This window comes from Streptomyces sp. NPDC047014, assembly GCF_040644195.1.
Lineage (GTDB): Bacteria > Actinomycetota > Actinomycetes > Streptomycetales > Streptomycetaceae > Streptomyces.
The window spans coordinates 1-104,434 of the sequence record NZ_JBEYVX010000019.1; the positions used below are offsets into that span (position 1 = coordinate 1).

The following is a 104,434-nucleotide window of genomic DNA, read 5'->3' on the forward strand; positions in this document are numbered from 1 at the left end:
GTGGTGGGGATGGTGTCGAGGAGTTGGGTGAGTTGGTGGGGGTCGGTGATGTCGCAGGCGGTGATGGTGACGTGGGCGCCGGCTTGGGTGAGCTGTTGGTGGAGTTGGGTGGCGCCGGGGGCGTGGGGGCCTTGTCGGCTGGTGAGGAGGAGTCGGGTGACTCCGTGGTGGGTGACGAGGTGGTGGGCGAGGAGTGCGCCGAGGGTGCCGGTGCCGCCGGTGATCAGCGCCGTCCCGTCCCGGTCGATGCCCTGCGCCGGAGCGTCCGCGACGCCGGCCCGGACCAGCCGCGGCACCGTGGCCACGCCGTCCCGCAGGGCGATCCGGGGCTCGTCCGAGGCCACCGCACGCCGCAGGGCCTCCCCTGACCGCGGGGAGTCGTCCAGGTCGACCAGCACGATCCGTCCCGGGTGCTCCGTCACCGCGGAACCCAGCAGGCCCCACGCGGCGGCCTGCGCCAGGTCGGGTGCCTCACCGGGGAGCACGGCGTTCGCGTGACGGGTGACGGCCACCAGCCGCGAGGACACGAAACGCTCGTCGGCCAGCCAGGAGCGCAGCAGTTCCAGGGCCCGCTGGGCACTGTCGTGCGCCGCGTGCGCCGAGTCCGCCGCGTCCGCCCCGCCCCCGCCGTCCGCCGGGGCGCAGGCCGCGACGACGACGAAGTCGGGTACGGGAGCGCCCGCGTCCACGGCGGCACCGAGCGAGGCCGGATCCGGATACGCCGTCGCCCCGGGAAGCCCGGCGGGCACGCCCGCTCCGAGCACGGCCCACAGACCGGCCGGCTCGGCCGCGGCCACCGCCGCGGGCGCCCAGGAGGGGACGAACAGGGCGTCGGCGGTCCCGCCCGGCTCGGCGACCCGCCCCGCGGGCCGCACGACGAGGGAGTCCACCGTCGCCACGGGAAGGCCGTCCGCGTCGGCCAGGAGCAGCGCGAGCGAGTCGGGCCCGGCCGGCGTCAGCCGGACGCGCAGGAACGACGCCCCGGCCGCGTGCAGCGAGACACCGCGCCACTCGAAGGGCAGCCGTCCCCGCTGCTCCCGGCCGAACTCGCCCGGTACGAAGGCGGCCGCGTGCAGCGCCGCGTCGGCGAGCGCGGGGTGCAGGCCGAAGGCGCCGGCGTCCCCGGCGGCCTCCTCGGGCAGCCGCACCTCGGCGTAGACCCGGTCGCCCTGCCGCCACACCGCACGCAGCCCCTGGAAGGCCGGCCCGTAGTGGAAGCCGGCCGCGGCGAACTCCTCGTAGAAGCCGTCGACGGACACCTCCTCGGCACCCGCGGGCGGCCAGGCGGTCAGATCCTCCCCGGGCGCCGCGGCGGCCGTGGTGAGACGGCCCCCGGCATGCCGGGTCCAGACCTCCTCGGCCGCTCCCTCCGCCTGCGCGTGCACGGTGAACTCGCGGTCCCCGGAGGCGTCCGGGGCCCCCAGCGCGACCTGGACCCGTACGCCGCCACCGGACGGCAGCGCGAGGGGAAGCTCCAGGGTGAGGTCCGCGACGGACTCCAGCCCGATACGGGCCCCCGCCCACAGCGCCAGCTCGGCGACGGCGGTCCCCGGAAGCACCACCGTGTCCCCGAGCGCGTGACCCGCCAGCCAGGGGTGGGCCTCCGTGGACAGCAGGCCGGTGAACAGCCAGCCGCCACCCGTCGCCGGCACCAGCGCGGCACCGAGCAGGGGATGACCGGCCGGGGCCAGGCCCGCCGCGGTCACGTCCCCGGAGCCGGGCAGGGTCTGCATCCAGTACCGCGCGTGCTGGAAGGCGTACGTGGGCAGGCCGGTCCCGGTGGCGTCCTGTCCGGCGAAGAACGCCGCCCAGTCCACGGGCAGCCCGGCGACGTGCGCCCGGGCCAGCAGCGTGGTGAGCGTCCTGACCTCGGGCCGCTCCCGGCGCAGCGCGGGCGCGACGACATGGCCCTCGCCACCGAGGGCGGCCAGGGTCTCGTTCACCATGGAGGTGAGGGCGCCGTCCGCCCCCAGCTCCAGGAACACGGTCACGCCGTCCTCGGCCACGGTGCGGACGACGGCGTCGAAACGGACGGGTTCACGCACCTGCCGGGCCCAGTAGCCGGGGTCGGCCCACTCCTCCGGCGTGAGGACGGTGCCGGTCACGCTGGAGACGACGGGAAGGTCCGCTGGCCGGAACTCCAGCTCCCCGGCCACCCGGCGCAGCTCCTCGGCCACCGGCTCCATCAGCGGCGAATGGAACGCGTGGCTCACCGGCAGGCGCCGGGTCCGGCGGCCGAGCGCGGTGAAGTGCGCGGCGACCGCGGTGACCACGTCCTCCGTGCCGGAAACCACCAGCGAACCGGGGCCGTTCACCGCGGCCACACCCGCCGCGTCCTCGTGCCCGGCGAGCAGCGGCAGCACCTCGTCCTCGGTCGCCGCGACGGAGACCATCGCGCCGCCCCCGGGCAGCTCCTGCATCAGCCGGCCGCGCGCGGCCACCAGCGCACAGGCGTCGGTCAGCGACAGCATGCCCGACACGTGCGCGGCGGTCAGCTCACCGACCGAGTGCCCGGACAGCAGCCGGGGCCGGACACCCCACGCCTCCAGCAGCCGGAACAGGGCCACCCCGAGCGCGAAGGTGGCCGCCTGCGTGTACAAGGTCTGGTCGAGCAGCCGGGCGTCATCGGTGTCCGGGGCGGCCAGCAGCACCGTGAGCAGCGGACGGTCCAGGCGCGGGTCCAGTTCGGCGCAGACCGCCTCCAGGGCGCGGGCGTAGACCGGGAAGGTCTCGTACAGCTCGCGTCCCATGCCGGGGCGCTGGGCGCCCTGCCCGGTGAAGAGGAACGCGCCGCGCACCTCACTCGCGACACCGCCGACGGAGCCGGCCGACGGGGTCCCCCCGGCCAGTCCGGCCAGCTCCCGCAGCAGTTCCTCGCGGTCCTCGGCCAGCAGGACGGCGCGGTGCTCGAAGGCGGTGCGCCTCGTCGCCAGCGCGCACGCCAGATCCCCGAGCGCCGTACCGGGGCGGCCGAGCAGGTGCTCGTGCAGCCGGGCGGCCTGGGCGGGCAGCGCCGCGGCGGTGGCGGCGGACAGCAGGACCGGCACCACCGGCAGGACGGCGGGGGCCGGCAAGCCGGTCCCGTCCGGGGTGTCCGTCTCCCCGGGGCCGCCGGCGGCGAGGTCCGCGGCCGCCGGCTCCTCCACGATGACGTGCACGTTCGTACCGCTGATCCCGAACGAGGAGATCCCGGCACGGCGGGGGCGGCCGGTCCGCGGCCAGGGGCGGTTCTCGGTCAGCAGCTCCACCGCACCGGCGGACCAGTCCACCTCCGGGGTCGGGCCGTCCACGTGCAGGGTGCGCGGCAGCTCCTCGTGCCGCATCGCCATGACCATCTTGATGATCCCGGCGGCGCCCGCCGCGGCCTGGGTGTGGCCGAGGTTGGACTTGACGGACCCCAGCCACAGCGGCTGCCCCTCCGCGGGGCGGTCCTGGCCGTAGGTGGCCAGCAGGGCCTGCGCCTCGATGGGGTCGCCGAGGGTCGTACCCGTACCGTGCGCCTCCACCACGTCGACATCGGCGGCGCCCAGGCGGGCCGAGGCCAGCGCCTGCTGGATGACGCGCTGCTGCGAGGGGCCGTTGGGCGAGGTGAGCCCGTTGGAGGCGCCGTCCTGGTTGACCGCGCTGCCCCGGACGATCGCGAGCACCTCGTGCCCCTTGCGCCGGGCGTCGGAGAGCCGCTCGACCACGAGCAGGGCGGAGCCCTCGCCCCAGCCGACGCCGTCGGCGGCGGCCGCGAACGACTTGCACCGGCCGGTACGCGACAGGCCGCGCTGCCGGGAGTTCTCCACGAAGGTGGCGGGCGTGGACATGACGGTGGCCCCGCCCGCGAGCGCCATGTCGCATTCGCCGTCACGCAGGGCCTGTACGGCGAGGTGCAGCGCCACCAGGGACGAGGAGCACGCGGTGTCGAGGGTGACGGCCGGTCCTTCGAGCCCGAGGAAGTACGAGATCCGGCCCGACGCCACGCTGGCGGCCATGCCCGTGCTCAGGTAGCCCTCGACCTCGTCGGGCAGCGTGCCCGGACCCGAGGCGTAGTCGTGGTACATCAGGCCGGTGAAGACACCGGTGCGCGAACCGGCCAGGGACCTCGGGTCCACCCCGGCGTTCTCCAGGGCCTCCCAGGCGGTCTCCAGCAGCAGCCGCTGCTGCGGGTCCATCGCCAGCGCCTCGCGCGGCGCGATCCCGAAGAACCCGGAGTCGAACGAGGCGGCCCCGGAGAGGAAGCCGCCCTCGGTGGTGTACGCGGTGCCCGGGTGGTCGGGGTCGGGGTGGTAGAGCCCGTCGAGGTCCCAGCCGCGGTCCTGCGGCATCGGACCGATGGCGTCCCCGCCCCGGCGGACGAGATCCCACAGCTCGTCGGGCGAGCCGACGTCGCCGGGCAGCCTGCAGGCCATTCCGACAATTGCTATGGGCTCGGCGTCGCCGGCCTCAAGCTTCTTGATGCGTCGATGGGCCTGCCGGAGATCGGCCGCCATCTTCTTGAGGTAATCAACCAGCTGCGCTTCGTTCGTCACCTGTGAACCTGCCTGAGAGATTGGCAAACCTCGCCCTTCGAGGGGAAGCTACGGAGGCTCCGCCCCTAGCCGCGTCCCCTCAGCCACCCCAGAAGGCCGTCCCGGGGGCTTCCCGCGCAGGGGTGCGGGCCCGCCCGGGCTAGGGGTTGTCGTTAGGGGTGAAGCGCTGTTTAGCATGCGGCGATTTCATGATTCGACAGGACTGGAGCGCATCGCCGCCATGACCATCTCTGAGTCGGAAACCGGAGCCCCGGTGGAGCAGGAATTCTCCAAGCCCACGGCCCCCGAGAAAATCCACGACCTGGATTTCCTCCTGGGTGACTTCCGCGTCGAGTGGACCAATTTCACTTCCGACCCGGCCACCACCGGTGTCGCCACCTGGAACACCGCGTCGACATTCGGCGGCCACGCGTACGAGATGACGCAGCGGGTGGACGAGCACGACGTCAACGGGCGTTTCATCGTCCAGTGGGTCGAATCCGAGTCCGCCTTCTCCGGCTACTACTACGACGACTGGGCGAACCGCACCCTCCTCACCTCCGAGGGCTGGAAGGACGGCTTCTTCTCCTTCACCGGCACCTGCGTCGGATTCGGCAAGACGTTCCAGCTCAAGGAGCAGTACGAGATCGTCGACGCCGATCACTACGTCAAGCGCGGATTCGTCAAGTTCGACGAGAACGAGGAGACGGCGTGGATCCCGGCGGACGAGATCCACGCCTACCGGGTCTGAGCACCCCGGGCCGCCGCCCCGCCCCGGCCGGCGGCACCGACGCAGGACTCCGCCGGCCCTGTCCGTGGACCGGCGGCACGGGACCCGGCCCCCGGTCCCGCGACACCTCGGAAAGGTTGACCATGCCCACGCTGTCCGAAGCCCTCCTCGCCGGTGCCCCTCCGGAGGAGTTGGAACGCGCCACGCTGCCGGAGGAGTACACCGCCGCATTCGTCCGGGCCGAGGACGCCGGGATGTTCGCGGGGGTCACCGACAAGGACGTCCGGAAGTCGCTCCACGTGGGCCAGGTCCCCATGCCGGAACTGGCCCCCGACGAGGTGCTGGTCGCGGTCATGGCGAGCGCGGTCAACTACAACACCGTGTGGTCGGCCATGTTCGAGCCGATCCCCACCTTCCGGTTCCTCCGGCAGTTCGCCGCCCAGGGCGGCTGGGCCGAGCGGCACGACCTCCCCTACCACGTGCTCGGTTCGGACGGCGCGGGCGTGATCGTGCGCAAGGGGTCGGGCGTACGCCGCTGGCAGATCGGCGACCACGTGGTGACCAGCTGCGTCCAGGCCGACGACCAGGAGCCCGCCACGCACGGTGACGGAATGATGGGCGCCGAGCAGCGCATCTGGGGTTTCGAGACCAACTTCGGCGGGCTCGCCCACTATGCGGTGGTCCGGGCCAGCCAGCTCATCCCCAAGCCGGCCCACCTCACCTGGGAGGAGGCCGCGTGCAACCCGCTGTGCGCGAGCACGGCCTACCGCATGCTCGTCGGTGACCGGGGCGCCCGTATCAAGCAGGGCGACGTCGTACTGATCTGGGGCGCCGCCGGCGGGCTGGGCGCGTACGCCACCCAGTTCGTCAGGAACGGCGGCGGCATCCCGGTGGGTGTCGTCAGCTCGCCCGAGAAGGCGGAGGCAGCGCGCCGGCTCGGCTGCGAGCTGGTGGTGGACCGGGCGGAGATCGGCCTGGACGCCGGTGTGCCCGATGACCCCGCCAAGGTGATCGAGGTCGGCAAGCGTCTCGGCCGCATCATCCGCAAGGGGGTCGGGGAGGACCCGCACGTGGTCTTCGAGCACGTGGGCCGTGCGACGTTCGGTGTCTCGATGTTCGTCGTCCGACGCGGCGGGACCGTGATCACCTGCGGCTCCAGCACCGGCTACCAGCACACCTACGACAACCGCTACCTGTGGATGAAGCTCAAGCGGGTCATCGGCAGCCACGCGGCGAACCTGCAGGAACAGTGGGAGTGCAACCGGCTCTTCGCCACGGGCCGCATCATGCCGACCCTGTCCACGGTCCACCCGCTGGCCGAGATCGGTGAGGCCGCCCGCTCGGTGCAGGAGAACCGGCACATCGGCAAGGTCGGCGTGCTCTGCCAGGCGACCGCCCCCGGGCAGGGCGTCACCGACACCGCGCTGCGCGCCTCCCTCGGGGAGGACCGGCTGAACCCGCTGCGTGATCTTCACCTGGCCCGCGCGGCCGGCTGACGCACCACCTGGTGCACTGGACCTGTCCGGGACCGTAGATACTGGTTCCGGACAGGTCCTCGACGTGTCCCCGGGCCCAAGAATGGTGCCGCTCACTTGAGCGGACGTTGACCCATCCGTGTGACAAGCGGCACAATAATTGGGTAAAGTCTGCATCAAATACTTTGTGATACCGTTCGCAAGCGCCCGGGATGGAAGCGTGAAGACTGGAGTGCGACCGTCTTCCCCGTACATGCCAGCCGACTCCCGGGTCGCAACCGCTTACTGGCGGTGACCAACCCCACCCAACACCTCGCCGGAGGAGCTGCCCCCATGCAGTCCAACGACGCCCGAACTCTCCTGCACTGCGTCATCCCCACTGCCGTCGTCGGCGGTGCCGGGGTCGCGGTGAGTGCCGCCCTCGCGGGCGGAAAGGGCGCGCTGGGTGCCGCCATCGGTGCGGCACTCGTCCTCGCATTCATGGGAGGGGGGCTCGTCGCCCTCCAGCGGACCGCTCGCTCCCTGCCGCACCTCTTCCAGATGATGGGGCTGCTGCTCTACACGACGCAGATCCTGGCACTGGTGATCATCCTGAGTGTCATCAAGCGCGTCGCGGTCTTCGACACCAAGTGCACGGCCTTCACGCTGCTCGCGGCCACCCTGGTCTGGATGGCGGCGCAGGTCCGGGCGCACATGAAGTCGAAAATCCTTTATGTGGAGCCGGAAGGGGCCCGGACGCCCTCGTAACGTGTAGGCCGGGTGTAAAGGAGCTACCGCTCGTTTGCTATCGTCTCGCCACAGCTGCGGCAGGTTTGCGCGGGCGGCGGACGGACGTCAGACGAGCGTTGTCAGAGCTTGGTGCCCAATCGCCGCACTAAGTATCCGCCAATCCAGTCCAGTGCCGTTCCGCGGTCGCGGGCCGCGCCGACACAATGAGGTTGCCGTACCCATGCGTCAAGTTGAAGGAGCTCGCGGTGAGTGACGCCACGACGCTCGCCTTCGAGATCGATTGTCACATCTTCGAAGGGTGCGGCTTCCCGACCCCCGGCCTGCACTCCTTCCTGTTCAAGCCGATGTTCACCGTCGGCGGTATCGAGTTCAACAAGCCGATACTGCTGGCGCTGTTGAGCACGCTGATCGTCGTGGGGTTCTTCTGGGCGGCATTCAGCAAGCCGAAGTTGATCCCCGGCAAGTTGCAGATGATCGGCGAGGCGGGCTACGACTTCGTCCGCCGTGGAGTGGTCTACGAGACGCTCGGGAAGCGCGAGGGCGAGAAGTACGTCCCGCTCATGGTCTCGCTGTTCTTCTTCATCTGGATCATGAACATCTGGTCGATCATTCCGCTGGCCCAGTTCCCGGTCACATCGATCATCGCCTTCCCGGTCGGTCTCGCCGCGATCGTGTACATCCTGTGGGTGAGCCTCACCTTCAAGCGTCACGGCTTCGTCGGCGGCATCAAGAACATCACGGCCTACGACAAGTCGCTCGGCCCGGTGTTCCCCGTGGTCATGCTGTTCGAGTTCCTGTCGAACATGATCATCCGGCCGTTCACTCACGCGGTCCGTCTCTTCGCGAACATGTTCGCGGGTCACGTGCTGCTGCTGATCTTCACCATCGCAAGCTGGTACCTGCTCAACGGCATCGGTATCGCCTACGCGAGCGTCTCGTTCGTGATGGTCATCGTGATGACCGTCTTCGAGTTGTTCATCCAGGCACTGCAGGCGTACGTCTTCGTCCTGCTCTCGTGCAGCTACATCCAGGGTGCTCTCGCCGAGCACCACTGACGGCTCGGCCCCTTATACATCCGGTGGCCAACCCCCACCGGCCAGTGAAACAGAAGGAAGAACGGCATGTCTGCTCTCGAGACCCTCGCTGCGGTCAACCTCCAGGGCAACCTCGCGGCGATCGGCTACGGCCTCGCGGCGATCGGCCCCGGCGTCGGCGTCGGCATCATCTTCGGTAACGGTACCCAGGCGCTCGCCCGCCAGCCCGAGGCCGCCGGCCTCATCCGGCAGAACCAGATCCTCGGCTTCGTCCTCTGTGAGGCGCTCGCCCTGATCGGTCTCGTCATGGGCTTCGTCTACCCGGTCCCTTCTTGATCGACTGAGAACCATTTCCGACGGAAGGCACTGATGTGATCGCCCTGGTACCGCTGGCGGCTGAGGAGATTCAGAATCCCCTCATCCCGCCGATCCCCGAGCTTGTCATCGGTCTGATCGCCTTCGCCATCGTCTTCGGCTTCTTCGCGTGGAAGTTCCTCCCGGCCATCAACAAGGTCCTGGAAGAGCGTCGCGAGGCCATCGAAGGCGGCATGGAGGCTGCTGAGGAAGCCCGGACCGAGGCCCAGAGCGTCCTGGAGCAGTACAGGGCCCAGCTCGCCGAAGCCCGGCACGAGGCCGCGCGCCTGCGCCAGGAAGCGCTGGAGCAGGGCACTGCGCTCAAGGAAGAACTGCGCGCAGAGGGCCAGCGGCAGCGTGAGGAGATCATCGCTGCCGGTCACGCCCAGATCGCGGCAGACCGCAAGGCCGCCTCTCAGGCGCTGCGTCAGGACGTGGGCAAGCTCGCCACCGACCTGGCCGGAAAGCTCGTCGGCGAGTCCCTCGAGGACCACGCCCGGCAGAGCCGCACGATCGACCGTTTCCTCAGCGAGCTCGAGGAGAAGGCCGAGGCCGCCCGATGAACGGAGCGAGCCGCGAGGCGCTGGCCTCCGCGCGCGAGCGTCTCGACGCGCTGACGGACCACACGTCCGTCGACGCGGCGAAGCTCGCCGGTGAGCTGGCAGCCGTCACCGCGCTGCTCGACCGTGAGGTCTCGCTGCGTCGGGTCATCACGGACCCGGCGCAGTCCGGCGAGGCCAAGGCCGAGCTGGTCGGCCGGCTGCTGTCCGGCCAGGTGGGCGGGGAAACCCTCGACCTGGTGTCCGGCATGGCGCGCTCCCGCTGGTCGCAGTCCCGCGACCTGGTGGACGCGCTGGAGGAGCTGGCGGCCACCGCCGACCTCACGGCGGCCCAGCGGAGCGGCGCCCTCGACGACGTCGAGGACGAGGTCTTCCGCTTCGGCCGGATCGTCTCGTCGAGCACGGAGCTGCGCAGTGCGCTGACCGACCGTGCGGCCACCGTCGCCGCCAAGGGCGGGCTGCTCCGCAGCCTCCTGGGCGGGAAGGCGAACGCCGTCACCGAGCGCCTGGTCACCCGTATCGTCACGCACCCGCGTGGACGTAGCCTGGAAGCGGGACTGGAGTCCCTTTCCAAGCTCGCCGCCGAGCGCCGTGACCGCATGGTCGCCACCGTGACCACCGCGGTTCCGCTCAGCGACGTGCAGAAGCAGCGTCTCGGCGCGGTGCTGGCCAAGCTGTACGGCCGCCAGATGCACCTGAACCTCGACGTGGACCCCGAGGTCCTCGGCGGGATCTCGGTGCGTGTCGGCGACGAGGTCATCGACGGCACCATCGCGGAGCGCCTCTCCGAGGCGTCCCGTCGCATGGCCGGCTGACCGGCCAAAAAGAACAAAGCATTCCTAGCGGCCCGGTTGGGCCGTGCAGAACTTGCAGAAGATTCCTGGGGGTCACCCCCAGACCCCTAAGAAGCTTCAGGCCCAACAAGGAGAGCAGGGAACCCAGATGGCGGAGCTCACGATCCGGCCGGAGGAGATCCGGGACGCACTGGAGAACTTTGTCCAGTCGTACCAGCCGGACGCGGCCTCGCGCGAGGAGGTCGGAACGGTCAGCGTTGCCGGCGACGGCATCGCGAAGGTGGAGGGCCTGCCCTCCGCCATGGCGAACGAGCTGCTGAAGTTCGAGGACGGCACCCTCGGTCTCGCCCTCAACCTCGAGGAGCGCGAGATCGGTGCGGTCGTCCTCGGCGAGTTCAGCGGTATCGAGGAGGGCCAGCCGGTGCAGCGCACCGGTGAGGTGCTCTCCGTCGGCGTCGGCGAGGGCTACCTCGGCCGTGTCGTCGACCCGCTCGGCAACCCGATCGACGGTCTCGGCGAGATCGCGACCGAAGGCCGTCGCGCCCTGGAGCTGCAGGCCCCGGGCGTCATGGTCCGCAAGTCGGTGCACGAGCCGATGCAGACCGGCTACAAGGCCGTCGACGCGATGGTGCCGATCGGCCGCGGCCAGCGTCAGCTGATCATCGGTGACCGTCAGACCGGCAAGACCGCTCTGGCCGTCGACACGATCATCAACCAGCGCGACAACTGGCGCTCGGGCGACGTGAACAAGCAGGTCCGCTGCATCTACGTCGCCATCGGCCAGAAGGGCTCGACCATCGCGTCCGTCCGCGGCGCCCTGGAAGAGGCCGGCGCCCTGGAGTACACGACGATCGTCGCCGCCCCGGCGTCCGACCCGGCCGGCTTCAAGTACCTGGCGCCGTACACCGGTTCCGCCATCGGCCAGCACTGGATGTACGCCGGCAAGCACGTCCTGATCATCTTCGACGACCTGTCGAAGCAGGCCGACGCCTACCGCGCCGTGTCGCTGCTGCTGCGCCGCCCGCCGGGCCGTGAGGCGTACCCGGGCGACGTCTTCTACCTGCACTCCCGTCTGCTGGAGCGTTGCGCCAAGCTCTCCGACGACATGGGCGCCGGTTCGATGACCGGTCTGCCGATCGTCGAGACCAAGGCCAACGACGTGTCGGCGTTCATCCCGACCAACGTCATCTCCATCACCGACGGCCAGTGCTTCCTGGAGTCCGACCTGTTCAACGCGGGCCAGCGCCCGGCGCTGAACGTCGGTATCTCGGTCTCCCGCGTCGGTGGTTCCGCGCAGCACAAGGCCATGAAGCAGGTCTCCGGCCGTCTGCGCGTCGACCTGGCCCAGTACCGCGAGCTGGAGGCGTTCGCCGCCTTCGGTTCCGACCTGGACGCCGCCTCGAAGGCTTCGCTGGAGCGCGGCAAGCGCATGGTCGAGCTGCTCAAGCAGGGCCAGTACCAGCCGATGCCCGTCGAGGAGCAGGTCGTCTCCGTCTGGGCCGGCACCACCGGCAAGATGGACGACGTCCCGGTCGAGGACATCCGCCGCTTCGAGTCGGAGCTGCTGGAGCACCTGCGCCGCGAGCGCAAGGACCTCCTCACCTCCATCGCGGACGGCGGCAAGATGTCGGACGACACGCTCGGTTCGATCGCGGACGCCATCGCCGGCTTCAAGCGCCAGTTCGAGACCTCGGACGGCAAGCTCCTGGGCGAGGACGTTCCGGCCGTCAACGTCTCCAAGTGACGACGGAAGGGACCTGACTCATGGGAGCGCAGCTCCGGGTCTACAAGCGTCGCATCCGTGCCATCACGGCGACCAAGAAGATCACCAAGGCGATGGAGATGATCGCCGCCTCGCGCATCGTCAAGGCGCAGCGCAAGGTGGCGGCGTCGATGCCGTACGCGACCGAGCTCACCCGTGCGGTGACCGCGGTGGCGACCGGTTCGAACACCAAGCACGCCCTGACCACCGAGGTCGAGGCGCCGGCCCGCGCCGCGGTCCTGCTCATCACGAGCGACCGCGGTCTGGCCGGCGGCTACTCCTCGAACGCCATCAAGCAGGCCGACCGGCTCATCGAGCGGCTGCGCTCGGAGGGCAAGGAGGTCGACAGCTACATCGTCGGCCGCAAGGGTGTCGCCTACTACGGCTTCCGTGAGCGCAAGGTCACGGACTCGTGGACCGGCTTCACCGACAGCCCGGCCTACGCCGACGCCAAGCGCGTCGCGGCGCCGCTGATCGAAGCCATCCAGGCCGACACGGCCGAGGGCGGCGTCGACGAGCTGCACATCGTCTTCACGGAATTCGTGTCGATGATGACGCAGAACGCGGTGGACGGCCGGATGCTGCCGCTGAGCCTCGAAAAGGCCGCGGAAGAGGACACCGCGAAGGGCGAGATCCTTCCGCTGTTCGAGTTCGAGCCGTCGGCGGAGGACGTCCTCGACGCCCTTCTGCCGCGCTACGTCGAGAGCCGCGTCTACAACGCGCTGCTGCAGGCCGCCGCTTCCGAGCACGCCGCCCGCCGCCGTGCGATGAAGTCGGCGACCGACAACGCCGGGGAGCTCATCAAGAGCCTCTCCCGGCTTGCCAACGCGGCCCGCCAGGCCGAAATCACCCAGGAAATCAGCGAGATCGTCGGTGGCGCGAGCGCCATGGCTGACGCGACCGCGGGGAGTGACAAGTAATGACGACCTCTGTTGAGACGGCCGCCGCCACGGGCCGCGTCGCCCGGGTCATCGGCCCGGTCGTCGACGTGGAGTTCCCCGTCGACGCCATGCCCGACATCTACAACGCGCTCGAGGTCCAGGTCTCCGACCCGGCCGAGGACGGCGCGCTCAAGACCCTGACCCTCGAGGTCGCGCAGCACCTGGGTGACGGCCTCGTCCGTACCATCTCGATGCAGCCGACCGACGGCCTGGTCCGCCAGGCCCCGGTCACCGACACGGGCACGGGCATCACCGTCCCCGTCGGTGACTTCACCAAGGGCAAGGTCTTCAACACCCTCGGTGAGGTGCTGAACTACCCGGAGGAGAACGCCAACGTCACCGAGCGCTGGCCGATCCACCGCAAGGCGCCCCGCTTCGACGAGCTCGAGTCGAAGACCGAGATGTTCGAGACCGGCGTCAAGGTCATCGACCTTCTCACCCCGTACGTCAAGGGTGGAAAGATCGGTCTGTTCGGTGGTGCCGGTGTCGGCAAGACCGTTCTGATCCAGGAAATGATCTACCGCGTCGCCAACAACCACGACGGTGTGTCGGTGTTCGCGGGCGTCGGTGAGCGTACCCGTGAGGGCAACGACCTCATCGAGGAGATGGCCGAGTCCGGCGTCATTGACAAGACGGCGCTCGTCTTCGGCCAGATGGACGAGCCCCCGGGCACCCGTCTGCGCGTCGCCCTGGCCGGTCTGACCATGGCGGAGTACTTCCGCGATGTGCAGAAGCAGGACGTGCTCTTCTTCATCGACAACATCTTCCGGTACACCCAGGCCGGTTCCGAGGTGTCGACCCTGCTCGGCCGTATGCCCTCCGCGGTGGGTTACCAGCCGAACCTGGCCGACGAGATGGGTCTCCTCCAGGAGCGCATCACCTCGACCCGCGGTCACTCGATCACCTCGATGCAGGCGATCTACGTCCCCGCGGACGACCTGACCGACCCGGCGCCGGCGACCACCTTCGCCCACCTCGACGCGACGACGGTTCTCTCCCGTCCGATCTCCGAGAAGGGCATCTACCCGGCCGTGGACCCGCTGGACTCGACGTCCCGCATCCTCGACCCGCGGTACATCGCGGCGGACCACTACGCCACGGCGATGCGCGTCAAGGGGATCCTCCAGAAGTACAAGGACCTCCAGGACATCATCGCGATCCTCGGTATCGACGAGCTGGGCGAGGAGGACAAGCTCGTTGTCCACCGTGCCCGTCGCGTCGAGCGCTTCCTGTCGCAGAACACCCACGTGGCGAAGCAGTTCACCGGCGTGGACGGTTCGGACGTCCCGCTCGAGGAGTCGATCACCGCGTTCAACGCGATCTGCGACGGTGACTACGACCACTTCCCCGAGCAGGCGTTCTTCCTGTGCGGTGGCATCGAGGACCTGAAGGCCAACGCCAAGGAGCTGGGCGTCTCCTGATCCGGTGCTCCCCGTGAGCCACCGCTGATCGACCGAGGGGGGCGGGTGTGTCCCGTCCCCCTCCCCACGCCCATTAGAATTTGACCCAACACCCGGCCGACCCGCCGGGTGGTGACCCGAGGAGCCACCTTGGCTGCTGAGCTGCACGTCGAGCTGGTCGCGGCGGACCGCAATGTCTGGTCCGGCGAGGCCACCCTTGTTGTCGCCCGCACCACGTCCGGCGACATCGGCGTCATGCCCGGTCACCAGCCGCTTCTCGGTGTGCTGGAATCGGGCCCGGTGACCATCCGTACCAGCGAGGGCGGCACGGTCGTCGCCGCGGTGCACGGCGGTTTCATCTCGTTCGCGGACAACAAGTTGTCGCTGCTGGCCGAGATCGCCGAGCTCGCGGACGAGATCGACGTCCAGCGTGCGGAGCGGGCACTGGAGCGCGCGAAGGCGGAGGCGGATGCCGCCGCCGAGCGTCGCGCTGATGTCCGGCTGCGCGCCGTGACGGGCTGAACGCCCGTCGGAGTGTGAACAGCTGAGCCCCGGAGGGAGACCTCCGGGGCCCGGCAGACCTCAGCCGCGGTCCGTGCTGGAATTTTCCAGACCGGGTCGCGGCTGAGGCGATGCAGGTCTGTTTTTTCTCATGCGTATTCGATGAGCGAGGAGGTCGGTGAAGATGCTCCTCGCTCTGCTTGTGAGCGGCCTGGTCGTCGCCCTGGTGGTGATCGGCCTGTTCGTGTTCGGTCTGCGGCGCAGACTCATCCAGCGCTCCGGCGGCACCTTCGACTGCAGTATGCGCTGGGGGGTGTCCGAGGAACCGGACGTCTCCGGCAAGGGCTGGGTGTACGGGGTCGCCCGCTACAGCGGTGACCGTATCGAGTGGTTCCGGGTGTTCTCGTACTCCCCGCGGCCGCGCCGGATGCTGGAGCGCTCCTCCATCGAGGTGCTGGCCCGCCGCGCCCCGGAGGGCGAGGAGGAGCTGGCGCTGCTGTCCGACGCCGTCGTGCTCGGCTGCCGCCACCGCGGTACGCGCCTGGAGCTGGCGATGAGCGACGACGCGCTGACCGGTTTCCTCGCCTGGCTGGAGGCGGCCCCGCCCGGCCAGCGGGTGAACGTGGCCTAGGCCCCTCGCGGGGGCTCGCGCGTGGAGAAGCCGGGGAGACGGGGGCGGACCCGTCTCCCCGGCTTCGTTCTTGTCGCCGGAGCGTGCTGCCCGAGCCGGCCCGGGCCGGTTACTGGAGCCCGGAGTGGACCGCCGTGGCGAGTTCACCGTTGGCGGTGTCGCCGCTGAACTCCCAGTAGAAGGCTCCCCTCAGGCCCTGCTGCTTGGCCCAGGTCATCTTCCCGGCGATGGTGGCGGGGGTGTCGTAGCTCCACCAGTTGCTGCCGCACTTGGCGTAGGCGGTGCCGGCGACGGTGCCGGTGACCGGGCAGCTGTTCTTGAGCACCTTGTAGTCCTCGATGCCCTGCTCGTACGTGCCCGGGGCCGGTCCGGTGGCGGTGCCGCCGGGGGCGGCCTGGGTGACGCCGGTCCAGCCGCGGCCGTAGAAGCCGATGCCGAGGTTCAGCTTCGAGCCGGGCACGCCCTTGGCCTTGAGCTTGGCGATGGCGTCGGCCGAGTTGAAGCCGGCCTGGGGGATGCCGGCGTACGAGGTGAGCGGGGAGTGCGGGGCCGTCGGGCCCTGGGCCGCCCAGGCGCCGAAGAAGTCGTAGGTCATGACGTTGTAGAAGTCGGTGTACTGCGCGGCGCCCGCGTAGTCCGCCTTGTCGATCTTTCCGCCGTCCGAGGCGTCGGCGGTGATGGCGGCGGTGACCAGGTTGTTCGCGCCGAAGCGGGTCTTCACGGCCTGCATCAGGTTCTTGAAGGCCGCCGGGCCGCTGGTGTCGCAGGACAGGCCGCAGGCGTTCGGGTACTCCCAGTCCAGGTCGATGCCGTCGAAGACGTCGGCCCAGCGCGGGTCCTCGACCAGGTTGTAGCAGGACTGGGCGAAGGCGGCCGGGTTGGCGGCGGCCTGCGGGAAGCCGCCGGACCAGGTCCAGCCGCCGAAGGACCACAGGATCTTGATGTTCGGGTACGCCTTCTTCAGCTTGCGCAGCTGGTTGAAGTTACCGCGCAGGGGCTGGTCCCAGGTGTCGGCGACGCCGTCGACGCTCTGGTCGGCGGTGTACGCCTTGTCGTAGTCGGCGTAGGAGTCACCGATGGTGCACTGGCCGTTCTGGACGTTGCCGAAGGCGTAGTTGATATGCGTGATCTTCGCCGCGGTGCCGGAGGTGACCAGGTTCTTCACGTGGTAGTTGCGGCCGTAGACGCCCCAGTTCGTGAAGTAGCCGAGCTTGACCTTGTCGCCCGGGTCCGGGGGGATCACCCCGCCGGTGGTGGTCACCGAGAGGGTGCCGGAGGAGGGGCCGGTCTGGTCGGCGGTGTCGCGGGCGGTGACGCTGTAGCCGTAGGTGGTGCCCTTGGTGAGGCCCGTGTCGGCGTACGTGGTGCCCGTGACGGTGGCGATCTTGGCGCCGTTGCGCAGGACGTCGTAGTTCTTGACGCCCTTGTCGTCCGTGGCGGGGGACCAGGACAGGCTCAGCGAGGTGTCGGCGACGTTGCTCGCGGTGGGGGTGCCGGGAGCGCCGGGGGGAGTGTCGCCGGGCTGGGTGCCGCCGTCGCAGGAGGCGCCGTTGATCTTGCAGCCGCCGGGGGAGCCGGAGCCGGAGCCGTTGAACCCGAAGCTGGCGGAGGCGCCCGGGGCCAGGGAGCCGTTCCAGCCGAGGTTCTTGGCGGTCCAGTGGGTGCCGGAGCTGGTGACGGTGGCGTCCCAGGCCGAGGTGACGGCGGTGCCCGCCGGGTAGTCCCACTCCACGGTCCAGCCGCTCAGGGGGGTGGTGCCGGTGTTCTTCACCACCCACTTGCCCTCGAAGCCGGAACCCCAGTCGGAGACCTTGGTGTACGTGGCGGTCGCCGAGGCGGCGGCCTGGGCCGGGCCGGCCAGGGCGACCAGCCCGGTGACGGGCAGGGCCAGCGTGGCGACGACCGCCGCGACCCTGGTGAAGAACCTCCCGCGCCGGGTGCGGGGTGGGGATGCTGTGCTCAAGGGTGCTCCTCCGTAGGTCCGTCGCCGCCGTGGGGCCGGCTGCGACATGGGGGTGGGACCTGCGCCGCCCGTGAGCACGCTTTGTCATGGCACGCTCACCACAGTGTTGCGGTGAGCGTAGAAAGGTCTGGACCAACCGTCAAGAGGTCTGGACCGGTGCGGGCCGCCTCCCCTCAGATCCCCAACTCCTGTGCCAGTACGGCGGCTTGCAGGCGGCTGCGCAGCTCCAGCTTGCCCAGCAGCCTGCTGACGTGCGTCTTCGCCGTGGCCTCCGCCATCTCCAACCGCTCCGCGATCTCCGCGTTCGACAGCCCCTCGCCCAGCGCGCTCAGCACCTCGCGCTCGCGCGGCGTCAGGGAGGCGACCGCCGCCGCCGTCTCCGGCGCCGGGGCGGCCCTGACCGGACGGGGCGCGGCGAACTCGGCGATCAGCCGCCGGGTCACCGCCGGGGCGATCAGGCCCTCCCCGCGCGCCACCGTCCGTACCGCCGCGATCAGCTCCGCCGCGTCCGCGTTCTTCAGCAGGAAGCCCGCTGCGCCCGCGCGCAGCGCCCCGAAGACGTACTCGTCCAGGTCGAAGGTGGTCAGCACCAGCACGTCCGCCAGCCCCTCCGCGACCACCTGCCGGGTCGCGGACACCCCGTCGAGCCGGGGCATCTGCACATCCATGAGGACGAGATCCGGCCGCAGCTCCCGCGCCAGGCGCACCGCCTCCTCCCCGTCCGGGGCCTCGCCCACCACCTCCACGTCCCCCGCGCTGCGCAGGATCAGCACCAGGCCCGCGCGCACCGCGCCCTGGTCCTCGGCCACCACCACCCGGATGGTCATCTCGCCACCCTCTCCTTCCGTGTCCTGCCCCGCCTCACGCGGGCAGCGCCGCCCGTACCCGCCACACCGCGCCCGCGCGGCCCGCCGTGAAATCCCCGCCCAGCAGCTCCGTCCGCTCCCGCATGCCGATCAGGCCGGCTCCGGAGCCGGGGGCGCGGGGCCCGCCGCGCTCCCCGAACGGCGAGTCCACCCCGACGGTGAGCAGCCCGTCCGCCCGCGCCACGCGCACCGTGACGGTGCCGGGCGCGGCGTGCTTGAGCGCGTTGGTCAGCGACTCCTGGACGATCCGGTACGCCGCCAGCTCCACCGGGGCCGCGGCCGGCTCGCCGGGGGGCCGCTCGTCGCGCAGCTCGAAGCTCAGCCCGCTGGCGGCGCCGTTCGTGCCCGCCTGGGCGACCAGGGAGTCCAGGCCGTCCAGCGAGGGCACGGCCACCGGCTCCCGCTCGCCGCCCGCGTCCCGCAGCAGGCCGATGAGCCGTCGCATTTCGGCCAGCCCCTGCACGCTGTTCTCGCGGATCACCCCCAGCGCCTCGCGGCCGGCCGCCGGGGTGTCGATGGAGAGCGCCGCCGTGGAGTGGATCGCGATGGCGGAGAGGTGGTTGGCCACCATGTCGTGCAGCTCCCGGGCCATCCGCGCCCGCTCCGCGGCCACCGCCTGGGTACGGTCCATCTCGGCCAGCAGCGCTGTCTGCTCGGCCCGCAGCCGGGCGGCCTCGGCGGCCTCGCGGTGGTTGCGCAGGGTGGCGCCGGTCAGCGCCGGGGCGAAGCTGATGATGCCGGTGACCGCGCCGATCAGCAGGGCCTGCGGGGTGCGCAGCCAGGCCACCGAGACGATGGTGACCACCACCGTGATCAGGCCGGTGGAGACCGGGAGCCGCCGGGCCATGGCGGGCTTGCCGTAGACGACGGCGGCGTACATCAGGTCGGTGAAGATGATGATGGTGGCGAGGCTGCCCACGGTGAACTGGTCGGCGACCACCCCCACGGTGCCCACCGTCGTCGTCAGCCGGGGCGCGGTCCGCCGCAGCAGCCCCAGCCCGCCGAGCACCCCGAGGGGGACCAGGGCCGCCCACGCGGGCAGCCAGTCGCGGCTGGGACTGCTGTGGACGCCGAGCGACCAGAAGGCGAGGCCCGCGGCCACACTGACCCCCGCGAGGAGGATGTCGTCGCGGTGGGGGCGCAGGCTGTTCGGGATCACGGTCCCCATCCAACAGGGTGCGGGGGACGCGTACCTCGCCGGAGCGGTGGAGCCGCGGATACATCGAAGGATGCAGGCCCGGCTGGGCCCTGGCGACGACGCGCCGGGCGGCGGCGGACGGGAGCCTTGAGGGACCGAGCAACCCGAGCGGACGGAGAGTCCTGTGATCGTCGCGCTGATCATCGCCTGTGAGATCGGCTTCTGGGTCCTGCTGGTGGCCGGGCTCGCCCTGCGCTACCTGGCGAAGATGCCCCGGCTGGGCGCGGCGGTCCTGCTGTGCGAGCCGCTGATGGAGCTGGTCCTGCTCGTCGTCACCACGATCGACCTCAGGAACGGCGCCCAGCCGGACTGGAAGCACGGCGTGGCCGCCCTCTACGTCGGCTACACCGTCGCCTACGGCCACTACACGGTGAAATGGCTCGACGGGCACGCCGCCCACCGCCTGGCCGGCGGCCCCAAGCCGCCCGGCGCCGGCTACGGCCGGGCCCGCGCCGTCCACGAGTGGAAGCTGTGGCTCCGGACCCTGCTCGCCGCCGCCGTCGGCATCGGCCTGCTCCAGGCGGCGATCTGGTACGTCGGCGACGCGGGCGACATCAGCTCGCTGCGGGGCTGGCAGGCGGCCGCCCTGCGCGTGGCCGGAATCCACGCCCTCGTCGCGCTCGGCTACACGGTGTGGCCGCCGAAGGCCCCGAAGGGCGCCGAGGGCGCTGGGGCCGCCGAGGCCGCCAAGGGTACGGAGGGAGCCGCGGGAGCCGGGGGAGCCGGCGACGAGCCCGCCCTGTCCCGTCCCGGACGCTGACCCCGCGCCCCGCGCCCCGGACCCCGTACTAGCGCTCGCCGCCCGGCACCCACAGCACGTCCCCGACCTCCTTGTTGGCCACCCGGGCCAGGATGAACAGGAGGTCGGAGAGGCGGTTGAGGTAGGTGGCGGTCAGCGGGTTCATCACCTCGCCGTGCACCTCCATCGCCGCCCACGTCGACCGCTCGGCGCGCCGGACCACCGTGCACGCCTGGTGCAGCAGGGCCGCGCCCGGGGTGCCGCCGGGGAGGATGAAGCTGCGCAGCTTCTCCACCTGCTCCAGGAAGTGGTCGCAGTCCGCCTCCAGCTTGTCGATGTAGAACTGCTCCACCCGCAGCGGCGGGTACTGCGGGTTCTCCACCACCGGCGTGCTCAGGTCGGCGCCCACGTCGAACAGGTCGTTCTGGACCCGGACCAGCACCTTCACCAGCTCCGCCGGCAGGCTGCCGAGGGCGATGGCGGTCCCGATGGCCGCGTTGGCCTCGTTGGTGTCCGCGTACGCCGAGATCCGCAGGTCGGTCTTGGCCGTGCGGCTCATGTCGCCCAGGGCGGTCGTGCCCTTGTCGCCGGTACGGGTGTAGATGCGCGTGAGGTTCACCATGCGGCCAGGGTAGACGGACCCGGCGGGGCGGTTCCCGCGACGGGTCCGGGTGAACTGCGCGGCCGGGCAGGGCTGCTGGGCCGGACCGGTGTGATGTCCGTCATCTGAGACGTGACGCGTGTTACTTCACGGTCACACCGCACCGCCCGACCGCTAGTCTCCGCCGGAGTGGCTGCGAAGCCGTGCCGTATTTGAGAACAACGAGGGGTGTGCAGTGGCTGGGAAGCTCGCCGTCATCGGTGCGGGACTCATGGGGTCCGGAATCGCTCAGGTCTCCGCTCAGGCGGGATGGGACGTCGTGCTGCGCGATGTCACCGACGCCGCGCTGACCCGGGGCACGGACGGGATCAAGGCTTCGTACGACAAGTTCGTCTCCAAGGGCAAGCTGACCGCCGAGGACGCCGAGGCGGCCCTCGCCCGCATCACGACCACCACCGACCTCGACGCCGTCGCCGACGTGGACATCGTGGTGGAGGCGGCCTTCGAGAAGATCGAGATCAAGCACGAGATCTTCCGCGCCCTGGACAAGATCGTCCGCGAGGACGCCATCCTCGCCTCCAACACCTCCGCCATCCCGATCACCAAGATCGCGGCCGTGACGGAGCGTCCGGAGCGCGTCGTCGGCGCCCACTTCTTCTCGCCCGTCCCGATGATGCAGCTCTGCGAGCTGGTCCGCGGCTACAAGACGAGCGACGAAACCCTCGCCACCACCCGGGCGTTCGCCGAGTCCGTCGGCAAGACCTGCATCGTCGTCAACCGCGACGTGGCCGGCTTCGTGACGACCCGTCTGATCTCCGCGCTGGTCGTCGAGGCCGCCAAGCTCTACGAATCGGGCGTGGCCACCGCCGAGGACATCGACATCGCCTGCAAGCTGGGCTTCGGGCACGCCATGGGCCCGCTGGCCACCGCCGACCTCACGGGCGTGGACATCCTGCTGCACGCCACCAGCAACATCTACACCGAGTCCCAGGACGAGAAGTTCGCGCCGCCGGAGCTCATGCGCCGCATGGTGGACGCCGGGGACTTCGGCCGCAAGAGCGGTCAGGGCTTCTACAAGCACTGAGCTCACGCGGGCCCCTGAGCGCCGCCGTTCGAATGCCCTTCACCCGTCAGGGTGAATTAGGTATCGGTTCGCTCACGGTCGGCAACTTCCCTGCCCGCGCGGCAGTCAGTTGCAGTGAGAGTTGCCGACCAGGACCAAGTGGAATCACTACGTAGGCAGTACCGCCGGGAGTACACATGCACATCAGGGGCGACCACGCCGAACTGGCCGTCGGGGGCCGCCTCGACGTGCGCAGCGCGGCGGACGCCCGTACGGTCCTCCACTCCGCCCTCGACGACGGCACCGGCGACCTCGTGCTCGACCTCACCGCGCTCGACTCCTGGGACGCCACCGGGCTCGGCGTGATCATGGGCGCGCACCGCCGGGCCGGCCGTACCGGGCGCCGCCTCGTACTGCGCGGCGTGCCGCCGCAGATGCAGCGGCTGCTCGTCGCCACCCGCCTGCACCGCATCCTCGCGATCGAAGGCGGCCTGGAGGCGGAATCGCTGCCCCGGGTCTGACCGGCCCGCCGGTGAACTCCGCATTTCCGGCCGAAACGTAACGGTCCGGGGGTGATCGCGCCCCGGTGGGTTTCCCGCACGACCGGCCACGGTCTAGGGTTCGGGCGGAAACCGGAACCAGTGGCGACAGCGGGAGCGCGACGGCCGGGCGGTACGACGGCGAGGCGCGCGGCCCGCGATCGGGGGACTGGGTCATGGACCGTACACACGGGCAGAACGTGCCGACGGGACCGGACGAGCGGTCCGCGGACGGCCCCGCGGCGCCCGCCGCCACCCCGCCCGCGGGGCAGCAGCCCGCCCGGGTCGTCACCCTCACCGCCGGGGACCACACCCTCACCGTCAACCCCGTCGACGGCAGCGAGATCGAGCCCCTGCGCCCCGACGCCGAGCGCCCCCGCCCGGCGAAGCGGACCCCGGCCGGGCGCCGGGCCCGCGAGGCCGCCGCCCGCCCGCCCGTTGCCCCCGGCGGCGCGATACCCGCCCGGCCCCTGCTCGAACGCGCCGAGGAACTGGAACGGCTCGTCCGCCTCCTGGGCCGCGGCCGCTCCGTCCGCCTCACCGGCCCCGCCGGCTCCGGCCGCAGCACCCTGCTCGACGCCGTGGCCCTGCGCTGCGGCGCACTCGCCCCCGACGGCCTCGTCCGCCTCAGCGGCCACGGCCACCAGCAGCCCGGCGAACTCCTCCACGCGCTCTACGCCGCCGTGTACGAGGCCCCGCAGGAGCGCCCCGGCCAGGACGAGCTCCTGGCCCGCGTCCGCGAGATCGGCGCCGTCGTCCTCCTCGACGACCTGGAGATGGGCGGCCCCGCCCTCGACGAACTGCTCCACGCCACCCCCGAATGCGCCTACCTGCTGGCCGCCACCCCCGCGACCCGCGCCCCCTCCGACGACTCCCACATCGAGGAGGTCTTCCTCGGCGGGCTGAGCCGGGCCGGCTGCCTGGAACTGCTGGAGACGGGCCTCGGCCGCCCCCTGACGGACGAGGAGACCGCCTGGGCGGGGGACCTCGCCTTCGCCTCCGAGGGGCTGCCGCTGCGCTTCGTACAGGCCGCGGCGCTGCTGCGGCAGCGCGACGAGCTCAACCGCACCGACGAGGAGGACGACGGCGAGGAGCCCGGCGTCTTCGAGGAGCGCCCGCGCGACGGCGTCCACGTCCCCCTGCCGACGCTCGCCGAGGGCGCGGCCCCCGCCGAGCTGCTGGCCTCCCGGGTCAGCGAGTCGGCCCGCGCGGCCCTGCGTACCGCCTGCGCGCTCGGCGGCGAACTGCCGCACCACGCGCACCTGCCCGCGCTGGTGGGGGACACCCACGCCGACACCGCGGTCGCGGAACTGCTGGCCTGCGGCCTGCTCACCCCCGTCGGCACCCGCTACCGGCTGGCCTCCGGCGTGGCCCGCCAGCTGGAGGACGCCGCCTACGGGGACACCGCCGCGGAGGAGGCCCGTACGGCCGCCCGGCACTACGTCTGGTGGACCGGGCACGCCTCGGTGCTCCCGGAGCGGGTCGCGGCCGAGGCGGACGCGGTGCTCGCGGCACTGGCGGGCGCGGACGTGGTGGCCGCGGTACTGCTGGCCCGTACGGCGGCGCCGGCCTTCGCGGCCTCCCTGCACTGGGAGGCGTGGGAGCGGGTGCTGCGCTCGGGCGCGGAGGCCGCGCGCAAGGCGGGGGAGGTCGCCGAGCAGGCGTACTTCCACCACGAGCTGGGGGTGCTGGCGCTGTGCGAGGGGCGGGTCGACCGGGCCCGCACCGAGCTGGAGACCTCGATCGGGCTGCGCGGCGCGCTGGCCGACAAGCGGGGGACGGTCGCGGGGCGGCGGGCGCTGGCCCTGGTCGTGGACCGCGAGAAGGCCGGCGTGTCCGCCTCCCCGCCCCTCCGCCTCGCGGCTCCCGCCACAGGCCCGGAGGCCGCTACGACGGCCCTCCCGACGGCGGAGACCACCGCCGAGGCGGCCGCCCCGACGGCCCCGCTGCCGAAGGCGACCGCCCCGACGGCTCCGCTGCCGAAGGCGGCTGAGCCGACGCCGTTCCCGAAGGTGACCCCGCCTGCCGCTGCGACGAACCCGCTGCCGAAGGCCGCTGACCCGACGGCCCCGCTGCCGAAGACGCCCGCGCCGACACCGTTCCCGCAGGTGAACCCGCCTGCCGCTGCGACGGAGCCGCTGCCGAAGGCTGCCGCGCCGACGCCGTTCCCGAAGGTGACCCCGCCTGCCACTGCGACGGAGCCGCTGCCGAAGGCTGCCGCGCCGACACCGTTCCCGCAGCTGGCTCCGCCCGCCGGTGCGACCACCCCGCAGCCGGCCGGTGCCGAGCCGACGACGCCGTTCCCGAAGGTGACCTCGTCCGCCGGGCCGACCGCGCCGCTGCCGAAGGCGGGCGCGCCCCTGCCGCCCGCCGGGGGCGGCGTGGAGGCCGGGCCGGCCGGGGCGGCGGCGTCGCGGCTGCGGAAGGATTCGGCCGTCTCCGAGGCGGCCGTGAACCGTGTGGCGCCCGTGACCCCCGTCTCCTCCGAAGCGGTGACCCGGATGACCCCCGTGGTGCCCGTGACCGAGCGCCCGGAGCCGCCCTCCGCGCTCTCCGACGTCTTCGCGGACGCCTTCCCGCTCTCCCCGCAGCCCGCCCCGCCCACCACCCGCGTACCCCTCGTCGCCCCCGCCCCGCCCGCCCGCGCCCCGGGCCGCCGCCGGCGCGCGCTGCTCGCCGTCGCGGGGGCGCTGGCGGTGGTCACGCTGGGCACCGTCGTGAGCCTCGCCATGAGCTCGTCGGACCCCGAGGACACCGCCCCGCCCGCGGACGGCCCCGCCGTGTCCTCCACCCCGGCGGCCTCGGCCGCGCCCACCACCGTCCAGCAGAACAGCGGGAACGATCCTGCACCGGAGCCGCCCGTGACCGCGCCCTCCGAGGCCGGCACCACCCCCGAGGCGAGCGCCGCCGCGCCCTCGCCCGGCCGCACCCCGGGCCGGACCCCCTCCCGCCGCCCCTCCACCGGCCCGTCCAACTCCCCGCGCCCGGGCACCCCTTCGCCCGCGCCGACCACCGCGGACCCGAGCCCGACGCCCACGGACACCGGCGAGGCCAGCCCCACGGCCACCGCCCCCACCGGACCGGGCACGGCCACCGCGACCGGGGCCACCACGGCCCCGTAGCCGCCGGGAACACACAGAAGGCCCCGTCCGCTCCCGGACGGGGCCTTCGTACGCGCGCCCGCGCGCCGGACGGGCTCAGAACAGCCGGAGCTTGTCGTCCTCGATGCCGCGCAGCGCGTTGTAGTCCAGCACCACGCAGTCCATCCCGCGGTCCGTCGCGAGCACCCGCGCCTGCGGCTTGATCTCCTGCGCCGCGAACACCCCGCGCACCGGGGCCAGATGCGGGTCGCGGTTGAGCAGTTCCAGGTAGCGGGTCAGCTGCTCGACGCCGTCGATCTCACCGCGCCGCTTGATCTCCACGGCCACCGTCGCGCCCGATGCGTCCCGGCACAGGATGTCCACGGGCCCGATCGCGGTCATGTACTCGCGCCGGATCAGGGTGTAGCCCTCGCCCAGGGTGTCGATGCGGTCCGCCAGCAGCTCCTGGAGGTGCGCCTCCACGCCGTCCTTGATCAGACCGGGGTCGGTGCCCAGCTCGTGGGAGGAGTCGTGGAGGACTTCTTCCATGGTGATGATGAGCTTCTCGCCCGCCTTGTTGACGACCGTCCACACCCCGGCCTCGTCCCCGCTCCCCTCCTTGAGGGTGCACGGCGGCGACATCCAGTTGAGCGGTTTGTACGCGCGGTCGTCCGCGTGGATCGAGACACTGCCGTCGGCCTTCACGAGGATCAGACGGGGTGCCGAGGGCAGATGGGCGGTGAGCCGGCCCGCGTAGTCGACGGAGCAGCGGGCAATCACGAGACGCATGGTCGGCAACGCTACTCGACCTACGGCCCTCCACGCGATTCGCCCCTGAAAGCCCCGTTCGCCGATGGCGCGTTGTATGCGCATTCTCCTGGTGCGTCACCCTTGGGACGCCTACCGTGGTGAGCGGGAGGTTGCGGTGCGTGCACGCTGCGTCGTCACCTCCTTCCCTGCCCGTAAGACTCCGGCAACCCGAACGGCCGGGGTCGCGAGAGGAGAACCCATGTCGCTCGACGTCTCACCGGCCCTACTCGAACAGGCCGAGCGAGGCGAGGTCGACGAAGCCGCATTCGTCGACTGCGTCCGGACCTCCCTGCCCTTTGCATGGGAGATGATCAGCTCGCTGGTGGCACAGCTGAAGGTGGACGGCGGAGAGTTCGCCGACAACCAGACGCCGCCGCCGGACGAGCAGGCGCGCGGGCAGCTGCTGCGCGCGCTCGCGAGTGACGCGATACGCGGTGCGCTGCAGCGGCACTTCGGCGTGCGCCTGGCCTTCCAGAACTGTCACCGGGTGGCGGTCTTCCCGCTGGATCCCTCGGTGGACGACCGCCTGGCCAAGTTCACTTCCATCCGCGGCCAGCTGCTCAACCAGTCCCCGGAGCTGCGGGACTGCTGAGCAGGGCCGTTTTCGGTGGTCTCAGCCGAGACGGGGCAGGACCTCGACGCCCAGCCGTCGTACGTTCTCCTCCGTCGCGGCGAGATCACCGGAGCCCTCCGTCATCAGGGCGAAGCGCGTGATGCCCGTCCGCTCGGCCGTGGCCGCCAGCCGGTCCGCCGCCAGCTCCGCCGTGCCCACCGGGTGCAGGTCGCACAGCAGTTCCGTGTAGGCGACCGGATCCCGCATCGCGCGTACCCGGCCGTCCACGGTCACATGCGCGTCCAGCCCCTGCCGCAGCCAGCCCGGCATCGCCTTCATCAGCGCCTCGCGCGCGTCCGCGGTGCTGTCCGCGATCTGGCACACGCCGGCGGAGACGTGCCCGGCGGCGGCCACCCGCTCGCGCGGGTGCCCGGCCGCCAGCGCCGTGCTCCGCCACAGCGCGACCATCTCCGCCTTGTTCTCGTCCCCGCAGTGCATGCCGAGCAGCATCGGCAGGCCCCGCTCCGCCGCCGTCCGGACCGACGCGGGCGAGGTGCACGCCACGATGACCTCCGGGCCCGTCCCGTCCCCGTCCAGCGCCTCCGAGGGCCGCGGTACGACGGCCACCTCGCGGAAGGCGTACCGCTCGCCGGCGGCGCCCACCCGGGCCTCGGAGAGCCACCGCCGCAGCAGGTCCAGTGCCTCCGGGAAGCCGTTCTCGTAGGCGTCGAGGCCGCCCCCGAAGACCTCCAGGTCCACCCAGGGCCCGCCGCGGCCCACCCCCAGCGTGAAGCGCCCGCCCGAGGCCAGGTGCAGCAGGGCCGCCTGCTCCCCGAGGGCGACCGGGTGGGTGCTCGGCAGCACGCTCACCGCCGTGCCCACCCGCAGCCGCCTGGTCCGGCCCAGCAGCAGCCCCGCGAGGGTCGCGGCCGAGGGGCAGACCCCGTACGGCACGAAGTGGTGCTCGGCGAGCCACACCGAGTCGAGCCCCGCCTCCTCGGCCACCTCCGCCGTCCGCACCGCCCGGTGCAGTGCCTCGCCCTGTCCCTGGCCCGGGAACTGGGCAGCCAGTACAAACGCTCCTACGCGCATCGCCTTAATCCTCCTCGCGGCTGACGCGGCCTCCCCCAGGTGGACCGGTTCTTCCTATGGCAACAACGTCTGACACGTGCCAAAGGCACGGGCTGACACGAAAGTTATTGGGATTGTCTGGCCAGTCCTCGACGGTGGGCCGGCCGCCCTCCGGCCACCCTGCGGGTAGCGGGGCTCGCTGCGCGTAGTCTGGAAGAAAGTCACTGCCGTCCGCCCCTCCGTGAGGTATACGTGTCACCGCGCAACAACCGCCCCAGGGGCGGCGAGAACCCGGACGACCGCCCCGGTGCCGGTCTGGACCGCTTCGGCCTGGAGCGCACCGAGGAGTACCAGGGCGAGGACTGGAAGGTCCGGCACGTCGCGGGGGCCAGCGCCGCGGGCAAGCGCTACCGCTGCCCCGGCTGCGACCAGGAGATCCCCTCGGGCACCCCGCACCTGGTGGCCTGGCCCGAATACGGCGGCGTGGACGACCGCCGCCACTGGCACAAGGCGTGCTGGAACGCGAAGGACCGCCGCACCTCGAAGGTGCAGCGGTCCCGCAACGCGCCGCGCTACTGAGACCCGCCGGGGTCAGACGTCCCGGCGGCCCGTGAGCACGTAGGAGGCGGCCGCCGCCCCGCCGGCCACCACCACGATCAGCGCCAGGTGCGAGTAGACGCTCGGCGTCGGGCCCAGGTCCCCGCCCTCGGCGACGCCGAAGAGCTGGCTCAGCGCCACCGGCACGTTGTACTGGAGGATGGTCCGGCTCAGCGGCGCGAACGTCTCCCACATGGTGAGCATCCCGCCGATCACCGGCGGCAGCGTGACCAGCCCGATCATCATCGCGATGGCTCCGGCCGCATGCCGCACCAGCGCGCCGATCGCGAGGGCGAGCACCCCGAGCAGGGTGACGTAGAAGCAGCCCAGCAGCGCCCGGAACCACTCGTGGCTCGCGTGCGGGCCGGCCGCGGCCCCGCCGTGCGCGAGCGCCGCCGTGATCCCGACGAGGAACACCGACAGGGCCGTGACGACGAAGGCCGTGGCGCTGAATACCAGGTACTTCGCCGTCAGCACCCGGTAGCGGTCCGGGGCGGCGGTGAAGGTGGTCCGCACCAGCCCGGTGCCGTACTCCGAGGTGATGGTGAGCACGCCGAGCACCATCACCGCGAGCTGCCCGACCAGCAGGCCGAAGAGCGCGGGGGTGGTGAAGGAGATCGACTGGTAGTTCTCGTCGGTGGTCTGCGCGACGACCGCCAGCCCGACCCCGACCACCGTCACCACCAGGGCGCCGAGCGTGAACAGGGTGGAGCGGATCGAGACCAGCTTGGTCCACTCCGAGGCGATCGCGTGCCCCAGGTGCGGCCGCGCCGCGGGGAGGGGGGAGGTGTAGCCACCCTGCTCCGGGGTCGTGGTCGTCGCGGTCATCGGCTGTCCTCGGGGGTGTGCGGGGCGCTGCCGGCGAGCTCGCCGGGACTGCTGGGCATCAGGAAGGGCTGCCCGCCCTCGCCGGGCGGCGGGGGAGCGAAGAAGCCCGTGCGCGGGACCTCCGGCGCGGCCGGTTCCTCCCAGGCGGGCAGGGAGAGCGGGTCGGCCTCCCAGAGCTCGGCCCGCGGGTCGTCGGTGGAGGTGTACTCGACGGCGGACTGCGTCATCCGCATGTACGCCTCCTCCAGCGAGGCCCGGTGCGGCGACAGCTCCCAGAGCCGTACGCCGGCCCCGTGCGCGAGATCCGAGATACGGGGCAGCTCCAGCCCGGTCACGCGCAGTGCGCCGTCGGGCTCCTGGAGGACCCGGCCGCCCGCCCGGGTGAGGGCCGTACCCAGTGCCTCCCGGCCATCGGGGTCGGTGTCGGCCGCGCGCACCCGAGCGAATCCGGCCGAGTTGTGCGCGATGAACTCCTGGGTGCCCATGTCGGCCAGCAGCCGCCCCCGCCCGATGACGATCAGGTGGTCCGCGGTCAGCGCCATCTCGCTCATCAGGTGGGAGGAGACGAAGACGGTGCGGCCCTCGGCGGCGAGCCGGCGCATCAGGTTGCGGACCCAGAGGATGCCCTCCGGGTCCAGTCCGTTGACCGGTTCGTCGAAGAGCAGCACCTGGGGGTCGCCGAGCAGCGCGGTGGCGATGCCGAGCCGCTGGCCCATGCCGAGCGAGAAGCCCTTCGTACGCTGCCGGGCGGCGTCCTGGAGGCCGACCACCGCCAGCACCTCGTCCACCCGCTTCTCCGGGATGCCGGAGAGCTGGGCGACGGAGAGCAGGTGCGTGCGGGCCCGGCGGCCGCCGTGCACGGCCTTGGCGTCGAGGAGGGCGCCGACGTGCCGCTGGGCGTTGGCCAGCTCCCGGAAGGGGGAGCCGTTGATCGTGACCTGGCCGGAAGTGGGCCGGTCCAGGCCGAGGATCATGCGCATGGTGGTGGACTTCCCGGAGCCGTTGGGCCCCAGGAATCCCGTGACGTGACCCGGCTTGACCTGGAAGGACAGCTGGTCGACGGCGGTCTTGGCGCCGTAGCGCTTGGTCAGGCCGACTGCCTCGATCATCTTTCTGCCCCTTACCAGGCCGGGACGGCTTTCGCCCGCGTAAGGGTTAAGAGGATAACGAGATTCCCATGGTTCCGTACCTGGCCGAATCCCTGATGATTCCCTGAGACCGACCCGGGGATCGCCCGGAGGGGCGGGAGAGAGCCCGGGAGGGTCCGGGCGTCGTGCTCAGGCGTCGCGCTTCCTGAGGACGAGGTAGCCCCCGATCACCGAGGCGGCCACCCACAGCAGCATGATCCCGAAGCCGCCCCAGGGCCCGTACGGGGTGGTGCCGCTGTCCATGCCCTCGGGCACCACCTGCATGATCTTGGATCCGGCCTGGTCGGGGAGGTACTGGCCGACCTTGCGGGTCGCGGAGACCGCTCCCAGGATGTTGGAGATCAGCAGGAAGAACGGCACCAGGATGCAGATCGCCAGGACCGAGCTGCGCAGGATCGCCGTCGCGCCCATCGAGAACAGCGCGATCATCGCCATGTAGAGGCCCGCGCCGACGACGGCGCGCAGCACGTTGTCCTCGCCGAGGCCGATGCTGCGGTCGCCCAGGATGGCCTGTCCGAGGAAGAAGGACAGGAAGCTGGTCACCAGGCCGACCACCAGGGCCAGGACGGTGGCGACGGTGAGCTTGCCCAGCAGGAAGGTGCCACGCGCCGGCACCGCGGCCAGGGAGGTGCGGATCATGCCGGTGCTGTATTCGGTGCCGACCACGAGCACACCGAAGACGATCATCGCCAGCTGGCCGAGGACCATACCGGCGAAGCTGGTGAGGGTCGGGTCGAAGGTGATCTGCTGCTCGCGGGGCATGTCGTCGAAGGTCGCGTTCGCGGCGGCGCAGAGCGCGGCGCTGATCCCGACCGTGACCACGAGGGCGGCCACGAGGGTCCAGGTGGTGGAGGCGACGGTGCGGATCTTGGTCCACTCGGAGCGGAGGACGGCGGGGAAGGAGGCCATGGTCACTCGCCGCCCTTGCGCCGCGACTCGAAACCGGCGCCCCAGGCGGGGACGTCGGCGGGCCGGGCCGGGTTGTCGGCGGCCCCGCCCGGTGCGGGTGGTGCGCCTGGGGTGCCGGGTGCGCCCGGGGTGCCCGGGGCGTGGGCGTGGTACTCGACGGAGTCCGCCGTCATCCGCATGAACGCTTCCTCCAGTGACGCCCGTTGCGGGCTGAGTTCGTGCAGCACGATCCGGTGGCGGGCGGCCAGCTCACCCAGCTGCTCCGCACTCACCCCGTCGATCTCCAGCGCGCCGGTCGCCGGGACGGCGACGGCGTCGATGCCCTCCGCGTGCAGCAGGTCCTTCACCTGCTCCTGCTGCGGGGAGCGCAGCCGGACGTAGGTGCGCGAGTTCTGCTGGATGAACTCGGCCATCGTCGTGTCCGCCAGCAGCTTTCCCTGGCCGATGACGACCAGGTGCTCCGCCGTCAGGGCCATTTCGCTCATCAGGTGGGAGGAGACGAAGATCGTGCGGCCCTCCGCCGCGAGCCCCTTCATCAGATTGCGGATCCAGAGAATGCCCTCGGGATCCAGGCCGTTCACCGGCTCGTCGAACATCAGGATCTTCGGGTCGCCCAGCAATGCGGCGGCGATTCCGAGCCGTTGGCCCATGCCCAGCGAAAATCCTTTGGACTTCTTCTTCGCGACGGGCGTCAGGCCGACGAGATCCAGTACCTCGGTCACCCGGCGTTCCGGGATCCGATTCGACTGGGCGAGGCAGAGAAGGTTGTTGTATGCACTTCGGCCACCGTGCATCGATTTCGCGTCAAGAAGTGCGCCGACGTATTTCAACGGTTCCGGGAGTTCCCGGTAGTGCCGGCCGTCGATCCGCACCGACCCGGAGGTCGGGTTGTCGAGGTCGAGCATCATGCGCATCGTTGTGGACTTGCCCGCCCCGTTGGGGCCGAGGAAACCGGTCACCACCCCCGGTCTGACCCGGAAGCTGAGGTGGTCCACGGCGGTCGTCGTGCCGAATCGTTTGGTGAGTCCCTCGAGCTCGATCATGCGGCCACGCTAGAACGCCCGAGGGCCCTACGCCACCTCGAACGGGTGACATAGGGCCCTCGAAAAACCGGGCTTCCGCGCCGCCGGCGCCGGGCTCGGGAGCCGGGCGTCCGTACTAGCGGGTCTGCTGCGCCGGGACGCCGCGGGTGACCGGCTCGTCGTCCACGATCGGGTTGGCCGCCGCGACGGCCGCGCCGGTCAGCGTCGCCAGCATCTCGCGGACGTTGGTCAGCTGCGCGTTGATCGAGTCGCGGCGGTTGGTGAGCGCCGCCAGCTCGCGCTCGGACTCGCTGCGGATGCGGTCGGCCTTGGCGTTGGCGTCGGCCACGATGTCCTCGGCCTGGCGCTGCGCGGTCTCCACCGTCTGACGGGCCCGGCGCTCCGCGTCCGTACGCAGCTTCTCGGCCTCCAGGCGCAGCTGCTCGGCGCGGTGCTCGATCTCCGCGAGGCGCTTCTCGGCCTTGGCCTGACGCGAGGCCAGGTCGCGCTCGGACTGCTCACGGCGCTTGGCCAGGTTGGTCTCGAAGTCCGCGGCGGCCTGGGCGGCCTTGGCGCGGGTCTCCTCGAAGAGCGCGTCGGCCTCCTCGCGCTTGGAGGCCGCGTCCTTCTGGGCCTCGGCGCGCAGCGTCGCCGCGTCTCCCTTGGCCTTCTCGACGATGCGGACGCCCTCGTCCTCCGCCTTCGTCTTGCGGTCGGCGGCGAACGACTCGGCGTCGTTGCGCACCTGCTGGGCGGCCGACTCGGCCAGCTCGCGGTGCTGCTCGGCCGCGCGGCGGGCCTCCTCGCGCAGGTCCTTCGCCTCCTCCTCGGCCAGCCGCAGGATCTTCTCGACCCGGGCGCCGAGACCCGCGTACGACGGCTCCGCGTCGCTCACCTGGGCCTGGGCGTTCTGCGTTTCGAGATGCAGTTCCTCGATGCGCTTTTCCAGAGAGTTGATACGGCCAAGGGCGCTGTCGCGGTCGGAGACCAGCTTGGTAATGCGGTCGTCCACCTGACCGCGGTCGTAACCACGCCGCACGAGCTCGAAGCCGAAGGGGGAGTGAGAGTCGCTCATGGGGTTCCTGTCGAATGAGACCGGTGAGGTGCTACGTGAGGTGTTAAGGGGAATCCTAGGCGCCCAGACGGCGTGTCATCGAGTCAATCCCCGTTTGATCTGGACAATGACACCCCTTTTGAGTGGCAAGGCGGCGGATTGCTTGTCACCCGTTCGCCTGAACCTCCATCAGGTGGACACATCCCTCGGCCCGTGGCTAGCTGTCCGACGACTTGCCACCCGAACGAGTGGATCCCGCTGTCGCTCCGGCCTTCACACCCCCCGCGCCCTGACCGCCGACAGCCGGCTTTCCGCCGCCCGAAGGCGCCTCGAATGATTCCAACGCCTCAAGAACGTCCTGGACACGGGAGATCTCCCCCTGAATGTCCTGCCGCCTGCGCACCAGGACCTCCAGCTCGCGCCGGCCCTCCTCGACCAGCCGCTCCGCCTCCGCCTTCGCCTCCGCGAGGGCCTTCTCGGCCTGCCGGGCCAGGTCGGCCTTCTTCTGCTCGGCCTCCTTGAGCAGCGCCTCCGCCTTGCGCACCGCGGCGATGCGGACCTTGCTCGCCTCGCTGCTCGCGTCCGACACCAGCTCCTTGGCCTTGGCCTCGGCCTCCACGCTCTGCTCGGTCGCCGCGCGCACCAGCTTGTCCACGCGCTCACCGGCCGACTTCATCTGCTCGGCCGACTCCCGGCGGGCCCGCTCGTGCAGCTCCTCGACCTCGCCCTCGACGCGGCCGCGCAGCTCCTCCGCCCGCTCCCTTATGGCGGCGGCGTCGCTCCGCGCGCCCACCAGCAGCTCGTCCGCGTCCGTACGGGCCTTCTCCACCAGCGAGTTGCCCTCGACGGTGGCCTCCGAGGTGATCCGCGCGGCCTCCTTGCGGGCCGCGTCGACCATCGCGTCGGCCTGCTCCTCGGCCGCCGTGGTGGCGGCGAGGGCCTGCGCCTGCGCGTCGGCGGTGAGCTTGTCGGACTCCACCGCCGCCTCCGTGATGAGCCGGTCCACCTGCTCCGCGGCCTCGCTGCGGCGCTTGTTGGCCTCCTCGCGGGCCTCGTCGAGCAGCCGCTCGGACTCGGTGCGCGCCTCCGTACGCTGCCGCTCCGCGGCCGCCGCGGCCTCCGCCTTGACCCGCTCGGCCTCCTGCCGGGTCCGGGTCGCGCGCTCCTGCGCCGAGGACAGCGCCTCGGAGGCGTCCGCCCGCAGCCGCTCGGCCTCCGACGCGGCCTCGCCCACCGTGCGTTCGTTGTCCTTGCGGGTCAGCTCGGTGAGCTTGTCGCCCTCCGACACCGCCTCCGCGATGAGCCGGTCCGCCTGCTCGGCCGCCTCGGTGCGCAGCCGGTTGGCCTCCGCGCGCGCCTCGTCCAGGGTCTGCTCGGCGTCCCGCTCGGCCCCGGCCAGGGTCTCGTTCGCCGCGACCGTGACACGGTCCGCCTCCGCGGTGGCCTCGCCGATGATCCGGCCGCCCTCCGCGCGGGCCTCGGCCAGTACCTCCGCCGCCTCGGCGCGCGTCCGGTCGGCCTCGGCCGCCGCCTCCCCGACGGTGGCCTCGTTGGCCACGCGGGTCTCGTCGATCAGCCGGTCGCCCTCGGCACGCGAGTCGACCATGATCTTCGCCGCGTCCCGCTCGGCGCTCGCCAGGGTCTCGGCGGCCTGCGCCTTGAGCCGGGCCGCCTGCGTGGTCAGCCGCTCGGCCTCGGCCGCGGCCTCGCCCACGGTGGCCGCGTTCGCCGCGCGGGTCTCCTCCGTCAGCCGCTCCGCCTCCGCGGCGGCCTCCGTGATGAGGTGGTCCACCTGCTCCGCGGCCTCGGTGCGCAGCCGGTTGGCCTCCGACCGGGCCTCGTCCAGCGTGCCCGCCGCCTCGATGCGGGTGGCCTCCGCGAGCTCGGCCGCCTCGGTGGTGATCCGCTCGGCCTCCGCCTCGGCCCCCGAGACCGTGGCCGCGTTCGCGGTGCGGGTCTCCTCGACCAGCCGTTCGGCCTCCGCCAGCGCCTCGGCCGTGATCCGGGCGCCCTCGGTGCGCGAGGCGTCCAGGGACTCCGCCGCCTCGCCGCGGATGCGGTTGGCGTCGTCGCGGGCGTCGGCCCGGGTGCGCGAGGCGTCCCGCTCGGCCGCGGCCAGCGCGTCCGTGGCCTCCGTACGCACCCGCTGCGCGTACTCGGCGGTGTCGGCGCGCAGCTGCTCCGCCTCGGCGATCGCGTCGCCGACCGTGCGCTCCGCCAGGGCCTTCGCCGCGTCCGTCTCGGCCCGCGCCTCGCTGCGGATGCGCAGGGCGTCCGCGGCGGCCCGCTCCCGCTCCTCGTGGGCGTCGGCGCGGACCCGTCCGGCCTCCTCCTCGGCCTCGGTCCGCGTCCGCTCCGCCACGTGCTCGGCGGCGCTGCGCAGCCCGGCGATCTCCTCCTCGGCCTGCTCGTGCAGCCCGGCCACGGAGTCCCGTACCTGCTGGGCGGTGGCCTCCGCCGCCGACACCAGCTCCGCCGCGCGGCGCTCGGCCTCCTCGGTCAGGCGGGCCGCCTCGGCCTGCGCCTCCTCCGAGCGGCGGCGGGCCGCGGCCAGCAGCTCCTCGCTCTGCTCGCGGGCCTGCGCCCGCTCCTGGTCGGCGTCGGTCCGGGCCGACGCCAGGGTCTCCTCGGACTCCCGGCGGCGCCGGGCGGCCTCCTCCTGGGCGGCGGCCAGCGCCTCCGCGGCCTCCGCGGCGACCCGCTCGGCCGCCGCCTTGGCCTCGGCGCGCAGCCGGTCCGCGGTCTCCTGGGCCTCCGAGCGCACCCGCTCGGCCTCGGCCTCGGCCTCGCCGCGCAGCCGTACGGCGACCTGCTCGGCCTCGGCGCGCGTCCGGCCGGCGTCCTGCGCGGCCTCCGTGCGCAGCTGGTCGGCCTCCGCCTCCGACTGCGTCTGGAGGGTGCGGATGCGCTCCGCCGACTCGGCGCGCAGCCGGTCGCTCTCCTCCGTCGTCTCCCGGCGGATGCTCTCCGCCGCCGCGCGGGCGTCGCGCAGGGTCTGCTCCGCCGTCGCCAGGCGGCCCTCGGCGTCCGTGTGCAGCCGTACGAGTTCCTCGTCGGCCTCGGCCCGCCGGGCGGCCAGCGCCTGCTCGGTCTCCTCGCGCCGCGCCAGCGCCGCCGCGTCCGCCTCGGCGCGTACCGCCTCGGCCTGCTCCTCGGCCTCGGCGCGCAGCCGCTCGGCCTCGGCGCGGGTCCGCTCCAGGGTCTCCTCGGCCTGCTTGCGCAGGGTGCCGGCCCGCTCCACGGCCTCGGCGCGGACCCGCTCGCTCTCGGTGGTGGCGCCGCCGCGCAGCTCGTCCGCGTCCGCCTTGGCCTTGCCGAGCAGTTCCTCGGCGGTCTTGGCGGCCTCCTCGATCTGCTGGACCGCCTCGCGGCGGGCCTCGCCGCGGATCCGCTCGCCCTCGGCGACGGCCTCCGCGCGCAGCTGCTCGGCCTCGCCGCGCAGCCGCCGGGCCTCCTCCTGGAGCTCGACCGTACGGGCCCGGTACTCCTCGGTGTCGTCCTTCGCGGCGCCCTTGAGCTCGTCCGCGGTCGCCGCGGCCTGCAGGCGCAGCCGATCGGCCTCCGCCTCGGCCTCGCGGCGCATCCGCTCGGCCTCCTCGGACGCCGAGCGGGTGGTGGCCCGGGCGTCCTCCGACGCCTTGTTGAGGATGTCCTCGGCGGTACGGGCGGCCTTCGCGAGCTGCGCGGCCATGTCCTCGGCCGCGGCGGTACGGGCCTGCTCGCCCGCCTCGGTGCGCTGCCGCTCGGCGTCCGCGCGGGCGTCGGCGAGGGCCTGCTCGGCCTCGGCCTTGAGGAGTTCGGCCTCCTTGGTGGCCTGGCCGACCAGCCGGGCGACCTGCTCCTTGGCGGTGCGGGTGCGCTGCTCGTTGACCGACTCGGCCGATGCCAGCTGCCGGGCGGCGCTCTCCTTGGCCCCGGCGAGGACCTTCTCGGCCTCGGCGCGCGCCTCGCGCAGCGCCGAATCGGCCTCCTGCACACGGGACTCGGCCAGCCGGCCGAGGTCCAGGGTCTGCTGCCGGGTCTGCTCGGCCTCGGCGGAGGTGGTCGTCCGCAGCCGCTCGGCGTGCTCGCTGGCCTCCTGGGCCTGCGTGGACGCGGCGGTCAGCAGCCGCTCGGCCTCCTTGCGGGCGCGCAGCAGGGTGGCCTCGGCCTCGGCGCGGCCGGTCTCGGACGCCTCCGCGAGCCGGCGCCGGGTCTCCTCGGCCACCCGGGCGGCCTCGGCGCGGGCCGCGTTCAGGGCCTGCTCGGCCTCGGCCCGCGACTCCTCCATGAGCCGGCGCGCCTGGGCCTCCGTACGGGCGCGCAGCTGCTCCGCCCAGGCCACGTTCTCGTTGACGTGCGCCTCGACGGTCTGGCGGCGCTCGTTGAGCTCCTGGTCCAGCCGCTGGCGGCGGTTGACGGCCTCGGTGTGCAGTTCGGCCTGGAGGCGCGCCTGGTGCTCGGCGTGCTCCTGCAGGATGCGCTGGGTCTGCGCCCGGGCGTCGCGCAGCTCGCGCTCGGCGTCCGAGCGCATCTGGTCGGCCTGGATCTGGGCGTTGCGCAGCAACTGCTCCGCCTGGTAGCCCATGTCGGCGCCGTCGTAGGCGGGCCGGGACGAGAGGGCCCGGCGTACCTCGTGGAGCTTGGCGCGCAGCACCTCGACCTGGTAACCCAGGTCCTCAGCGTGCTGGACGGCCTTCCCGCGCTCCTTCTTCAGCCGCTCCATCTCGGCCTCGAAGCGCGAGAGATGGTCGGCCTCGGCCTGATGGCTCTCCTGGCTTTCGTAGCCCCGCACAGCGCGGTCCCATCCGTCCCCTGGTCGCAAGCTCACTCCAATGAGCATCGCTCGCCCGCTGAACGACGCCCCCGGGGAATGGTGTCAGATACCGGGGCAGGGGTCACAGGCCCCGACCCCGTCTCCGCACCGAACCCCGGCCGAGCCATGGCCACTCTACCGGCCGGGGAATCGGGCCATCAGTGGTCCATCAATGGTCAGGGTTCGACGTGACCAGTTCGGTGAGGACTCCGTGGCAGTCCTTGGGGTGCAGGAAGGTGATCGAGGAGCCCATCGAGCCTGTTCGGGGCTGGTCGTACAGGACGCGGACGCCCTTGCCGCGGATGGCCTCCGAGTCCCCGAGGACGTCCTCGGTGCCGAAGGCGATGTGGTGCACGCCCTCGCCGTTCTTGGCGAGCCATTTACCCACGGCGGAGTCCTCGCGGGTGGGCTCCAGGAGCTGGAGGTAGGAGGCGCCGCCGTCGGAGGTCCCGTTGATCTTCAGCATGGCCTCGCGGACGCCCTGCTCCTCGTTGACCTCGGAGTGGAACACCTCGAATCCGTACGTGGCACGGTAGAACTCGACAGTCTTGTCGAGGTCGAAGCAGGCGATCCCGATGTGGTCGATTCTTGTCAGCATGGGGACAGTGCACCGCCGAAGGGGGCCGTCACGCAACGTGCGCGCGATCACACCGGCAGCCCGGTGACCGTCGCGGTACCGCCCAGTACATTCACGTAAACCCTCGTTCACTCCTCATCCAAGGGGCTGTGCCTCATGTCCGGATCGAACAACACCACTTCTGTGATCGTCGCCGGGGCCCGCACGCCCATGGGGCGGCTGCTCGGCTCGCTGAAGTCCTTCTCGGGTGCCGACCTCGGCGGCTTCGCCATCAAGTCCGCCCTGGAGCGGGCCGGCGTCTCCGGGGACCAGGTCCAGTACGTGATCATGGGCCAGGTGCTCCAGGCCGGCGCGGGCCAGATCCCCGCGCGCCAGGCGGCGGTCAAGGCCGGCATCCCGATGAACGTCCCGGCGCTGACCATCAACAAGGTGTGCCTCTCGGGTCTGGACGCGATCGCGCTGGCCGACCAGCTGATCCGCGCCGGTGAGTTCGACATCGTGGTCGCGGGCGGCCAGGAGTCCATGACCAACGCCCCGCACCTGCTGCCGAAGTCCCGCGAGGGCTACAAGTACGGCGCGATCGAGATGCTGGACGCGATGGCCTACGACGGCCTCACCGACGCCTTCGAGAACATCGCGATGGGCGAGTCCACCGAGAAGCACAACACCCGCCTGGGCATCGAGCGCGCCCCGCAGGACGAGTTCGCCGCCGCCTCCCACCAGCGCGCGGCCGCCGCCCAGAAGAACGGCGTCTTCGAGGCCGAGATCACCCCGGTGGAGATCCCGCAGCGCAAGGGCGACCCGGTGGTCTTCTCGGCGGACGAGGGCATCCGCCCCGAGACCACCGCGGAGTCCCTGGGCAAGCTGCGCCCGGCCTTCGCCAAGGACGGCACCATCACCGCCGGCACCTCCTCGCAGATCAGCGACGGCGCGGCCGCCGTGGTCGTGATGAGCAAGGCCAAGGCGGAGGAGCTGGGCCTGGAGTGGATCGCGGAGATCGGCGCCCACGGCAATGTGGCCGGTCCGGACAACTCGCTCCAGTCGCAGCCGTCCAACGCGATCCTGCACGCCCTGGAGAAGGAGGGCCTGGCCGTCTCCGACCTGGACCTCATCGAGATCAACGAGGCGTTCGCCGCGGTCGCCGTGCAGTCGATGAAGGACCTGGGCGTGACCCCGGAAAAGGTGAACGTCAACGGCGGTGCCATTGCCCTCGGCCACCCGATCGGCATGTCGGGCGCCCGCGTGGTGCTGCACCTGGCGCTGGAGCTCAAGCGCCGCGGCGGCGGGGTCGGCGCGGCCGCGCTGTGCGGCGGCGGCGGCCAGGGCGACGCGCTGATCGTCCGCGTCGCCAAGTAGCCCGTCCGGCCGCCGGGCCCGTACCGGCCCGGCGGCCCGCACGTACGCCCGTACAGAACCGAGGAGCGCAGCACGTATGACGGCGGTGGACGTCCCCCAGCTGGTGGCCCAGGCCCGGGAGGGCCGGCCCAGAGCGGTGGCCCGGCTGATCTCGCTGGTGGAGGGGGCGTCCCCGCAGCTGCGCGAGGTGATGGCCGCGCTGGCTCCGCTCACGGGCGGGGCGTACGTGGTGGGGCTGACGGGATCGCCGGGCGTCGGCAAGTCCACCTCGACCTCGGCGCTGGTCTCGGCCTACCGCAAGGCCGGCAAGCGCGTCGGCGTGCTCGCGGTGGACCCCTCCTCGCCCTTCTCGGGCGGGGCCCTGCTCGGGGACCGGGTGCGCATGTCGGACCACGCCTCCGACCCCGGGGTGTACATCCGCTCCATGGCCACCCGCGGCCATCTGGGCGGGCTCGCGTGGGCCGCCCCGCAGGCGATCCGGGTGCTGGACGCGGCCGGGTGCGACGTGATCCTGGTCGAGACGGTCGGCGTGGGGCAGTCGGAGGTGGAGATCGCCTCGCAGGCGGACACCTCGGTGGTGCTGCTCGCCCCCGGGATGGGCGACGGGATCCAGGCCGCGAAGGCGGGCATCCTGGAGATCGGTGACGTGTACGTGGTCAACAAGGCCGACCGGGACGGCGCCGACGCCACCGCCCGCGAGCTGAACCACATGCTGGGCCTGGGCGAGGCGCGCGGCAAGGGCGACTGGCGGCCGCCGATCGTCAAGACGGTCGCGGCGCGCGGGCAGGGCATCGACGAGGTGGTCGAGGCGCTGGAGAAGCACCGGGCGTGGATGGACGAGCGCGGGGTGCTGGCCGAGCGCCGGGCGGCGCGGGCCGCCCGGGAGGTGGAGACCATCGCGGTGACCGCGCTGCGGGCCCGCATGGCGGATGTGCACGGGGACGCGCACCTGGGCGCGCTGGCGTCCCGGGTCGCCGAGGGCGACCTGGACCCGTACGCGGCGGCGGACGCCCTGCTGGCGACGCTGACGGAGTCCTGAGCGGCGCGCGGGCTCCTGGGCGGCGGGGGCGGGTCAGTCGCTGTCGTCGTCCGTGTCGCTGCCGGACTGGGTGACCTTGCCGGTGGCGGGGTCCACGTGGGCGGTCCGGCTCTTGCCGTCGGAGGACGAGATCTCGACCTCCCAGTAGGGGGCCCCGCCGTTGTCGCCGTCGTCCCACTGGACGGAGCGGACCTGGCCGGAGTGGGCGGCCAGGGCCGCCTTCATGGCCTTCCCGGCGTTCGTCCTCGCGGAGACGAGGGCCTTGTTCTCGGCGGCGTTCTCGTCCGTGTCCCGGTCCCGCTCGGTGACGGCGCCGCTCGCGGACACCTCCAGCTCGGCGTGGCCCTTGCCGTCCTTGCTGATCACGTCGACGTGCCAGACGGAGCCGTCCCGGTCGAGGGACTCGATCACGCCCGGGTAGTGCTTGAGGGCGGCCGCCGCGGCTGCGTCCGCCGTCACGTCGACGCGGAGGGCGGGGGCGGCGGGGGCGGCGGTCGCGGTTCTCGCCGCGTCGGCGGGGGTGAGGGCGGCGGCGGCGCTCACGGGGCCGCCGAGGGCCAGGACGGCGGCCGCGGCCGCGGAGACGTACGGGGTGCGGGTGCGCTGCATGACGGACCTCCTCAGGCCGGCCGGGCGCGCGCACGGGGTGTCCGGCGGCGCGGCCGGCAGCGGGCGGACTCGCCCATTGTCCGGCCCGCCGCTCCGCGGGGCGCGTCGGGCGCCCGGCTCAGACCTTGCCGCGGGTGCCGCGCAGGTGCTCCGCGACCGGGGTCAGGGAGGCGCGCAGGCTCGCCAGCGCCTCCGGCGGCAGCAGGTCGATGAAGTGCTGCCGGACGGACGCCACGTGGTGCGGGGCGACCTTGCGCATGGTCTCCATGCCCTCGTCCGTGAGCACCGCGTACAGGCCGCGGCGGTCGGACTCGCAGTTGACGCGCCGGACCAGTCCAGCGGTCTCCATGCGGGTGATCTGGTGGGACAGCCGGCTCTTGGACTGCAGGGTGGCCGTCGCGAGATCGCTCATCCGCATCCGGTGCTCCTGCGACTCCGAGAGGTTCACCAGGATCTCGTAGTCGTTGTTGGTGAGTCCGAAGGGCTGGAGATCCTTTTCCAGCTGGTGCATCAGCAGTCTGCTGACGTCCAGGTGGGTGCGCCAGGCGCACTGTTCGGCCTCGGACAGCCAGCGGGTCTCCCCGGAGGGCGGCTGGGGGAGGGCGGCCGGGTCGGTCTCCATGGTCTCCATGAATGAAGTCTACCTAAAAAGTTGAATTGCGTACAAAGATCGGCGGGCCGGAGGCCGGCGGGCCGAGGGGCGGCGGGCTGAGGATCGGCGCGTTCGCGACCCTCACAGTCCGAGGCGGCGCTGGAGATCACCCAGCTGCCCCGGCATGCGCGGCACGCCCAGCTGCCCCATGGGCCCCTGCCCGGCACCCGGGACGCCCTGGGCGTTGCCCGTGGCCGCACCCGCGCCCACCGCGCCGACCGCCTGCTCGGCCATCAGCATCTCGGAGGACTGGAGCAGGACCGTGCCGGCCCCGACGAACTCGAACTGGTGCTCCTCGCCGGAGGCGCCCCCGATGCCCGTCAGCGACCGCAGCCCGCCCATCACGCCGGACATGTAGCCGTGGTCGTAATGGTGGCAGGGGGAGGGGCAGTCCGCCCATCCGACCAGCGCCTGCGGGTCCACGCGCAGCGGCGGCTCCATGAACACCACCGGACCGTTGGACGCCGCCACGAACTTTCCGGTTCCGATCAGCGTGAGGAAGCCCGGCACGATCGACTGCTTGAGGGCGAGGGTGGGCTCGTAGGCGAGGAGGTTGCCCGAGCGGATCGTGAGGTTGCCGTTGTCCAGGTCGTACGAGTTCACGTCGAAGGCGCGGTCGGCGAGGAGCATCTTGCCCTGGCCCTCGGCGACCACCCAGTCGCTCGCGTGCAGCGGCGAGTGGAAGCTGGTGCGCAGCAGCCGGTCGAAGCGGCCGTGGCCGATGCCGTTGAACTCGATGCGCCCGTAGTACGAGATCATCTTGCCCTTCTGCAGGAACCACTGGTTCCCCTTGAGCTCCACGCAGAAGGTGTACGCGTTCACGTTGTCGTCGGAGGGCAGCGTGTACGGGTCGAAGACCGTCGGGCCGCCCGGTCCGCCGGTCACGGGGCCAAAGTTCACAGCTTCTCCTCGGATGCCTGCACGTACACCGCGCCCTGGCCGGACAGCTCCAGCTGGAACGCCTCGCCGGAGCCGCGCCCCACCATGTCCCGCCAGCCCAGGGCCGTGGACAGCTTGTTCCGGACCTCGCCGTGGTGGGCCACGTACGCCTGCGGGTCCACGTGGACCGGCCGGTTCGGGGTGATCGGCAGCTCGATGACCCCGCCGTGCGCCATCACGGCCACCGAGCCGTGGCCCTTGAGCGTGGTGGTGAACAGGCCCTGGCCGGTCACCTGGCCGCGCACCATGCCCATGACCCCGCCCTGGGAGCCCATGAACATCGTGCCCTGCTGGAGGGTGCCGTCGAAGGCGAGCAGCCGGTCGGCCTCGACGTACAGGGTCTCGCCGGTCAGGTTGATCACCTGGATGTGGTGGCCGCCGTGGCCGAACATCACGGTGCCGCTGCCCTCGACGGTCATCAGCGGGGTCTGCTCGTTCGCCACGCGGCGCCCGATCATGCCCATGACCCCGCCCTGACCGCCCGTCAGGCTCGGGGTGAAGGAGACGTCGCCGCGGTAGGCGAGCATGGCGCCGCGCTGGCTGAACATCCGCTGGCCGGGGACGACCTGCGCCTCGACCATCTTGGAGTTGATCTCGCGGAACGGCATCAGATGTCGCCCCCGACGGTGTTGCGCTCGCTCGGCTGCACGTACACCAGGCCCTCGCCCTCGAAGCGGATCTGGAACGCCTCGCCGGAGCCCTCGCCCATCAGCGTGCGGAAGGTCACACCCGACTGGAAGGACTGCTGGAGGTTGCCGGTGTGCGCGATGTAGGCGCCCGGGTCCACGGAGAGCGGGTACTGGGCGCTCACGCGCAGCACCACGGCCGGGCCGTCGGACATGATCGCGGCCTGGCCCGAGCCCTCGACCGTGGTGGTGAACAGGCCGTTGCCCGTCGAGGCGCCGCGCAGCCCGGTGAAGGTGGTGCCGGTGCGCAGGCCCGCGTCGGTGCACAGCAGGTTGCTGGACTCGACGTAGAGCTTCTCGCCGCGGAGATTGACCAGATTGATCTCACTCGCGCGGTCGGCGAAGAAGCAGGTGCCGTGCCCCTGTACCTCCATCACCGTCATCTGTTCGCCGGTCAGCCGGCGGGTCACCATGCCGCGGAGACCTTCGCCACCGCCGGACATCTTCTTGAAGGCCATCTGCCCGTCGTACGCGACCATGGAGCCGTTCTTCGCTTTCACGGCGTCCCCGGTCAGGTCGACGGCCAGCACCTTGCTGCCTTGGAGTCGGAACTGAGCCACGGGATGACGTTATCGGCAGCGGGCGGACCCGAACAGAGTCCCGTGGCCGGATATATGACACACCCGGGCGTTTGGGCGCGATCCCCGCGCGGGCGGACTCGCGCGCGGAACGCGCGCGCGGAGAGGGGTGACGAGGGGCCGGGTCAAGATCGAGCAAAGCGGCTGAGACACTGGAGCCGACCCTGGCCTCCACCCCCGAAGGTTCCACGTGGACATCAAGACCGCCTCCGCCCTGCACCGCCTGCGCCTCGTCTCCGTCCCGGAGGCGCTGTCGTTCCCGGCCCTCCTGCTCTTCGGTTCGGTGCTGAGCCGGGTCTCGGACATCGACTACCTGATGATGCCGCTCGGCATCCTCCACGGGTTCCTCTTCGTCGTCTACGCGGTCCTGCTGCTCGACGTCTGGGTCAAGGCGAAGTGGCCCTTCAAGCGGGTGCTGTTCTTCTTCGGGCTCGCGGTGCTGCCCTTCGGCGGGCTCTACGGGGACAAGGTGCTCAAGCGCGAGGAGGCCGACAGCGTGGTCGCGGCCCGTGCCCGTGAGGCGGCCCAGGCATGATCGTCGCGTTCTCGGTCACCCCGCTGGGGGTCGGCGAAGAGGTCGGCGAGTACGTCGCCGACGCGGTCCGCGTGGTCCGCGAGTCGGGTCTGCCGAACCGCACCGACGCCATGTTCACCACCATCGAGGGTGAGTGGGACGAGGTCATGGACGTGATCCGCCGCGCGGTGGCGGCCGTGGAGGAGCGCGCCCCGCGCGTCTCCTTCATCCTCAAGGCGGACATCCGCCCAGGAGTGACGGACGGCATCACGTCCAAGATCGCCACGGTGGAACGCCACCTCACCCAGAACTGACCCGCACCACGAAAGCGCCCCCGGCCCACCGGCCGGGGGCGCTTTTCGTGCTGCCCGGGGGCCAGGTCGTGTGACGGGGATCACTGTTGAGCGGTCGCTCAAGTTCGCCTAGGGTCGGCGTTGAGCGATCGCTCAAAAACGGGGGTGTGGGGATGGGGCTGTACGTCGAGACCGTCGTGCGGGTCGGGATGGACGAGCTGTGGGAGCGCAGCCAGGATCCGGCGCAGCATCAGCGGTGGGATCTGCGGTTCACCTCCATCGACTACCTCCCCCGGTCCGGGGAGGAGCCGCAGCGGTTCCGGTACGCCACCCGCGTGCTGCCCTTCCTCCGCGTCCACGGGACCGGCGTCTCCGCGGGGGAGCGCCGCCGGCCCGACGGGACGCGGGTGTCGGCCCTGCGGTTCGCCTCGGACCATCCGCTCTCGCTGCTCGCCGAGGGCAGCGGCTACTGGCGCTACGTACCGGCCGCCGACGGGATCCGCTTCCTCACCGGCTACGACTACCGCCCGCGCTGGGGGCGCTTCGGGGCCCTCGCCGACCGCTTCGTCTTCCGGCCGCTCATGGGCTGGGCCACCGCCTGGTCCTTCGACCGGCTGCGGCTGTGGTGCGAGCGCGGGATCCCGCCGGGCCGGGCCCTCGCCCGTACGGCCGGCGAGTGCGCGCTGCGGCTGCTGCTGGCCCTCGCCGCCCTGCTGTACGCGCCCCCGGCCGCGGCCCTGGCCGTGCTCGCCGCCGCCGTGCTGCTGCCGCCGCTGCCCGGCACCCCGGCCGCCCGCCGCTGCCTGCGCACCCCGCCCGGCCGCACCCCCGCCACCGCCCCGAGCCTGCTCACCACCCTGGAGCCGTCGTGACCTCCATCTTCCGCGCCCACATGGGCGCCGCCTTCGACCGGCTCCACCCGCAGCTCCGCCGCCGGTTCTCGGTCGGGCTGGCCGGCGGGGAGGGCTGCGTCGGCCGCGGCACCATGGACCGGATCTGGCACGGGCCCGGCTATGTGAAGCCCTTCCTCCGGCTCGGCGGCACCCGCAACATCCTCGTGCCGCGCGAGGGCCGCGACGTCCCCTTCGTCATAGAGAACCTTCCCTACCTCGACTCCTTCGGCCGCGAGACCGTCACCTTCGTCCGCACCTTCCAGCTGCCCGGCGGCCCGCGCCGCTTCGACGCCACGATGGTCCACAGCCCCGAACGCGGCTGCGTCCTCGACTACCTGGGCACCCACCAGCACCTCGCCAGCGACCTGCACCTGAGCGCCGAGCCCGACGGCTCGCTCCTCATCCGCTCCGGCGAGCACCGCTTCCGCGAGGGCCCCGTCGACCTCCGCGTGCCCCATCTCATCGGCGGCGACGCCGAGGTGCGGGAGTCCTTCGACGAGGCCACCGGGCGCTTCCGGATCCGCGTCCGCGTGGTGAACCGCCGCTTCGGACCGCTCTTCGGCTACGAGGGCTCCTTCACCGCGGAGTACGTCGACATCCGCGCGCACGGGCTCCGCCCGGGCCTGCGGCCCGTCCGCGAGGAGGTCCGGGCATGAGCGCCGCCACCCGGGAGAAGCTGCTCGAAGGCACCCTGCGCACCCTCGTCGAGCAGGGCGTGGCCAAGACCTCGGCCCGCACCATCGCGGCCACCGCCGGGGTGGGACAGGGGCTGATCTTCTACCACTTCGGCTCCGTCGACGAACTGCTCGCCGCCACCTGCCGGTACGGGGCCGAGCAGCGGGTCGCCCGCTACCGCGACCGGCTCGCCGGCGTCACCAGCCTCGCCGGGCTGCTGGAGTTCGCCCGCGAGATGCACGCCGAGGAGCGGGCCGCCGGGTACGTCGCCATGCTCGGGCAGCTCCTCGCCGTCGGCCAGAGCTCGCCCACCCTCGCGGCGGCCACCGCCGACGGGATCGGCCTGTGGACCGCCGAGCTGGAGGCGGTCCTCACCCGGCTGCTGGAGGCCACCCCGCTGGCCGGGCTCGCCGACCCGGCGGGACTGGCGCGGGCCACGGCCGCCTCCTTCGTCGGCATCGAGCTGTACGAGGGCGTGGACCCGGAGGGTGCGGGGCGCGCCCTCGACGCCCTGGAGCAACTGGCCGGGCTGGCCGCCGTACTGGAGGGGCTGGGCCCGCTCGGCCAGCGCGCCGTACGGCACGGCCTGCGCCGGGGCACGCGCGGCTGACGCGGCGGGCGGGCACCCGCACCACACCCCCGCCCCGCTCAGCCCGCCGGCTCCCCCGAGGTCAGGGCGATCGCCAGCGGGGTGCGCTCGTAGCGGACCTGGTGGCCGTGGCGGGCCGAGATCAGCAGCCCCGCGTCCCGCAGCACCGCCAGATGGGCCGAGACCGTGGAGGGGGCCAGGCCCAGCCGGTGGGCCAGGGCCGTGGTGGAGGCCGGTTCCTCCAGCGCGCACAGCACATCCGCGCGGGCCCGCCCCAGCAGCCGGGCCAGCGGAGCCGGGGTGTGCTCCCGTACCGGCGCCCACAGGGCCCCGATCCCGCGCGCGGGATAGACCACGGTCGGCTGCCACGGCGGGTCGAAACCGCCCGCGATCCCCGGCCAGACGAAGGCGCTCGGCATCAGCAGCAGCCCCCGGCCGCCCAGGACCCGCTCATGGTGGGAGTGCCGCTCGATGGTCAGCGTGAGGGAGGCGGAGTCCCAGGACAGCCCGGGGTGCAGCCCGTCGAACAGCGCCTCCAGCCCGCCCGCGGCGAGCCGGCGCGAGTGGAAGAGGATGTCCGCCTCCAGCAGGGCCCGCAGCCGCGGCCAGTACGGCTCGACCAGCACCCGCCAGGCCCGCTCCAGCAGATCGGCCAGCTCCCGCACCGCGCGCGCCGGATCCGCCAGCAGGGACCGGCCCGGCTCGCTGTCCAGCGCCCCCGGGGTGCAGGCCAGCGCCTTGCGCATGTCCTCGCGGGCCACGGCCGGGTCCGCCGCGCGGATCAGCGCCAGCTCCTCCTCGAAGGAGACCCCGGGACCGCTCGGCGGCGGGCTGATGAAGTCGGTGCTGTGCCCCCGGCGCGGCATCAGCAGCCACAGCGGCCGCAGGTCCAGCCCGTCCAGCCCGGCGGCGTCCGCCCGGAGCCGCCGCAGCCACGGCAGGTGGTAGCCCTGCCGGTCCGGCCGGTTCAGGGTGCGCACCGCCTCCTGCGTCTCCCACGCGGGCGACAGCGCGAACCGGCAGCGCAGCAGGTCCTCGTGCCCGAAGTGGTGCAGCAGCCCCATCCGCCCCGCCTCTCTCCCGGCCACGCGCCCGGTCGCCGGCCGCCCACTCTGCCGCAACATTCGGCCTCCGACGAATCCCTGGGGCGCCCGGCCCCGCCCCGCGAGGCTGGGCCCATGCCCGCCGACACCCTGGAGCCCGGGCGGTCCGCACCGCCACAGGGCTACTCCACCGTCTTCCGGACGCCGGAATTCCCGGCCGTCTTCGCCGCCCACCTGCTGTCCGTCCTCGGCCTGGTCGTCGCCGAGATCTCCCTCTCCGTGCTCGTCTTCCGGCTGACCGGCTCGCCCCTGATGAGCGCGCTCGCCTTCGCCCTCGGCTTCCTCCCCTACGCCCTCGGCGGCACCCTCCTCGCCGGGATCGCCGACCGCTACCCCGCCCGCCGGGTGCTCGTCGTCTGCGATCTCCTCTGCGCCGCCTGCGCCGCCGCCATGGTGCTGCCCGGCACCCCCGTCGCCGTGCTCCTCGTACTGCGCTGCGCCATGGCCTTCGTCGCCCCCCTCTTCCAGGGCACGCGCAACGCCTCGCTCGCGGACATCCTGGGGCCCGGGGAGGTCTACGTACTGGGCCGCTCGCTGATGCGCATGGTCGCCCAGAGCGCCCAGCTCGTCGGCTTCGGCCTCGGCGGGCTGCTGCTCACCGTGCTCGCGCCCCGCCAGGCCATCGCCCTGACCGCCGCCGGACTGCTCGGCTCCGCGCTGCTGCTGGGCCTCGGCACCCGCGACCGCCCCGCCCGTACGGGGCCGCGCTCCTCGCCGCTCGCCGGGATGCGGGCTGTCCTCGGCCGGCGCCGGCTGCGCGTGCTGACCCTGCTGTTCTGGCTGCCGTCCGCCTTCCTCGTCGTCCCCGAGGCCCTGCTCGCCCCGTACGCCGCCGGGCTCGGCGCCGGCACCGCCGCCCTCGGGCTGCTGATGTGCGCCCTGCCCGTCGGCACCATCGCCGGGGAGCTGTGGGCGGGCTGGGCGCTCAGTGCCCGGACCAGGTCGCGGATCGTCGCCCCGCTGGCCGCCGCCGGTCTGCTGCCGCTGCTGCTGTACGCCGTACGCCCCGGGGTGGTGCTCGCGCTGACCGCGCTGCTGCTGGCCGGGCTGGCCCACGCCTACACCCTCGGGCTGGACCGCTGGTACGTGGACGCCGTCCCCGAGGAGCTGCGCGGCCGGGCCATGACCCTGCTCAGCACCGGGCTGATGACCCTCCAGGGCGTGGGCATGGCCCTCGCGGGCGCCGCCGCCGAGTTCTTCCCCGTACACGTCGTGGTCACCGGCGCCGGGATCCTCGGTACGGCCGTCGTCCTGCTGCTCCTGTCCGAACTGCGGGCGGCCGCCGGGCAGGAGGAACGACTGAAGGATGAGACAGGGCCTGGCACGAAGTGACCTTTGGGTAGTGTCGGGGCGTGCCCAAGCCGCTCAGCCTTCCCTTCGACCCCATCGCCCGAGCCGACGAGCTCTGGCAGCAGCGCTGGGGTCCCGTGCCCTCGATGGCCGCGATCACCTCGATCATGCGCGCCCACCAGATCCTGCTCGGCGAGGTCGACGCGGTCGTCAAGCCGTACGGTCTGACCTTCGCGCGGTACGAGGCGCTGGTGCTGCTCACCTTCTCCAAGGCCGGTGAGCTGCCCATGTCGAAGATCGGGGAGCGGCTGATGGTCCACCCGACCTCGGTCACCAACACGGTCGACCGGCTGGTGCGCTCCGGGCTGGTCGCCAAGCGGCCCAACCCGAACGACGGCCGCGGCACCCTCGCCTCCATCACGGAGAAGGGCCGCGAGGTGGTCGAGGCGGCCACGAAGGACCTGATGGCCGTGGAATTCGGACTCGGCGCCTACGACGCCGAGGAGTGCGCGGAGATCTTCGCCCTGCTGCGCCCGCTGCGGGTGGCGGCCGCGGACTTCGACGAGTCCTAGCCCGCGTCAAGATCGAGCAAAAGGGACGGCTACGCTCGTCCGCATGAAACGAAGCGTGCTGACCCGCTACCGCGTCATGGCCTACGTGACCGCGGTCATGCTCCTGATCCTCTGTGCCTGCATGGTGGCGAAGTACGGCTTCGACACCGGGGCCGACCTGACCTTCGCGGTCTCGCAGACCCACGGTGTGCTCTTCATGATCTACCTGGTCTTCGCCTTCGACCTCGGATCCAAGGCGAAGTGGCCGTTCGGCAAGCTGCTCTGGGTCCTGGTCTCGGGCACCATCCCGCTGGCCGCCTTCTTCGTCGAGCGCAGGATCCGCGCCGAGGTCGAGCCGCTGATCGCGGACGGTCCCGCCACGGTCCGGGCCTAGCCCGAAGGGGCGTCGCCGGCACCCCCGGGAGGAGTTCCCGGGGGTTTGCCATCGACATTTACTAGGACGTCCTAGTAAATTCGTGGGTATGGACGCTGACGCCATCGAGGAGGGCCGCCGCCGCTGGCAGGCCCGTTATGACAAGGCCCGCACGCGCGAGGCAGATTTCACCACGCTCTCCGGCGACGAGGTCGAACCGGTCTACGGGCCCCGGCCCGGCGACACGTACGAGGGCTTCGAGCGGATCGGCTGGCCCGGCGAGTACCCGTACACCCGCGGCCTGCACGCCACCGGCTACCGCGGCCGGACCTGGACCATCCGCCAGTTCGCCGGCTTCGGCAACGCCGAGCAGACCAACGAGCGCTACAAGATGATCCTGGCCGCCGGCGGCGGCGGGCTCTCCGTCGCCTTCGACATGCCCACGCTGATGGGCCGCGACTCCGACGACCCCCGCTCCCTGGGCGAGGTCGGCCACTGCGGCGTCGCCATCGACTCCGCCGCCGACATGGAGGTCCTGTTCAAGGACATCCCCCTCGGTGACGTCACCACCTCGATGACCATCTCGGGCCCCGCCGTGCCCGCCTTCTGCATGTACCTCGTCGCCGCCGAGCGCCAGGGCGTGGACCCGGCCGTCCTCAACGGCACGCTCCAGACGGACATCTTCAAGGAGTACATCGCCCAGAAGGAATGGCTCTTCGAGCCCGAGCCGCACCTGCGCCTCATCGGCGACCTGATGGAGTACTGCGCGAAGGGCATCCCCGCCTACAAGCCGCTCTCCGTCTCCGGCTACCACATCCGCGAGGCCGGGGCCACGGCCGCGCAGGAGCTCGCCTACACCCTCGCGGACGGCTTCGGCTACGTGGAGCTCGGCCTCTCCCGCGGGCTGGACGTGGACCACTTCGCCTCCGGCCTCTCCTTCTTCTTCGACGCGCACCTCGACTTCTTCGAGGAGATCGCCAAGTTCCGCGCCGCCCGCCGGATCTGGGCCCGCTGGATGAAGGAGGTCTACGGCGCGCAGAGCGAGAAGTCGCTGTGGCTGCGCTTCCACACCCAGACCGCCGGCGTCTCGCTGACCGCGCAGCAGCCGTACAACAACGTCGTGCGCACCGCCGTGGAAGCCCTCGCGGCCGTCCTCGGCGGCACCAACTCGCTGCACACCAACGCCCTCGACGAGACCCTGGCCCTGCCGAGCGAGCAGGCCGCCGAGATCGCCCTGCGCACCCAGCAGGTGCTGATGGAGGAGACCGGCGTCGCCAACGTCGCGGACCCGCTGGGCGGCTCCTGGTACGTGGAGCAGCTCACCGACCGCATCGAGGCCGACGCGGAGAAGATCTTCGAGCAGATCAAGGAGCGCGGTCTGCGCGCCCACCCCGACGGCCGCCACCCCATCGGCCCGATCACCTCGGGCATCCTGCGCGGCATCGAGGACGGCTGGTTCACCGGCGAGATCGCCGAATCGGCCTTCCAGTACCAGCGCTCGCTGGAGAAGGGCGACAAGCGGGTCGTCGGCGTCAACGTCCACCACGGCTCGGTCACCGGCGACCTGGAGATCCTGCGCGTCAGCCACGAGGTGGAGCGCGAGCAGGTCCGCGCCCTGGCCGGCCGCAAGGGCCGCCGCGACGACGCCAAGGTCACCGCCTCCCTGGCGGCCATGCTGGACGCGGCCCGGGACGGGTCGAACATGATCCCGGCCATGCTGGACGCGGTGCGCGCCGAGGCCACGCTGGGCGAGATCTGCAACGCCCTGCGCGACGAGTGGGGCGTCTACACGGAGCCCCCCGGCTTCTAGGCCCTCTCTTCCGGCCGCGCGGTCGAAGTCACGGCCGGCCGCAGCGCCCGTACGGGTGCCGCGGCCGGCCTTCGCGCTGTCCGGCCGGGCCTCAGGCGGCGGCCGGCCCGCGCAGGCCGTGCATCAGCAGGGCGGTGAAGGTGGCCACCCACAGCTCGTCCACCGGCTCGGAGCTGACCAGCGCGCGGTGGACCACCGTGCCCGCGATCACGTCGAAGATCAGGTCCGTGGTGCGTCCGGCCAGGAAGGCGTCCTCCTCGTACGGGAGTTCCCCGCGGGCCTGGGCCCGTTCGCGGCCCAGTACGACGAGACGTTTCTGCCGGTCCACGATCGCCGAGCGGATCCGGTCGCGCAGGGCCTCGTCCCGGGTGGACTCCGCGACCACCGCCATCAGTGCGGTACGGGCCTCCGGGCGCCGCAGCAGCTCCGCGAACTGGAGCACCACATGCTCGATATCGGCTTCCAGGGAGCCCCGGTCGGGCAGTTCGAGCGCGTCGAAGAGCTCCGCGACCGCGTCCACGACCAGCTCGTTCTTGTTCGCCCAGCGCCGGTAGAGAGTGGTCTTGGCGACCCCCGCGCGGGCCGAGACATCGCCCATCGTCAGCTTCGACCAGCCCAGCTCGACCAGCGCGTCCCGGGTCGCGGCGAGGATCGCGGCGTCCGCTGCCGCGCTGCGGGGGCGACCGGTGCGGCCGGGGCTGGGGTTGCGCATGGCCGAGACCATACCGGTCAGTAGCCAAAGGGGCGGCTGTGGTTCAGATCACGCCCGGGGCGGGGCCCCGCGGGGCCGCCGGGGGAGTTACGCTACGGCTCGTAGCGTAAGAGCGACAACCACGCGAAGAGCTACAGGCGCCAGGTGGGGACCCGGCGCCGCCCACTGCAACACACGCGCGAAGGCACGGTGGTACGGCCAATTCGCGCGATCTTTTTCGTCGGCGCGGGCACACGGGGGAGGATGTACGCATGCAGCCCAGAAACATGTCCATGAGCGGCGTCGTCGACCTCGCCGCGGTGAAGGCGGCCGGCGAGGCCAAGGCCAAGGCCGAACAGGCCCGCGCCGAAGCGGCGCGGCAGGCCGCTCAGGGCGGCGGGGCCGGTCCGGCCGCCGGCGCCGTCCCGCCCTCGGCGCTCGTCCTCGACGTCGACGAGGCCGGTTTTGAACGCGACGTGCTCCAGCTCTCCGCCGAGGTCCCGGTCGTCCTGGACTTCTGGGCCGAGTGGTGCCAGCCGTGCAAGCAGCTCAGCCCGCTCCTGGAGCGCCTGGTCACCGAGGCGAACGGCCGCCTCGTCCTGGCCAAGGTCGACGTCGACGCCAACCAGATGCTGATGCAGCAGTTCCAGATCCAGGGGATCCCGGCGGTCTTCGCCGTGGTCGCCGGACAGGTGCTGCCGCTCTTCCAGGGCGTGGCCCCGGAGCAGCAGATCCGCGAGACCCTCGCCCAGCTGGTGCAGGTGGCCGAGGAGCGCTTCGGCATCATCGGCATCGAGGTCGACCCGGAGGCCGAGGGCCTGGGCCCGGCCGAGGCGGCCGAGATCCCCGCCGGTCCGTACGACGCCCTGCTGGAGGCGGCCGTCGTGGCGCTGGACGCCGGTGACCTCGGCGGCGCGGTGCAGGCGTACAAGAACGTGCTCGCGGACGACCCGGCCAACACCGAGGCGAAGCTGGGCCTGGCCCAGGCGGAACTCCTGGCCCGCGTCCAGCACATGGACCCGCAGGCGGTGCGCGCCGCGGCCGCCGAGAACCCGCGCGACCCGGCGGCGCAGATCGCCGCGGCCGACCTGGATCTGGTCGGCGGGCACGTGGAGGACGCCTTCGGGCGCCTCGTGGACACCGTCAAGGTGACGTTCGGTGACGACAGGGATGCCGTACGGGTGCGGCTGCTGGAGCTGTTCGAAGTGATCGGCGCGGACGACCCGCGGGTGTCCGCGGCGCGCACGGCGCTCGCGCGGGTGCTCTTCTAGCCCGGCCGCGCGCCCCCGCTCCGGGGCCGCTCGGAGCCCGCTCCGCGCGGGCTTCCGTACCCGGGCGGACCCCCGGCGATTTATTGACACAGAGACGAACAGCGGCCGCGCTTTACCAAAACTTGGTAATCGCGGCCGCTGTTACTCGCAGTAAATCGAACCTCGCGAACTGTCCGGTGTGTTCACCGTTCCTCCGTTTTGTCGTGGCCCAGGGCGGCACCCTGTGTGGCCGACGGACGGTTACAGGCAGCATGCAGGTTATCTGGCCGTTACCCGCCAGTAACGAACCCCCTTGTGCCCCGGCCGGGAATGGACCACGATCGGCGACGCTCGGTCCTTCCCGCAGAGCCGCTCACTCGGAGCCGCGGTGAAGGGTCCCCACCGGGCCGGCCGGTGGCAGTGGCACCGGCCGCGGACAGGGGGGTCTCCGCCACACCGGTGGAGCCTGTCCTCCAGGTTGCGCGAACGCGTGGCCCAGTGGTTGTCGCTCGGGGGTGAACGCCGGTGTATCGGACGTGGCACGGCCGCGGACCGGATGCCTGCGCTCCTTCCCGAGGACGTAGCACTTCTCCCATCCCAGGACGGGCACGGCCCGGACCGGAGATGTACGTCCGAGAAGGAGGAACGAAATGAGTTCTCAGGTTCGTGGCGGGACCAGATGGAAGCGCTTCGCGCTCGTCATGGTGCCGAGCATCGCGGCCACCGCCGCGGTCGGTGTGGGTCTGGCGCAGGGTGCCCTCGCGGCGTCCTTCAGCGTCTCCGGCCAGGACTTCAAGGTCTCGGCCGACAAGCTGGACGGTGACAACCTCATCCAGTACGGCGGTATCGCCGAGGGGCACGACCTCAAGGGCAACGCGCAGCACCACCCGGTGACCATCTCCGGGTTCAGCCACGCCGAGATCACCAACATGTGCCAGTCGCTGGTGACCCCGACGCCGCTGGGCAACATCACGCTGCAGCTGCGCACCGGCCACAAGGGCAAGCCGGCCGTCGCCGACAACATCTACCTGGATGTGGCGGAGCTCGACACCGACGCCGAGTTCAAGAACCTGGACATCGGTGTCGCGGTCGGCGACCAGAGCCACAAGACGAAGCCGCAGGCCGGCACCGTCTCCAGCCCGTACGCGTTCTCGCAGCGCGCCGACAAGGCGATCCTGACGAACGTGCGCCAGAAGGCGTGGGCGACGACGGCCGGTACGTTCAAGCTCCCCGACCTGAAGCTGCGCCTGATGGGCGGCGACCAGCCGTGCTACCAGGACATCAAGGACTGAACAGGTCCTGGTGACTGACCGGACGGGCGGGGGCCGGCGGCCGTCGGCCCCCGCCCGTCCGGGCTCCACAGAGTTCTTTCGTACCACCGTTTCCAGGGAGCTGTTGTCCATGAACCCCCAGGCCCCGGTTTACGTTCGCGCAGAAGACGACGCCTGGCTCACCGTGGTGTACTACCACTTCCACGCCTGGCGCGGCCGCCGCCCCTTCTGGGCCGGGCTGTTCACGCTCCTCGGTGGCTTCCCGATCGCGTACTTCCCGTACGCGGACCTCCGGCTCGGCAACGTCAGTCTCGCCATGGCCACCACCGGCGGCGCCGGTGCGCTGATCATCGGCGTCCTGCTCATCACGCTGGGCCTGGCCCTGTGGTTCCAGCAGACCATCCGTGTCTTCGCCGGGGTCGCCTCGATCCTGCTGGCACTGGTGTCCCTGCCGGTCTCCAACCTCGGCGGCTTCGGGATCGGCTTCGTCTGCGCCCTCGTCGGCGGCGCCCTCGCGCTGTCGTGGGCCCCCGGGCAGCCGGCGGACGAGGCACAGGCCGGCCAGCAGCCGGCCCCGGTCGGCCTGGTCAAGCCGGAGGCGACGGCGGGCACCCAGGGCACCCAGGGCATGCCGGGCATCCAGGGCTTCCCGGGTCCCCGCGAGACGGAAACGGCACGCGCGACCGAGACGACTGCCCACGCCGATGGCGGGAGGAACAGTGCGGGGTGACGAGACGCAGCGGGCCGTGGCCCCGGGCGCAGAGTCCCGTGAGAGGAAGGGCCCGCGCCACGCGGCGCCCAGGAAGTCGCTGCTGACCAAGATCCAGATACCCGTCGGCAAGACGATGGCGCTGGCGGCGATGCCGACGGCCGTCTTCGTCGGGATGGGCATGGCGCCCAAGCTCGCCGTGGCCGACGACAAGGAGATCCCCTTCGCGCCCGGTCCGTGCGTGACCCGCTCGGACGAGCCCGCGGAGAGCGAGTCCAAGTCCCCCTCGCCCACCGCCTCGAAGACCCCGGCACCGAGCGCGTCGGCCGGTGCGACACCCACACCCGGTACGTCGCCCTCCGCGTCCGGAGCCGCGAAGGCGGCCAAGCCCAGCGCGTCCCCGGAGGCCGCGAAGCCCCCGGCGAAGAACGGCACGGCGCCCGTCCCGACGGCCACGCCGACCCCGACGAAGACCACGAACCCGCTGGACCCCCTCGGTGTCGGCGACAAGATCAAGGACCTCTTCGACGGACTCGGCAAGCCGGCGGCGGACCCGAAGGCGACCCCGACCCCGACGCCCACGCCCCCGGGCGCGGCCACCCCGGCCCCCGACCCGGTCGCGGACGCGATCCGCGACGCGGCGAAGAAGTCGGGCGCCGAGGTCGAGGAACTGTCGGACGAGGTCAAGGACACCGTCAGGAAGCCGAAGGACGAGACGCCGAAGGACCCGTCCGACAAGGACAAGGACAAGGCGGACGAGACCAAGGCCGGCGAGGACAAGGCGGACAAGGACAAGGACAAGGACGCCGAGGACAAGGCCAAGGACGAGGCGAAGAAGGACCCGGACGGGAAGGAACCCTTCCCCTGCCCGACCTACGACGCCGAGGCCCTCGCCAACGCCCAGCTGGAGCAGGGCATCCCGCTCCTCCCGGACGAGCCCTGGTACCTCGACAGCTCGATGCTGACCCTCTACGGCCTGGACTACCAGGGCATCGTCGAGGTGAAGACGGCGGGCGGCAAGACCAAGAAGGTCCTCAAGTTCACGGCCGACTCGCTGGACATCAAGGACCTCTACCAGACGGTCGGCAAGGGCGGGAACATCGCCCACCTCAAGTCCCGTCCGGGCTCCACCTCCAAGATCCGCGGCGGCACGGTGACGATGTACACCGAAAGCCTCAAGGGCAAGCTCTTCGGTCTGATCCCGATCGAGTTCGCCCCCGACAGCCCGCCGCCGCTGAACGTGCCGTTCGCGTTCTTCACGGACGTCAAGGTCGTCCAGGCGGCACAGTTCGGCGGAACCCTCACCGTCCCGGGCCTCAAGAACTACATCGGCCCGCCGGAGTAGTCCCGTACCGCATGACCGGTGACACCTGACCGGCTGCACGTGACCGGCGACAACCGCCGAGGGCGGCACCCCGCAGCGATGCGGGGTGCCGCCCTCGGGCGTTCGGTGCGGGGTCAGGCGCGGTCGACGCCGCCCAGGTGGTGGACCCGGACCATGTTGGTGGTGCCGGGGACGCCGGGGGGCGAGCCGGCGGTGATCACCATGGTGTCGCCCTCGTTGTAGCGGCCCAGCTTGAGCAGTTCGCCGTCCACCAGGTCGACCATGGCGTCGGTGGTGTCCACGTGCGGGACGATGTACGACTCGACGCCCCAGCTCAGCGTGAGCTGGTTGCGGGTGTTGACGTCCGTGGTGAAGGCCAGGATCTGCTGCGAGGCGCGGTAGCGCGACAGGCGGCGGGCGGTGTCCCCGGACTGGGTGAAGGCGATGAGCGCCTGCCCGTTCAGGAAGTCCGCGATCTCGCAGGCCGCACGGGCCACGGAGCCGCCCTGGGTGCGCGGCTTCTTGCCCGGGACCAGCGGCTGGAGGCCCTTGGAGAGCAGTTCCTCCTCGGCCGCCGTGACGATCTTCGACATCGTCTTGACGGTCTCGATCGGGTACTGGCCCACCGAGGACTCGGCGGACAGCATGACCGCGTCCGCGCCGTCCAGGATCGCGTTGGCGACGTCGGACGCCTCGGCGCGGGTCGGGCGGGAGTTGGTGATCATCGACTCCATCATCTGGGTCGCGACGATCACCGGCTTGGCGTTGCGGCGGCACATCTCGATGAGCCGCTTCTGGACCATCGGCACCTTTTCGAGCGGGTACTCGACGGCCAGGTCGCCGCGGGCCACCATGACCGCGTCGAAGGCCGCGACGACGGCCTCCATGTTCTCGACGGCCTGGGGCTTCTCCACCTTGGCGATGACGGGGACCCGGCGGCCCTCCTCGTCCATCACCCGGTGCACGTCCTTGACGTCGTTGGCGTCGCGCACGAAGGACAGGGCGACCATGTCGCAGCCCATCCGCAGCGCGAAGCGCAGGTCGTCGACGTCCTTCTCCGACAGCGCGGGGACGTTCACGGCGGCACCGGGCAGGTTGATGCCCTTGTGGTCCGAGATGACACCGCCCTCGATGACGATGGTCCGCACCCGCGGGCCCTCGACCCCGGTCACGCGGAGCTCGACGTTGCCGTCGTTGATCAGGACCTGGTCGCCCTTGGTGACATCGCCCGGGAGGCCCTTGTAGGTGGTGCCGCAGACGGACTTGTCGCCCGGCACGTCCTCGGTGGTGATGGTGAACTCGTCACCGCGCACCAGCTCGACGGGACCCTCGGCGAAGGTCTCCAGGCGGATCTTCGGGCCCTGGAGGTCGGCGAGCACGCCGACCGCCCGGCCGGTGTCCTCGGAGACCTGCCGGACGCGGTCGTACCGCTCCTGGTGTTCTGCCTGGGATCCGTGGCTGAAGTTGAATCGGGCCACGTTCATACCTGCCTCGATGAGCGCTTTCAGCTGCTCATACGAGTCGACGGCGGGGCCCAGCGTGCAGACGATTTTGGAACGGCGCATGAAGCGGATCCTATCCGGTTTGTTTCGTAGCGGAATATTCCGTCTGGTGGAAAGTCCAAGTGACTAGTCGGTAACGAGCGCGTACGCCTGGGTGGCGATCTCCAGTTCCTCATCGGTCGGCACCACCGCCACCGCCACCCGGGCATGATCCGCCGAAATCAGCCGCGCCCGCGGGGAGCGCGCCGCGTTGGCCTCGCGGTCCAGGACCAGACCCAGCCCCTCCAGCCCCTCCACCGCGGCCTCCCGCACCTGGTGGGCGTTCTCGCCGACGCCGGCCGTGAAGGCCACCGCGTCCACCCGGCCGAGGACGGCCGTGTAGGCGCCGATGTACTTCTTCAGCCGGTGCACGTAGGCGTCGAAGGCGACGCGCGCCGCCTCCTCGCCCTCGCCCGCCCGCCGCAGCACCTCGCGCATGTCGTTGTCCCCGCACATGCCCAGCAGACCGCTCTTCTTGTTCAGGAGCGAATCGATCTCATCCACCGAGAAACCGCCCACCCGGGCCAGGTGGAAGACCACCGCCGGATCCAGGTCGCCCGAACGGGTACCCATGACCAGCCCCTCCAGCGGGGTCATCCCCATGGAGGTCTCCACGCAGACCCCGCCGCGCACGGCCGAGGCCGAGGCGCCGTTGCCCAGGTGCAGCACGATCACGTTCACGTCCTCCACCGGCCGGCCGAGCAGGTCCGCCGTGGCCCGGGAGACGTAGGCGTGCGAGGTGCCGTGGAAGCCGTACCGCCGGACGGAGTACCGCTCGGCCGTCGCCGCGTCGATGGCGTACCGGGCCACGTGCTCCGGCATGGTCGCGTGGAAAGCGGTGTCGAAGACGGCGACCTGGGGCACGTCCGGGCGCAGCGAGCGGGCCACCTCGATGCCGGTGACGTTCGCCGGGTTGTGCAGCGGCGCCAGCGGGATCAGGTTCCGGATCTCCGCCAGCACCTCCTCGTCGATCACGGTGGGCCGGGTGAACCGGGTCCCGCCGTGCACCACCCGGTGGCCCACCGCGGCCAGCCCGGGGGAGTCCAGCCCCAGCCCGTCGGCGGCCAGCTCCGCCGCCACCGCCCGCAGCGCCGCCCCGTGGTCCGCGATCGGCCCGGTCCGCTCCCGCCTGCCGCCGGCCGCGGCGGGACCGGTCAGCGGCTCGTGCGCCAGCCGGGAGGTCTCCTCGCCGATCCGCTCCACCAGGCCGGACGCGAGCCGGGAGCGGTCGGCCATGTCGAGGAGCTGGTACTTGACGGAGGAGGAGCCGGAGTTGAGGACGAGTACGCGCGAAGCGGTCACGGGGAGGTCTTTCCTGGTCGCGGGAGGGAGGGACGAGGGGGAGCGGGCTCAGACGGTGGGCGCCGGCGCGCCCTGCGCCTGGATCGCGGTGATGGCCACGGTGGTGACGATGTCCTGGACGAGCGCACCGCGCGAGAGGTCGTTGACCGGCTTGCGCAGACCCTGGAGCACCGGCCCGACCGCGATCGCGCCCGCGGAACGCTGCACGGCCTTGTAGGTGTTGTTGCCCGTGTTGAGGTCCGGGAAGATCAGTACGGTGGCCCGCCCGGCCACCGCGGACCCGGGCAGCTTGGTCGCGGCCACCGAGGGCTCCACGGCCGCGTCGTACTGGATCGGGCCCTCGATCTGGAGGTCGGGGCGCAGCTCGCGCACGATCTCGGTGGCCTTGCGGACCTTGTCCACGTCCACGCCCGAGCCGGAGGTGCCCGTCGAGTACGAGAGCATCGCGATCCGCGGCTGGACCCCGAAGGCGGCGGCGGTGGCGGCCGACTGCACGGCGATGTCGGCCAGTTGCTCGGCGTCCGGGTCCGGGTTGACGGCGCAGTCACCGTAGACGAGGACCCGGTCGGCCAGGCACATGAAGAAGACGGAGGAGACGATCGACGCCTCGGGCTTGGTCTTGATGATCTCGAAGGCGGGCCGGATGGTCGCCGCGGTCGAGTGCACCGAGCCGGACACCATGCCGTCGGCCAGCCCCTGCTGCACCATCAGCGTGCCGAAGTAGTTGACGTCGGTGACCACATCGGCCGCCAGCTCCACGGTCATGCCCTTGTGGGCGCGGACCCGGGCGTAGTACTCGGAAAAACCCTCCCGCAGCGGGGAGGTGGCCGGGTCGATCAGCTGGGCGCCGGAGATGTCGACGCCGAGGTCGCCCGCCTTCTTGAGGATCGCCTGCTCCTCGCCCAGCAGGGTCAGGTCGCAGACCCCCCGGCGCAGCACCACGTCGGCGGCGCGCAGCACCCGCTCCTCGGCACCCTCGGGCAGCACCACACGGCGGCGCTCGGACCGGGCCCGCTCCAGCAGCTCGTGCTCGAACATCATCGGGGTGACGCGCTCCGAGCGGGCCACGGAGAGCAGGTCGCGCAGCTGCCCCGTGTCCACGTGCCGCTCGAAGAGGCCGAGCGCGGTCTCCAGCTTGCGCGGGGTCGCGGAGTTCAACCGGCTCTGGAGGGAGAAGAGTTCGGCGGCGGTCGGGAAGCTGTTGCCGGCCACCGACACCACCGGCGTGCCCGGGGCCAGCTTCGAGGCCAGCGTCAGCACGTCCGGGCCGGGCCGCTCGTTCAGGGTGAGCAGCACACCGGCGATCGGCGGGGTGCCCGAGGTGTGCGCGGCCAGCGCGCCCACGAGCAGGTCCGAGCGGTCGCCGGGGGTCACGACCAGGCAGCCCGGGGTCAGGGCGTTCAGGAAGTTCGGCAGCATCGCGCCGCCGAAGACGAAGTCCAGCGCGTCGCGGGCCAGACCGGCGTCGTCGCCGAGCAGCACCTCACCGCCGAGCGCGCGGGTGATCTGGGCGACGGTCGGGGCGGACAGGGACTTGTCGTCCGGCAGCACGTAGCAGGGCACGGGGAGGCGGGCGGCCAGCCGCTCGGCTATCGCGTCGCGGTCCTCCGCGGCCACCCGGTTGACCATCATCGCGACCACGTGGCAGCCCAGGCTCTCGTAGGCGCGGTAGGCGTTGCGCGCCTCGGCGCGCACGGCGTCGGCGGGATGCTTGGTGCCGCCCACCACGGGGACGACGACCGCGCCCAGCTCATTGGCGAGGCGGGCGTTGAGCGCCAGCTCGTCGGGGAGGTTGGTCTCCGCGTAGTCCGTGCCGAGGACCAGCACCACCTCGTAGTCCCGGGCGAGCCGGTGGTAGCGGTCGACCAGCTGCGAGACCAGCTCGTCGGTGCCCTTCTCGGCCAGGATCGCCGAGGCTTCCCCGTACTCCATCCCGTACGCCGTCGACGGGTCCTGCTCGATCCGGTAGCGGGCCCTCAGCAGCTCGAAGAGGCGGTCGGGGGCGTCGTGGAGCAGCGGCCGGTAGACGCCCACCCGGGCCGTCTGCCGGGTCAGGATCTCCATGATCCCCAGCTCGACGACCTGCCGGCCGTCCCCCCGCTCGATACCGGTCACGTACACGCTGCGCGTCACGCGTGCTCTCCGTCTCTCGTCTGGTCCTCTGGTGGGGTCGATCGACCCGGATGGGAGGGGCTTGCCCTCTTGACAATACCTCCGCGGATGGGTAGGGCGCCCGCCGGACGAGTGGCCCGGGGCGAAGGGCCCGGGGCCGCCGCGGCGGCCGACGGGGAGCGCGCCGCACCCCCGGCGCGTGGAACAATCGGACACGCTTCATCCCATACCCCCTTCCTTCATCTGTACGGCCGTCCGCCCGCACCCGGACGGCCAGGTACGCCCAGGAGCAGGAGACACAGCACGATGCGTATCGGAGTTCTCACCGCAGGCGGCGACTGCCCGGGCCTCAACGCTGTCATCCGGTCGGTCGTACACCGCGCCGTCGTCGGACACGGGGACGAGGTCATCGGCTTCGAGGACGGCTTCAAGGGCCTCCTCGACGGCCACTTCCGCCCCCTCGACATCAACGCCGTCAGCGGCATCCTCGCCCGCGGCGGCACCATCCTCGGCTCGGCCCGGATGGAGCGCGCCCGGCTCCACGAGGCCGCCGAGAACGCCCAGGAGCTGGCCACGCGCTACGGCATCGACGCGCTGATCCCGATCGGCGGCGAGGGCACCCTCACCGCCTCCCGGATGCTGTCGGACGCCGGGATGCCCGTGGTCGGCGTACCGAAGACCATCGACAACGACATCTCCTCCACCGACCGCACCTTCGGCTTCGACACCGCCGTCACGGTCGCCACGGAAGCCATAGACCGTCTCAAGACCACCGCCGAGTCCCACCAGCGGGTGATGGTCGTCGAGGTCATGGGCCGCCACGCGGGCTGGATCGCCCTGGAGTCCGGCATGGCCGGCGGCGCCCACGGCATCTGCCTGCCGGAGCGCCCCTTCGAGGTGGACGCGCTGGTCAAGATGGTCGAGGAACGCTTCGCGCGCGGCAAGAAGTTCGCCGTCGTCTGCGTCGCGGAGGGCGCGCACCCCGCCGAGGGCTCCATGCCGTACGAGAAGGGCGCGATCGACGCCTACGGCCACGAGCGCTTCGCCGGCATCGGCAACCGCCTCGCCATCGAGCTGGAGCACCGCCTGGGCAAGGAGGCCCGCCCGGTCATCCTCGGCCACGTCCAGCGCGGCGGCACCCCCACCGCCTACGACCGCGTCCTCGCCACCCGCTTCGGCTGGCACGCCGTGGAGGCCGTGCACCGGGGCGACTTCGGCAGGATGACCGCGCTGCGCGGCACCGACATCGTGATGGCGCCGCTCGCCGACGCGGTCACCGAGCTCAAGACCGTCCCGGAGAACCGGATGTACGAGGCCGAGTCCGTCTTCTGAGCGGCCCCGGGGCTACGCCGAGCCGCCCGCGAGCTGCCAGAACCGGTCCACGATGCCCGCCAGGAACTCCCGGCCCGCGTCCCCGCTGCCGGCGCCGGTCTCGGCGCCGCCCCAGCTGAGCGTGGCCACCATCCGGGACTGGTAGTCCCCGTGCAGCCGCTCCAGCACCTGCTCCAGCTGCTGCTTGGGGACCGGCAGCAGCTTGGCGAGCGGCTTCACGTACGCCTGCCAGCGCGTGGTGACCGCGCTGCGCAGCAGACCGGCCAGCTCCTCGTGGCGGCCGGCCGCCGTCACGAACTGCGCGGGCGTCAGGCCGAGTACCGAGGCCAGGGCGGCGGACTGCCGCTCGTTGCCCTTCCAGCGGCCGGTGTCCTCCATCTTCTGGTACGCGCCCGTCTCCAGCCCGATGCGCCGGGCCAGTTCGTCCGCCGCGAGCCCCCGCGCGATCCGGTGCTCCCGCAGCGTCACCGGCTCGGCGAGCAGCTCGCCGGGGGAACACCACAGGACCCCGGCGAGCGCGGTGAGCTCGGCGGACGAGGGCGATATCTCGCCACGCTCCCAGGCCATCACGGTCTCGGGTGCCACGAGAAGTCCGTACTGGGCGCGCAGGCCGTAGGCGACATGACCGGGCGCCATGCCCAGGGCCGCGCGCAGCCGGCGCGCGGCGGGGGCATTGAATGGTGGGCTGGAGTGCACACCGCACACCGTAGGAGTCACCGGCCGGTGGCGCCTACAGACCAAACAAACAAGCCCATACCTCGGAGGAACATCCTAGGAAAGTGCGGGCATTTACCGGTTTTCCCAGCGACTGTCCGGTAATCGGTGCACTGGAAGATCCATTCCCTTCGTACGGTTTCAGCCAGCCCCCGCCCGCGCAAGAGCCGTCACGGCCCCTCCACGGAATCCCCGCCCGGCCGCAGCCACAGCGTCGCCAGCGGCGGCAGGGTCATCCGCAGGCTCGCCGGACGGCCCTGGGCCGGCTCCGGCTCGGCCCGCAGCGGACGCGCGTGGTGCACGCCGCTGCCCCCGTAGCACTCCAGGTCCGTGTTGAGCACCTCCCGCCAGAGCGGCATCCCCTCCGGGACCCCGATCCGGTAGCCGTGCCGGACCACGGGGGAGAAGTTCGACACCGCCAGCAGCGGCGAGCCGTCCCGCGCGTAGCGGAGGAAGGCGAAGACGTTGTCCTCCGCCGCGTCCGACTCCACCCACGCGAAGCCCTCCGGCACGCTGTCGCGCTCCCACAGGGCGGGCGTCGCCGTGTACGTCCGGTTCAGGTCGCCCACCAGCGCGCGCACCCCGCGGTGGTCACCGGCCGCCCCGTAGGAGTCGTCCAGCACCCACCAGTCCGGCCCGTGCGCCTCCGACCACTCCGAGCCCTGCGCGAACTCCTGCCCCATGAACAGCAGTTGCTTGCCCGGGTGGGCCCACATGAAGCCCAGGTAGGCCCGGTGCGCGGCCCGCTGCTGCCACCAGTCCCCGCTCGGCATCTTCGACACCAGCGCCTGCTTGCCGTGCACCACCTCGTCGTGCGAGATCGGCAGCACGTAGTTCTCGCTGAACGCGTAGACCATCCCGAAGGTCATGTCGTGGTGGTGGTACTTGCGGTGCACCGAGTCCTTCGACATGTACCGCAGGGTGTCGTGCATCCAGCCCATGTTCCACTTGAGGCCGAAGCCCAGGCCGCCCGAGTCCGTCGGCCGGGTCACCCCGTTCCACGCGGTGGACTCCTCCGCGATCGTCACCACGCCCGGGCAGCGCCGGTAGACCGTCGCGTTCATCTCCTGGAGCATCGCCACCGCGTCCAGGTTCTCCCGGCCGCCGTGCTCGTTCGGCAGCCACTCGCCCTCGTCGCGCGAGTAGTCCAGGTAGAGCATCGAGGCCACCGCGTCCACGCGCAGGCCGTCCACGTGGAACTCCTCGCACCAGTACACCGCGTTGGCGACGAGGAAGTTGCGGACCTCCTTGCGGCCGTAGTCGAACTCCAGGGTCCCCCAGTCCGGGTGCGCGGCCCGGCGCGGGTCGTGGTGCTCGTACAGCGGCCGGCCGTCGAACTCCGCCAGGGCCCAGTCGTCCCGCGGGAAGTGCGCGGGCACCCAGTCGACGATCACCCCGATCCCGGCCCGGTGCAGGGAGTCCACCAGGAAGCGGAAGTCGTCCGGGCCGCCCATCCGCGAGGTCGGCGCGTAGAAGCCGGTCACCTGGTAGCCCCACGAGCCCCCGAAGGGGTGCTCGGCCACCGGCATGAACTCCACGTGCGTGAAGCCCAGCTCCTTGATGTACGCGGGCAGCTGCTCGGCCAGCTGCCGGTAGCTGAGCCCCGGCCGCCAGGAGGCCAGGTGCATCTCGTACACCGAGAAGGGCGCCTGGTGCGGGGGCCGGGCCCCGCGCGCCGCCATCCAGTCGGCGTCCTGCCAGACGTACGCCGACTCCGTGACCACCGAGGCGGTCGCCGGCGGCACCTCCGCCGCCCGCGCCATCGGGTCCGCGCGCAGGGTGTGGCTGCCGTCCGGGCGGGTGATGTCGTACTTGTACAGCGTGCCCGCGCCCACCCCGGGCAGGAACAGCTCCCACACACCGCTCGACCCGAGCGAGCGCATCGGGTAGGCGACGGAGTCCCAGTACGAGAAGTCCCCCGAGACCCGGACCCCCTGGGCGTTCGGCGCCCACACCGTGAACCGGGTGCCCGCCACCCCCTGGTGCTCCATGGTCCGGGCGCCCAGCGCCGTCCACAGCCGCTCGTGCCGGCCCTCGCCGATCAGGTGCAGGTCCAGCTCGCCGAGGGCGGGCAGGAAGCGGTAGGGGTCCTCGGTCTCGCTCTCGTCGCCGTCGTACGCCACGAGCAGCCGGTACTCCGGCACCGCGGTCAGCGGCAGCAGCGCCGAGAACAGCCCGTCGCCCTCGTCGAAGAGCTCGGCCCGCAGCCCCTTCGCCACGACGGTGACGGACTTCGCGAAGGGGCGCAGCACCCGGAAGCACACCCCGCCCCGCTGGGTCCGCGCCCCGAGCACCGCGTGCGGATCGTGGTGGCGGCCCTCCAGCAGCCGCGCCCGTTCCTCACCGCCCAGCGGGGTCGCCGGCCGGACCCCGTGCGGCGGGGCGGCCTGCCGGGCCCGCGGGGGGCGGGGCTTCTTCGCGGCCGCCGGGGCGGGCGCGGCTTCGTCGCGGACGGTCGGTGACGGCTGTCGTGCGGCGCTCACGCGAGCGGCCTCCTCGGGGGCTTCGGATGGGGGTGGGACTGCGGTACGGAACCGGGGGCCGGCGGGGTCGGCGGCACCCGGTGCGCGGGCCGCACGGGCTCCGACAGCCGCCGGATCGCGGCCATCGGCACATGCAGCCAGTCGGGGCGGTGCCGGAACTCGTACCGGGCCTCGTACACCGCCTTGTCGGTCTCGTAGGCCCGCAGCAGGACGGGATCCTCGCGCGGGTCCCGGCCCGTGGTGCGGGCGTAGCCCTCGCAGAAGGCCGTCCGGCAGTCGTCCGCCCAGGCGGGCGCGAACGGCCGGTGCGAGCGGGCGGCGTAGTCGAAGGAACGCAGTATCCCGGCGATGTCGCGCACCGCCGGTTCGGGACGGCGCCGGTCGGCCAGCGGCCGGGCCGGCTCGCCCTCGAAGTCGATCAACGACCAGGAGCCGTCGAGGGTGCGCAGGGTCTGACCCAGATGGAGGTCCCCGTGGATCCGCTGCGCGGACACCCCGGCCCCGCGCGAGGCGGCCAGGGCGTCGAAGGCGCCCCGCAGCCCCGGCTCGTACGGCCGCAGCGCGGGCACCTCGCGGGCGGTGGCGGCCAGCCGCGCGGTCATCCCCGCGGCCAGCCGGGCCGTCTGCTCCGGGTCCAGCGCCACCGTGGGCAGGGCCGCGGCCAGGGCGCTGTGCACCTCGGCGGTGGCCCGCCCCAGCGCGTGCGCCTCGGCGGTGAAGTCGGCCCCGGCGCCCAGGCGGCGCAGCGCGAGCTGCCAGCCGTCGTCGGAGCCGCGCAGGTACGGCTGGAGCACGCCCAGGGTCAGCGGTTCGCTCCCGGGCGGCTCGGCCTCGTACCAGGCCACGGGCGCGGGGACCCGGGTGCAGCCGGCGGCGGCCAGGGCCCGGGGCAGCTCCAGGTCCGGGTTGACCCCGGGGCCGACCCGCCGGAACACCTTGAGGATGAACGAATCTCCGTAGATGAGAGAGGAGTTCGTCTGCTCCCCGGACAGCGGCCGCGGGGTGAGCCCCGCCGGGATCGGCGTGAGCGGATCCCGGTCGAAGCGCAGCGGCCCGAGGGTGCCGGGGGAGCGCAGCCGCTCCAGCAGCATGGCCGCGAGCCGCGGGTCGCCCAGCGCCTCGTAGACCGCGCGGCCGGCGTACGGTCCGTCCTCGGCGTGCCCGATCAGCGTGGGCGCGAGGGCGGGCGGCAGGGACGGGCGGATGCCCAGCAGCAGCTGGTAGCAGTCCCCGTCCACATCGAGGAGCAGATGGAGCAGCCCGGGGGTGGATCCGGGGGGCAGCAGCTCGGCCGCAGAGACGATTCTGAGCCCGCTGATGGCCCGCCCCTTGCCCGCGAACCAGCGCTGCGCGGGCAGCCAGGCCCGCAGCATCGGCTCCAGTGGGGCGATTCCGGCGGCCCGGTCGGCCGTCAGCCGGCTCCGGGCGGATGCAGCCTCCGACATGGCGTCGCGTCCTTTCCCCGGGGCGGTCACAGAATGCGCAGAGTGTCCCGGATGCGCGGCAGTTGCTTCTCCGGCATGTGCGAGTGTCGGGTCAGGATGATCCGTACAGGGGCGGGCGATTGACCCGTTCGAGGCGCCCGCCCCCTCTTGTGCCGCTGCGCGGCCGCGTCCGTCGCTATACGGTGCGGCGGCGGCCGCCGCGCTGTTCCGCGCGCAGGCGGAACCAGTAGAAGCCGTGTCCCGCCAGGGTCAGCAGGTACGGCCACTCACCGATCGGCGGGAAGCGCACGTCACCCGTGAGCTCCACCGGGACCCGCCCGTTGAACGACTGCAGGTCCAGCTCGGTGGGCTGCGCGAAGCGCGAGAAGTTGTGCACGCACAGCACCAGGTCGTCCCCGTACTCGCGCAGGAACGCGAGTACCGCCGGGTTCGACGACTGCAGTTCGGTGTACGAGCCGAGGCCGAAGGCCGGGTTCGCCTTGCGGACCTCGATCAGCCTGCGGGTCCAGTGCAGCAGCGAGGAGGGCGACGCCATGGCCGCCTCGACGTTGGTGACCTGGTACCCGTGGACCGGGTCCATGATGACCGGCAGGTTCAGCCTGCCCGGATCGCAGGAGGAGAAACCGGCGTTCCGGTCCGGGGTCCACTGCATCGGGGTGCGGACGCCGTCGCGGTCGCCCAGCCAGATGTTGTCCCCCATGCCGATCTCGTCGCCGTAGTAGAGGACGGGCGAGCCGGGCAGCGACAGCAGCAGGGCCGTGAACAGCTCCATCTGGTTGCGGTCGTTGTCCAGGAGGGGGGCGAGCCGGCGGCGGATGCCGATGTTGGCCCGCATGCGCGGGTCCTTGGCGTATTCCGCGTACATGTAGTCGCGCTCTTCGTCCGTGACCATTTCGAGCGTGAGCTCGTCGTGGTTGCGCAGGAAGATGCCCCACTGGCAGTTCTTCGGGATGGCCGGGGTCTTGGCCAGGATCTCGGAGACCGGGTAGCGGGACTCTCTTCGCACCGCCATGAAGATGCGCGGCATCACGGGGAAGTGGAAGGCCATGTGGCATTCGTCCCCGCCCTTGGCGAAGTCCCCGAAGTAGTCGACCACGTCCTCGGGCCACTGGTTGGCCTCGGCGAGCAGCACCGTGTCCGGGTAGTGGGCGTCGATCTCCGCCCGGACCCTTCTCAGCAGCTCGTGGGTGCGCGGCAGGTTCTCGCAGTTGGTGCCCTCCTCGGCGTACAGGTAGGGCACGGCGTCGAGGCGGAAGCCGTCGATGCCGAGGTCCAGCCAGAACCGCAGGGCGGAGATGATCTCCTCCTGGACCGCCGGGTTCTCGAAGTTGAGGTCCGGCTGGTGGGAGAAGAAGCGGTGCCAGTAGTACTGCTTGCGTACGGGGTCGTACGTCCAGTTCGAGGTCTCGGTGTCGACGAAGATGATGCGGGCGTCCTGGTACTGCTTGTCGTTGTCGGCCCACATGTAGTAGTCGCCGTAGGGGCCCTCGGGGTCCTTGCGCGACTGCTGGAACCACTCGTGCTGGTCGCTCGTGTGGTTCATGACGAAGTCGATGATCACCCGCATGCCGCGGCTGTGCGCCGCGTCCACGAACTCCACGAAGTCGGCGAGATCGCCGAACTCGGGGAGCACGGAGGTGTAGTCGGAGACGTCGTAGCCGCCGTCGCGCAGGGGCGAGGCGAAGAAGGGCGGGAGCCAGAGGCAGTCGACGCCGAGCCACTGGAGGTAGTCCAGCTTCGCGGTGAGCCCCTTGAGGTCACCCACGCCGTCGCCGTTGCTGTCGTGGAAGGATCGGACGAGGACTTCGTAGAAGACCGCCCGCTTGAACCAGTCGGGATCGCGGTCCTTGGCGGGGGTGTCCTCGAAGGTGTCGGGGACGGGATCGTTGATCATCATGAGGTGGGTGACCCTCCGGTGGGCGGGGACGGTCGCAGAGCGGCCAGAACGTGCGCGGGCGTGCGGCCCGGCTCTAGGCGCACGTAGTTCGCCCTGCCCCAGTGATAGGTCTCGCCGGTGAGCTCGTCGCGCACCGCGAGGGACCCGTGCCAGTCGAGGCCGAGTACCGGCATGTCCAACGAGACCGTCGCCTCCTGGGTGTGGTGCGGATCGAGGTTGACGACCACCAGTACGGAATTGGCTCCCGCATGCTTCGAATAGGCGATCACCTGTTCGTTGTCGGTCGAATGGAAGTGGATGTCCCGCAGCTGCTGGAGCGCGGGGTTGCACCGGCGCAGCCGGTTCAGCGTGGTGATCAGCGGGGCGATGGTGCGGCCCTCGCGGTCGGCGGCGGCCCAGTCGCGCGGCCGCAGCTCGTACTTCTCGGAATCCAGGTACTCCTCGCTGCCCTCGCGCACCGGGGTGTTCTCGCAGAGCTCGTAGCCGGCGTAGACGCCCCAGGTGGGGGACAGGGTGGCGGCGAGCACGGCCCGGACCTCGAAGGCGGCACGGCCGCCCCGCTGGAGGTACTCGTGGAGGATGTCGGGGGTGTTGACGAAGAAGTTCGGCCGCATCACGGAGGCCGAGCGGGTGGCCGCCAGCTCGGTCACGTAGTCGGTCAGCTCGGCCTTGGTGTTGCGCCAGGTGAAGTACGTGTACGACTGCTGGAAGCCGACCGCGGCCAGCGCCCGCATCATCGCGGGCCGGGTGAACGCCTCCGCCAGGAAGATCACGTCCGGGTCGGACTTGTTGATGTCCGCGATCACCTTCTGCCAGAAGACGACAGGCTTGGTGTGCGGGTTGTCGACCCGGAAGATCCGGACCCCGTGCTCCATCCAGTGCCGCAGGATCCGGCAGGTCTCCTCGACGATCCCGGCCATGTCGGTGTCGAAGTGGACCGGGAAGATGTCCTGGTACTTCTTCGGCGGGTTCTCGGCGTAGGCGATCGTGCCGTCGGCGCGGTGGCGGAACCACTCCGGGTGCTTCTCCACCCACGGGTGGTCCGGGGAGCACTGGAGCGCGAAGTCCAGTGCGATCTCCAGGTCCAGCTCGCGGGCCCGCGCGACGAAGGCGTCGAAGTCCTCCAGGGTGCCCAGTTCGGGGTGGACGGCGTCGTGCCCGCCCTCCGTGGATCCGATGGCCCACGGCACACCCGGGTCCCAACTGCCTGCGGAGAGCGTGTTGTTGGGGCCCTTGCGGTAGGTGCTGCCGATGGGGTGGACGGGCGGCAGGTACACCACGTCGAAGCCCATGGCCGCGACCGCCGGCAGCCGCTCGGCGGCGGTCCGGAAGGTGCCGCTGACCGGAGGCTTGCCGGGCTCCAGCACCGCCCCCTCCGAGCGCGGGAACATCTCGTACCAGGAGCCGAAGAGGGCCCGCTTGCGCTCCACGAGCACGGGCAGCGGCTTGGCGGCGCTGACCAGCTCCCGGTACGGGCGCCGGGCGAACGCGGCGTCCACCGCCGGGGCGAGCGCGGCCGCGTACCGCTCCGCCGGGGGCCGGTCCTCGTCCCGCAGGACCGCGGCGGCGGACAGGACGGCCTCGCGGCCGTCGCGCTTGGGGATCCGGGACCCGGCGCGCTCGTAGAGCTCCGCGCCCTCCAGCAGCACCAGTCCGGTGTCGATGCCGGCCGGGATCTTGATAGCGGCGTGCGCCCGCCAGGTGGCGACCGGGTCGCTCCACGCCTCGACGGTGTAGGTCCACCTCCCCTCGGTCTCGGCGGAGACCCGGGCCCCCCACCGGTCGGTGCCGGGGGCGAGCTCGCGCAGCGGCACGGGGGGCCGCAGCCGTCCGCTCGGATCACGCAGGACGACATGGGCGGCGACGGCGTCGTGCCCTTCGCGGAACACGGTGGCGGAGATCTCGAAGACCTCGTCCACCACCGCCTTGGCGGGTCTGGCGCCGCAGTCGACGGCGGGGCGGACGTCCAGCACGGGAATGCGACCGATCATGATGGGATCACCTGGGGGCAGTTCGCAGGGCTCGGTGACAACAGGCCAGCCGGGATCACGGCTGGTAGTGCACGCTCTGTTCGCTCTGTTTCTAGCCGCTCAGTGGACGGCTGGGCTGCGGGCATGGCCGCTCCTGTCCGCGTTCACTCGGGTGGCGGGGAGAGGGTTTGTGGGCGGGTGCGCCGTGCGTGTACGACGTGTGCGTACAGGTGCGTGTACAAGGTGCCTGTACGACGTGTACCCGGGGAGCCCTTCCCCATCCTGCCCGGCCCAATCCGCGCGCTCTGTTAACTACTCGTACGTAGCGGAACCCGCGATACCAACCCCCGTGCGGACATCCGCCGGGGCTCCGTCAAGTCGGCCGGGACGGGCTCCCCGGGGCCCGGAAACCTCCGTCACACGCGTCTCCTGAGCCACTGGAGAACCACTCGTGCGGGGGAGGGCCAGACCGGCCTTTGTTCACGCGAGGCAGGAGTGACCGGTGGGGCGCGAGGGGCCCGTGAGGCCCCGTCATGCGCCGTGCCCCGCCCCGGAACCTTCCGTCGGCCCGGACGCGGGGGACGCGATTCGGACGATCGTCCTCCGAGCGGCCGGGCGGGACGTCCGGGGATCCGTGGCGGCGGGCAGGGGCCCGGCGCTAGCCTTCCCGGGGTGATGCGCGGATGCACAGCGTGGTGCGACCGCTCCGATCCGCAACCCCCTGCGAAGGTGGAACGTGTGAAGGCTATCCGTCGATTCACCGTGCGCCCCGTCCTCCCCGAGTCCCTCCTGCCGCTCACCGGCCTCGCGCGCAACCTGCGCTGGTCCTGGCACGTGGAGACCCGCGAACTCTTCCAATCCGTCGACCCCGAGGGCTGGCAGGCAGCCGGCGGCGATCCCGTGCGGATGCTCGGTACCGTCTCCGCCGCCCGTATCGAGGAACTGGCCGAAGACCGCCGGTTCCTGCGGCGGCTCGCCGTCGCCGCCGCCGACCTCGACGACTACGTGAACGGCGGGAGGTGGTACCAGAGCCAGGAGAACGGCGCGGAACTGCCCGCCGCCATCGCCTACTTCTCCCCCGAATTCGGGATCACCGCCGCCCTCCCGCAGTACTCCGGGGGCCTCGGCATCCTCGCCGGGGACCACCTCAAGGCCGCCAGCGACCTCGGCGTCCCGCTCATCGGCGTGGGACTCCTCTACCGGCACGGCTACTTCCGCCAGTCGCTCTCCCGCGACGGCTGGCAGCAGGAGCACTATCCCGTCCTCGACCCCAACGAACTGCCGCTCGCCCTGGTCCGCCAGGAGGACGGCACCCCCGCCCGCGTCTCGCTGACCCTGCCCGGCGGCCGGGCCCTGCACGCGCACATCTGGCAGGCCCGCGTGGGCCGCGTACCGCTGCTGCTCCTGGACTCCGACGTCGAGGACAACGACGCCGCCGCCCGCGAGGTGACCGACCGGCTCTACGGCGGCGGCAGCGACCACCGGCTGCTCCAGGAGATGCTGCTCGGCATCGGCGGCGTCCGCGCCGTCCGCCTCTACTGCGGCCTCACCGGCCACCCCGGGCCCGAGGTCTTCCACACCAACGAGGGCCACGCCGGTTTCCTCGGGCTCGAACGCATAAGGGAACTGGAGCGGGAGCAGGGCCTGGACTTCGACTCCGCCCTGGAGGCCGTACGCGCCGGGACCGTGTTCACCACGCACACCCCCGTCCCCGCCGGGATCGACCGCTTCGAGCGGAGCCTGGTCGCCCGGCACTTCGGGGAGGGCGCGGAGCTGGCCGGCGTCCCCGTCGAGCGGATCCTGGAGCTGGGCGCCGAGACCTACCCCGGCGGCGACCCCGGGGTGTTCAACATGGCGGTCATGGGGCTGCGGCTGGCCCAGCGGGCCAACGGCGTCTCCACCCTGCACGGCGCGGTCAGCCGGGAGATGTTCGCCGGGCTGTGGCCCGGGTTCGACCCGGCCGACGTGCCCATCACCTCCGTCACCAACGGGGTGCACGCCCCGAGCTGGGTGGCCCCCGAGGTGGTCCGGCTCGGCGCCCGCCAGATCGGCCCCGGCCGTACCGAGGACGCCCTCTCGGTCGGCGGCTCCGCACGCTGGGACGCCGTGGCGGACATCCCGGACCAGGACGTGTGGGACCTGCGGCGGGTGCTGCGCGAGCAGCTGGTGCAGGAGGTACGGGACCGGCTGCGGGCCTCGTGGCTCCAGCGGGGGGCCGCGGCCGCCGAGCTGGGCTGGGTGGACTCCGTACTCGACCCGGACGTGCTGACCATCGGCTTCGCCCGGCGCGTGCCCTCGTACAAGCGGCTGACGCTGATGCTGCGGGACCCCGACCGGCTGCGCCGGCTGCTGCTGGACCCGGACCGGCCGGTGCAGATCGTGGTGGCGGGCAAGGCGCATCCGGCCGACGACGGCGGCAAGCGGCTGGTGCAGGAGCTGGTGCGGTTCGCGGACGACCCGCGGGTGCGCCACCGGATCGTCTTCCTCCCCGACTACGGCATGGCCATGGCGCAGCGGCTCTACCCGGGCTGCGACGTCTGGCTGAACAACCCGCTGCGGCCGCTGGAGGCGTGCGGGACCAGCGGGATGAAGGCGGCGCTCAACGGCTGCCTCAACCTGTCGGTGCTGGACGGCTGGTGGGACGAGTGGTTCGAGCCGGACTTCGGCTGGGCCATCCCCACCGCCGACGGGCTCGGCGCGGACGAGGACCGCCGCGACCACCTGGAGGCCAATGCCCTCTACGAGCTCATCGAGAACCGGGTCGCGCCCCGCTTCTACGACCGGGCCGGCCGGGCCGGGCTGCCGGTGCGGTGGATCGAGATGGTCCGGCGCACGCTGGTGTCCCTCGGGCCCAAGGTGCTCGCCGGGCGCATGGTGCGCGAGTACGTGGAACGGCTCTACGCGCCGGCCGCGCGCGCCCACCGCTCGCTCGACCCCGTGGCGGCGCGGGAGCTGGCCGGGTGGAAGGGCCGGGTGCGGTCCGCCTGGCCGCGGGTGTCCGTGGAGCATGTGGAGGCGCTGGCCGCGGCTCCCGTGAACGGCACCGCCGAGCTGGGGGCCACGCTGACCCTGCGGGTCCGGGTGGCGCTGGACTGCCTGGCGCCCGAGGACGTCGAGGTGCAGGTGCTGGCGGGCCGGGTGGACGCGCAGGACGTGATCCGGGACGGGCGCAGCTTCCCGCTCAAGCCCGCCGGGGGTCCCGACCTGGAGGGCCGCTGGGTGTACGAGGGGCCGCTCGCGCTGGACCGCACGGGGCCCTTCGGGTACACCGTGCGCATCCTGCCCGCGCATCCGCTGCTGGCGACTCCGGCGGAGCTGGGGCTGGTCGCCGTACCGGCCGACACGGACGCGGGGGGCGGCGTACTCCTGCGGTAGGGGCCGGGGTCCCTTCCGGTACGGCGGGGGCCGCAATGGGACAGGGCCGCCCGGGGAGGTTTCCTCCCGGGCGGCCCCGTGTCAGCGGTTCAGCCGGTGCTCATCCGGACCCGCGAGGGGTCAGAAGGTGAGCTTCCAGCTGTCGATCTTTCCGGTGTCGAGGCTCGCGAGGTCCGCGACACGCAGCTTCCAGACACCGGCGGCGGCCTTCGCGGAGGCGTTGACGGTGAACTGCTGGACGATGTTGTCCGCGCTGCCGCCGGTGCGGTTGCGCAGGTTGTAGACGGTGCCGTCGGGGGCGACCAGGTCGACCCGGAGGTCACCGACGTAGGTGTGCTGGATGTTCACGTCCACCTTGAGGGCGCTCGACGCGTTGCCCGTGCGGTTGACGGTGATGGGGGACTCGACGGTCGCGTTGTCCGCGATCGCGTAGTCGGTGGTGTTCTCGAAGACGCTCGGCTGCGAGGTGCCGACCGTCCAGGTGAAGGACGCCGTGCCGGTCTGGTTCTGCGCGTCCCGCACGGTCACGGTCACGTTGGACGTGCCCGCGGTGTTCGCCGTGCCGGTGATCAGACCGGTGGAGGCGTTGATCGACAGGCCGGCCGGGAGGCCGGTGGCCGAGTAGGTCAGGGCGCCCGGGTTGGTGCTGGTCGCCTGGATCTGGAGGCTGACGGCGCTGCCCGTGGCGGTGTTCTGGTTGCCCGGGTTGGTGACCGAGACGCCGTTCACGATGCGGGGGCCGACGTTGATGGCCGCCCACGCGTTGGCCGCGTTGTTGTAGGTGGCCGAGCCGGCGCCGTACAGGTCGGCGGCGGCCTGGAGGGTGGCCGTACGGGCGGCCGCGTAGTTGGTGTTCGACTTGAACAGACCGGTGGTCAGCGCGCGGAACCAGATCTTCGAGGCGGCGTCCCGGCCGATCGCGGTGACCGGCTGGCCGTCGGAGGTCGGCGAGTCGTAGCTCACGCCGTTGACGACCTTGGCGCCCGAGCCCTCGGAGGCCAGGTAGTACCAGTGGTTGGCCGGGCCCGAGGAGTAGTGGACGTCGATGGAGCCGATGCCCGAGTACCAGGCGTCCTTGGAGGAGCCGTCCTTGCTCGGCTTGTCCATGTAGCGCAGCGGGGTGCCGTCGCCGTTGATGTCGATCTTCTCGCCGACCAGGTAGTCGCCGACGTCCTGGGCGTTGTTGGCGTGGAACTCGACCGCCGCGGCGAAGATGTCGGAGGTGGCCTCGTTCAGGCCGCCGGGCTCACCGCTGTAGGTCATGTTGCCGGTGACCGAGGTCAGGCCGTGGGTCATCTCGTGCGCGGCCACGTCGATGGACGTGAGCGGCTTGTTGTTGCCCTCGCCGTCGCCGTAGGTCATGCAGAAGCAGGAGTCCTGCCAGAAGGCGTTGACGTAGGCGTTGCCGTAGTGGACCCGGGAGTACGGGGCCACGCCGTCGTTGCGCAGGCCGTTGCGGCCGTGCACGTTCTTGTAGTAGTCCCACGTCAGCTGGGCGCCGTACTGGGCGTCGGCGCCGGCCGTCTCCGCGTTGGAGGGGGAGCCGTTGCCCCAGATGTCGTCCGGGCCGGAGAAGAGCGTGCCGGTGCCGGAGCTGCCCTTGTTGAGGTTGTAGGTCTTGTGGCCGCCGCGGGCGGCGTCGGTCAGGTTCCAGGTGCTGCCCGACTGGGTGCTGCCGATGGTGACCTGGCCGCTGTACTGGGTGTTGCCGGTGCCGGTCTCGATGGCCTGCCACTCGGTGATCTTGGCGCCGGTCTTGGCGTTGGTCACCACGTGCAGCTCGTTCGGGGTGCCGTCGTGCTGGAGGCCGCCGACGACGGTCTCGAACGCGAGGACGGGGACGCCTTCGGCCGCCCAGATCACCTTGCGGGCGTTCTGGGAGGGCTTGGCCTCCTTGGAGCCCTCGGCCCCGGCGGCGGCCACGGCCTGGCTCTCGGCGGCGGCCGGAGTGACGGTGGCGTCCGTGTCCGCGACCTTGATCTCGTGGTGAGTCGCCTTCGTCACACTCTTGGTGACGCCGCCCTTGGCGTGGACGGTGAGGTCACCGCCGAGCACGGGCAACCCGTTGTAGGTCCGCTCGTACGTGGTGTGCGTGGTGCCGTCCGCATCCTGGACGACATCGCGGACCACCAGCTTCTCGCCACTTCCGAGGCCGAGCGCCTTCGCGGCCTGGGCGGTGGTGGAGTTGGCCTCGGCGAGGAGCGTCGCACGCTCCGACGCGCTGAGTACGCGGTTGGCGGCGCCGGGGTTGGCCTGCGCGGCCTTGGGTGCCTGTGACGCGGTGGCGTCGGCGGTGGCGGTTCCGGTCTGTACACCTACGGCGAGCAGGGCCGCCGCGGCAACGAGCGCGCCCGCCGCGGTGGCACGCCTCTGGGGGGTGGACCTCAACGCAGACTCCTTCTGCAAGGGGGGTTCCGGACGGCTGGGTGGGCCTCCGGGCAGAACAGGGCTGGTGCGATGAACGGTCGAAGATTGCCACTTGGCGGCTCGGATGTCAGGGCCGCGTCAAAAGGTTGGCCGGAAACGGTTCGTTGTCCGAAGCGACGTATCCGGTATCCGGAACATTCACCTTTGTGTGCGCGGCAGCACGTCCAGCATTCGGAACGCCTGGTACCGGTTGCTAACACTTGCGCAACAAGAGACTGGGTTGACCGAAAGGGCGTTTACCGTACGGGTGTTTGTCGTACTGTTTGCCGGTGCGGCAGATGTTCGGTGCCAGGGGAAGCCACGGACACCCGCCACTGTCATAGACCACGTGCCAGGGGGGCCCATGAGGCATGTTCATTTTCCTGCGCAAAGTGTTGCCCTGGCGGCCCATGAGACCCTGGCGCCCTTGCGGCGCCTCGGGGACAAGGCCCGCTGGTACCGGCCGGCCGCGATAGCCGCCGACTTCCTCGGCGCCGCGATCCCCGTCGGGCTCGTCTTCGACGCCGCCCAGCAGGTCCGGCCGCTGTACTGCGCCCTGGCCGCCGCGCTGGCGTGGACCGGGGTGCAGGCGCTGCGCCGCCGGTACGCGACCCGGGCGCTCGGCGAGTCCCGCGGCGTGCTCCCGGTCCTCCACGACTGGCTCATTCTGATCGGCGTACTGGCCGTGGCCCGCGTGGTCACCGAGGAGGCCACGCCCCGGCTGTCGGCCCTCGGCGCCCTGCTGCCCGCCCTGCTGATCACCGTCGCCTGCCACAAGCTGACCTACCGCCACCTCTCGGCGGCCCGCCGCGAGGCCCAGGCCGTCAGCCGGGTCCTCGTCATAGGGGAGCCCGACGCCGCCGAGGACGTCATCGCCCACCTCTCCGCCCGCACCGACCACCCGTACGTGGTGGTCGGCGTCGTCCCCGTCGGCGGCGGACCGCTGGCCAGCGGGGTGCCCGTGGCCGCCCGGCTCGGCGCCGACGGGCCCGAGGCCCCCGGCGGGGACGCCGCGGCCGTGCTCGGGGCCGTCCGCAGCCACCACGCCGACCTGGTGCTCGTCGCCCCCGGGGTGCGGATCACGGGGGAGCGGCTGCGCCGCGTCGCCTGGGCCCTGCACGACGCGGGGCTGGAGCTCGCCGTCTTTCCCGGCCTGGTGGAGGTCTCGGTCAAGCGGCTGGAGACCCTCTCCGCGGGCGGGCTCGCCGTGCTGCGCGTGGCGCCGCCCGTCAGCCGCGGGGTGCAGACCCTGCTCAAGTCCGCCCTGGACCGGGTCGGCGCCGCCGCCGGGCTGCTGCTGCTGTCGCCCTTCCTGCTCGGCATCGTGCTCGCGATCCGCTGCGGCTCGCGCGGCCCGGCCTTCTACCGCCAGCGGCGCATCGGCCGCGACGGGGTCCCGTTCGTCATGTGGAAGTTCCGCACGATGGTCGTGGACGCCGACGCGCGCAAGGCCGAGCTGGCCGGGGCCAACGAGAACGACGGCCTGATGTTCAAGATGCGCCGCGACCCCCGGGTGACCCGGGTGGGCCGGCTGCTGCGCCGCACCTCCCTGGACGAGCTGCCGCAGCTGGTCAACGTACTCGTCGGGGACATGTCGCTGGTCGGCCCGCGGCCGCCGCTGCCGGAGGAGGTGGCCCAGTACGACGAGGTCGAGCTGCGCCGGCTCACCGTGCGCCCCGGGATGACGGGGCTGTGGCAGATCAGCGGCAGGTCCGACCTGTCCTGGGACGAGACCATCCAGCTGGACCTGCAGTACGTCGACAACTGGTCCTTCACCAGTGACGTCGACGTGATGGGCCGCACGCTCCGCGCCGTCGTCGACGGTCGCGGAGCGTACTGAGGGGCCGGGGCCGCCTGTGCGATCAGCTCTGCTCGCGCCACCACCGGTACGTGGCGGCGATGCCGTCCCGCAGCGGGATGCCGGGCTTCCAGCCGAGCGCGGTCAGGCGGCCGACGTCCAGCAGCTTGCGCGGGGTCCCGTCCGGCTTGGAGGTGTCCCAGGCCAGCCGGCCGCGGAAGCCGGTCACCTCGGCGACCGTCTCGGCGAGCTCCTTGATGGTCAGGTCCTCGCCGCAGCCGATGTTCACCGGCTCGTCCCCGTCGTAGTCGCGCAGCAGGACGGCGCAGGCCGCGGCCAGGTCGTCCACGTGCAGGAACTCCCGCCGCGGGGTGCCCGATCCCCACAGGGTGACCTCGTCGCGGCCCTCCGCGGCGGCTTCGTGGAAGCGCCGGATGAGCGCGGGCAGGACGTGCGAGGTCTCCAGGTCGAAGTTGTCCCCGGGCCCGTAGAGGTTCGTGGGCATGGCCGAGATGTACGAGGCCCCGTACTGCTTGCGGTACGACTGGACCTGGACGATCCCCGCGATCTTGGCGAGGGCGTACGCCTCGTTGGTCGGCTCCAGCGGGCCGGTCAGCAGGGAGTCCTCGTGGATCGGCTGCGGGGCCAGCTTGGGGTAGATGCAGGAGGACCCGAGGAACAGCAGCCGGCCCACGCCGGCGGCGTGGGAGCCGCCGATCACGCTGAGCTGGATCTGCAGGTTCTCCTCCAGGAACTGCACCGGGTACGTGCTGTTGGCCATGATCCCGCCGACCTTGGCGGCGGCCAGCACCACGGCGTCCGGGCGGACGTCCTTCAAGTAGGCCGCGGTGGCCGCGGCGTCGCGCAGGTCGAGGTCGGCACGGCCCCGGGTGAGCACGTCGTGGCCGTCGGCGGTCAGCCGGCGGGCGACCGCGGACCCCACGAGGCCGCGGTGGCCCGCGACGAAGACGCGGGCGTTCGGGGGCAGGAGCGGCAGCGAGCTTGTCATACCGCCGATGATGCCAGTCCGCTCCGGCGGGGCCCGCAGTGGTCCGCGGCGGGGACCCGGGCGCCCCGCGCCGCAACCGCGGGCCGGGCGGGCGGCGTCCGGAGCACCGAGCGGCGGCCGCCCCGGCGGGGCCGCGCGGGGGCGGCCGTGTACGGTACGCATCCAGCCCCCGGACGGCGGACCGGCCGCCGGGCGCACCCGCCGGACCGGCGCGATCCGCACCCACCCCGAGGCACCGCCTCACCCGCCTCACCACGACCGACAGCAACCACCAGCAAGGGGACCCCATGGGCAAGACCGCACTGATCACCGGAGTCACGGGACAGGACGGCTCGTACCTCGCCGAGCTCCTGCTCTCCAAGGGCTACACGGTGCACGGTCTCGTGCGGCGGTCCTCCAGCTTCAACACGGAGCGGGTCGACCACATCTACCAGGACCCGCACACCGCGAACCGGTCCTTCGTGCTGCACCACGCCGACCTCTCCGACGGCGTCGCGCTGGTGAACCTGCTGCGGGAGATACGCCCCGACGAGGTCTACAACCTGGGCGCGCAGTCCCACGTCCGCGTCTCCTTCGACGCCCCGCTCTACACGGGCGACGTGACCGGCCTCGGCGCGCTGCGGCTGCTGGAGGCCATCCGGGCCAGCGGTGTCGACACCCGCATCTACCAGGCGTCGTCCTCGGAGATGTTCGGGGCCACCCCGCCGCCGCAGAACGAGGGCACCCCCTTCCACCCGCGCAGCCCGTACGGCGCCGCGAAGGTCTTCGCGTACTGGACCACGGTGAACTACCGCGAGGCGTACGACATGTTCGCCGTGAACGGGATCCTCTTCAACCACGAGTCCCCGCGCCGCGGCGAGACCTTCGTGACCCGCAAGATCACCCGCGCGGTGGCCCGTATCAAGGCCGGTCTCCAGGACCACCTCTACCTCGGCAACCTCGACGCGGTGCGCGACTGGGGCTACGCCCCCGAGTACGTGGACGCCATGTGGCGGATGCTCCAGCAGGACGAGCCCACCGACTACGTGGTCGCCACCGGGGTGGCCGCGACCGTCCGCGAGTTCGTCGAGTCCTCCTTCGCGCACGCCGGCCTCGACTGGACCGAGCACGTCCGCTACGACGCCAAGTACGAGCGCCCCAGCGAGGTGGACGCCCTCATCGGCGATGCCTCCAAGGCCCATGACCTGCTTGGCTGGAAGCCGTCGGTGCTCGTCGCCGAGCTGGCGCAGATCATGGTGGACGCCGACATCCGCCAGGTCGAGGACCAACTCGCGGGGGCGACGGTCCGTATCGACCGCTGAGGCTTTATATTTCGCCTACGATTTGCCGTGTTCCGGTCATGCAGGCGGTTCTGCGTCTGTGTGTCCGGGGCAAACGTGTCGTATGTCCCTGATGCACCCTCCCTGCTGAACCTTTGATTCCAAGTTGGTATGCAACGGGTCAAGGGAGGTGACCGGGCCCTCGGGTAAGCCCTAGTCTGCGCCAGATACATATGGCTGTTCGGATAGTTCCAGCCATCAAACCGGGCAATTGCCCTGGGGGGCTCATGCGTAGATCCAGAGGGCTGACTGCCGCCCTCGTTCTGTCACTGGCCGGTGCGGGTACCGGTATAGGTCTGGTGCTGATGCCGCAGGCGTCCGCCATCACGGCCCCGGTGGCATTCACCGCCGACGAACTGCCGACCTGGCAGCCCGACGGCATCGTCTGGGCGATGGCCCAGGCGGAGGGCACCGTCTTCGCCGGCGGTACCTTCTCGGCCGTCCGTCCGCCCGACGGCACGGCCGGCGCCGAGCAGGAAGCCGTGAACTTCGTCGCGCTCGACGCGGCCACGGGCAAGCCGACCTCCTGCAAGCTGGCCTTCACCATCGGGGACGGCACCGCGACCGTCCGTACGCTGGTCGTCTCCAAGGACAAGAAGACCCTCTACGCGGGCGGCTACTTCGGCGCCGTCAACGGCACCCCGGTCTCCAGCATCGCGGCCATCGACATCGCGAGCTGCACCCCCAAGGCAGCGTTCCACCCCGGCTTCCCCGCCACCGTGCGCGGGCTCGCCGTCACGGACGACACCCTGTACGCGGCCGGCGACTTCACCACCGTCGAGGGCCAGAGCCGCGAGCGGTTCGCCGCCGTGGACGCCGGCTCCGGCGCGCTCAAGCCCTTCAAGGCCAACGCGGACGAGCCGGGCCGGGCGGTCGAGGTCACGCCCGACGGCAAGAACGTGCTGCTCGGCGGCGACTTCTTCACGGTCAACAACGCGAACAGCCACGCGCTGGCCGTCGTCGACGCCACCTCCGGCGCCGTGAAGAAGACCTACACCAACATCCCGTCGAACTCGGTCGTCAAGGACATCTCCACCGACGACACCGGCTTCTACACCGGCAACGAGGGCTCCGGCGGCGGTGTCTTCGACGGCCGCATCGGCCTGCGCCTGAGCGACTTCACCGAGAAGTGGCGTGACCGCTGCCTCGGCGCCACCCAGTTCGTGCTCCCGTACGAGGGCGTGCTCTACAGCTCCTCGCACGCGCACGACTGCTCCACCGAGCTGGAGTTCCCCGACGGCAAGCGGAACTTCCTGCTGGCCCAGCCGACCAACCACGAAGGCGCCGCCCCCGCGCCCGTGGACGGCTTCGTGCGCGGCCCGGCCAAGCTCGGCTGGCACCCCACGGCCAACGACGGTCTCGGCGAGGGCATCGGCCCGCGCGTGATGGCCGTGGCCGAGAAGAACGACGTCAAGTACATGTGGGTCGGCGGTGAGTTCACCCTCATCAACGGCAAGGCCCAGCAGGGTCTGACCCGCTTCGCCTCCACCGGCGACGTCGGCGCCCCGACCACCCCGGTGGCCAGCGCCTCCAGCGTCAAGCCCGGCGAGGCCCAGGTCCGCTGGCGCACCAGCTACGACGCGGACGACAGCAAGCTGACGTACCGCATCTACCGCAACGGCTCCACCACCCCGGCGGCCACCGTCACGGCCAGCTCGCTGGAGTGGGAGCGCCCGCAGGCGTCCTGGAACGACACCACCGTCAAGGCGGGCCAGACGTACACCTACCGGGTGACCGCGACCGACGCCGCCGGCAACACCAGCGCGTTGTCGGCCACCACCTCGGTGACCGTCCCGACCTCCGTCCAGTCCTACCCGGACCAGGTCCGCGCCGACGGCGCCGAGCTGTACTGGCGCTACGACGACACGGTCAGCCCCTACGTCGCCGACTCCTCGGTGTCCGGCAACCGCAGCGGTGTCCAGGTCAACACCCCCGCCCTCAAGCAGTCGCCCGGCGCGATCGGCGGCAGCACGGCGATGGGCTTCAACGGCACCAGCCAGCAGGTCCACAGCGACCGCCGCCAGTCGGTCGGCAGCACCTTCACGCTGGAGACGTGGTTCAAGACCAACACCACGCGCGGCGGCAAGCTGATCGGCTTCGGCAACAACACCGCCCGCAGCAGCGGCTCGTACGACCGCCAGATCTACATGACCAACACCGGTCGCCTGGTCTTCGGCGTCTACAACGGCACGACGCGCACGGTCACCACCGGGCTGTTCGACACGTACAACGACAACAAGTGGCACCACGTGGTCGGCACCCAGGGCCCCGGCGGCATCACGCTGTACGTCGACGGCCAGAAGAAGGACACGCTGAACGCCACCAGCAACGCCACCTACGCGGGCTACTGGCACGTGGGCGGCGACAACCTCGGCAGCTGGCCGAACCGGCCGACGAGCAACTTCTACGCCGGCCAGCTCGACGAGACCGCCGTCTACCCGTCGGCGCTCACCGACGCCCAGGTCAAGAAGCACTTCGACCTGGCGAAGGCCCCGACCGACACGGTCTCCGCGGTCAAGGCGACCGAGGACACCTACGTCAACCAGGGCGCCCCGAGCACCGCGTACGGCACGTCCACCTCGCTCGCGGTGCGGGGCACCTCGGCGTACCAGACGTACCTGCGCTTCAACCTGCCGGCCGCCCCGGCGGGCCAGGTGCTGAAGTCCGCGGCGCTGCACTTCAAGACCAGCACCCAGGCGGGAGCCGGCACCGCCGACACCGTCTCCGTGGTCCCGGTCACCGGCAACTGGACGGGCGCGGGCACCACGTTCAACACCAAGCCCGCCCTCGGCAGCCCGGCCCTCGGCACCATCGCCGGAGTCCCGGACGCCTCGGCCGTGCACAGCGTGGACCTGAACACCGCGGCGATCACCGCGGCCCTGGGCAGCAACTACAGCCTGGGTCTGACGAGCGCGGGCACCGACCCGCTGTGGATCTGGTCCTCCGAGTCCACGGCGGCGGAGGGTACTCCGCAGCTGGTGCTCACCTTCGGCGCGAAGTAACAGGCGCCGGAACAACCGCCTGACGGAAACCGCGGGGCCCGGCGCACTGGCCGGGCCCCGCTTTCCCGCAACCCCCTTGAGCATGTACGGGAGCCACCCGATGTACCGACGCTCCGCAGCGGCCGCTGTCCTGCTGACCGCCGCCCTGACGCTGACCGCCTGCAGTTCGGGCGGGGGCGACTCCGACGCCCAGGCCAAGCCGAAGCCCCCGGCCTCGTCGGCGGTCCCCGACCCGGCGGACGCCCCGGCGCCGTCGGCGGCGGCGCCCGACGCGAAGCCGTCCGGCCCCGTCCTGCCCGACGCCAAGCTGACCCCGAAGACGGGCAGCTTCACGGCGGAGGAGAAGAAGTACCTGAGCGGCCGGGTCCCCGAGAAGATGGACCCGGCGGCCGTCCTCCAGACCGGCCAGGAAGCCTGCCAGCGGGTGGCGCGCACGGCCAAGCGCGACAAGGACGCCGCGACCGGCGCCGTCATCACCGGGGAGATCGCGGGCGCCAAGGACGCGATCCCGCTCCTGTGCCCGGACCAGAAGCCGGTCCTCGCCGCGGCGGAGAAGGGCTTCCCCGAGGGGCCCCGCACCTCGCCGGCCGCGGGCAACTACCGCGCGCTGACCCAGGCCACCACCTGCACCTGGGAGGCCAAGGGCAAGGACGGCTCCGTCCTCGCCTCGGGCCCCGAGACCCCGCCGAAGGCCGGGGACAAGATCACGGCCACCGTCCCGGCGGGCACGGCCGAGTTCAACTCCTCCGGCTGCTACGCCTGGATCCCGGCCTAGCCGGACCGAGAACGCCCCCGGAGAACGGCAACAGCCGTTCTCCGGGGGCGTTTTCGTCCGCCGAAGCCGGGTACCCGCGAGGTCACAGTCACCGTCACGGTCACCGTGATGACAGCGGAAGGCGGACCCATGGGCATCGGCGGATGCATCGTCCTCATCGTGGTGGGTGCCATCCTCACCTTCGCCACCGACTGGGAGATGGAGAGCGTCGACCTCGACCTGGTCGGCCTCATCATGATGGCGGTCGGCGGCATCGGCCTGGCCGTCTACACCAGCATCTACAAGCGCCGCCGCACGGCAGCCGCCATCCCGGTGGTCGAGGAACACCGCCGCGACGTCATCTGACCCCGCGGCGGCACCTCCCTCAGCGGCTCAGGGCCTTCTCGTAGACCGGGAGCAGGGTGTCCAGGACTGCCCGCATCGAGAAGGCGTGGGCGGCCAGTTCGCGGGATGCCTGGGACGCCGTGCGGTTCGCGGGCGGGTCCAGGAGGGACAGGACGGCGGCGGAGACGGCCTCCGGGCCCGGGTCCACCGCGCGGCCCGCGCCCGCCCGTGCGATGTCGCGGGCCAGGCCGTTGGAGTGGGTCACCACCGGCGGGACCCCCACCGCCAGGGCCTCCAGCACGGACATCGGGAACGGCTCGTCCACCGACGGCAGCACGTAGACGTGCGCCCGGCGCAGCTCGGCCTGCACCTGCTCGGCGGAGAGCGCCCCCGGCACCGTGAACCGGTCCGTGAGACCCAGCTCCGCGATCCTGGCCCGTACGGAGCCCAGTTCGCCCTCGTCCGGCCCCGCGACCACGAACTGCGCGTCCGGGTGCGCCGCGAGCACCGCCGGGGCCGCGTCCACGAAGTCCACCGGCCGCTTACGGGCCTGCAGGCGCGCCGAGTACAGGATGCGCGGCGGGCCGCTCAGCGGGGGCCGCTCCTCCTGCGCCGGGGTGCCGTTGACCAGCCGGACCGTGTTCGGCAGCGGGGACCCGGCCACCGCGTCCAGGCCCTCCCGCTCGTGCGGGGTCAGGTACAGCAGCGCGTCCGCCCCGCGCAGCAGCCGGCGTACCGCGAGCGCGTCCAGGACCTTCGCCAGCAGCTTCCCGCTCGGGTCCACCATGCCGTGGGTCTGGAGCACCAGCGGCCGGCCCGCCCGCAGCGCCGCCAGCGCCACCGGCAGCGTCACCAGGTCGCGGGCCAGGTGCACATGGACCAGGTCCGCGTCCCGTACGAGGCGCCCCGCCGAGGCCAGCAGCGCCGGCGAGGTCATCCCGCTGAAACCGAGGGGGAGCAGGCGGCGCGCCGGGTACAGCTTCGCCGGGACGCCCTCCACGGACGCGGGCCACTCCGTGAAGCCCTCGCCCAGCGCCAGCAGCCGCGCCTCGTGGCCGCGCTCGCGCAGCCCCTTCGCCAGGTTCAGCGCGACGCGCACCGGCCCGCCGAAGGCGTGGGAGGGGGAGTGCAGGGTGACGGCGTGCAGGACTCTCACTTCGGCTCCTCCACCGGCCGGCGCCGGCCGTCCTGGGTCTGCAGGGTCAGTGCGGGAAGGTCCTGGTGCACCACGGCCCCCGCCCCGGCGACCGCGCAGCGGCCCACCGTGACCCCGGCCAGCACCGTCGCCCGCGCCGCCACCCAGGCACCGTCCTCGACGGTGACCGGGGCGTTGCGGTAGCGGAAGTCGGCCGCCCGGTGGTCGTGCGAGCCGGTGCAGAGCATGGCCTCCTGCGACAGGCACACGTGGGCACCGATCACCACCGGCTCCAGGTTCAGCAGCCAGGCGCCCTCGCCGATCCAGGTGTGGTCCCCGACGGTGAGCTTCCACGGCCACAGCACCCGCACCCGGTGCCGGATCAGCACCCCCTCGCCGATCTTCGCGCCGAAGGCGCGCAGCAGCGCCACCCGCAGCCGCGCCGGGCAGAACCAGGCCATGAACACCGTGTTCATCACGGCGAACCAGAGCGCCTGCGTCAGCAGCCCGCGCCCCTTGTCGTACCCGGCCAGCGTGAAGGACGGAAGATCACGCAACACAAGCCCCCAGTGCTCTCGGCCGCGGCCTCCCCGGGCGCGGCCCGCTCAGACTAGACTGCGCGCGGACCAGGCACATCGGGTGGGGGCGGCAGTGACGACGGACATACGCAAGCCCTCCGTACCGCCCGCCGAACCCCCGGTGCCGTCCCCCTTCGAGGACACGAGCCTGTGGGGGCGCGAGACCCTTCCGCGCACACTGCTCTCCCGGGCCCTGTCCGTCCCGCTCGCCCTCGGCTTCACCGTCTTCCTGCCGCTCTTCGTCGCCGTCCAGTCCGGCGCCGGCCAGCGCGACGCCGCCTTCTGGCTCCAGCTGCTGCTCGCCATGTACTCGGGCGCCCGGCTCTCCGCGATGGTCCTCACCAGCCGGCGCAAGCTGCTCCAGGGCTCCTTCTGGCTCTTCGTCTACATGGCCATGGGCGTGGCCCCCCTCGCCCAGGCGGTCCTCGGCCAGGTCCCGACGCCCGTCGTCGGCCCCCGCTCCGATCTCACCGTCGCCATCGGGCTGGTACTGCTCGGCTGCACCGCCTTCGACGTCGGCGTACTCCTCGCCCGGCACCGGCCGACCGGCCGTGCGGGGGGTGCGCAGCGGGTGTCGAGGCCGGTGATGGCCCACCGGCGGCGGCTGCAGCTGCTCACCGTGCTGGCCTTCGGGTGCAGCGCGGTCTTCATCATGAAGCTCGGCGGGCCGGCGGTCTTCTTCTCCAGCCGGCAGGAGATCATCGCGGGCATCGAGGAGGCGGGCGTCTCCAACGGCGACGGCCAGGCCGGGCAGGCGCTGCTGCGCGGCTTCGGCACGGTGCCGGCGCTGCTGGCGCTGCTGCTGTACACGCGGTGGCTGGTCACCTCGAAGTACGCCCGCCGCAAGGTGTCGATCATCGTGACGTGGGGGGCGCTGGCGGCGCTGAACCTGGTGGTCAACAACCCGATCTCGAACCCGCGGTACTGGTTCCTGACGGTCATGTTCGCGCTGCTGTTCACGGTGTTCCCGGTCAGCGCGGCGATGTACCGGGTGGCGCTGTCGATGGCGGTGGTCGTGGCGCTGCTGCTGTTCCCGTTCGCGGACCGGTTCCGCTACGACGAGAAGAACTACCGGCCGGTGGAGACGACGTCGTTCCTGGAGCCGATGGCGCTCAAGGACTACGACCAGGTCGGCATGTTCGCGAACACGATCACCTTCTCGAACTCCGGTCCCGGGCACTTCTACGGGCGGCAGCTGGCGGGGTCGGTCTTCTTCGCGGTGCCGAGGGCGGTGTGGCCGGGGAAGCCGCGGGACACGGGGGTGATGGTGGGCCAGTGGATGGGCACGGTCAACACGAACCTCTCGTCTCCGATCTGGGCCGAACTGTGGCTGGACTTCGGCCCGCTGGGGATGGGGGCCGGGCTGCTGGGCATGGGGTACGCGTCCGCCCGCGTGGACCGGCGCTATGCGAAGCGGGCCACGCGGAGGGCTCCGCCGGGCAGCCTGATCTCGGTGGTGGTTCCCCTGGTCGCGGGCTACTCCTTCATCCTGCTGCGCGGGCCGCTCCTCCAGGCGTCGGGTCGTGTGGCGATCGCGGCGATGTGCCTGGCCCTGATAGCGACCCACCGCACAGAAAAATCCACCACCCTCCGCTGACCCCGCCGTTCGCCGCCGAGGCTGGGTGGGCCTGCCGGCGTCGCCCAGCCCGCGCCGCCGTCCCGGGGGCCCTGCCCCCGCACCCCCGCGCCTCAAACGCCGGCGGGGCTGACTTGGGCGCGCCTCAATTGTCGGCGGGCTGAGTGGGGCTGGCTGTGCTGCCTTTCCCTGCGGCGCCGTTGCGGGGGCGCTGCCCCCGTACCCCCGCGCCTCAAGCGCCAGCGAGGCTGGATTTGGCCGTCGGCAGTTCGCAAGCAGCGGAGCGGTGGGCACATTCAGCCTCGCCGGCGTTTGAGGCGCGGGTCCGGGCAGAGCCCGGGGAACGGTGGAAGGGCGGGGCGGGGAGAGGCTCCGCGCAGCGGTCCAGGCAGGCCACCGCGCAGCGGCTCGGGCGGAGCCCGGTAGATGGGGCACGTGCCGCGCGGCGGCCAGGCCACGGTTCGAGCGGTGAGAGGCTCCCCGCAGCAGTCCCCGCGGCGGCCAGGCCGGGGGGCGCGGCCGGGCCCGGGAGGCGGGGCGCGGGCGTCAGGCCGGGGTTGAGGCGTGGAGGGGTGTCGGGCTGGGCCGGAGGCGGCTGACGCGCCACCAGGCGGCGGTGGCCTTGAGGGTGGAGCCGGCTGCCAGGCCCCAGGCGGCGCCCGCCACGCCCCAGAGGACGTACCCGGCCAGGAGGAGAACGACCGAGAGGAGCGAGAAGAGGACCTGGAGGGAGAGGGTGGTCTTCGGGGCCAGGACCCGCAGGGTCAGGAGGGCGCAGGTGCCGAGGCCCATCACCGCGTACTGCGCCCCCGTCGCCGGCAGCAGCCCCGCCGCCGCCCCCCACGTCTCCCCCAGGAGCTCCCGCCCCAGCCGCTCCGGCAACAGGTACAGGGCCGTCGCCCACCCCGCCCCCACCGCCGCCAGGACCATCCCCAGCGCGGCCGTCGCCCGCACCGTCGCCCGCTTGCCCCCGAGCCGCCCCAGCACCGGCGGCCCGAACGCGTTCGCCGAGTTGAACAGCACGTTCAGCGGCCCGAAGAGGGTGGTCGCGCCCCGCAGCGCGCCGACGGCCAGAGGCGTCGCGAAGATCCCCAGCCCCAGCACGGCCAGCTGGCTGGAGCCGTTGCCCACCGCGAACTCCACCACGAACCGCTGCCCGAGATGCCCCCGCCGCAGATACGGCCGCAGATCCGCCCGCACCCCGCGCACGTACGGCCGCAGCAGCCACAGCCCCAGCCCCAGCGCCGGCAGCGCCGAGACGCCCCACACCAGCACCAGCCGCCCCGCCGAGGCCCCTTCGGGCTGCACGCCGAGCGCGGCGACCACGCACACCAGCCGCAGCGCGTCCGCCGCGAGCGCCCGCTCGGGGGCGCGCAGCGCGGAGAAGCAGTAGCGCAGGCCGTCCTGGAGGAGCACCAGCGGCAGGACGAGACCCAGCGCGAGGAAGGCCCGCCCGGTCTCCCCGGGCAGCGCCAGCCCGGCCAGGACGAGCACCGCGCCGACGGCGGCCGAGGCCGCCCCCGTGAAACCGGCGGCCGAGCGGCAGGCGGCGCCGAGCCCGTCGCCCTTCTCCAGGACCAGGCTCTGGCCCACGTACGCCATGTTCAGTCCGAGGAGCACGCTGAACGCCACGTACACCATCGAGAAGTCCGCGAACCCGGAGGCCGAGGACAGCCGGGCCGCCAGCACCAGCACCAGGATGTTCGTGGCACTGGACGCCGCCTGGTCCAGGACGGAGGCGACGGCGGCGAGGCCGCGTCGGCTCACCTGCGGCCCGTGCGTACGGTGCGCAGCGCGACGGTGTCGGTGCCGTCACCCGGGATGTGCTGCTCGGGCTCGGCCCGCTGGTAGGTCAGCGGCTGGGGCGTGGCCGGGCCGGAGGCGCCGGGGCGGGCCGGGGCCGCGGCCGCCGGGGCGTCCTTGCCCTTGCCCTTGCCGCGCTTCTCCCCGGGCAGCGGGGCGTGCAGCACCGCGCCGAGGACCGTGCCGCCGGCGCCGCTGATGAGTTCGCGGATCCGGGCCAGGTCGCTGCGGTGCACGGCGCGCGGGTCGCAGACCACGAGCACGCCGTCGACGCGGTCGACGAGGGCGAGCGCGTCGGCGTACGAGAGCACGGGCGGCGCGAGCACGACCACGGTGGCGTTGGGGGAGTCGGCCTCGGAGATCAGCCGGGTGGCGCGGGCGGAGGTCAGCGCGCGCGGCACGTTGCGGGCCCGGTCGCCGGGGATGAGGTCGAAGGTGCCGGACTCCCCGGCGTCCACGACGAGCTGGCGACCGTCGGGCCACTCGGAGTCGGCGTGGCGCCCGCCGCCCGCGGCGGCGCCGCCCGGGGTCTGGCTCCAGCGCGGCCGGCCGCCGGCGTCGGTCGGCAGCTGGCTGGCCAGCACCGGGGTGCGCAGGTCGGCCTCGATGAGCAGGACGTCCTTGCCGGTCTCGGCGAAGGAGGCGGCGAGGTTCACGGCGACGGCGGCGGCGGTCTCGCTGCTGCCGCGCGGGGCGATGACCAGCAGGCGGCGCCGGTCGGCGAAGCGGGAGTCGTAGGCGAGGCGGAAGGCCACCGAGCGGTACTCCTCGGCGAGCCGCGGATCGGCCTCGCCGGCGGCGAGCAGCGGGCCGCCGCCCGTGCGGTCCCGCGGCAGGTAGCCGAGGACGGGGGCGCGCAGCGAGCGGGCCACGTCGCCCTCGGAGCGCGGCGCCGGGTCGAAGACGAGGCGGACCCAGGCGGCGAGCAGGCCGAGGGCGAGGCCGACGGCCGCGCCGAGCGCGAGGGACATCAGGATGCCGGGGCCGTCGTGTCCGGTGGGGGCGGTGGCGGCGCTGGTGACCCGGCCCGGGGTCATGTCGAGCGCTTCGAGCTTGGTGATCTTGCCGTTGTAGCCGCCGACCTCGCTCTGGAGGTCGGTCTTGGCGGAGCTGGCGGCGTCCCGCCCGGCTCCGGCGGGCATCCGGGCGATCTCCTTGGAGAGCTCGTCGAGGTTCTTGGCGACCGGGTCGCGCTGGTCCTTGTAGCCCTTGACCATCTTGTCGCGGGTGGCGTCGAGGGATTCCTGCCGCTTGAGCAGGTACGCCTCGGTCATCGCGTTGGCGCGCTTGGCGGCCTCCTTGGGGGAGCCCGCGGTGTAGGTGAAGCGCAGCACCATGGTCTGCGGCGGGTTGGTGACCTGGAGGCCGGCGCGCAGGGCGGCGAAGTCCTTGGCGGAGACGCCGAGCTTCTTCGCGGCCTCGTTGGCTATGGAGGAGCTGAGCGCGACCTGGCGCTCGGAGCCGATGTTGATCGCCTTGTCCGGGGCGAGGCTCGGGTTGAACGGGTCGTCGGTGGGGGCGCGCAGGACGACGTCCGCGGTGGCGACATAGGTGTCGGCGGTGGAGATGCCGAGGTAGACGCCGCCCAGCAGCCCGACCGCGATCCCGGCCCCGATGAGCCGGGGGTAGCGCAGGAGCTGGCGGAACTGGTCCCTCAGCAGGTCGGGTTCGTCGTCGGCCGGTGCCGCTGCCGGGCGGTTCGTCTCGATCACGGCCGGGTTCCCCCAAGTGCTTCGTCCATCAGTGCGTCGATGCGGGCCAGGCCCGCTTCGCGGCTCAGGTGCGCCGCCACATGGCGGGGCCCGGCCGCTCCCAGTGCGTCCGCGCCCTCCGGGTCCTCGGCGAGGGCCCGTACGGCCTTCAGCAGGGCCTCGGGGTCCTCCGGCGGTACGAGCACCCCTGCGCCCGAGCGTTCCACTTCCTGGGCGGTTCCGCCCTCCGCCGCCACGGAGGCGACGACGGGCCGGCCGGTCTGGAAGTAGGAGGTGAGCTTCGACGGGACGCTCATGTCCAGCACGGCGGCGTGCTGAGTGACCGCGAGAACGTCCGCCGCCGCGAGGATATCGGGGAACTCGCCGTCAGCGGCAGGGGGGATGATGTCGAGGTTCGGCACGTCGGAGGAGAGGTCCGCCAGCGCGGAACGCTGGCTTCCGTCGCCCATCAGGACAAAACGGACCTTCGGGTCCAGCCGGGCGGCGCCCACGAGGACTTCGAGCCCCTGCTTGAGGCCCATGTTCCCGGAGTGCAGGACGACGGTCTCGCCCGGGCTCCAGCCGAGGTGGCGGCGGGTCTCGCCGCGCGGCTTGGTGGGCTTGGGCACATGGGACCAGTTGGGGACGAGGCGGATCCGGCCCGGGTCCACGCCCATGCCCACGACCCGGTCCACGAAGGTCTCGTGGATGACGCCGACGAGGGTGGCCCGCTTGAGGGCGTACGCCTCCGCGCGGCCCGCGATCGCCGCCGCCTTGTCGCCACCGCTGATCCCGCTCTGCGCGGCGGCGGCGCCCATGAGGTCCTGGACGACCGGGACGTACGGGACCTTCCAGCGGGCCGCGAGCCGGGCGGCGAGCACGCCCCCGGCCAGGCTGGGCATCTGGGCGAGCACCGCGTCCGGCCTGGGCATCCGCGGCGGGGCCACGGCCCCGTGCAGCAGTATCGATCCTTCGAACAGAGCCCGCTTGACGGCGGTCTGGCGCGGGGGCACGGTGTGCGCGCGCCGGTGCACGGTGACGCCCGCGCGCTGCTCCGTGCGCTGGAACGCCCCCTTGTACTCGGGCTCCAGCGACCACGCCGGGTAGTGCGGCATGCCGGCGAGGACGTGGGTCTCGTGGCCGAGATCCGCCCAGTGCTCCGCGATCTGCGTGGCGTACGGGCCGATTCCCGCGTGCTCGGGAGCGTAATTGGTGGAAACCAGCAGCATGCGCCGCTGACCGGATCTGGACACCGAGCGTCCCCTCTTCCCCTGGATGATGCGCACGTCACCCTATTCGTTCACCCGCGTGCTGCGGAACGTGCACGCTATTGTCTGCTAATCCGCTGCACCGGGGGGTGTGGCCGCTGGGGACAAAGAGATGACGGAGCGGGACATGTCCGACATAGGTGCGCCTTCGCGTCGACCGTATCGAGTCGGATACGCGCCGGGCGCCTACGATCTGTTCCATATCGGACATCTCAATATCCTTCGCCACGCCCGGAGTCAGTGCGACTACCTGGTCGCCGGCGTGGTCTCGGACGAGATGGCCGAACGGGCCAAGGGCCGCCGCCCGATGATCCCGCTCGTCGAGCGGCTGGAGATCGTGCGCAGCGTGAAGTACGTGGACGCCGCCTTCGTCGAGACGGTGCCCGACAAGGTCGAGACCTGGAAGCAGGTCCGCTTCGACGTCATCTTCAAGGGCGACGACTGGCGGGGCACCCCCAAGGGCGACAAGCTGGAGAAGGACTTCGCCGCCCACGGCGTCGACGTCGTCTACTTCCCCTACACCGTCCACACCTCCAGCACCCAGCTGCGCCGGGCGCTGGACGCGCTCGCGGAACCGGCCCCCGCGCCGGGCCAGGTCACCGGCGAACGGCGCTGAGCTCCCGGAACCACTTGGCGAGGAAGGCCAGCAGGAACAGCGCGGCCACCACGCCCAGGGCGGCGTAGGCCCACGCGAACAGCTCGCCCCCGCCCAGCAGCAGGAAGACCAGGCAGAACACCCCGTAGTCCACGGGCAGCAGGGCCACCGCGCGCAGGGTCGACGGCGCGGCGGCCGGACTGCCCGGCTCCGGCCGGGGCTTGAGCTTCTCGGTCAGCAGCCCGCCGAAGAAGGTCACCACCGCGGCGAACTGGAAGCCGAGCGGCACCAGCAGCCAGCCGTCCGCGGCCGTGCCGTACTCCCCGGGGAAGCGGTAGAAGGCGATCAGCACGCACGCGTGCAGCGCCGTGAGCTTCGCGGCGTCCACGACATGGTCCAGCCACTCGCCCGCCGCGCTGCCGCCGCCCCGCAGCCGGGCCAGCTGCCCGTCGGCGGAGTCGAAGGCGAAGCCGGCCGCGAGCGCGGCCCATACGGCGATCCCCAGCGCCCACGAGGGCCCGGTCAGCGCGACCGCGGCCACCGCGGCGAAGCTGAAGGCGGCGCTGATCAGCGTCACCTGGTTCGGCGTGAGTCCCAGGGCGTACGCACCGGCCGCCAGGTACCGCCCGGCCGGGCGGTTGACGAACCGCGAGTAGAGCGACACCCCCTTCGCCGACTTCTGCGCCCCCCGCAGCTCACGCAACGCCGTCCCGACCCTCGCCATGCGCGCCTCTGTTCGTCATTCGTAAATCCGTATGAAGGCCACATCATCGCAGGGTGGGTGAGGTCTCAGGCCCGGACTCCCGAACCGGCTCCGCCCCGGACACGGCCCGCACCTCGCGCAGCCCCAGCAGCCCGAGGTTCACCCCCGCCACCACCACCGCCGCGACCAGCAGCGGGGCGGCCGTCCCGGTGACGGCGGCCAGCGGCGCGGCCACCGCGAGGCCCAGCGGGCGGGCCCCGAAGGAGATCAGCGTGTCGAAGGAGGAGACCCGCCCCAGTGCCTCCGCGGGCACCCGGCGCTGGATCTCGGTCTCCCACAGCGGGCTCAGCAGACCGACCCCGCCCATGCCGAGGAAGTACGCCCCGGCGGCGACGGGCAGCGGCAGCCGCAGCCCGAAGGCCGCCAGGGCCCCGGCGAACACCGCGCAGGCCACCGCCACCCACACCAGCGGCCGGCGCACCGGCAGCCGCCCGGCCGCCCACGCCCCGGCGAGCATGCCGGCCGTGCCCGCCTGCGCCACGACCACCCACGCACGCTCCCCGCCCAGCGACTCCACCGCGATCAGCGGCCCGAGCGTCAGCAGCAGACCGGCCGCCAGATGCCACACGCCGTGCGCCATGACATTGGCCAGGAACCACGGATGCCGGCGGGTCTCCGCCCAGCCCGCCCGCAGCTCGGCGGTGAACCCGGGCCGCCGCCCCGCCCCGCCCGCGACGGCCCCGGTCCGCACCCCGCCCAGGGTGAGGGCGGAGGCGGTGAACAGCGCGCCCGTCAGCAGCGAGGACCAGCCCGCCCCCACGGCCAGCATCAGCCCGCCCGCGGCGGCGGGCCCGGCGACCCCCGCCAGCCCCTGCGCCACCATCAGCCGGGAGTTGGCCCGCGCCCGCTCCGCCCCGGGCACGGCGGCCGCCACCAGGGCCCGGGCCGAGGGCGTACCGAAGGCCACGGCGGCGCCCGTCACGGCCGCGAGCGCCGCCAGTACGGGGATCCGTACGGGCCCCGCCAGCAGCAGTACGCCGATCGCGGTCTGGGCGGCGGCCCGGACCAGGTCGGCGCAGAGCACCACGCGCCGGGCGGGGAACCGGTCCGCGAACACCCCCGCGACCGGCAGCAGGAGCAGCATCGGCACCAGCTCGGCCGCGAGCACCAGCCCCAGATCGCCCGCGGAGCCGGCGCGCACGACCGCGAGGGTGAGGGTGGTGGGGACGAGGGCGGTGGCGAAGGCGGCGAAGGTGCGGCCGGCGAGCAGCCGCCAGAGGGTCGGGGTCATGAGGACCAAGATTATTTCGGTGGCGAACTATTCGTCAACGAATGAGCGGTAGGGGCCGCGAAGGGCGGACATAATGCGGACATGGGTGCAGACACGGCCGTCGGCCGCAGCGGGGCGCAAGCGCCGGAGGACTCCGTCGACCGGCACATCGCGCGGTGGACCGGGAAGGTCCCCTTCGACGTGCCCACCGAGGCCGTCATCACCCGGATCCAGCTGCTCGCCAAGCACGTCACCCACGGCAAGGAGCGGGCCCTCGCGGAGACCGGACTCCAGGCGTTCGAGTTCGACACCATGCACCGCCTCGCCTCCCGCGGCGCCCCCTGGCGGGCCCCGTCCGCCGAACTCGCCGCCGAACTCCTGCTCTCCCCGGCCGGGATGACCGGCCGCCTCGACACCCTGGAGAAGTCCGGCCTGGTCCGCCGCCTGCGCGGCGCCCCCGACCGGCGCCGGGTCGACGTCGAGCTCACCGACGAGGGGCACCGCCGCTGGACCGAGGCCATGCGCTGGCGCGGCGTCGCCGAGGCCGAGATGATCGAGCCCCTCGACGACGGCGAGCGCGCCGCGCTCGCCGCCCTCCTCAAGCGGATGCTGCTCCGCGTCGAGACCCGCTGAGCCCCGGGCCCCCCGGAGCGGCGGCCCTCAGCTCACCACCCGCAGCAGCAGCACCGACCGGGCCGGCACCGTCAGCGTCCCCCCGCCCCGGTGCCGGGTCAGCGGGGCCGCCTCCTGCTCCTCCCGGGCCGTGTCCAGGACCAGTTCGTACTCCTCCGCCCACGGCGCCCCCGGCAGCACCCAGTCCACCGGCCGGTCCCCGGTGTGCAGCAGCGCGAGGAAGCTCTCGTCCGTCACCTGCCGCCCCCGCTCGTCCCGCCCGGGGATGTCCCGGCCCGAGAGGTACATCCCGAGCGCGGCGGCCGGCGCGTACCAGTCCCGCTCCGTCATCTCCGCGCCCGCCGGGGTGAACCAGGCCAGGTCCCGCAGCCCGTCCGCCCCCTGCGGCCGGCCCGAGAAGAACGCCCGCCGCCGCAGCACCGGATGGGCGTGCCGCAGCCCGATCAGCCGGCTGGTCAGCGCGAGGAGGGACTGCCAGTCCGGGTCCGACAGCAGCGACCAGTCCACCCACCCCGTCTCGTTGTCCTGGCAGTAGGCGTTGTTGTTGCCGCCCTGCGTCCGGCCGAACTCGTCGCCCGCCACCAGCATCGGGACCCCCGTCGACAGCAGCAGCGTCGTCAGCAGGTTGCGCAGCTGGCGGCGGCGCAGCGCCGCGATCCCGGCGTCCCCCGTCTCGCCCTCCGCCCCGCAGTTCCACGAGCGGTTGTCGTGCGTGCCGTCCCGGTTGCCCTCCCCGTTGGCCTCGTTGTGCTTGCGCTCGTAGGACACCAGGTCCCGCAGGGTGAAGCCGTCGTGCGCGGTCACGAAGTTCACCGAGGCGTACGGACGCCGCCCGCCCCAGGCGTAGAGGTCGCTGGACCCCGAGAGCCGGTAGCCGAGATCCCGTACGTCGGGCAGCGCGCCGCGCCAGAAGTCCCGTACGGCATCCCGGTAGCGGTCGTTCCACTCGGTCCACAGCGGCGGGAAGGCCCCCACCTGGTAACCGCCCGAGCCCACGTCCCACGGCTCCGCGATCAGCTTCACCCGGCGCAGCACCGGGTCCTGGGCGATCACCGCCAGGAACGGCGAGAGCATGTCGACGTCGTGCATCGACCGGGCCAGCGCCGCCGCCAGGTCGAAGCGGAAGCCGTCCACCCCCATCTCCGTGACCCAGTAGCGCAGCGAGTCCGTGATCAGGCGCAGCACGTGCGGGCGACCGGCGTGCAGGGTGTTCCCGCAGCCCGTGTAGTCGGCGTAGCGCCGCTGGTCGGCCTGGAGCCGGTAGTAGCCGCGGTTGTCGATCCCGCGCAGCGAGAGCATGGGCCCCAGCTCGCCCGCCTCCGCCGTGTGGTTGTAGACCACGTCGAGGATGACCTCGATCCCGGCCGCGTGCAGCGCCCGGACCATCCGCTTGAACTCCCCGACCTGCTGCCCGGCCGTACCGCTCGCCGAGTAGCCGGCGTGCGGGGCGAAATAGCCCACCGAGTTGTAGCCCCAGTAGTTGCGCAGCCCCCGGCGCAGCAGGTGGTCCTCGTGCGCGAACTGGTGGACGGGCAGCAGCTCCACCGCCGTCACCCCCAGCTTCACCAGGTGCTCCACGGCCGCCGGGTGCGCGAGGCCCGCGTACGTACCGCGCAGCTCCTCGGGAACACCCGGATGGCGCATCGTGAAGCCGCGCACATGCAGCTCGTAGATCACCGAATCGGCCCAGGGCGTCTTCGGCCGGACGTCGTCCGCCCAGTCGTCGTCATCGTGGACGACCACCCCCTTGGGCACGAAGGGCGCCGAGTCCCGGTCGTCGCGCACGGTGTCCGCGATGTACTGCTGCGGCCAGTCCCGGACGTGCCCGTACACCTCCGGCGGCAGGGTGAAGTCCCCGTCGACGGCCCGCGCGTACGGGTCGAGGAGCAGCTTCGCCGGATTGTGCCGGACCCCCGTCCAGGGGTCCCAGCGGCCGTGCACCCGGAAGCCGTAGCGCTGTCCCGGGCGCACGCCGGGCACAAAACCGTGCCAGATCTCGTGCGTCAGCTCCGTCAGGGAGCAGCGGGTCTCGGTCCCGGCCTCGTCGAACAGGCACAGCTCCACCGCCTCCGCGCCCTGCGCCCACAGGGCGAAGTTGGTGCCCTCGGTCCCGCCGGCCGCGGTCTGCGCCGGCCGGTAGCGGGCCCCCAGCGGATGCGAGGACCCCGGCCACACGGCCGGCGACGGGCGCGCCTGCGTCCGCGCGCCCTGCCCCTTCACCTTCCCCTTCACCTGTCCGTTGACGTGCGGTACGGGCGCGGCCTGACCGCTCCGCACCGCTCCGACGGCGTTGCTGACGGCTTCCACCGCCTCCTGCTCGGCTGCGCTCGACACTGCCCGCCTCCACGGCTCTTCGGTACCGGCGGGGGCAGGGGAGAGTGCGGCCCCGGCGTCCCGGCCAGGGCCCGCCCCCGTCTGGTCCTTCCCACTGTTCTGCCCGGACAGTTCTGCCCGGAACGTCGGGCGCGCTCACGTTTCCCCCGGAGGGGGCCGGTCGTTGGAGTGACGTGACACTTCTGACGAGGCGGGCAGGGGCGGGCTTGGCCGCCGTGGCGGCATGGGCGGGCCTGCTGGGCGGCCTGGCGGGCTGCACCAAGGACGGCAAGTCCCCCGTGGAGATCCAGCTGCCCGGCAGACCCCGCAGCCCGGCCGAGGCCATCCGCATCACCCCCGACGACAACGCCAAGGGGGTCCCGGCCGACGGGCGGCTCACCGTCACCGTCCCCGAGGGCCGGCTGGAGCGGGTCACCGTCACCAAGGTGGAGGACGCGCAGGCCGAGCAGGTCCCGGGCAGCATCGCCGCCGACGGGCTCAGCTGGAGCCCCGACCCGGCCCACGGCCGGCTCGCGCTCGCCGCCAAGTACACCGTCGACGCCGTCGCGCTCGACGGGCACAACCGCCGCCAGGCCCGGCACACCACCTTCACCACCTACGTTCCCGAGGAGCGGTTCATCGGCTACTTCAAGCCCGAGAACCGCTCCACCGTCGGCACCGGGATGATCGTCTCCTTCAAGTTCAGCCGGGAGATCGAGCGCCGCGCCGAGGTGGAACGGGCCATCACCGTCACCGCCGATCCGGCCGTGGAGGTCGCCGGGCACTGGTTCGGCAAGGACCGGCTCGACTTCCGGCCCAAGCAGTACTGGAAGCCGGGCACCAAGGTCACCGTGAAGATGGACCTGCGGGACGTCGAGGGCGCGCCCGGCTCGTACGGGGTCCAGGACAAGGCCGTCACCTTCACCGTCGGGCGCTCCCAGGTCTCCCTCGTGGACGCCGCCGCGCACACCATGGAGGTCCGCCGGGACGGCGAGCTGCTGTCCAAGGTGCCGATCAGCGCCGGGGCGCCCAAGACCACCACGTACAACGGCAAGATGGTGGTGATGGAGCTCTTCGACGTCACCCGGATGAACGGCCAGACCGTCGGCTTCGGCGGCGAGTACGACATCCCCGACGTCCCGCACGCCATGCGGCTCACCAACTCCGGGACCTTCCTGCACGGGAACTACTGGTCCAGCCCCGACACCTTCGGCAGCACCAACGTCAGCCACGGCTGCATCGGACTGCGCGACGACAAGGGCGGCGGCTCCGACACCCCGGCCGGCTGGTTCTTCGACCGCACCCTGATCGGGGACGTGGTGGAGGTGGTCAACTCCCAGGACAAGACCGTCGCCCCGTACAACGGGCTCGGCGGCTGGAACATGTCCTGGGCGGACTGGGTGGCGGGCTCCGCCGTCACCTGAGCCGCCCGGCCGCCGCTCCGCGCCGTGCCCCGCTGCTTCGCGACGCTCCCCGCCGTTCACCGACGTTCCCCGCCCACCCCGGACGGGTGACGCCAGTGATCGGAATGCCGTAGCGGGGGAGTGTGCTGCGGTTCCCGGCGCCGTCCCGCACCGAGCCTGTGCCTGCACAGCAGTGCGGCAGTGCAGGCAGCGGTGACGGACGGAGTGACATGGCAGCGAGAAGATGGACCGTCGGGCTCGCGATCGGGGCGGTACTGGCCGCCGCCGGGGCCCCCGTCGCGGCGGCGGCGGCCGGGCCCGGCGGCGACCGCCCCGCGCAGGTCCGGCGGGCCCCGCTCCCGGAGGGGCTCGGCCCCTGCGTACCGGCGCCCGGGGGCACCTGTCCCAGCCCCTTCCCGCCCATCGGCAGCGACGGCGTGATCCGGGGCCGCGACAACGCGGTGAACATCTTCGTCGGCGGCGACTTCCGGGTCCGCGAGCGGGTCTCCGAGGCCGAGGGCCGGCTGGTCGTCCTCGGCTCCTTCGACCAGAACAAGTCCGGACAGGACCTGCGCTACAACATCGGCGTCGTCGGCGCCGGCTCCCTGGTCCCGCCGTCCCCCGGCGCCGACTTCCTCACCACCGGCGCGAACGTCACCGTGGCCGCCGGACAGCGCCTGATCGCCGACGGCGGCCGGGTGCGCTACGCGGGCACCCTCAGCGGCACCGTGACCGGCACCCTCACCCCCGACCCGGCCGCGGCCGCCCCGTACGCCGGCTGGCGCGACAGCCTCAGCGCCGCCAGCCAGTGCTACGCGCGCGTGGACGGCCGGCCCCGCACCCCGACCGGCACGGCGGTGAACTCCGGCTCCCAGACCACCTTCACCGGCGACAACACCTCGCCGCTCCAGGTGTTCAACGTGAACGCCGACCTGGTCAGCGGCAGCGGGAACGGCCAGCAGGGCATCGTCTTCCAGCAGATCCCGGCGGGCGCGACCATCCTCGTCAACGTCTTCGGCGCCGCCCGCACCATCAACACCTACAGCGGGACCATCCAGGACAACCTCGACCCGCTCAACGCCTACCGCGAGCGGCTCCTGTGGAACTTCCCGGACGCCGCGACGGTCGACCTGAACGGCACCGGCCAGTTCCAGGGCAGCTTCCTGATCGGCAACCGGGCCTCCGAGACCAGCGTCCGGCTGCCCGGCATCAACGGCCGCTTCTTCACCACCGGCTCCCTCACCCACACCAGCGCGGCCACCGGGGGCGGTGGCCAGGAGTTCCACGCCTACCCCTTCAACGGCGACCTGCCCGACTGCGGCGGCACCCCGCAGCCCGTCACCGGCGCGGTCTCCGTCCTCAAGCGCGACGAGGCCGGCCGCCCGCTGGCCGGGGCCGTCTTCGAGCTGTGGCGGGAGACCAACGGCACCCCGGGGCTCCAGACCGGCGGCCCGGGCGCCGACACCAGGGTCGGCGCGGACTGCGTCACCCCGGCGAACGGCGTCTGCTCCCGGATCACCACGCTCGGCACCTACTACTGGCGCGAGACCCAGGCCCCGCCCGGATACGAGCTGCCCCCCGCCACCACGCACCGGCTGGAGCTGACCGCCGCCAACGCGGAGGCGGGCGTACAGGTCCAGGTGGACAACGACCGCACGCCCGAGATCCCGGACGCCTCCATCACGGTACGCAAGACGGACGCGGAGACCGGCGCGCCGCTGGCCGGAGCCACCTTCGAGCTGTGGCGCGAGTCCAACGGGCGGCCCGGACTCCAGACCACCGCGAACGGCGTACCCGCCGACACCCGGCTCGGCACCACCTGCGTGACGGACACGAGGGGGCGCTGCACGGTCACCGTGCCCATCGGGCAGACCTACTACTGGCGCGAGACCGCCACCCCGGCCGGGTACCAGCTCCCGGCCGACCCGGTCACCCGCTTCGAGCCCACCGAGGCGGACCTCCCCGAGGGCATCGTCGTCACCATCCCCAACCGCCGGACGCAGCAGGAGTACGAGGGCTCGATCCGGGTCGTGAAGCAGGACGCCAAGACCCGCAGGCCGCTGCGCGGCGCCGTCTTCGAGGTCTGGCGCGAGACCAACGGCACCCCGGGCCTCCAGACCCGCGGCATCAACGCCGACCGCTTGGCCGCCCCCGGCTGCGCCACCGACCGGGCGGGCGTCTGCGAGTTCGACGGGCTGGCGGAGGGCTCGTACTACGTGGTGGAGACGGACGTGCCCGAGGGGTACGTGCTCCCGCGCGACCGGGTGACCGGCCCGCTCCGGCTGGACCGGGCCACCCCGGACGGCCGCCTCGTGGTCACGCTCCAGAACCGGCGCGACGACCACGGCAAGGGCAAGGGCGGCAAGGACGGCAAGGGAGGCAAGGGCGGGCACGGGCAGCGGGCCCACTGACACCGCGCCCACCGACACCGCGCCCCGGTGCGCCGGCGGAGTGACCCGCTCACCCCGCCGGCGCAGCAGCGCGAGCCGTCCGCCGCCGCGCCGGATTGGCTGTCCGTGACCGCACCGCGCACGGACCGCAGGAGGCCCGGATGGCCGCACCCCGCAGGACGGCAGCCCCGGTAGGGCGCCGCCCGGTCCAGTTCGCGGCCGTTGTGCTCCAGGGTGAGCCGCGCGCTGCCGCGGAT

84 protein-coding genes are annotated in these 104,434 nt (G+C 72.3%); 45 read left to right on the forward strand and 39 right to left on the reverse strand.

Features of this window, described 5'->3' with window-relative positions:
* Nucleotides 1-4,517, reverse strand: a 4,517-nt coding sequence (locus tag ABZ873_RS14065) for a type I polyketide synthase (protein WP_360870195.1), incomplete at its 3' end; no start/stop codon positions are given.
* Nucleotides 4,518-4,737: 220 nt separating this feature from the next.
* On the opposite strand from ABZ873_RS14065, the gene ABZ873_RS14070 reads away from it, so the two are divergent.
* The 12 genes from ABZ873_RS14070 to ABZ873_RS14125 all read left to right on the forward strand — a co-directional run bounded on the left by ABZ873_RS14070 (nucleotide 4,738) and on the right by ABZ873_RS14125 (nucleotide 15,407).
* Nucleotides 4,738-5,247 (forward strand): hypothetical protein, encoded by a 510-nt coding sequence (locus tag ABZ873_RS14070; RefSeq protein WP_360870198.1) that lies wholly within the window; start codon nucleotides 4,738-4,740, stop codon nucleotides 5,245-5,247.
* Between the two features lie 122 nt (nucleotides 5,248-5,369).
* Complete coding sequence (gene ccrA, locus ABZ873_RS14075) at nucleotides 5,370-6,722, forward strand: crotonyl-CoA carboxylase/reductase (protein ID WP_360870201.1); 1,353 nt, start codon at nucleotides 5,370-5,372, stop codon at nucleotides 6,720-6,722.
* Between the two features lie 312 nt (nucleotides 6,723-7,034).
* A complete protein-coding gene (locus ABZ873_RS14080) occupies nucleotides 7,035-7,448 on the forward strand; it encodes a hypothetical protein (protein WP_360870204.1) in 414 nt (137 codons plus the stop codon).
* A 185-nt stretch (nucleotides 7,449-7,633) separates the two neighbouring features.
* Nucleotides 7,634-8,485, forward strand: a complete 852-nt coding sequence (gene atpB / locus ABZ873_RS14085; protein WP_360870207.1) for a F0F1 ATP synthase subunit A — start codon at nucleotides 7,634-7,636, stop codon at nucleotides 8,483-8,485.
* 66 nt (nucleotides 8,486-8,551) lie between these two features.
* Nucleotides 8,552-8,800 (forward strand): F0F1 ATP synthase subunit C, encoded by a 249-nt coding sequence (locus tag ABZ873_RS14090; protein WP_109781636.1) that lies wholly within the window; start codon nucleotides 8,552-8,554, stop codon nucleotides 8,798-8,800.
* A 35-nt stretch (nucleotides 8,801-8,835) separates the two neighbouring features.
* The gene (locus tag ABZ873_RS14095) at nucleotides 8,836-9,381 is read left to right on the forward strand and encodes a F0F1 ATP synthase subunit B (protein WP_360870211.1); all 546 of its coding nucleotides are present in this window, start codon (nucleotides 8,836-8,838) and stop codon (nucleotides 9,379-9,381) included.
* Complete coding sequence (locus ABZ873_RS14100; protein ID WP_360870214.1) at nucleotides 9,378-10,193, forward strand: F0F1 ATP synthase subunit delta; 816 nt, start codon at nucleotides 9,378-9,380, stop codon at nucleotides 10,191-10,193. Before ABZ873_RS14095 ends, ABZ873_RS14100 begins: the two co-directional genes overlap by 4 nt.
* A 127-nt stretch (nucleotides 10,194-10,320) precedes the next feature.
* On the forward strand, nucleotides 10,321-11,916 hold the full coding sequence (gene atpA, locus ABZ873_RS14105) for a F0F1 ATP synthase subunit alpha (RefSeq protein WP_360870217.1): 1,596 nt from the start codon (nucleotides 10,321-10,323) through the stop codon (nucleotides 11,914-11,916).
* Between the two features lie 20 nt (nucleotides 11,917-11,936).
* The gene (locus tag ABZ873_RS14110) at nucleotides 11,937-12,854 is read left to right on the forward strand and encodes a F0F1 ATP synthase subunit gamma (RefSeq protein ID WP_360870220.1); all 918 of its coding nucleotides are present in this window, start codon (nucleotides 11,937-11,939) and stop codon (nucleotides 12,852-12,854) included.
* Nucleotides 12,854-14,296, forward strand: coding sequence for a F0F1 ATP synthase subunit beta (gene atpD / locus ABZ873_RS14115; protein ID WP_360870223.1), 1,443 nt, complete (start codon nucleotides 12,854-12,856; stop codon nucleotides 14,294-14,296). Before ABZ873_RS14110 ends, atpD begins: the two co-directional genes overlap by 1 nt.
* A gap of 129 nt (nucleotides 14,297-14,425) precedes the next feature.
* On the forward strand, nucleotides 14,426-14,797 hold the full coding sequence (locus ABZ873_RS14120) for a F0F1 ATP synthase subunit epsilon (RefSeq protein ID WP_030708154.1): 372 nt from the start codon (nucleotides 14,426-14,428) through the stop codon (nucleotides 14,795-14,797).
* 163 nt (nucleotides 14,798-14,960) lie between these two features.
* The gene (locus ABZ873_RS14125) at nucleotides 14,961-15,407 is read left to right on the forward strand and encodes a DUF2550 domain-containing protein (protein WP_360870227.1); all 447 of its coding nucleotides are present in this window, start codon (nucleotides 14,961-14,963) and stop codon (nucleotides 15,405-15,407) included.
* Between the two features lie 109 nt (nucleotides 15,408-15,516).
* On the opposite strand, the gene ABZ873_RS14130 is transcribed toward ABZ873_RS14125, so the two are convergent.
* The 3 genes from ABZ873_RS14130 to ABZ873_RS14140 all read right to left on the reverse strand — a co-directional run bounded on the left by ABZ873_RS14130 (nucleotide 15,517) and on the right by ABZ873_RS14140 (nucleotide 19,404).
* Entirely contained in the window at nucleotides 15,517-17,418 is a 1,902-nt protein-coding gene (locus ABZ873_RS14130) for a glycoside hydrolase family 18 chitinase (RefSeq protein WP_360870230.1), read from the reverse strand.
* A 125-nt stretch (nucleotides 17,419-17,543) separates the two neighbouring features.
* A complete protein-coding gene (locus tag ABZ873_RS14135; RefSeq protein ID WP_360870233.1) occupies nucleotides 17,544-18,197 on the reverse strand; it encodes a response regulator transcription factor in 654 nt (217 codons plus the stop codon).
* Between the two features lie 34 nt (nucleotides 18,198-18,231).
* Nucleotides 18,232-19,404, reverse strand: a complete 1,173-nt coding sequence (locus ABZ873_RS14140) for a histidine kinase (protein ID WP_360870236.1) — start codon at nucleotides 19,402-19,404, stop codon at nucleotides 18,232-18,234.
* Between the two features lie 154 nt (nucleotides 19,405-19,558).
* On the opposite strand from ABZ873_RS14140, the gene ABZ873_RS14145 reads away from it, so the two are divergent.
* Complete coding sequence (locus ABZ873_RS14145; protein WP_360870239.1) at nucleotides 19,559-20,194, forward strand: hypothetical protein; 636 nt, start codon at nucleotides 19,559-19,561, stop codon at nucleotides 20,192-20,194.
* 28 nt (nucleotides 20,195-20,222) lie between these two features.
* Here ABZ873_RS14145 and ABZ873_RS14150 read toward each other — a convergent pair whose 3' ends face one another.
* Complete coding sequence (locus tag ABZ873_RS14150; protein ID WP_360870242.1) at nucleotides 20,223-20,795, reverse strand: cob(I)yrinic acid a,c-diamide adenosyltransferase; 573 nt, start codon at nucleotides 20,793-20,795, stop codon at nucleotides 20,223-20,225.
* Between the two features lie 214 nt (nucleotides 20,796-21,009).
* Between ABZ873_RS14150 and ABZ873_RS14155 the strand changes: the two genes are divergently transcribed.
* The 3 genes from ABZ873_RS14155 (at nucleotide 21,010) to ABZ873_RS14165 (ending at nucleotide 25,498) form a co-directional block, all read left to right on the forward strand.
* Nucleotides 21,010-21,858: a 3-hydroxyacyl-CoA dehydrogenase family protein gene (locus tag ABZ873_RS14155; protein ID WP_360870245.1), complete on the forward strand. Its 849-nt coding sequence runs from the start codon at nucleotides 21,010-21,012 to the stop codon at nucleotides 21,856-21,858.
* Between the two features lie 176 nt (nucleotides 21,859-22,034).
* Nucleotides 22,035-22,358, forward strand: coding sequence for an STAS domain-containing protein (locus tag ABZ873_RS14160; RefSeq protein ID WP_360870248.1), 324 nt, complete (start codon nucleotides 22,035-22,037; stop codon nucleotides 22,356-22,358).
* Nucleotides 22,359-22,552: 194 nt separating this feature from the next.
* Nucleotides 22,553-25,498, forward strand: a complete 2,946-nt coding sequence (locus ABZ873_RS14165) for an ATP-binding protein (protein WP_360870251.1) — start codon at nucleotides 22,553-22,555, stop codon at nucleotides 25,496-25,498.
* Nucleotides 25,499-25,573: 75 nt separating this feature from the next.
* Here ABZ873_RS14165 and nucS read toward each other — a convergent pair whose 3' ends face one another.
* A complete protein-coding gene (gene nucS / locus ABZ873_RS14170; protein ID WP_360870254.1) occupies nucleotides 25,574-26,245 on the reverse strand; it encodes an endonuclease NucS in 672 nt (223 codons plus the stop codon).
* Between the two features lie 220 nt (nucleotides 26,246-26,465).
* Between nucS and ABZ873_RS14175 the strand changes: the two genes are divergently transcribed.
* Nucleotides 26,466-26,858, forward strand: a complete 393-nt coding sequence (locus ABZ873_RS14175; protein WP_030009605.1) for an SCO5389 family protein — start codon at nucleotides 26,466-26,468, stop codon at nucleotides 26,856-26,858.
* Nucleotides 26,859-26,879: 21 nt separating this feature from the next.
* On the opposite strand, the gene ABZ873_RS14180 is transcribed toward ABZ873_RS14175, so the two are convergent.
* Nucleotides 26,880-27,911: an LLM class flavin-dependent oxidoreductase gene (locus ABZ873_RS14180; RefSeq protein WP_360870257.1), complete on the reverse strand. Its 1,032-nt coding sequence runs from the start codon at nucleotides 27,909-27,911 to the stop codon at nucleotides 26,880-26,882.
* A 231-nt stretch (nucleotides 27,912-28,142) separates the two neighbouring features.
* Here ABZ873_RS14180 and ABZ873_RS14185 point away from each other — a divergent pair, with 231 nt between their 5' ends.
* Nucleotides 28,143-28,469: an ATP/GTP-binding protein gene (locus ABZ873_RS14185; RefSeq protein WP_360870260.1), complete on the forward strand. Its 327-nt coding sequence runs from the start codon at nucleotides 28,143-28,145 to the stop codon at nucleotides 28,467-28,469.
* Between the two features lie 12 nt (nucleotides 28,470-28,481).
* Here ABZ873_RS14185 and ABZ873_RS14190 read toward each other — a convergent pair whose 3' ends face one another.
* From ABZ873_RS14190 to mce, 7 genes are all read right to left on the reverse strand, one after another.
* On the reverse strand, nucleotides 28,482-29,315 hold the full coding sequence (locus tag ABZ873_RS14190) for an ABC transporter permease (RefSeq protein WP_360870263.1): 834 nt from the start codon (nucleotides 29,313-29,315) through the stop codon (nucleotides 28,482-28,484).
* Nucleotides 29,312-30,424 carry an ABC transporter ATP-binding protein gene (locus ABZ873_RS14195; protein WP_360870266.1) on the reverse strand — a complete coding sequence of 371 codons (1,113 nt, stop codon included), beginning with the start codon at nucleotides 30,422-30,424 and terminating at the stop codon, nucleotides 29,312-29,314. Before ABZ873_RS14195 ends, ABZ873_RS14190 begins: the two co-directional genes overlap by 4 nt.
* Nucleotides 30,425-30,592: 168 nt before the next feature.
* Nucleotides 30,593-31,372 (reverse strand): ABC transporter permease subunit, encoded by a 780-nt coding sequence (locus ABZ873_RS14200; protein ID WP_360870415.1) that lies wholly within the window; start codon nucleotides 31,370-31,372, stop codon nucleotides 30,593-30,595.
* A gap of 2 nt (nucleotides 31,373-31,374) precedes the next feature.
* Nucleotides 31,375-32,415, reverse strand: coding sequence for an ATP-binding cassette domain-containing protein (locus ABZ873_RS14205; protein ID WP_360870269.1), 1,041 nt, complete (start codon nucleotides 32,413-32,415; stop codon nucleotides 31,375-31,377).
* Between the two features lie 115 nt (nucleotides 32,416-32,530).
* On the reverse strand, nucleotides 32,531-33,469 hold the full coding sequence (locus ABZ873_RS14210; protein WP_360870272.1) for a cellulose-binding protein: 939 nt from the start codon (nucleotides 33,467-33,469) through the stop codon (nucleotides 32,531-32,533).
* 196 nt (nucleotides 33,470-33,665) lie between these two features.
* On the reverse strand, nucleotides 33,666-38,222 hold the full coding sequence (gene scy, locus ABZ873_RS14215; protein WP_360870275.1) for a polarized growth protein Scy: 4,557 nt from the start codon (nucleotides 38,220-38,222) through the stop codon (nucleotides 33,666-33,668).
* A gap of 190 nt (nucleotides 38,223-38,412) precedes the next feature.
* Nucleotides 38,413-38,841, reverse strand: a complete 429-nt coding sequence (gene mce / locus ABZ873_RS14220; protein ID WP_030153803.1) for a methylmalonyl-CoA epimerase — start codon at nucleotides 38,839-38,841, stop codon at nucleotides 38,413-38,415.
* Between the two features lie 135 nt (nucleotides 38,842-38,976).
* Between mce and ABZ873_RS14225 the strand changes: the two genes are divergently transcribed.
* Nucleotides 38,977-40,176: an acetyl-CoA C-acetyltransferase gene (locus ABZ873_RS14225; protein ID WP_360870278.1), complete on the forward strand. Its 1,200-nt coding sequence runs from the start codon at nucleotides 38,977-38,979 to the stop codon at nucleotides 40,174-40,176.
* Between the two features lie 76 nt (nucleotides 40,177-40,252).
* On the forward strand, nucleotides 40,253-41,215 hold the full coding sequence (gene meaB, locus ABZ873_RS14230) for a methylmalonyl Co-A mutase-associated GTPase MeaB (RefSeq protein ID WP_360870281.1): 963 nt from the start codon (nucleotides 40,253-40,255) through the stop codon (nucleotides 41,213-41,215).
* A 33-nt stretch (nucleotides 41,216-41,248) separates the two neighbouring features.
* On the opposite strand, the gene ABZ873_RS14235 is transcribed toward meaB, so the two are convergent.
* From ABZ873_RS14235 to ABZ873_RS14255, 5 genes are all read right to left on the reverse strand, one after another.
* Nucleotides 41,249-41,824 (reverse strand): PepSY domain-containing protein, encoded by a 576-nt coding sequence (locus ABZ873_RS14235; RefSeq protein WP_360870284.1) that lies wholly within the window; start codon nucleotides 41,822-41,824, stop codon nucleotides 41,249-41,251.
* 118 nt (nucleotides 41,825-41,942) lie between these two features.
* Nucleotides 41,943-42,446, reverse strand: a complete 504-nt coding sequence (locus tag ABZ873_RS14240) for a MarR family transcriptional regulator (protein WP_360870418.1) — start codon at nucleotides 42,444-42,446, stop codon at nucleotides 41,943-41,945.
* A gap of 111 nt (nucleotides 42,447-42,557) precedes the next feature.
* Entirely contained in the window at nucleotides 42,558-43,361 is an 804-nt protein-coding gene (locus ABZ873_RS14245; RefSeq protein ID WP_360870421.1) for an AIM24 family protein, read from the reverse strand.
* Nucleotides 43,362-43,372: 11 nt separating this feature from the next.
* A complete protein-coding gene (locus ABZ873_RS14250; protein ID WP_360870287.1) occupies nucleotides 43,373-44,023 on the reverse strand; it encodes an AIM24 family protein in 651 nt (216 codons plus the stop codon).
* On the reverse strand, nucleotides 44,023-44,661 hold the full coding sequence (locus ABZ873_RS14255) for an AIM24 family protein (RefSeq protein WP_360870290.1): 639 nt from the start codon (nucleotides 44,659-44,661) through the stop codon (nucleotides 44,023-44,025). The genes ABZ873_RS14250 and ABZ873_RS14255 overlap by 1 nt, the downstream gene beginning before the upstream one ends.
* Before the next feature lie 208 nt (nucleotides 44,662-44,869).
* Between ABZ873_RS14255 and ABZ873_RS14260 the strand changes: the two genes are divergently transcribed.
* The 5 genes from ABZ873_RS14260 to ABZ873_RS14280 all read left to right on the forward strand — a co-directional run bounded on the left by ABZ873_RS14260 (nucleotide 44,870) and on the right by ABZ873_RS14280 (nucleotide 47,664).
* A complete protein-coding gene (locus ABZ873_RS14260) occupies nucleotides 44,870-45,214 on the forward strand; it encodes a DUF3817 domain-containing protein (RefSeq protein ID WP_360870293.1) in 345 nt (114 codons plus the stop codon).
* The gene (locus ABZ873_RS14265; protein ID WP_360870296.1) at nucleotides 45,211-45,507 is read left to right on the forward strand and encodes an MTH1187 family thiamine-binding protein; all 297 of its coding nucleotides are present in this window, start codon (nucleotides 45,211-45,213) and stop codon (nucleotides 45,505-45,507) included. Before ABZ873_RS14260 ends, ABZ873_RS14265 begins: the two co-directional genes overlap by 4 nt.
* A gap of 152 nt (nucleotides 45,508-45,659) precedes the next feature.
* On the forward strand, nucleotides 45,660-46,358 hold the full coding sequence (locus ABZ873_RS14270; RefSeq protein WP_360870299.1) for a hypothetical protein: 699 nt from the start codon (nucleotides 45,660-45,662) through the stop codon (nucleotides 46,356-46,358).
* Nucleotides 46,355-47,035, forward strand: coding sequence for a DUF4166 domain-containing protein (locus ABZ873_RS14275; RefSeq protein WP_360870302.1), 681 nt, complete (start codon nucleotides 46,355-46,357; stop codon nucleotides 47,033-47,035). Before ABZ873_RS14270 ends, ABZ873_RS14275 begins: the two co-directional genes overlap by 4 nt.
* Complete coding sequence (locus tag ABZ873_RS14280; protein WP_360870305.1) at nucleotides 47,032-47,664, forward strand: TetR/AcrR family transcriptional regulator; 633 nt, start codon at nucleotides 47,032-47,034, stop codon at nucleotides 47,662-47,664. Before ABZ873_RS14275 ends, ABZ873_RS14280 begins: the two co-directional genes overlap by 4 nt.
* 38 nt (nucleotides 47,665-47,702) lie before the next feature.
* Here the strand turns inward: ABZ873_RS14280 and ABZ873_RS14285 are convergent, their stop codons facing one another.
* Nucleotides 47,703-48,707, reverse strand: a complete 1,005-nt coding sequence (locus ABZ873_RS14285) for a DUF5937 family protein (protein WP_360870308.1) — start codon at nucleotides 48,705-48,707, stop codon at nucleotides 47,703-47,705.
* Between the two features lie 114 nt (nucleotides 48,708-48,821).
* On the opposite strand from ABZ873_RS14285, the gene ABZ873_RS14290 reads away from it, so the two are divergent.
* The 4 genes from ABZ873_RS14290 (at nucleotide 48,822) to ABZ873_RS14305 (ending at nucleotide 52,770) form a co-directional block, all read left to right on the forward strand.
* The gene (locus ABZ873_RS14290) at nucleotides 48,822-50,078 is read left to right on the forward strand and encodes an MFS transporter (protein ID WP_360870311.1); all 1,257 of its coding nucleotides are present in this window, start codon (nucleotides 48,822-48,824) and stop codon (nucleotides 50,076-50,078) included.
* Nucleotides 50,079-50,098: 20 nt separating this feature from the next.
* Nucleotides 50,099-50,608, forward strand: coding sequence for a MarR family transcriptional regulator (locus tag ABZ873_RS14295; protein WP_360870315.1), 510 nt, complete (start codon nucleotides 50,099-50,101; stop codon nucleotides 50,606-50,608).
* A 43-nt stretch (nucleotides 50,609-50,651) separates the two neighbouring features.
* Nucleotides 50,652-50,981: a DUF3817 domain-containing protein gene (locus tag ABZ873_RS14300; RefSeq protein WP_360870318.1), complete on the forward strand. Its 330-nt coding sequence runs from the start codon at nucleotides 50,652-50,654 to the stop codon at nucleotides 50,979-50,981.
* A gap of 88 nt (nucleotides 50,982-51,069) precedes the next feature.
* On the forward strand, nucleotides 51,070-52,770 hold the full coding sequence (locus ABZ873_RS14305; RefSeq protein WP_360870321.1) for a methylmalonyl-CoA mutase family protein: 1,701 nt from the start codon (nucleotides 51,070-51,072) through the stop codon (nucleotides 52,768-52,770).
* Between the two features lie 91 nt (nucleotides 52,771-52,861).
* Here the strand turns inward: ABZ873_RS14305 and ABZ873_RS14310 are convergent, their stop codons facing one another.
* On the reverse strand, nucleotides 52,862-53,482 hold the full coding sequence (locus ABZ873_RS14310) for a TetR/AcrR family transcriptional regulator (RefSeq protein WP_360870324.1): 621 nt from the start codon (nucleotides 53,480-53,482) through the stop codon (nucleotides 52,862-52,864).
* 251 nt (nucleotides 53,483-53,733) lie between these two features.
* Here ABZ873_RS14310 and ABZ873_RS14315 point away from each other — a divergent pair, with 251 nt between their 5' ends.
* The 4 genes from ABZ873_RS14315 to ABZ873_RS14330 all read left to right on the forward strand — a co-directional run bounded on the left by ABZ873_RS14315 (nucleotide 53,734) and on the right by ABZ873_RS14330 (nucleotide 58,036).
* Nucleotides 53,734-54,732, forward strand: a complete 999-nt coding sequence (locus ABZ873_RS14315; RefSeq protein WP_360870327.1) for a tetratricopeptide repeat protein — start codon at nucleotides 53,734-53,736, stop codon at nucleotides 54,730-54,732.
* 629 nt (nucleotides 54,733-55,361) lie between these two features.
* Nucleotides 55,362-56,003: a DUF6230 family protein gene (locus ABZ873_RS14320; RefSeq protein WP_360870330.1), complete on the forward strand. Its 642-nt coding sequence runs from the start codon at nucleotides 55,362-55,364 to the stop codon at nucleotides 56,001-56,003.
* Nucleotides 56,004-56,112: 109 nt separating this feature from the next.
* On the forward strand, nucleotides 56,113-56,712 hold the full coding sequence (locus ABZ873_RS14325) for a DUF6114 domain-containing protein (protein WP_360870333.1): 600 nt from the start codon (nucleotides 56,113-56,115) through the stop codon (nucleotides 56,710-56,712).
* Nucleotides 56,702-58,036, forward strand: coding sequence for a hypothetical protein (locus tag ABZ873_RS14330; RefSeq protein WP_360870336.1), 1,335 nt, complete (start codon nucleotides 56,702-56,704; stop codon nucleotides 58,034-58,036). The genes ABZ873_RS14325 and ABZ873_RS14330 overlap by 11 nt, the downstream gene beginning before the upstream one ends.
* Nucleotides 58,037-58,149: 113 nt before the next feature.
* Here ABZ873_RS14330 and pyk read toward each other — a convergent pair whose 3' ends face one another.
* The 3 genes from pyk to pta form a co-directional block, all read right to left on the reverse strand.
* The gene (gene pyk / locus ABZ873_RS14335) at nucleotides 58,150-59,580 is read right to left on the reverse strand and encodes a pyruvate kinase (RefSeq protein ID WP_360870339.1); all 1,431 of its coding nucleotides are present in this window, start codon (nucleotides 59,578-59,580) and stop codon (nucleotides 58,150-58,152) included.
* Nucleotides 59,581-59,643: 63 nt separating this feature from the next.
* Nucleotides 59,644-60,858, reverse strand: a complete 1,215-nt coding sequence (locus ABZ873_RS14340) for an acetate kinase (protein ID WP_360870342.1) — start codon at nucleotides 60,856-60,858, stop codon at nucleotides 59,644-59,646.
* Between the two features lie 48 nt (nucleotides 60,859-60,906).
* Nucleotides 60,907-62,991 carry a phosphate acetyltransferase gene (gene pta / locus ABZ873_RS14345; RefSeq protein ID WP_360870345.1) on the reverse strand — a complete coding sequence of 695 codons (2,085 nt, stop codon included), beginning with the start codon at nucleotides 62,989-62,991 and terminating at the stop codon, nucleotides 60,907-60,909.
* Between the two features lie 285 nt (nucleotides 62,992-63,276).
* On the opposite strand from pta, the gene ABZ873_RS14350 reads away from it, so the two are divergent.
* Complete coding sequence (locus tag ABZ873_RS14350) at nucleotides 63,277-64,302, forward strand: ATP-dependent 6-phosphofructokinase (protein WP_360870348.1); 1,026 nt, start codon at nucleotides 63,277-63,279, stop codon at nucleotides 64,300-64,302.
* 12 nt (nucleotides 64,303-64,314) lie between these two features.
* On the opposite strand, the gene ABZ873_RS14355 is transcribed toward ABZ873_RS14350, so the two are convergent.
* The 5 genes from ABZ873_RS14355 to ABZ873_RS14375 form a co-directional block, all read right to left on the reverse strand.
* Nucleotides 64,315-65,007 (reverse strand): XRE family transcriptional regulator, encoded by a 693-nt coding sequence (locus ABZ873_RS14355; RefSeq protein WP_360870424.1) that lies wholly within the window; start codon nucleotides 65,005-65,007, stop codon nucleotides 64,315-64,317.
* Nucleotides 65,008-65,186: 179 nt separating this feature from the next.
* Nucleotides 65,187-67,499, reverse strand: a complete 2,313-nt coding sequence (gene glgB, locus ABZ873_RS14360) for a 1,4-alpha-glucan branching enzyme (RefSeq protein ID WP_360870351.1) — start codon at nucleotides 67,497-67,499, stop codon at nucleotides 65,187-65,189.
* The gene (locus ABZ873_RS14365; RefSeq protein ID WP_360870353.1) at nucleotides 67,496-68,944 is read right to left on the reverse strand and encodes a maltokinase; all 1,449 of its coding nucleotides are present in this window, start codon (nucleotides 68,942-68,944) and stop codon (nucleotides 67,496-67,498) included. Before ABZ873_RS14365 ends, glgB begins: the two co-directional genes overlap by 4 nt.
* A 175-nt stretch (nucleotides 68,945-69,119) precedes the next feature.
* On the reverse strand, nucleotides 69,120-70,841 hold the full coding sequence (gene treS, locus ABZ873_RS14370; protein ID WP_360870356.1) for a maltose alpha-D-glucosyltransferase: 1,722 nt from the start codon (nucleotides 70,839-70,841) through the stop codon (nucleotides 69,120-69,122).
* The gene (locus ABZ873_RS14375; RefSeq protein ID WP_360870359.1) at nucleotides 70,838-72,832 is read right to left on the reverse strand and encodes an alpha-1,4-glucan--maltose-1-phosphate maltosyltransferase; all 1,995 of its coding nucleotides are present in this window, start codon (nucleotides 72,830-72,832) and stop codon (nucleotides 70,838-70,840) included. The genes treS and ABZ873_RS14375 overlap by 4 nt, the downstream gene beginning before the upstream one ends.
* A gap of 717 nt (nucleotides 72,833-73,549) precedes the next feature.
* On the opposite strand from ABZ873_RS14375, the gene glgP reads away from it, so the two are divergent.
* A complete protein-coding gene (gene glgP / locus ABZ873_RS14380; RefSeq protein WP_360870362.1) occupies nucleotides 73,550-76,186 on the forward strand; it encodes an alpha-glucan family phosphorylase in 2,637 nt (878 codons plus the stop codon).
* Nucleotides 76,187-76,306: 120 nt separating this feature from the next.
* Here glgP and ABZ873_RS14385 read toward each other — a convergent pair whose 3' ends face one another.
* The gene (locus ABZ873_RS14385) at nucleotides 76,307-78,574 is read right to left on the reverse strand and encodes a M4 family metallopeptidase (protein WP_360870365.1); all 2,268 of its coding nucleotides are present in this window, start codon (nucleotides 78,572-78,574) and stop codon (nucleotides 76,307-76,309) included.
* A 382-nt stretch (nucleotides 78,575-78,956) separates the two neighbouring features.
* Between ABZ873_RS14385 and ABZ873_RS14390 the strand changes: the two genes are divergently transcribed.
* The gene (locus tag ABZ873_RS14390) at nucleotides 78,957-80,432 is read left to right on the forward strand and encodes a sugar transferase (protein ID WP_360870368.1); all 1,476 of its coding nucleotides are present in this window, start codon (nucleotides 78,957-78,959) and stop codon (nucleotides 80,430-80,432) included.
* Nucleotides 80,433-80,454: 22 nt separating this feature from the next.
* Here the strand turns inward: ABZ873_RS14390 and ABZ873_RS14395 are convergent, their stop codons facing one another.
* Nucleotides 80,455-81,399 (reverse strand): GDP-L-fucose synthase, encoded by a 945-nt coding sequence (locus ABZ873_RS14395; RefSeq protein WP_360870371.1) that lies wholly within the window; start codon nucleotides 81,397-81,399, stop codon nucleotides 80,455-80,457.
* A 287-nt stretch (nucleotides 81,400-81,686) separates the two neighbouring features.
* On the opposite strand from ABZ873_RS14395, the gene gmd reads away from it, so the two are divergent.
* From gmd to ABZ873_RS14415, 4 genes are all read left to right on the forward strand, one after another.
* The gene (gmd, locus tag ABZ873_RS14400; RefSeq protein WP_360870374.1) at nucleotides 81,687-82,700 is read left to right on the forward strand and encodes a GDP-mannose 4,6-dehydratase; all 1,014 of its coding nucleotides are present in this window, start codon (nucleotides 81,687-81,689) and stop codon (nucleotides 82,698-82,700) included.
* A 245-nt stretch (nucleotides 82,701-82,945) separates the two neighbouring features.
* Nucleotides 82,946-85,720, forward strand: coding sequence for a DNRLRE domain-containing protein (locus ABZ873_RS14405; RefSeq protein WP_360870377.1), 2,775 nt, complete (start codon nucleotides 82,946-82,948; stop codon nucleotides 85,718-85,720).
* Between the two features lie 100 nt (nucleotides 85,721-85,820).
* Nucleotides 85,821-86,495, forward strand: coding sequence for a hypothetical protein (locus ABZ873_RS14410; RefSeq protein ID WP_360870380.1), 675 nt, complete (start codon nucleotides 85,821-85,823; stop codon nucleotides 86,493-86,495).
* A gap of 129 nt (nucleotides 86,496-86,624) precedes the next feature.
* Nucleotides 86,625-86,840, forward strand: a complete 216-nt coding sequence (locus tag ABZ873_RS14415; RefSeq protein WP_360870427.1) for a DUF6458 family protein — start codon at nucleotides 86,625-86,627, stop codon at nucleotides 86,838-86,840.
* A gap of 19 nt (nucleotides 86,841-86,859) precedes the next feature.
* Here the strand turns inward: ABZ873_RS14415 and ABZ873_RS14420 are convergent, their stop codons facing one another.
* Both ABZ873_RS14420 and ABZ873_RS14425 read right to left on the reverse strand, forming a co-directional pair.
* The gene (locus tag ABZ873_RS14420) at nucleotides 86,860-87,975 is read right to left on the reverse strand and encodes a glycosyltransferase (protein ID WP_360870383.1); all 1,116 of its coding nucleotides are present in this window, start codon (nucleotides 87,973-87,975) and stop codon (nucleotides 86,860-86,862) included.
* Nucleotides 87,972-88,511 (reverse strand): WcaF family extracellular polysaccharide biosynthesis acetyltransferase, encoded by a 540-nt coding sequence (locus ABZ873_RS14425; protein ID WP_360870386.1) that lies wholly within the window; start codon nucleotides 88,509-88,511, stop codon nucleotides 87,972-87,974. Before ABZ873_RS14425 ends, ABZ873_RS14420 begins: the two co-directional genes overlap by 4 nt.
* Before the next feature lie 142 nt (nucleotides 88,512-88,653).
* Here ABZ873_RS14425 and ABZ873_RS14430 point away from each other — a divergent pair, with 142 nt between their 5' ends.
* Nucleotides 88,654-90,129, forward strand: a complete 1,476-nt coding sequence (locus tag ABZ873_RS14430) for a hypothetical protein (RefSeq protein ID WP_360870429.1) — start codon at nucleotides 88,654-88,656, stop codon at nucleotides 90,127-90,129.
* A 525-nt stretch (nucleotides 90,130-90,654) separates the two neighbouring features.
* On the opposite strand, the gene ABZ873_RS14435 is transcribed toward ABZ873_RS14430, so the two are convergent.
* Genes ABZ873_RS14435 through ABZ873_RS14445 form a run of 3 tightly spaced genes read right to left on the reverse strand, consistent with a single transcriptional unit; the run spans nucleotide 90,655 to nucleotide 94,831 of the window.
* The gene (locus ABZ873_RS14435) at nucleotides 90,655-91,875 is read right to left on the reverse strand and encodes a hypothetical protein (protein ID WP_360870389.1); all 1,221 of its coding nucleotides are present in this window, start codon (nucleotides 91,873-91,875) and stop codon (nucleotides 90,655-90,657) included.
* Nucleotides 91,872-93,623 (reverse strand): lipopolysaccharide biosynthesis protein, encoded by a 1,752-nt coding sequence (locus ABZ873_RS14440; protein WP_360870392.1) that lies wholly within the window; start codon nucleotides 93,621-93,623, stop codon nucleotides 91,872-91,874. The genes ABZ873_RS14435 and ABZ873_RS14440 overlap by 4 nt, the downstream gene beginning before the upstream one ends.
* On the reverse strand, nucleotides 93,620-94,831 hold the full coding sequence (locus ABZ873_RS14445; RefSeq protein ID WP_360870432.1) for a glycosyltransferase family 4 protein: 1,212 nt from the start codon (nucleotides 94,829-94,831) through the stop codon (nucleotides 93,620-93,622). The genes ABZ873_RS14440 and ABZ873_RS14445 overlap by 4 nt, the downstream gene beginning before the upstream one ends.
* A 166-nt stretch (nucleotides 94,832-94,997) precedes the next feature.
* Between ABZ873_RS14445 and ABZ873_RS14450 the strand changes: the two genes are divergently transcribed.
* Nucleotides 94,998-95,486: an adenylyltransferase/cytidyltransferase family protein gene (locus tag ABZ873_RS14450; RefSeq protein ID WP_360870395.1), complete on the forward strand. Its 489-nt coding sequence runs from the start codon at nucleotides 94,998-95,000 to the stop codon at nucleotides 95,484-95,486.
* Here ABZ873_RS14450 and ABZ873_RS14455 read toward each other — a convergent pair.
* Both ABZ873_RS14455 and ABZ873_RS14460 read right to left on the reverse strand, forming a co-directional pair.
* Complete coding sequence (locus tag ABZ873_RS14455; RefSeq protein WP_360870397.1) at nucleotides 95,467-96,189, reverse strand: CDP-alcohol phosphatidyltransferase family protein; 723 nt, start codon at nucleotides 96,187-96,189, stop codon at nucleotides 95,467-95,469. The genes ABZ873_RS14450 and ABZ873_RS14455 overlap by 20 nt on opposite strands.
* 43 nt (nucleotides 96,190-96,232) lie before the next feature.
* Entirely contained in the window at nucleotides 96,233-97,459 is a 1,227-nt protein-coding gene (locus tag ABZ873_RS14460) for an MFS transporter (protein WP_360870400.1), read from the reverse strand.
* Between the two features lie 81 nt (nucleotides 97,460-97,540).
* On the opposite strand from ABZ873_RS14460, the gene ABZ873_RS14465 reads away from it, so the two are divergent.
* Complete coding sequence (locus ABZ873_RS14465) at nucleotides 97,541-98,071, forward strand: MarR family transcriptional regulator (protein ID WP_360870403.1); 531 nt, start codon at nucleotides 97,541-97,543, stop codon at nucleotides 98,069-98,071.
* Between the two features lie 27 nt (nucleotides 98,072-98,098).
* Here the strand turns inward: ABZ873_RS14465 and glgX are convergent, their stop codons facing one another.
* On the reverse strand, nucleotides 98,099-100,405 hold the full coding sequence (gene glgX, locus ABZ873_RS14470) for a glycogen debranching protein GlgX (RefSeq protein WP_360870406.1): 2,307 nt from the start codon (nucleotides 100,403-100,405) through the stop codon (nucleotides 98,099-98,101).
* Nucleotides 100,406-100,611: 206 nt separating this feature from the next.
* Between glgX and ABZ873_RS14475 the strand changes: the two genes are divergently transcribed.
* Entirely contained in the window at nucleotides 100,612-101,808 is a 1,197-nt protein-coding gene (locus ABZ873_RS14475) for an Ig-like domain-containing protein (RefSeq protein ID WP_360870409.1), read from the forward strand.
* 209 nt (nucleotides 101,809-102,017) lie between these two features.
* Nucleotides 102,018-104,198 (forward strand): choice-of-anchor A family protein, encoded by a 2,181-nt coding sequence (locus tag ABZ873_RS14480; RefSeq protein WP_360870412.1) that lies wholly within the window; start codon nucleotides 102,018-102,020, stop codon nucleotides 104,196-104,198.
* Nucleotides 104,199-104,434: the final 236 nt, after the last annotated feature.

Bases quoted from the DNA above. Each gene is read 5' to 3' on its own strand.
- ABZ873_RS14080 (WP_360870204.1), top strand. From the start codon at position 7,035: ATGCAGTCCAACGACGCCCGAACTCTCCTGCACTGCGTCATCCCCACT.
- ABZ873_RS14210 (WP_360870272.1), bottom strand. From the start codon at position 33,469: ATGAGCGACTCTCACTCCCCCTTCGGCTTCGAGCTCGTGCGGCGTGGT.
- treS (WP_360870356.1), bottom strand. From the start codon at position 70,841: ATGATGATCAACGATCCCGTCCCCGACACCTTCGAGGACACCCCCGCC.
- ABZ873_RS14460 (WP_360870400.1), bottom strand. From the start codon at position 97,459: ATGACCCCGACCCTCTGGCGGCTGCTCGCCGGCCGCACCTTCGCCGCC.
- ABZ873_RS14200 (WP_360870415.1), bottom strand. From the start codon at position 31,372: ATGGCCTCCTTCCCCGCCGTCCTCCGCTCCGAGTGGACCAAGATCCGC.
- ABZ873_RS14070 (WP_360870198.1), top strand. From the start codon at position 4,738: ATGACCATCTCTGAGTCGGAAACCGGAGCCCCGGTGGAGCAGGAATTC.
- ABZ873_RS14150 (WP_360870242.1), bottom strand. From the start codon at position 20,795: ATGGTGAACCTCACGCGCATCTACACCCGTACCGGCGACAAGGGCACG.
- ABZ873_RS14140 (WP_360870236.1), bottom strand. From the start codon at position 19,404: ATGGGGACCGTGATCCCGAACAGCCTGCGCCCCCACCGCGACGACATC.
- ABZ873_RS14410 (WP_360870380.1), top strand. From the start codon at position 85,821: ATGTACCGACGCTCCGCAGCGGCCGCTGTCCTGCTGACCGCCGCCCTG.
- atpD (WP_360870223.1), top strand. From the start codon at position 12,854: ATGACGACCTCTGTTGAGACGGCCGCCGCCACGGGCCGCGTCGCCCGG.
- pyk (WP_360870339.1), bottom strand. From the start codon at position 59,580: ATGCGCCGTTCCAAAATCGTCTGCACGCTGGGCCCCGCCGTCGACTCG.
- ABZ873_RS14405 (WP_360870377.1), top strand. From the start codon at position 82,946: ATGCGTAGATCCAGAGGGCTGACTGCCGCCCTCGTTCTGTCACTGGCC.
- ABZ873_RS14175 (WP_030009605.1), top strand. From the start codon at position 26,466: ATGTCGCTCGACGTCTCACCGGCCCTACTCGAACAGGCCGAGCGAGGC.
- meaB (WP_360870281.1), top strand. From the start codon at position 40,253: ATGACGGCGGTGGACGTCCCCCAGCTGGTGGCCCAGGCCCGGGAGGGC.
- atpB (WP_360870207.1), top strand. From the start codon at position 7,634: ATGAGGTTGCCGTACCCATGCGTCAAGTTGAAGGAGCTCGCGGTGAGT.
- ABZ873_RS14480 (WP_360870412.1), top strand. From the start codon at position 102,018: ATGGCAGCGAGAAGATGGACCGTCGGGCTCGCGATCGGGGCGGTACTG.
- ABZ873_RS14350 (WP_360870348.1), top strand. From the start codon at position 63,277: ATGCGTATCGGAGTTCTCACCGCAGGCGGCGACTGCCCGGGCCTCAAC.
- ABZ873_RS14100 (WP_360870214.1), top strand. From the start codon at position 9,378: ATGAACGGAGCGAGCCGCGAGGCGCTGGCCTCCGCGCGCGAGCGTCTC.
- ABZ873_RS14365 (WP_360870353.1), bottom strand. From the start codon at position 68,944: ATGTCGGAGGCTGCATCCGCCCGGAGCCGGCTGACGGCCGACCGGGCC.
- ABZ873_RS14110 (WP_360870220.1), top strand. From the start codon at position 11,937: ATGGGAGCGCAGCTCCGGGTCTACAAGCGTCGCATCCGTGCCATCACG.
- ABZ873_RS14280 (WP_360870305.1), top strand. From the start codon at position 47,032: ATGAGCGCCGCCACCCGGGAGAAGCTGCTCGAAGGCACCCTGCGCACC.
- ABZ873_RS14395 (WP_360870371.1), bottom strand. From the start codon at position 81,399: ATGACAAGCTCGCTGCCGCTCCTGCCCCCGAACGCCCGCGTCTTCGTC.
- ABZ873_RS14290 (WP_360870311.1), top strand. From the start codon at position 48,822: ATGCCCGCCGACACCCTGGAGCCCGGGCGGTCCGCACCGCCACAGGGC.
- ABZ873_RS14375 (WP_360870359.1), bottom strand. From the start codon at position 72,832: ATGATCGGTCGCATTCCCGTGCTGGACGTCCGCCCCGCCGTCGACTGC.
- ABZ873_RS14240 (WP_360870418.1), bottom strand. From the start codon at position 42,446: ATGGAGACCGACCCGGCCGCCCTCCCCCAGCCGCCCTCCGGGGAGACC.
- ABZ873_RS14090 (WP_109781636.1), top strand. From the start codon at position 8,552: ATGTCTGCTCTCGAGACCCTCGCTGCGGTCAACCTCCAGGGCAACCTC.
- mce (WP_030153803.1), bottom strand. From the start codon at position 38,841: ATGCTGACAAGAATCGACCACATCGGGATCGCCTGCTTCGACCTCGAC.
- ABZ873_RS14135 (WP_360870233.1), bottom strand. From the start codon at position 18,197: ATGACCATCCGGGTGGTGGTGGCCGAGGACCAGGGCGCGGTGCGCGCG.
- ABZ873_RS14315 (WP_360870327.1), top strand. From the start codon at position 53,734: ATGCAGCCCAGAAACATGTCCATGAGCGGCGTCGTCGACCTCGCCGCG.
- ABZ873_RS14130 (WP_360870230.1), bottom strand. From the start codon at position 17,418: ATGTCGCAGCCGGCCCCACGGCGGCGACGGACCTACGGAGGAGCACCC.
- ABZ873_RS14450 (WP_360870395.1), top strand. From the start codon at position 94,998: ATGTCCGACATAGGTGCGCCTTCGCGTCGACCGTATCGAGTCGGATAC.
- ABZ873_RS14265 (WP_360870296.1), top strand. From the start codon at position 45,211: ATGATCGTCGCGTTCTCGGTCACCCCGCTGGGGGTCGGCGAAGAGGTC.
- ABZ873_RS14225 (WP_360870278.1), top strand. From the start codon at position 38,977: ATGTCCGGATCGAACAACACCACTTCTGTGATCGTCGCCGGGGCCCGC.
- ABZ873_RS14325 (WP_360870333.1), top strand. From the start codon at position 56,113: ATGAACCCCCAGGCCCCGGTTTACGTTCGCGCAGAAGACGACGCCTGG.
- ABZ873_RS14125 (WP_360870227.1), top strand. From the start codon at position 14,961: ATGCTCCTCGCTCTGCTTGTGAGCGGCCTGGTCGTCGCCCTGGTGGTG.
- ccrA (WP_360870201.1), top strand. From the start codon at position 5,370: ATGCCCACGCTGTCCGAAGCCCTCCTCGCCGGTGCCCCTCCGGAGGAG.
- ABZ873_RS14160 (WP_360870248.1), top strand. From the start codon at position 22,035: ATGCACATCAGGGGCGACCACGCCGAACTGGCCGTCGGGGGCCGCCTC.
- ABZ873_RS14190 (WP_360870263.1), bottom strand. From the start codon at position 29,315: ATGACCGCGACGACCACGACCCCGGAGCAGGGTGGCTACACCTCCCCC.
- ABZ873_RS14320 (WP_360870330.1), top strand. From the start codon at position 55,362: ATGAGTTCTCAGGTTCGTGGCGGGACCAGATGGAAGCGCTTCGCGCTC.
- nucS (WP_360870254.1), bottom strand. From the start codon at position 26,245: ATGCGTCTCGTGATTGCCCGCTGCTCCGTCGACTACGCGGGCCGGCTC.
- ABZ873_RS14310 (WP_360870324.1), bottom strand. From the start codon at position 53,482: ATGCGCAACCCCAGCCCCGGCCGCACCGGTCGCCCCCGCAGCGCGGCA.
- ABZ873_RS14235 (WP_360870284.1), bottom strand. From the start codon at position 41,824: ATGCAGCGCACCCGCACCCCGTACGTCTCCGCGGCCGCGGCCGCCGTC.
- ABZ873_RS14250 (WP_360870287.1), bottom strand. From the start codon at position 44,023: ATGCCGTTCCGCGAGATCAACTCCAAGATGGTCGAGGCGCAGGTCGTC.
- ABZ873_RS14180 (WP_360870257.1), bottom strand. From the start codon at position 27,911: ATGCGCGTAGGAGCGTTTGTACTGGCTGCCCAGTTCCCGGGCCAGGGA.
- gmd (WP_360870374.1), top strand. From the start codon at position 81,687: ATGGGCAAGACCGCACTGATCACCGGAGTCACGGGACAGGACGGCTCG.
- ABZ873_RS14465 (WP_360870403.1), top strand. From the start codon at position 97,541: ATGGGTGCAGACACGGCCGTCGGCCGCAGCGGGGCGCAAGCGCCGGAG.
- ABZ873_RS14205 (WP_360870269.1), bottom strand. From the start codon at position 32,415: ATGATCGAGCTCGAGGGACTCACCAAACGATTCGGCACGACGACCGCC.
- ABZ873_RS14390 (WP_360870368.1), top strand. From the start codon at position 78,957: ATGAGGCATGTTCATTTTCCTGCGCAAAGTGTTGCCCTGGCGGCCCAT.
- ABZ873_RS14300 (WP_360870318.1), top strand. From the start codon at position 50,652: ATGAAACGAAGCGTGCTGACCCGCTACCGCGTCATGGCCTACGTGACC.
- ABZ873_RS14165 (WP_360870251.1), top strand. From the start codon at position 22,553: ATGGACCGTACACACGGGCAGAACGTGCCGACGGGACCGGACGAGCGG.
- ABZ873_RS14195 (WP_360870266.1), bottom strand. From the start codon at position 30,424: ATGATCGAGGCAGTCGGCCTGACCAAGCGCTACGGCGCCAAGACCGCC.
- ABZ873_RS14445 (WP_360870432.1), bottom strand. From the start codon at position 94,831: ATGCTGCTGGTTTCCACCAATTACGCTCCCGAGCACGCGGGAATCGGC.
- atpA (WP_360870217.1), top strand. From the start codon at position 10,321: ATGGCGGAGCTCACGATCCGGCCGGAGGAGATCCGGGACGCACTGGAG.
- ABZ873_RS14270 (WP_360870299.1), top strand. From the start codon at position 45,660: ATGGGGCTGTACGTCGAGACCGTCGTGCGGGTCGGGATGGACGAGCTG.
- ABZ873_RS14305 (WP_360870321.1), top strand. From the start codon at position 51,070: ATGGACGCTGACGCCATCGAGGAGGGCCGCCGCCGCTGGCAGGCCCGT.
- ABZ873_RS14415 (WP_360870427.1), top strand. From the start codon at position 86,625: ATGGGCATCGGCGGATGCATCGTCCTCATCGTGGTGGGTGCCATCCTC.
- ABZ873_RS14455 (WP_360870397.1), bottom strand. From the start codon at position 96,189: ATGGCGAGGGTCGGGACGGCGTTGCGTGAGCTGCGGGGGGCGCAGAAG.
- ABZ873_RS14285 (WP_360870308.1), bottom strand. From the start codon at position 48,707: ATGGGGCTGCTGCACCACTTCGGGCACGAGGACCTGCTGCGCTGCCGG.